Below are 115343 nucleotides of genomic sequence, written 5' to 3'. Positions count from 1 at the left end.
CAGGGCGCACGTGGCCGATCCCTCCCTCAGCGAGGAAGAACGCAGCAAGGGCGTCGAAGAACTGCTCGAAGCCATCCGGCGCTACGCCAAATGACGCCCACGACCCACCACGCCCACGACCATGTGTTCCTCGGCGCCGCCCACGACGAGAACGCCAGGCGCACCCTGTGGGTGGTGATGCTGACGGTGGTGATGATGGTGGCGGAAATTGCCGCCGGCTACCTCACCGGCTCCATGGCCCTGCTGGCCGACGGTTTTCATATGGCGACCCATGCCGGTGCCTTGGGCATTGCCGCCGCAGCCTATGCCTATGCCAAACGCCATGCGCGCAGCCCGCGCTACAGCTTCGGCACCGGCAAGGTGGGCGACCTGGGTGGCTTCGCCTCGGCGCTGATCCTGGCGCTGGTGGCCCTGGGCATTGGCGTCGAGTCGGTGATCCGCCTGCTGAAACCCACCGAGGTGCAGTTCGGTACCGCCACCCTGATTGCCGTCGTGGGCCTGGTGGTGAATATCGTCAGTGCGCTGTTGCTGGGCCACGGTCACAGCCATGAGCACGATCACGAGCACCACCACGGCAGCGACAACAACCTCAAATCCGCCTATGTGCATGTGCTCGCCGATGCGCTGACCTCGGTCCTCGCCATCGCCGCCTTGCTGGCCGGGCGTTACCTGGGCTGGGTGTGGCTGGACCCGGTGATGGGTATCGTCGGTGCCATCGTGATCGCGCGCTGGGCCTGGAGCCTGATGGGGGTGACCGCCGGTGTGCTGTTGGATCAAACCGATGAGCACGTCGCCGCCGAGATCCGCGAGTTGGTCGAGCAACCCGGCGACGCCAGGATTACCGACCTGCACGTGTGGCGCGTGGGCCCCGACGCCCACGCAGCGATCGTGAGTGTGCTCGGCCAGGCGACCACGGATGCCGACACCCTTCGCGAGCGTCTCAAGGCGGTGCATGAAGTGAGCCACCTCACCATTGAGTTTCGTTCGGCGTAAGCCTTTACCCCCCCCCAGGTGACCCCTTGGCTAAAGACATCGAAAACCCCTGCGTATCCACCTGCCAGCTCAGCGGCGACCTGTGCGTCAGCTGTGGCCGCAGCAAGGACGAGATCCGCAAGTGGAAACGCATGAAACGCCCCGAGAAAATGGCCGCTGTGCAACGTGCAACCCAACGCTTGAAAGCGTTGAAAAAAGCCAGGTAAGCCGCTTGATCAGGAGCGCCCCACCGACCCCGATACCGGAAGGTTACCCAGCAATTTGAGCCCGGTGCTTTTCACGAAGGTGTCGTAGTCCATCGGCTTCTGGATACGCGTTTCGGCGTTGGGCAGCACGTAGGCCCAGGCGCGCTGGCTGGAGGCGTCGTACACCAGCTTGAACAGGCGCGTCGGCACCCAGATCTTGTTGGCGCCGATGGTGCTGTAGCCCGGGTCGAACAGCGGCCCGGTGAACACATACACGTCACCGCCCGCGCGCACCGCGAACTTGCGCACGTCGGCCTCGACCTTGCTCCAGATCTTGCGGTTGTTGGTGGGGTCCTGAGGCACCATGTTCGACAGCGCAAACGACTGGGCCATGGCCTTGGCATCGGGGGCATCGGCGGCCGGGGATTGATGGCCGCGATCCATGGCCGGTTGCTGGCCATGGTAGTCGCTCAACTCGGCCCGCGCGCCCTTGGGAATGCGCGGGTCCGCGTAGAAATGGTTGGTCCGTTCCTCGCCTTTGGCGTCCTTGAGCTGGCGGGCGTTGAGGCGCTCGACCACCACCAGCGGCGTCTTGCTGGTTTGCGAATACAACACGGCGAAATGGTCGGAGCACAGCGCCAGGGGTTTCATGCTGGCGGGAATGGTTGCGGTTTTGATCGGCGTCGCGCCAGGGAATACATCGGCACAGCTGTCGAACGACAACTGCCGTTCCTGAGTGGAATAAAGGTCTATCGCACCACGGGCATGCGCCCCGGCCGAAAACAGGATAAAGGCCGATAGCCCAACTGCAATGTTGCGTAGGTACATGGATTGAATCTTCGAAGGAAAGTGAAGCGGCAGGCTCCGCGTACGGAGCCAAGTGAATGATATTTCGAGGATTATGGACTAGCAGATGTCAGATTAGTGCCCGAGCGACGCCGGCTTTCCCGCACCGCGCGCGCCCGGCTTGAAACCATGGGCGCTGGCCACCCAGGCAATGGCAAACGACACGGCCACCAACAGCAGCATCGCCCACGCAAATGCGCCCACGCCCCAGGTGTCCAGCAGCACGCCACCGACCACGCCGCTGCCGGCAATCGCGCTGTTCCACGCCACCACGTTCAGCGACAGCGCCACATCCGCGCCCTCTCCCGCCGCATCCGCCAGGGCGGTTTGCAGCAAGGTCGCGGCGCCGCCGAAGCTCAGGCCCCAGACCGCCACGCCGAGGTAAATCACCTGCGGCATCGTTCCCAGTAAGCCGAACACCAGGCTGATGAGCGCAAAGCTCGCCAGGCTTGCCAGCACGGTGTTGCGCAATAACGGCTCAACCAGCCTGGCCGTGAGCCAAATCCCCGCCAACGCAGCGATCCCGAAGACCAGCAACACCAGGTCCACGCGCTCGGCCAAACCGGCCGGCGCCACGAACGGGGCAATGTAGGTGTACAGAATGTTGTGGGCCAGCATCCAACTGATCACCACCGCCAGCACGGGGCGCACGCCCGGCGTGGTCAACACCTTGCCCAGCGACAGGCGTTGATGGGCGGGCTGCGGCGCGTAGTCCGGGACTTTCACCAGCACCCAGGCGATCAGCACCAGGCTCACCGCCGACATCAGGCCGAAGGTGGTGCGCCAGCCCACCAGGCCACCGAGCCAGGTGCCCAACGGCACCCCCAACGACAGCGCAATCGGCGTGCCGACCATCGCCAGCGCCAGTGCCTTGCCCTGTTGGTGGGGCGCAACCATGCGCCGGGCGTAACCGGCCAGCAGGCTCCAGGCCAACCCCGCCGCCACCCCGGCAAAGAAGCGCGCCACCAGCGTTACGCCATAGTGGGACGACAACGCAGTGATCGAGTTGAACAGCAGGAAACCGACGATGGTCAGCAGCAGCACATTGCGCCGGCGCCAGCCACGGGTGGCGATGGTCATGGGGATCACCGCCAGCACCGAGCCCAGCGCATACGCGGTGACCATCTGCCCGGCCATCGACGGCGAAATCGCCAGGCCATCGCTGATCAACGGCAACAGGCCGGCGGGCAGGGTTTCGGTGACGATACAGATGAAGCCCGTCATCGCCAGGGCGAGCAAGGCACCGATGGGCAGGCGCTCGGAGGCGGCCGATAAAGTGAGTGAGGGGGTCACGGGAAACTCCTTGGGCAAGACATAGATACTGATCGATATAAATGTTGCGGGCGATTGGTGCGCGTTGTCAACGACTTATGTATCGACTAGTATTTATCTCGCTTTCCCACCGGAGACCTGACATGGCACAAATGGGCCGCCCCCGCACCTTCGACCGCGAACACGCCGTGGAACAGGCCATGCACCTGTTTTGGCAGCATGGCTACGACGCCACTTCCCTGGCTCAACTCAAGGCGGGCTTGGGTGGCGGGATCTCCGCGCCGAGTTTCTACGCGGCGTTCGGCTCCAAGGAGGCGTTGTTCGACGAGTGTGTGCAGCGCTACCTGGCGACCTACGCCCAGGTCACCGAATGCCTGTGGGACGACACCCTGCCCCCGCGCCAGGCCGTCGAAACCGCGCTGCGCCAGTCGGCGCGCATGCAATGCGAAGACGGGCACCCCAAAGGCTGCATGGTGGCGCTGGGCGTGATGAGTGCGCCCAGCCCGGAAAATGCGCGGGTGGCCGACGGGTTGACCCAGTCGCGCCTGCGTACGCGGGCGGGGATTGTGGCGTGCGTGGAGCGCGCGGTTCGGTTGGGCCAGTTGCCGCAACAGACCCAGCCCGCCGTGATGGCGAGTGTGTTTGACAGTTTTTTGCAGGGGGTGTCGATCTTGGCGCGGGACAACGTGCCCCATGCCACCCTCGACGCGGCGATCAGCCAGTTGCTGATGAGCTGGGATGTTGCCGCGTCAACGGTACCTCCCCGTAGCACACCTTCGAAATAACCGCCTTCCATGGGGGGGATAACCCAGCGGATGTTCAGCCCCGGCGATATAAATACGGCGCTCCCTGCGGGCCACGCTTGCTTTCGCTGATGGCACACCGCTAATCTTGCGAATAATTCTTATCCGCAGACGTATCCTTCCATGTCGGCAAGCAACCTTCCCTTGAACCAGGCTGTCCATGCGCTCTACACCGAGCACCATGGCTGGCTGTTCGGCTGGCTGCGCAAAAAGCTGGGTTGCCCCCATAACGCCGCGGATCTTTCCCACGATACGTTTGTGCGAATCCTCGCCTCCCGCGATGCCCTCGGTGGCATGCGCGAGCCCCGGGCGTTTCTCACCACAACGGCGCGCCACCTGATTATCGACCGCGCACGCCGCCGCCGGTTGGAAGAGGCCTACCTGCGGGAACTGGCGCTGACCGTCGAGATGATGGAGCAATGCCAACAGTCGCCGGAACAGATCCTCGTCACCCTGGAAGCGCTGGAGCAGATCGCCTTCGTGCTCGACGGCCTGGCCCTGAATGCGCGGCAGGCGTTCCTGCTGTACTTCCTCGAAGGCCTGCGCCAAAGCGACATCGCCAGCCGCCTGGGGATTTCCGAGCGCATGGTGCGCAAGCATTTGATGAACGCACTGATGCACTGCAACCACGCGTTGGACGTATGAGCAGCGACCTCGACCAGCAGGCCGCCAACTGGGTGATTCGCCTGAATGAAGGCAACCTCAGCGAGCGCGAGCAACAGCAATTCGAACGCTGGAAGGCCGCCGACCCACGGCACGTGGCGGCGTTTGAGCGCTTGCAGGGTTTTGTCGGGCGTTTGCAGGCGTTGCGCCCGCAACAGGCGCCGGTGCAGGCCGCGCTGGAAGCGGCACGGGTACGTCGGCGCAACCCGGCCGGCCGCGTGCTGCTGGGCCTGTTGCTGGCGTTGCCGGTGGCCCTGGCACTGCGAACCTACCCGCCCGGTTACTGGCTGGCCGACCAGCGCACCGCCCCGGCGCAATGGCAGCGGGTCGACCTGGAAGATGGCTCGCAATTGACCCTCGGCGGCAACAGCGCCGTCGACCTGACTTTCAACGGCCAGCAGCGCCAGGTGCGCTTGCTGCGTGGCGAAATCCTCGTGCAAGTGGCCCATGATGCGACGCGGCCGTTTACGGTGGTGACCGACGACGGCCAGATGCGTGCCCTCGGCACGCGCTTCACGGTCAAGCGAGAAGCACCGGGCACACTGCTGGGTATGCTCGAATCCACCGTCGCCGCCACCGACGCCAGCCGGCATGACGCCGTCCAGGTCAGCGCCGGCGAACAGGCACGCATCACCCCGGACGCGGTCACGCTGTTGGGCAAGATCGACCCACGCGCCACGGACGACGCCTGGAAACACCATCAATTGGTGGTGCAGGACCGGCCGTTACCGGAGGTACTCGACGAACTCGCGCGCCAGTACGGCGGCCACGTGCAGTTCGATCGCCAGCAGTTGGCCGACCTGCGCGTGTCCGCGGTGTTGCCGCTGGATAACCCGCGGCGCGCCCTGCAATTGATTGCCGACGGCCTGCCGGTGCGTATCCGCGCATTCAGCCCGTTGTGGTTGCAGGTCGAACGCCTGGAAAAATAGTTTCGCCTGCCGGGTTCCGCTTTTCACGCCTGCCCCGTCAAGGAAGAAAGCACCTCAATAACAGGAATTTCTTCCATGCCACGCCACCTCAAGCGTTCTCCCTTACCCCTCGCCCTGGCGATCAACCTGGCCAGCCTGGCTGCGCTGAGCTTAGGCGTGTGCAGCCCGGTGGCGGCGCAGGAGGCGGCGCGTTATGCCATTGCCGCCGGCCCCATGGGACCTGCGCTGAATCTGTTCGCCCAGCAGGCCCATGTGGCGCTGTTGTTCGACAGCACAACTGTCGCCGGCCTCAACACCACCGGCCTGCAAGGCGACTTCCCGGTGGCCCAGGGTTTTGCCCAGTTGCTGCGCGGCAGTGGCTTGCGGGCGGTGCAAGGCGCCAATGGCTACGTGCTGGTGCCGATCGACACCACAGGCTCCTTGGAACTGGGGCCCACGTCGATCACCGGACGGATCGAAGAGAGCAGCACCGATCACGTCCAGGGCTATGTCGCCACGCGCAACCTCAGCGCCACCAAGACCGACACGCCGATCATCGAAACCCCACAATCGCTGTCGGTGGTCACCAGCGACGAGATCCGCGACCGCCAATCGGAAACCCTGTCGCAGACCCTCGACCTGACCCCGGGCTTCACCAGCCAACCCACCAGCTTCAACCGCACCTCGGACCGCTTTCGCATTCGCGGCTTCGATGTGGAATCGGCCACCGGCGGTTCCCTGCGCGACGGCCTGCGCTTGCAGAACAATTCCTACGACGGCGTGCAGGAACCCTATGGCCTGGAACGTGCGGAAGTGATTCGCGGCGCGGCGTCGGTGCTATATGGCCAGCTGTCGCCGGGCGGCCTGATCAATACCGTGAGCAAGCGCCCCAGCCAGACGCCCTACCACGAGATCAACCTGCAAGCCGGGCAGAACGACCGCAAGCAACTGTCCGCGGACTTCACCGGCCCGTTGGGCGACAGCGACACCTTGAGCTACCGCCTGACCCTGCTCGATCGCAAGAGCGACACCGCCGCCGACCATATCAACAACGATAAGATCTACGTGGCCCCGGCCCTGACCTGGCGGCCCGATGACGACACTTCACTGACCCTGCTGTCGTTCTACCAGAAGACCGAAACCGGCTTCTCCGCGCCCCTGCCCTATCAGTTGACCAAAGGCGTCGGCGAAGGCCGGTTCCAGATCGGCCGCCACGACTTTATCGGCGAGCCGGACTACGACGAAATGAACGGCGAGATGTCGGCGCTGGGCTATGAGTTCGAACATCGCTTCGACGAACACACGCGCATCAGCAACAAGCTGCGTTACTACCAGTCGGATGTGACGTGGCGTTACCTGCAAGTCAACATCGCCGGCACCAACATCGGCACCGCACAAACCACCGGCCTGCTGCGGCGCCAATACAGCGACCGCCAGGAACGCTCGCGAGGCCTGGCCAGCGACACCAATATCGAGAGCAAATGGCAGTTCGGCGACTGGCAGCACACCTTCCTGCTGGGTTTCGATGGCTACGACACCAGTTACGATTCGCACAACTTCCGTGGCAACGCACCGTCGCTGAACCTGGCGACCTACAACTACGGCCAGCCGGTGGTGGTCAATAAAAACCCCGCGACCGACCGTGGCTCGCAGATCGATACTCTGCAAAAAGGCATCTACTTCCAGGACCAGATCAAGTTCGACGAACGTTGGATACTGCTGCTCGGTGGCCGTCATGATTGGGCGGACCAGCACACCGAACTGTTCCGCAATGGCGCCGACAGCGGCAAAAGCGATGAAGCCACCACCTGGCGCGCAGGCCTGGTGTACAAGGCCGACAACGGCCTGGCACCGTACATCAGCTACAGCGAATCGTTCTTCCCCGTGGCCGGCACCGACAAGGCGGGACAAAGCTTTGTGCCCACCGAAGGCAAGCAATATGAAATCGGCATCCGCTATCAACCCGAGGGCAGCGCCACCCTGCTGAGTGCAGCGGTGTATCAGTTGGAACAGCGAAACGTGCTGAGCCAGGACCGCACCGACCTCAATTTCTCGGTACAGGTCGGCGAAGTGCGCTCCCGTGGTTTCGAGCTGGAAGCCAAGACCGAAGTCACCCCCAACCTCAGCCTGATCTCGTCCTACGCCTACATCGACGCACGCATCACCAAAAGCGATATCGCCAGCGAAATCGGCCAGCGCAGCGAAGACACCCCCTACCACCAGGCCGCCCTCTGGGCCGATTACCGCCTGGCGGCGCTCGGCATCCCGCAACTGCGCATCGGCGGCGGCGCCCGCTACAAAGGCACCACCCAGGCCTCCGGCGTGCCGTCATCGATGCCCGCTTATACCCTCTACGACGCCCGCGCCAGCTACGAGATCGACCCGCATTGGGAAGTCGCGCTGAACGCCAATAACGTCACCAACAAGCGCTACACCTACTGCGAATTCGCGATTTGCCGCTATGGCGATGAGCGACAGTTGGTCAGTTCGTTGACGTATCGCTGGTAAGGCGCACCGGCAGCGGCTCGGCAATGGTCAGCCTGGGTCCGCAGCCAGGCTGAGCGCGTGGATCTTGTCGACAATCTGCCGTGAAGCCTTACGGATCGCCGTCGTCGTGCTGCCGGCGATATGCGGTGTCAGTTGGGCATTGCCGATGCCCGCCAGTGGCGAGTCAAAGCGGTCTTTTTCGTGGACAAAGGTATCGATGGCAACCGCTTTTATATGCCTGGGAAACGCGGTCATGAAGCTTGCCAACTGGGCTTCGTCGACGATGCCGCCGCGAGCGGTATTGATCAGTATCGAGCCTTGGCGCATCTGCCTGAACTGGGCAAGGCCGAACAGGCCTTGGGTCAGCGGTGTCAGCGGTACGTGGATAGACACCACGTCGGCCTCCCCCAGCAATTGCTCGAGGGTTTGCCGTCGCTCAAGCCCAAGGCTGTGCGCGACCTGCTGCGTAAAACGCTCTGAACCGCTGGCGATGACCTTGATACCGAGCGATCCCGCTTTGCGTGCGACGGCTTGGGCAATGCTGCCGGTGCCGACCAACCCGAGCGTGAGTTCACCGAATTCGCGGCCTGGCGCCAAGGTGCCCTTGGCCCAGCGACCGTTGTGCGTTTGGGCGTTGTAGTGGTCCAGGTCCCTGGATAAAAACAACGCCTGGGCGATGACATATTCGGCCACCGCCACCGCGTTGGAGCCCGGCGTGTTGAGTACGCTCACGCCACACCGTTCGGCCTCTTGCCGGTCGATATGGTTAACGCCTGTACCCGCCTGGGCGATGGCGCGCAGCGGCGTTGGCAGGGCCGGTGATGCAGCGGCGCGGATCAGCTCGCGCTCAATGGGAATATTCAGGCGCGTCTTGAACACGCTATACCCCCCGGCCTGGGTCACGGCGTCGATGAAAGCGTGCCTGTCATGGCCATTGATCTCGGTGTACCGGATGCGCTCGCCATAGTGCTCGCGGATACTGTGTTTATCGGTGAAATAGTAGAGATTCAGGGTAACGACCAGGCCCAACTCGAGAAATCGGTCGACTTCCTCGAACAGCAACGGCGGGCCGGGTGCATCCAGTATCAGGGTGGTGAATGCCATACCTGTGAGCCTCTTTAAAGGGTGTTCAACCGCACCAATACACTAGCATCGCGCCACACTTGCTCTAAAACAACAACCGCGAAAAATCGCAGCACACCTGCGCCATCCGCGCCACGTCCTGATTCAAGCCGAACTGCCGATCCACGCGATGCAACGCTACATACTGGATATTCGGCAACTCCGGCTGCGTGACCAGCGCGCGTAATGCACCGTGCTCGATCAGGTGGGACAAACACGCCTTGGGCAAATAACTCACGCCGATCCCCGACAACGCCAACCCCACCTGCACCAGCAGGTTATGGCTGGTGAGGGTGCGCGGCATCTGCACATTGTGCGCGGCCAGCCAACGCTCGTAGATCAGGCCGGTGCCCGACTGCGAACCCTGGGTCAGCACGGTGTAATCGGCCAGCACTTCCAGGCTGACTGGGTCGGGGTGCGGGATCAGGCCAGGCGCGCAGATCCAGGCGTTTTCCACGCTTTGCAGGACGGTGCTATGGAAGCGCGGGTCGCTGTAGACGTCCGGCACAATCACCAGGTCGAGTTGGTCGCTTTCCAGCTTGCGAAACAGTTCGCTGCTCAGTTCCACTGACGGTTCGATCTGCACCTTGGGGTAGGCCTGGCGCAACGCTTCCACCAGCGCCGGCAGCCAGGTCAAGGCGGTGAGTTCGGTGACGCCGAGGCGAAAACGGCGCACCAGCACCTGGCGGGCGCTGACCCGTTCGAGCAGTTGGTCGCGGCTGTTGAGCAGGTCGCGGGCATAGTCGAGCAGCTCACCGCCCTTCTCCGTCAGCCGGGCGTTGCGCTTGCTGCGGTCGAAAATCTCGACGTCGAAGGTGTCTTCCAGCTCCTGGATGCGCTTGGAGATGGCCGACTGAGACATGTTCAGCTTGTTCGCCGCCGCTTCGAAGCTGCCGAGTTCGGCGATCCAATACAGCGCATCGATTTGCTTGAAGGTGATCATGGCGGCCAATTCATGAGAAAAAGCGATGCTATCACATCATAAAATATCGCTAAAACTCTCCCGTCATCACTCCTAAGATCCGGCCATAGCCCATCGCTATCCAACAATTCTGGAGATTTGCCATGTCCTTGCCCGGTTCACGCATCCTTCCCAACGCGCCCATGGCGTCGGCCGAACTGGTCGAGGCGTTTGCCCATGTCGTCACCCCGCATATCAGCGACAACCTCGGCCGCCATATCGGCGCCCGTGGCCTGACCCGCTACAACCGCAGCGGCAAGCTGGTGGGCACGGCAATCACGGTCAAGACCCGCCCCGGTGACAACCTGCTGATCTACAAGGCCATGAGCCTGCTGCAACCCGGCCATGTGCTGGTGGTGGACGGCCAGGGCGACACCAACAACGCGGTGATCGGCGAGTTGATCAAGCTGTATGCCCAACAGCGCGGTTGCGTGGGGTTTGTGATCGACGGCGCGATTCGCGATGTCGCCAGCTTCGAGGACACCCCCTGCTACGCCCGCGCCGTGGTGCATACCGGCCCGTACAAGACCGGCCCCGGCGAAGTGAACGTGCCGGTGTCCATCGGCGGCATGGTGATCAACCCCGGCGACCTGCTGGTAGGTGATGAAGACGGCCTGGTCGCGTTCTCCCAGGCCGACGCCGCCGAAGTGCTGCGCCGTGCCGCGCAACATGCCGAGCATGAAGAAGCGGTCAAGGCAGAGATCGCCAGCGGTGCGGTGCGCCAGAGCTGGATCGACAAGGCCCTGAACAACGCTGGTCTGGCGTGAAGGAGTCCCAGATGAGCACTGCCTTTTTGTCGGACCGCGTCCTGGGCATTGCGCCCTCCCCCAGCATTGCCGCCAACGCCCTGGTCACCGAGTTGCGCGCCCAGGGCCGCGACATCGTCAACTTCACCGTGGGCGAGCCGGACTTCGACACCCCGGCGCACATTCTCGAGGCCGCCAGCCTGGCGATGCACAGCGGTGACACCCATTACACCGCCACCACCGGCACCCTCGCGCTGCGCCAGGCCATCTGCCTGAAACTGCAGCGCGACAATGATCTGGTGTATTGCCTGGACGAAGTCGTCGCCGGTTGCGGCGGCAAGCACATCATTTATCACGCCCTGGCCGCCACCTTGAATCGCGGCGATGAAGTCATCGTGCACACGCCGTATTGGGTGTCGTACCCGGACATCGCACGGCTCAACGACGCCACGCCGGTGATCATTCCCGGCGATGAAAGCCTGGGTTTCAAGCTGTCGCCCGCCGCCCTCGAAGAGGCGATCACCCCACGCACCAAATGGGTGATCCTCAACAGCCCGAACAACCCCAGCGGCGCGGTGTACAGCGAAGCCGAGCTGCTGGCCCTGGCGCAGGTGTTGCGTGGTCATCCCCATGTGCTGGTCATGGCCGATGAGATCTACGAACACTTCGTCTACGGCGACGCCCGGCATGTGCCGTTGACACGCCTGGCGCCCGACCTCAAGCCACGCACGTTGATCGTCAACGGCGCGTCCAAGGGCTATGCGATGACCGGTTGGCGCCTGGGTTTTGGTGCCGGGCCTGCGTGGCTGATCGCGGCCATTGCCAAGCTGCTGTCGCAGACCACTACCTGCCCCAGCTCAGTGAGCCAGGCCGCCGCCGTGGCTGCATTCGCCGGTGACCAGGCGCCTATTGCGGCGATGCGCGAAGAATACCGGCAGCGTCGTGCCCTGATGCTGGAGCGACTGGCGGGTATTCCAGGCCTGGGCATCATCCCGCCCGATGGCGCGTTCTATGTGTTCGCCAACGTCAGCGGCCTGATGGGCAAGCTCACCCCCCAGGGTGATCGCCTCGACAACGACACCCAACTGGTGGACTACCTGCTGCGCGACTACGGCCTGGCCACGGTCAGCGGCGCGGCCTACGGCATGTCGCCGTATGTGCGCCTGTCGTTTGCGAGTTCGCAGGAAGTGATCGAAGAAGGATGCCGCCGCCTCAAAGACGCATGCCACGACCTGCGCTGACGGCCACCCGTAACACCCGGCGACCAGCGGACGGTCGCCTTTTGACTGCCTAGAACAACAACTTAAAAATCATTGATCTCAAATGAGGCATTCCCATGCACACGCCCCGTATCGCGCTGGTCTGGCAAATCATGATCGGCTTGCTCGCCGGTATCGCCATTGGTGCCCTGCTGCACCGCTTTCCCGAGTCCCGACCGTGGCTGGTGGACAATCTCCTGCAACCGGCGGGCGATATCTTTATCAAGCTGATGAAGATGATCGTGGTGCCTATCGTGTTTGCCTGCATGGTGGTGGGCATTGCCGGCCACGGTGACGGCAAATCCCTGGGCCGTATCGGGGTCAAATCCCTGGGCTATTTTTTCTGCATCACCACCCTGGCGATCATCATCGGCCTGGTCATGGGCAACCTGCTCAAGCCCGGCGCCGGCACTGAACTGTCCAGCCTGCACGCGGCGAATATCACCCTGCCCACCAGCAACGGCGCCGGTCATAGCCTGGGGCAGATCATCGTCGGCATCATCCCCGACAACGTGATCAACGCCATGGCCCAGGGCAGCCTGTTGTCGGTGCTGTTTTTTGCGGTGATGTTCGGCCTGGGCGTGGCGCGCCTGCCCGCCGAGCGCAAGGACCCAGTGATCGCGCTGTTGCGCGGGGTCAGCGACGCGATGTTCAAGGTCACCTCGATGATCATGGCCTACTCGCCCATCGGCGTGTTCGGCATGATCGCCGTGACCGTGGCCAACTTCGGCTTCAGCTCGTTGCTGCCGTTGGCCAAGCTGATCATGGTCAGCTATGTGGCCATCGCGTTCTTTGTGCTGGTGGTGCTCAACCTGGTGGCGCGCGTGTGCGGGATTAACCTGTTCGCGCTGATGCGCCATATCAAGGATGAGCTGGTGCTGGCCTTCTCCACCGCCAGCTCGGCGGCGGTGATGCCGCAACTGATGAAAAAACTCGAAACCTACGGCGTACCCCCTTCGCTGGTGAGCTTTGTGGTGCCGGTGGGTTACTCGTTCAACCTCGACGGCGCTTCCCTGTTCCTCGGCATCGGCACCCTGTTCGTCGCGCAGTTGTACGGAATCGACCTGAGCCTGGGCGATCAGGCCTTGCTGGTGGTGACCATGGTGCTCACCTCCAAGGGGGCCGCCGGAGTACCGGGATTCATGTTCGTGATCCTCTCGGCCACCCTGGCCAGCGCGGGTTTGCCGCTGGAAGGCATCGCGTTTATCGCTGGGGTGTATCGCTTGATGGAGATGCCGACCACGGCGCTGAATGTGCTGGGCAATGCGCTGGCGCCGTTGGTGATTGCCAAGTGGGAGGGGCGTGAGGGGCGGGCCGGGCATGAGTCGAGTGGGAGAAATCTTCCCTCGCTATAATATGAACGCTACGAATAAAGGCGCTCCGAAGAGCGCCTTTATTCATTCCAGCCTTACTGCTCGCTGATGGATTTCACCTCGGCCTTGGCAGCACCGCCAATCGCAATGCGCTTAGGCTTGGCTTCCTCCGGTACCACCCTGAGCAGGTCGATGCTCAGCAACCCGTTGGCGAGTTGTGCGCCCTGCACTTCAATGTGGTCGACCAGGCGGAACGACAAACGGAACGCGCGCTGGGCGATGCCCTGGTGCAGGTAGGTGATGCCCTCATCGTGTTCGCGCTTGCCGCCGGCGACGGTCAACACGCCTTTTTCCACCTGGATCTCCAGGTCATCCTCCACCAGGCCTGCCGCCGCGATGACGATCCGGTAGTGATCTTCACCGTGCTTCTCGACGTTGTGAGGTGGGTAGGTGGTACCGGCCTCGCTGCGAAGCGCCGATTCAAAAAGGTCATTGAAGCGGTCAAAGCCGACGGAATGACGGAACAGTGGGGCCAACGAAAGAGTAGTAGCCATTGCAAAATCTCCTGAGTTTTCTCCAAGTGATTTGACACGCGACCCGTATTCGGCATCGCGTAAAACCTAAGTAGGTTCAGGGGAAAAAATTTCAAGCAGCGCCAGCAAAAAAATTTATCCGCTGCTGTGATTGCGTGCAGACAGGCTGACGCAATGAGCATCCCCCTAGGTCGAACAATCACTCAACGCCACATAGCGAAACGACAATTGTTGACTAGACTCATGGGCGCACTGCACTGGCAATGGGAATCGCTGCATGAGTGAAACAAACGCGCGGGCAGGGATGTTTTCCAGCCCGTGGCGACACAGGGAGTTGTTGTTTTCCATGGTCCAGCGGGAAGTGATTGGGCGTTATCGAGGCTCCATCATGGGGCTGTTGTGGTCGTTCCTTAACCCGCTATTCATGTTGCTGGTCTACACCTTCGTGTTCAGCGTGATGTTCAAGCTGCGCTGGCCCGCGGGCGACGGTTCGCGCACCGAGTTCGCGCTGCTGGTATTTGCCGGCCTGCTGGTGTTCAACGTGTTCGCCGAATGCGTGGGGCGTGCGCCGGGCCTGATCATCGCCAATGCCAACTACGTCAAGAAAGTCGTGTTCCCCCTCGAGATCCTGCCGTGGGTGCTGCTGGGCGCCGTGTTGTTCCATACCCTGGCCAGCCTGGTGATCTGGCTGGTCTTCCACCTGGTATTTTTCGGCTGGCCGCCCCTGACCAGTGTGTTGCTGCCCCTGGTGTTATTGCCGCTGGCGCTCTTCACACTGGGAGTCACCTGGCTATTGGCAGCGCTGGGGGTTTACCTGCGTGATGTCGGCCAGGTGGTGGGCGTGCTGACCACGGCATTGATGTTTGTCTCGGCGATTTTTTACCCGACCAGCGCATTTCCGCCAGCCTATCAGGGCATCCTTCACCTCAACCCGCTCACCCTGATGGTCGAACAGGCCCGGGACGTGCTGTTCTGGGGCGTGGTACCGGACCCTTTCACCTGGGCCTGCGGCCTGCTGGTGGCCGGGGGTATCGCCTGGCTGGGGTTCAGCTGGTTCCAGAAAACCCGCAAAGGATTTGCCGATGTGCTCTGACATCGCCGTACAAACGGCCCACCTGAGTAAGAGCTATCACATCTATGACACGCCCAGGGATCGCCTGTGGCAGCTGTTGTCTCGCGGCAAAAAGCAGTTCTATCGCGAGTTCTGGGCACTGCGGGACGTGTCGCTGCAACTGTGCAAAGGTGAAACGGTAGGGATCATTGGTCGCAACGGCAGCGGCAAATCGACGCTGCTGCAACTGATCTGCGGCACGCTCAGTGCCACCTCCGGCAGCATTGAGAGCCATGGCCGCGTGGCGGCGTTGCTGGAGCTGGGCTCGGGCTTCAATCACGATTTCACCGGGCGTGAAAACGTCTATATGAACGGTGCGGTATTGGGGCTCAGTCACGCGGAAATCGACGCCCGTTTTGCCCAGATCACCGACTTTGCCAATATTGGCGACTTCATCGACCAACCCACCAAGACCTACTCAAGCGGCATGCTGGTGCGACTGGCCTTCGCCGTCGCGGTGTGCGTGGACCCCGACATCCTGATCGTCGATGAAGCCCTGGCAGTGGGCGACGCGTCCTTCCAGTTCAAGTGCCTCAATCGGCTGGAAGCACTCACCCAGCAAGGCACGACGCTGCTGTTCGTGTCCCATGACATGGCCATGGTCAAGCGCTTTTGCAATCGAGTGATTTACCTGCGCGAAGGCCAGGTGCGTGCCAGTGGCTCTCCCGAAGAAATGGCCGAACTCTACCTGCTGGAGATGCGTGACGAACAGCGTCGCTGGGCCAGCGGCGGCGCGGTGGCGGTCGCCCCCAAGGCGTTTCTTGCCCAACAGGCAGGCATCGCCTTTGGCACCGATGAGGGGCATATCGTTGCGGCCTGCTTTACCAACACGGACAGCCTGTATTCAAGCTTTGTGTATGGCGAGACCATCCAGCTGCGTATCGAAACCCGGGTACGCGAAAGCATCGACCTGCCGACCCTCAGCGTGACGATCCAGGAGGCCCGGCTGCTGGTGATCGGCGGCGCCAACCTGCCGCTTCACCTGGAGGCAGCGCACGAGGGCTGGCGCAAGGCGACGCTCAACGTCCGCTTCCCCGCCAACCTTGCGGCGGGCAAGTACCACATCACGCTGAAACTGATGAACGGCCACCTCGAAGAAACCGCGCAGCTTATCGAGAAGCAGGTCGCGCTGCTGGCGTTCGACACCTTGCCGGGCCCCCGGGAATTCCTTGGTTTCGTCGATCTGGGAATAGAGGCCGGTCCTGCCCCTCACACGAATGAACCGGGGGTGCTGCAATGAGCCGAGAGTGGCAGGTCGGGATCTTCGGCACATTCGATGTCGCCAATTATGGCGACTTGCTGTTTCCCATCCTCGCCGAGGCGGAATTGACCCGGCGCCTGGGCACGATAACGCTGCACCGGTTTTCCTATCACGGGAAAACGCCGTCCGAATGGCCGTACGAGGTCACCTCACTGAGCCGTTTGCCGGACATCGCCGGTCAGTTGGATGGAGTATTGATCGGCGGTGGTTTCATTGTGCGTTTCGACAAGCTGGTGGCAAGCGGTTATTACCCCCCGGATGCCGCCATTCACCACCCCACCGGCTACTGGCTGACGCCCGCGCTGATCGCGCTGCAACATGGCATCCCGTTGATCTGGAATGCGCCGGGCATGCATTGCAACGACATCCCGCCGTGGGCCGCACCACTGGTGCAACTGACCCTCGAACACAGCCCGCACATCAGGGTACGCGATGCGCTGTCCCAATCGGCCCTGGCCCAACTGTCACCGACGGCCCAGGTCGAGGTGCTTCCCGACACGGCCTTTGGCCTGCCACGCCTGCTCGACCCTCAATCGCCTTCTGCCCCGTTCCTGGAGCTGTGCAGCAGCGCCGGCCTGACCCAACCCTATCTGGTGGTGCATGCGATGTGGGGGTTGAACAGCTTCCTGCAGCTGTGGCAAACCCATGCCGGGCAGTTCGAGGACGTGCAACTGCTGCTGCTGCCCATAGGGCCAGTACTGGGTGATCACGAATCCGTACTGGGCGACGGCCTTGCGCGCGCGCGTTGCCTGCCCTTCTGGCCAGAGCCCCTGCTGCTGGCAGAACTGCTCGCCCATGCCGAAGGAGTAATCGGACACAGCTACCACCTGGCGATCAGTGCATTGGCCTTTGGTGTGCCGATCTTCTGCTCGGCGGACCTGGGCACCGGCAAATACACTGCGCTGCCGAGCCATGGACGAATATTCCAATTACGCCGGGACCAGCCGATTGATCCGCAGTGGTTTCGCGCACAGCTGGGCAAGCAACCGGTGTCCCAGGTGACCGCCGACGCGATGGTACAGATCGACGCACATTGGGACCGCGTGGCCGAGTTGATCCGCGAAGGTCGCAGGCCCACGCAGCCCGCGCTCAACCGCTACTGGCAAGCCTTGCCGGGTGTTCTCGAAGACCTGCACTCACTCCTCGAAAGCCAGGCCGCCGAGCGACAACACGAACGCGAGCAACATCAACAGGCACTGGAAACGCTGTACCGCTCCAACTCGTTCAAGCTGACGGCGCCGTTGCGCCATCTGCGCCGAACCCTGAACAAATGGCTGGGAGCCCTTCGACATGATTGACCTGAGCAAACTGACGGCCCAACGCCTGCAGACCGTGCCTTTTTCCTGGGCGCAAATCGGTGCGCTCTACACCCCCGACGATGCCAAGGCGCTGGCCGAAACCTACCCGCACGACCACTTCAAGACGGTCTCCGGCTACGGCGGGGCCAAGGACTACGAATACGAGGCGCGGCAATTGATCGCCATGGGCAGCCACGAAGTGGTCAATCCACAAGCCTTGAGCCCGCAATGGCTGGCACTGGCCCACAGCCTCTGTTCGCCGCAGTACCGCCAGGCCCTCTCCGCGCTGACCGGGGTGGACGTGACCGAGGTCCCCATGGAGGCCAACCTGTTCCACTACGGCCCCGGGGCCAACCTCGGGCCGCACCCGGACCTGGACGACAAACTGGTCACGCACATTTTGTACTTCAATCAGACCTGGGACCCCGCCGATGGCGGCTGCCTGCAGATCCTCGGCTCTGCCAGGCCCACCGATATCGTCGCGCAAGTGACGCCCGAGGTCGGCAACTCGGCGATTCTGGTGCGCGCCGACAACTCCTGGCATGCGGTTTCACGGGTGGTCGAGGGTTGTCGTTCTTCCAGGCGCAGCGTGACGGTGACGTTTTACCGCCCCGGCTCTACCAGCTCGATGTGGCCGGACAACGACCCGACACCTCTGCACGCTTACGGCGAACAGCACAACACAAGGTTTTCATGAAGGACGGCATCATGGATAAGGACACTCTGGCCACCCTTGAGCGCGAAAGCGTTCGCATGGAACGCGATGCGGCCATCAGGGAGCGAGACGCGGCGCTGGCCTACATCGCCATGTTGAAAAATACCCGCTCGTGGCGGATCACCAAGCCCTTGCGGGCGCTGCTGCATTGGTTGAGGTATCGGGCGCCGCACACAGAAGCCGACACGCCCGACTTCCTGCACGGGCAATATCTGCCCTTGCACACTGCATCGAAAAAAACACTGTCGCCATCGGCTGATTCAGCATCACCAGAGGCGCGCTTCGACATCCTCTGCTTCGCCAACATCGACTGGGCCGCACGCTTCCAGCGGCCCCAGCAGTTGATGAGCCAGTTCGCCCGTCACGGCCACCGCGTGTTCTACATCATGCCCTCCCGCAGCGCCGAGCCTGGCCAGGCCTACAGCACCTTGGAAGTGGCACCCGGGGTATTCGAGGTGACATTGCAGCGCGACGAGTTCGTAGACTGCTACACCCAGCGCATGTCGGAAAAACACCTGCAAACCTACGCCAACGCAATCGATGCGCTGGCCAAGGATTGGCGCATAAAAACCGCAGTCAGCGTGGTGCACCTGGCGTTCTGGTCTGCGCTCGCGTATCGGTTGCGCGGCACCCACGGCTGGAAAATCCAGTACGACTGCATGGATGACTGGGTGGGCTTTCCGGGGATCGGCGCGACGTTGCTGGAGGAAGAACACACCCTGGTCCGAGACGCCGACCTGGTGACGGTCACCGCCGCCCTGCTGCAGGAAAAATGGGCCGCGATGAGCCGCAACTGCCTGTTGCTGCGCAATGGCGTGGATGTCGAGTTCTTCGAGCGCAATTGTGTGCCCAACCCCTTGATGGCGGAGATCGAGCGGCCGCTGATCGGCTTCTACGGTGCCCTGGCCGAATGGGTCGATTTGCCCTTGATCGCGGGCATCGCCCGGCTGCGGCCGGACTGGAACTTTGTGTTGATCGGCGACATTTTCGTCAAGGACCTGGCCGGGCTGGACCGCCTGCCCAATGTGCATTTACTCGGCAGGAAGCCCTATGCACAGATGCCGTTGTACCTCTACCACTTCAATGTCTGCCTGATCCCGTTTCGCCTGTATAACGTGACCCATGCGGTCGACCCGGTGAAGTTCTACGAATTCATCAGCGCGGGCAAACCGGTGGTGTCGGTGCCACTGGAAGAAATGCAGATCTACGCGGATTTCGTGTATTTCGCCAGCGAACCGCAGGCCTTCATCGAGCAGATCGAGCGCGCCCTGAACGAAACCGATACCCAGGCCGCCAGCCGGCGCGTGGCACTCGCCAGCGCCAATGACTGGCGCCACCGCTTCGACGCCAACCTCAGTGCGCTGAAGTCCTTGCACCCGAAAGTGTCGATCGTGATCGTCACCTATAACAATGTCGAACTGACCCAGGGCTGCATCCAAAGCCTGTTGCGCAACACCACGTACCCCGATTACGAACTGATCATTGTCGACAATGCGTCCTCGGACGACACGCGCAACTACCTGCGTTACCTGGGCCGCACCCACGCGAACGTCACCCTGGTGCTCAATGACCGCAACCTGGGCTTCGCCGCCGCGAATAACCAGGGGCTGCGCCTGGCGGCCGGGGAATACCTGGTGCTGCTCAACAACGATACCGTGGTGCCCAAGGGCTGGGTCGACCCGTTGCTGCGCCACCTGCAAGACCCGCAGATTGGCCTGGTCGGCCCGATGACCAACTCGGTAGGCAACGAAGCGAAAGTGCTCGTCGACTACGTCGGCCTCGAACACATGGAGGCCTTCGCCGATCAACACGTCGCGCGGCATCGCGGTCGCACCTTCGATATCAGCATGCTCGCCATGTTCTGCGTGGCCATGCGCCGCGAGGTGCTGGAACGCATCGGTTGGCTGGATGAGGCGTTCGGCATCGGCATGTTCGAAGACGATGACTACAGCCGGCGCATCCAGGCGGCCGGCCTCAGGACCGTGTGTGCCGAGGATGCCTTTATCCACCACTACGGGCAGGCGTCCTTCAAGAAGCTGATTGCCAGCGGCGAGTATCAAGCGCTGTGGGACAAGAACCAGGCGTACTTTGAAAGCAAATGGGGCACATGGACGCGCCCTGAACCGCAGCGCAAATCGGGTAACCCTTGACCAACCAAAGGAAGACACCGTGTTCAAGCGAATCATGCACAAGCTCAACGGCAAGCGCGAAGGGATCGGCGCCGACAAGCAAGTCACAGCGGATCACTGGTCAGAAAACATGGCCGGCTCCGACGCCTTTTCTGCGGATGTCTATTGGCTGGCGGTACCGACCGTACAACGCCGCCATCAGCACAAGGCAACGGCGGGCAGCGGCCATCCGGGCTGGGTGCAGTACTGCCTGAAGGAGTTTCTCGGCAACCCGGCGCCAGGCACACGGATGCTGAGCATCGGCTGCGGCACCGGCACCCTGGAGCGCGAACTCTACAGGCTCAAGGCGTTCGAGCACTGTGACGGCGTGGATATAGCGCCTGCCGCCCTCGAGGTGGCCAGAGCCGAGGCGCTGGCGATGGGCGCGTCGACGATCCAGTACTCCCTGTGTGATATCGAACGCACTGACCTGCCAGGCAATCACTACGACGCAGTCTGGTTCAATGGCTCACTGCACCATATCCGCGAGCTGGAAGTGGTCTGCCAGCGGGTTCGCCATAGCCTGAAACCCGGCGGCTGGCTGTTTTTCAATGAATATGTCGGGGCCAATCACTTTGCCTTTGATGCCCAGCAAAGGGCGGCCATCAGCCATGCGTTCGGCTTGATTCCCGAGCATTTGCGCCGCTCATTCGTGAAGGGTTCATACGGCCAGGTTCAACAGGTCGTGCCACTGCCCGACCCCGCCGAGGTGGTGAAAGTCGACCCGTCGGAAGCCGTGCGTTCGGCAGATATTCTGCAGGTGGTGCAGGAGCACTTTGATGTGCGTGCGTTGAACCTCTGCGGCGGTTCGCTGCTGCAGTTTCTGCTGCACGGTATCGCCGGCAACTTCACCGCGGACAACCCGCAGTCCCTCAGGGTGCTGCAGATGTTGTTCGACATCGAAGACGGGCTGATCGAGTCGGGCACGCTGAAAAGCGACTTTGTGGTGGTCGCCGCATCGCCGAAAACGTCAGGATGAGGTCGCCCCGCCCATGCTGATCGAGCGACGCCCATCTGGCCGGCAGCGCTGGCGCGCGGTGTATCACCGGCTGCCGTTGCCGGCCAGCGCGAAAAAACTCCTGGCAGTCATCTACCGACGTGCACTGCTGCCCGCTGTGCGCGCACTGCGCGGCGTACTGCAACCGATGAAAACCTTCGCCGACCCAGCGCCGTCGTCTCAGCCTGCGCCTCAGCCACAACAGGCCGGACTGGCGGATTACATTATCTGGGGCGCTATCGACTGGGATTTGCGCCACCAGCGCCCGCAGCAACTGGCCCAGGTACTGGGCGCCACCGGGCGGCGGGTCATCTATGTGTCGGCCTCATTGATACATGCGCCCCAAGCCGGATTTGAACTCGAGTCGCTGGACCAGACGCAGCGGTTGTTCCAGGTCAAGCTGTTTGCCCGTGGTGCACCGCTGATCTACACCGCAGCGCCTGACGCCGCGCAGGTTCGGCAGTTGTGCTGCAGTATTGGCGAGGTACTCCTCTGGGCCGGCTCAGCCCGGGTCATTTCACTGGTGCAGCACCCTTTCTGGTGCGACATCGCCGGTGAATTACCCAACAGCCGATTGATCTACGATTGCATGGACCATCATCAAGGCTTCGGCGACAACGGCCCAAGCATCCTGCAGCTGGAGCAACGGCTGGTGCGCAACGCGGACGTTCGGCTGTTCACCTCCGATTGGTTGGCCGAGCAATGGCCGGCCCAGGCCAATGAAACTCGCGCCATCCTGCGCAATGCCGCCGACTTCACCCAGCTCTGCACCCCACCTGTCTCGATCTACCGGGATCGCTTGCAACGTAAGGTGATTGGCTACTACGGCGCCATTGCACACTGGTTCGACCAGGCACTCGTCGCCCGCATCGCCGAGGCGTTTCCACAGCATGTGGTGCTGCTGATCGGCGCCGATACGGTGGGCGCGCGGGCGCAATTGAGTGGCTATGCGAACGTAGAATTCACCGGCGAAGTGCCCTATGCCACCCTGCCCTATTACCTGCATGGCTTCGATGTGGGCATCGTGCCGTTTCACATCACGGCACTGACGCTCGCTACCAACCCGGTCAAGGTCTACGAGTACCTGAGTGCCGGGAAACCGGTGGTCTCGGTCGACCTGCCAGAAATGCAACAATTCGGCTCCCTGGTGCAGGTTGGCCGCGACGGCCCGGCGTTCATTGCCGCAATCACGCGGGCATTGCTGCCAGCGACGACCGAACAGATTGCCCAGCGTCAGGCGTTCGCTGCCCGACAAACCTGGACACACCGCGCCGATGCGCTCATCACCCTGGCCGAACGCCGCGACCACGCGGCACGCATCAGCGTGATCGTCGTGACCTACAACAACCTGGCGCTGACGCGGGCGTGCCTGGACAGCCTCGAGCACGACAGCGAGGGGCCTGAACTGGAAATCATCGTGGTGGACAACGCATCCAGTGACGGCACCGCTGAATTTCTCTCGCAATGGGCGGCCGACAGCGGCCAGACGATCGTACTCAACACCGACAACCGCGGTTTCGCCGCCGCGAACAACCAGGGCCTGGCGATCGCCAACGGTGAGTACCTGGTGCTGCTCAATAACGACACGCAGGTTACCAGCGGCTGGGCGAGTACCTTGCGCCGGCATTTACAACGCAATCCCGAGCTTGGCCTGATTGGCCCGGTGACCAACAACATCGGCAACCAGGCCAGGATCGACATCGACTACACCAACCTCGCAGACATGCCACAAGCGGCTCGGCGCTTTACCTGCCGCCACCTTGGCGAGGTGGTCCGGCTGCCGACCCTGGCGTTCTTCTGCGTGATGATGCCGCGCAGTACCTACACGCGAATCGGCCCGCTCGACGAAGTGTATGGCCGTGGATTCTTCGAGGATGACGACTACTGCCGACGTGTCGAACACGCCGGCCTGGTGAATGCCTGCGCCCGCGATGTGTTTATCCATCACCAGCTTTCGGCATCGTTCGCGCTCATGAACCAGGATGAACGCCAAGCCCTGTTCGAGCGCAACAAGGCGATCTATGAAGCCAAGTGGGGTCCGTGGGAGCCCCATGAATATGAGTAACTAACGCAGGTCGTCCTGTGACAATAAAAATCCCCTGGGCGCGAAGCCAAGATCCCGGGCAGCCTCGGTATGCTCGAACACCAGGTCCTGGTTCATGCGCTGCGCCATCGCCGCCGACCAATGGCGGTAGCGTGGCAGTACTCGCAACAGCCACAACGTCATCCGGAACACCCAGAGCGGCACCGTGAGAAAACGCGGGCGGCGCTTCTGCGCGGTGAACACGCGGGAGACCATCTCCCGATAGGGCAATGTTTCTGCGCCGCTGAGGTTGTAGGCATGGCGGCACACCTGGGGTGCCTGCAACGCACGCACACAGGCGCTCGCCACATCCTCGGCATGCACGGGTTGACGCAGCCCCATCGCGCCCCCCAACAGCGGGAAAAAGCCGAAGCGCCGAATAAAGCGTGCGATCTCGGTGATGTTTTTGTCGCGGCCCTGGCCGTAGATCAAGGTCGGACGCAGGATGCCCCAGTGCACCCCGTGGTCCTGCGCCCACTGCTCAACACGCGCCTCGGCATCGCCCAACAGGTTGGCGAGGCGCCGCTCTGCGGAGTCGACGGAGTGGCTTTTGCTAAAGCGACTGGTGGAAGACAAGGCCACGACTTTGCGCGCTCCGCAGGCCTGCAGCAGCGCAAAATGCTGCGGCAGCGTCCAAATCGGTGCCACGCAGATCCAGTAGGGAATCGGCGCGGCATACGCGCTTACACCCGTCTCAGAAAGCCGTTGCCAACTGACCGTGTCACTGTCGCTGCCGTGCCGGGGCTGGCGGGAAAAAGCGACGACCTTGAACTGTTCGCGCACAAGCAACGCAAGCAGGCAGCGGCCTACCAGGCTGCTGGCCCCCAGCACACCGACCGTGACCTCAGGCATGCCCACTCCGGGTTCGTCCCAGCATCCAATTGAATCCATGGTAGATGCAGACCAAACCGAAGCGCAGCCACACCCCCAGGACCACCCACCACCACAACCCCTTGGGGTAGTTGACCCTGAAGAACTTTGCGTAGAACCGCACCATCCCTCGGTGTTTGTGCCACTCGACAAAAAACGGTCGATTCCGGCTACAGGCGCCCCGCCAGTGCATGACGCGCGCCTGTGGCACAAACACGACGCGCCACTGTTTCAGCTTGAAGCGCATGCACCAGTCCAGATCCTCGCAATGCAGAAAATAGCCTTCGTCCCAGAGGCCCACAGACTTCAACGCTTCACGCTTGACCAGCATGCAGGCACCGGAAATGGCTTCCACCGCGGCGGGCTCGGTGGGCAGCGGCTCACGATGCAACAGGAAGTCGGCGCACAGCGTGGGAAACACTCCATCCAGGCGCGATAAGCCAAAAGCCCGGACGAATGCTCTCCTGGGGGTCGGAAACACCCGGCGCCCGCCCGGCTGTTCGGACCCATCGGGGTTGCATAGAAAGCCCCCCACCATGCCCGTGGCTGCATCCGCGTGCAGCGCTTCCATCATGCCCTGCAATGAGCCCGGCAGCAGGACACAATCCGGGTTCAGGAACAACAATGCGCCGGCACTCGCCCCCCCCACACCGGTATTACAGGCCGAGGCAAAGCCCATATTCCGCTGATTCCGGATGATGCTCAGGCGGGTATCGGCCGGGCACTCATCCAGGTACGCCAGGCTGCCGTCAGTCGAAGCGTTGTCCACCACAATCACCCGCCGCGCGCCTTCCCTGAAGGCCGACGCCACGCATTCGCCGAGCAGCGTGCCGACGTTGTAGTTGACGACGATCACGTCGCAGTCATGGATGAAGCGTGGCGGCATCAAAACGCGCTTCCCATGAGTGTTGCAGTGCAAATGCACGGGCTTCGTCCGCATTGCGCTCACACTGCAAGGCGGCCTCGGCCAGCCCGGCAATATCGCTGTGCGAGTGACTGATGAAAACACCCGGCAGCCCTGAACGGCCATGCATCTCGCCGAAATCAGTCGAGATCACCGGCAATGCCAGGCCGCGGTATTCGTAGTACTTGATCGGATCGACCGACGCGGTGAGCAGGGTCTTTTTGAAAGGAATCAAGCCCACGTCGAACTCGGCCATGGCGGCCAACGCCGCGCCATGACTATCGGCAGGCAACACCACTACGTTGCTCGGCAAGTGCGCGGGCGCGGCGCCGAAGATCGGCCCCATCAAACGAATTTCATCGTTGGGCCTGGCTTCGGCCAAAGCCGCCACCCAGGCCCAGTCAAACCAGGTGGCCAGGGTGCCCACGTAGCCAAAAACCTTTCGACTCGATGACGTCGACGTCCGCTTTACGGCAGAGATCGCCGCCAAGTCCAGGCCGTTCAGCACCAGGCACACCTCGTTGCGATAACGCCGCCACTGTGCGTCGAGCACGGAACTCGATGTCCAGATGACGTCCACGCGCTGGGCGATCAGCCGCTCACGGCGCGCCAGGGCCGATCGCGAGAGGCCGGTATAAAACGCCGGGAAATCGTCCATCGCGTCATACAAGGACGCGCAGTGACGAAGCCGCTGCAACAACAGATGTGCCAGGACCGAGGGCTTGCCGACCACGAGCAAGGCTGGGGAGGCGTGGGTGAATTGTTCGATCCTGCTCAATGCATGCCGCCAGCAAAAGCGGTTCACCCAGCCCGAGCCCGGTAGAGGTTCTATCGGTAGGCCGCCAGGCTTGATCAACGTGAGCCATGGTGGCGTGCCGCTGGGTGGACTGGTTTGCGCGCAGGGCGCAGCCGCCTTGAGATCGCTCCACCTGGGCAGCCGCGTGGGATAAGGATCGACCCAGAGCACCGACGCCCCCGTGCGGCTGTGCATCCAATCGACAAACTTGTGCGGCCGCTGGGCGAAGCTGTACCAGGGCAACGGCGAGAGAAATACCAGGCGTTTCAAGAAAAGTGCTCGCGCAGGACCTTCACGATACGCCCGGCAGCCTGCCCATCGCCGTAGGGCGAAACACCTCGTACCATGCCACGGTAGGCCGACTCATCGTCAAGCAGGCGCTGCGCCTGCTCGATGATACGTTCATAGTTGGCCCCCACCAGCTTGACGCTGCCCTGCTCCACCGCTTCCGGGCGCTCGGTTTCATCCCGCATGACCAGCACCGGCTTACCCAGCGCCGGCGCCTCTTCCTGGACGCCTCCCGAGTCGGTCAGGATGAAATACGCCGCTTTCATGGCGGCGATGAACGCCGCGTAACCCAGCGGCGCGCACAGCCTGAAGTTCGGTATACCTGCCAGGCACGCCTGGGCGACGTCCTGGATATTCGGGTTCGGGTGCACAGGGTAGAGAAACTGAACCCCAGGGTTGTTCTCGGCAAGGGTGCGCAGCGCTCGGCAGATGTCGAGAAACGGCGCGCCAAAATGCTCCCTGCGATGGGCCGTCACCAGCACCAGGCGCTTGCTCGGATCAAGATCAAGGCCGATCTCCACCTCACTGGCCGCGGTCATGAGCAGGGCATCGATCACCGTGTTGCCCGTAACGAAAATGTCCCCACTGGCTACGCCTTCTTTCAGCAGGTTTTGCCGAGTGCCTTGCGTTGCCGCGAAGTGCCAGTGCGCTAATTTACCGGCAATGACCCGGTTGGCTTCCTCGGGGAACGGATGCTGCAGATCCCACGTGCGCAGGCCGGCCTCAATATGCCCCACCGGTATACGCCGATAAAAACAGGCCAGGGCACAGGCCATCACCGTGGTGGTATCGCCTTGCACCAGAACCGCATCGGGCCGTTCTTCGAGCAGGACAACATCCAGCTTGAGCAATAACTGCCCGGTCAGGGTGGCCAAGGTTTGATTGGGTCGCATGACGTCCAAGTCGATATCGGGCTCGATGCCGAAAAACGCCAGGACCTGATCCAGCATGTCGCGATGCTGTGCCGTGGCGACCACACGCACATCGACCCAGCCCTGCTGCTTCAAGGCCAGAATGACCGGGGTCATTTTGATCGCTTCGGGACGCGTTCCGACCACGCAAAGAATTTTTTTTACCGACACATCAAGCCTATTTCCCTATTCGATAAGTGGCTGAATCGCTCAGGCGTTCAAGCTCATGCTCACGCACATTCCGCTGTGCTGTTTGGATGCTGTAATGGTGAAAATCCGGACTGCGGACAGCGAGAGTGCGGCGTCGAGACAGGTTCGTAGCGGGTCTCGACGCCCATACTGCAGCATAGACACAGACTGCAATACCTGCACGGTGGATGGACTAAAGGACGGCCTGGTCCCGAGGAATTCCCGCAAATCTACGCCAGGGAATGAGCGCACCGGTTCATGCCTGATGAGGGTGCTCTGGAAATGACGTGACCGACCCGTCGTTCGAGCCTGAAGACCGGCCAGTTACAGTGCATAACAGGCCAAGGCGGCTATCCGTTTTTTTGCAGCGCCTGTGAAAACGCCTGCTCAGGCCTGGCTGATATCCAGCAATCGAGGCATGGCGATCGCCAGATAGTCCTGCGTATCGAGCACCATCGACGCATCCAGCCGCCCCGCGTTGAAGGCTATTTCGGCGTAGCCTGTGGTCAAGGCCGGATCGACGATCAATTGAATCCGCTCATCGAAAACAAAAGGAGGGATGGCGCCGATCCGGCACCCGGTCAGTTCCATGGCGGTTTCGGCCTTCACCAGCTCGGCTTTTTTCCCGCCCAGGGCCGCTCCGACTTTCTTCATGTCCAGCTTCTGGTCGCCCGGCAGTATCACCAGCGCATAGGGGCCGGCCTGACCCTTGAGGGCGCAAAGCATGGCCTTCGCGCCTTGGCCGGGCTCGGTGCCACGGATTTCGGCGACGCGCGCCGACTGGCCCTCGGCATCGTGCATCAACACCCGGTAGGACGCAGAGCGGGCATCGAGTAGTGCCACGAGGCGATCAAACATGGGATGCATGTAGTTTTCCTCTGGTTTACAGGAACAGGTCGTAGGACAGCTTGCTGATCAGAATCACCAGTAACACCAGGAATAGAGCCCGGACAAATGGCACGCCTTTATGAACCGCCAGCCAGGTGCCGGTGAGCGCGCCCAGGATGTTGAATGCCGCCATGGGGATTGCGATCAGGTAGAGCACGTTACCCGTCGGAATGAAGAATATCAGTGCGGCTACGTTGGTCGCGATGTTCACTAGCTTGGCCGATGCCGAGGCATGGAGAAAGTCGAAGGCGAAGCAGCGGATAAACAGGAAGATCAGGAAGCTGCCAGTGCCGGGACCGAACAGACCATCGTAGAAACCGATGGCGCCGCCGATGACGATCGCCAGCAGTTTTTCCTTGGTACCGATGCGCATGGGTTTGTGCAGGGCGCCGAAATCTTTTTTCCAGAAGGTGTAGATCGCCATCAGCACAATCAACACCAGCACCGCCGGCCGGATCATCGACTGGGGTACGAACGACACCGTGGCAGCTCCGAAGAAAGCCATGACAAAGGCCGCGCAGGCGGCAGGGATCACAAGCCCCCAGTCGATCACCACCTTGCGCACGAAGGACCGGGCCGCGAATGCGGTGCCGCAGGCGGCCGCGACCTTATTGGTCCCCAGCAGCGCCGCCGGTTGAGCGGTAGGTAGCACGTTGAATAGCGCGGGAATCTGGATCAGTCCGCCGCCGCCCACCGCCGCATCGATCAGGCCAGCGGCGAAGGCGAACACGCAAAGGATGACAATATCGACCATGAAATCAGGCTCTGACTATGTAGGGTTGATGGGGGTCCAGCGGTACCACGCGTGCCGGATCATTGACCCCGAAGACACGCAACATCCAGCGATCACGGCCGTCGTAGCGGGGGGTAAAACCATCCCGGGCATGCAGGGTTTGCTGGTTCTTGAAGATCAGCATGTCCCCCGGTTGCAGCATGATGTGGTGCACGACATCGGGATGATTGGCGGCGGCGGCAAACAGCTGGATGGCAAACTGCGCAGGGGCGCAGGTCGCTTCGACACTCGCTTTGTTATAGCGGCAATACAAGCCATCGGTTGCGCTTCTGTAGAGCAAGGGGACGTTTTCCAGCACATTCCCCTGCTTGCCGAAGGAGGCCGGTCGGCGAACGGTGAAGTTCGGTCGTGACAGTTCTTCTTCGACGTAGGCCGGCAGAATGGCCAGCACCTCGTCAATGGCGACGATGCGCGTCGGCACGTCGAGCTCGCAGCGCAGGCCGGTCAGGGACAGGTACTCCGGACAGGCCGACAACTGCGAGACGGGTTCGCAGGTCAAAGGCAGGTGAGGGTTGTCGACATGCATGTCCAGATCCGCGCGCGAGCCATAGGAGCTTTTTTCGGTCTCTCGCTTGCGCTTGGGCGATACGTGACGGAACACGGTGTCGGTGCTTTCGCCCTCGTACGCCAGCGGACGGGTTTGCAGAGTGTGCAGCACGGACAAAATAGCCCCGGCCAGAATCGACAGGTTCTCGATACCCGGCTCCAGGTCATAGGGCGTGGCAGGCAGTTGCGGGTCCAGCGGCAGCCCCCTGACGATCATCGCCACGTCACGGGCTTGTGGAAAATTGCGCAGCTGCTGGATTTTCTCGGTGCCCAGGACACTTTCCAGCAACCGCCCCAGGGCCGGCATGTGGCGGATCCCCGAGGCGCTATCGGTCACGTCCAGCGATGCCAGCCCGGCCTGAAGTGTGCGTTGTTCTTCCAGCGACAGATGAATTTCCGGTATCTCCCGTCGGGTCGAAGTCACTGATTTTTTTTCCAGCCTTTCATGAATGACTTCATCAATACACGCTGCGGCTTTCCCGATTACTTCATCCAGCTTCGACACGTCCTTGCGCTCCTGTTTGCACCATCCTTGTGGGTTGAACGGGAAGGTTAACGGAAGGGCCTTTTTTGTGTTGCAATGCCGCGTTGTGAAAAATGCAATGAGGTGGAAAGTGGCATTGAATATGTTGGGGGAACTTGAAGCCTTCGCGACCGTGGCTCGCAAGCGCAGCTTCGTCGCCGCGGCACGGACGCTGGGGCGCTCCCCCAGCGCACTGACCCGTGCCGTTCAAGCCCTGGAGGAAAGTGTGGGGCTCAAGTTGTTCAATCGCTCGTCCAATGCCGTGAGCTTGACCGAAGCGGGCGAATGCTTATTGCCCCACGCGTACAAAATGCTCGATCTGCAACGTGAGGTGGATGAAGACCTGGCCGGTCTCAGCGGCCTGGCCTCCGGCTGGATCCGTTTTTCCGCCCCCGAGGTGCTCGGACACGGGGTATTGCCCCGGTTGATCGCGCAATACTGCGAGCGTTATCCAGACGTTAACATCGATGTGATTTTCACTGATGAGATCATCGACCCGGCCAAGAGCAAGCTGGACTTCTCGATTCGCGGTGCGTTTCCACAATCCAGCGACCTGATCGGCTTTGCGCTCTGGAGTTACTCACGTTACCTGTATGCCAGCCCCGGCTACCTGGAGCGCAACGGCATGCCCGACTCCATCGAGACACTGGAGTCGCATTCGCTGATCCTGCATACGGCGCCGCGGATTCTCAAGGAGTGGAATTTTCGCAGCGAGGAGCAGGCCATCAGCTTTCGGGTTCATCCAAAATTTCGTTTCAGCTCCGGCCTGGCAGTATTCCAGGCAGCCCTGGCGGGCGTCGGGATCGCCCGCCTGGCGGATTGGATGGCGGAACCCGAAGTGGAAACTGGGCGCCTGCTCCGGGTGTGTCCTGAGTACAAGCTCACCTCCAGCAGCGGTGAGAGCCCACAGATGCACGCGGTATACCCGGCCGGAAACTTGCCGCTGCGGGTGAAGGCATTGATGGAGATGATCCGTGGCTTAGGTGAAAGCCTCGAATGTAAACGCGGCTCAGCACCTCTATGAAGCCGGCCCTCAAGTCGTTGTGAGGGGGATTCATTCAAGCATTCTGAATCGCCCCGGCACCGTAGACATCTCCAGCCTGCCAGGCTACGTTCATTAATGAGGCGTCATGGGAGGAAGATAGAGGGTGTAAGCGCTGACCTTAGATTCCTTGTTCAAACTCTATATTGGGCTCCACTCCAAGTACTCCCGCGGGCAAGCAAAGCGTGTGTTACTCGGCGATTCAGCCATCCAATTTGGTCATGCCAAAATCACAATGGAAGTCACGGAGCAACTGAGTGACTGGCTCTCCCATCAAGCTCACACCAATGCAGTTGCAATCTTTCTGGAACGCCAGGCAAATCCCAGCACCATCAGCAGCCCTAGCCCCGCCACTGCCGCTCCAGCCAGGGAAATCGCCGGATAACCTAGCCCTGCATTGATCACCGCACCGCCCAGTGCCGCACCAATCGCATTGCCGAAGTTAAACGCACCGATGTTCACCGCCGAGGCCAGATTGGGCGCGTCCTTGGCAGCTTCCATGACGCGCATCTGTAGCGGCGGCACCAAGGCGAAACTGGCGATACCCCATATCAGGATGGCAATGGCCGCCGGCAGCGGCCAACGCATCAGTACCGTAAACGCCAGCAACACGAGAATCAGCACGCTCAGCGAAACGATCAGTGTGCGATCTATCGAGCGGTCGGCGGCCTTGCCGCCCCACATGTTGCCCAGTGTCAGGCCCACACCGAACAGAACCAGCATGGCGGTTATGTAGGCGGTGGACGCGTGGGTCTCGCTGCTAAGGATCGGCGCGATGTAGGTGAAGACGGTAAACATTGCGCCCGAGCCGACTACCGTGAGGGCCAACGCGCCCAGCACCGGGCCACGGCCCAGTACGCGAATTTCGGCCATTACACCGACGCTTGGCGGCGCCTTCAGGTTGGGCAGGGCGAACCACAACGCGGCCATGGCGACCACGCCGAGGCCGGTAATGCCCCAGAATGCAGTGCGCCAACCGAACATTTCGCCAAACCAGGCGGCCAGCGGCACACCGCCAATGGTCGCCAGGGTGAGGCCCATAAACATTGCCGCGACCGCTCCGGCACGTTTCTCAGGGGCGACCACGCTGGCAGCAACGATAGAGCCAACGCCAAAGAACGCACCGTGGTTCAGTGAGGTCACCACCCTGGCGATCATGAGGCTGTAGTAATCGGTCGCCAGGGCTGACATCAGATTACCCAGGGTGAAAATCGCCATGAGTCCGATCAGCAGATAGCGCCGGGGGATCCTGCCGGTAGTCAGGGTCATCAGCGGCGCGCCGAGCAGTACACCCAAGGCGTAAGCACTGACCAACAGTCCCGCAGCGGGAATAGAAACGCCGAGATCCGCAGCGATGCCCGGCAACATGCCCATGGGGGCGAACTCGGTAACACCGATGCCAAAGGCACCTATGGCAAGTGCGACAAGTGGTGGATTGATACGCATGGAAGGCTCCTTATCTATGCCGCCAATGCTACGATCCAGCGTTTTAAGGCGGTAGATAGCATTTTTGGCAATCACCTATGCGTAAGGGGCACAAATGGACTTCAACGGCAGATCCGGTGACATGCTCGTGTTCGCCACCGTGGCGCAGGAAGGCAGCCTATCGGCTGCCGCGCGTGCATTAGGGCTCACACCCTCGGCGGTCAGTCGGATCATCGCGCGTACCGAACAGCGCCTTGGCACCCGACTGCTGTTGCGCACCACCCGAGCGATCAGCTTCACTGCCGAGGGCGAGGCTTTCCTGCGCGGCGCCCGGCGTATCCTGGCCGATATGGCCGAGGTGGAAGAAGCCATCGCCGACCAGGGCGTACCCAGGGGCCGATTGCGGGTCAGTGCCGCCCTTGGCCACGGGCGGCTGGCCATCGTTCCCTTGGTGGCGGCATTCAGCGCCCGCCATCCGAACATCTTGGTCGACCTCACCCTCGGCGACGAAGTGGTCGATATTCTCGGCGGCCAGGCCGATGTGGCGGTACGTTTTGGCCATCTGCCCGACAGCCCGCTGACCGCGCGCAGGATCGGCGACACCGGCCAGGTAGTGGTGGCATCGCCCGAGTATCTGCAACGCCACGGCATCCCTCGCGAACCGGAAGACCTGCTACGGCATAACTGCCTGCGCTTCAACTTCCGGCGTGCCGAACCCAACTGGCCGTTCATCCGCGACGCAAGAGAGTTCTCCCTGAAGGTCTGCGGCAACATCGAATGCAGCAGTGGTGAAGCGCTGGCACAACTTGCGCGAGTAGGTGCGGGCATTGCGCGTATCGGCGAGTTCAGCGTGAGCGAGGATCTGCAGCGCGGTGACCTGATACCGCTGCTGGAAGCCTGGAACCCCGGCGACCGGGAACCGATTCATGCGGTGTTCGTAGGCGGCTCGGCAATGCCGGCGCGGGTGCGATTGTTCGTAGACTTCTTGCTGGAGCATCACCGGATGTAAGCGGTGGCGTCAGCTGATTGAACGGATCATTGGAATGGATCAGTGAGAGATTAGGAATGCAGGTGTGCGAAATGACCTGGTCGGCCCGGGTCTCGTTGTTCGCGATCAGTTGATAGGTTCCACCGGGCGCCTCGTGCGATAGCGCATAGAACGACGACAGCGACGGCTGATTGTCCAGATCGATGAGCAGGGTACGGATCCCTGCATCGGCGCAGAACGCGCCCAGATTGACGCCAACCGCAGTTTTACCCGGCCCGCCTTTGGTTGAAACGACCGCAGTGACTTTCATGATATTGACCTCGGAATCGTAGGATTTGAGGTGCATTCATGCGGGTCACGCTGTGCGCTTTGATCACCCCGGAAAAATCCAAGGCAAAAAAAAGCCTGCATCGCTGCAGGCTTTCCTTATCTGGCTCCACGACCTGGACTCGAACCAGGGACCCAATGATTAACAGTCATTTGCTAGCTGTTAGTCGCAACGGTGCCACGGAAGAGCGTGGTGGAGAGATAGGGTTGCTGCATAGCGTGCGCTGTATGAGCTCAGCACGCCACGAAAGTTAGTCGTGTTGGATTGGGTTGTCAAAGCGTGGTAAAGCAATGACTTGTAGGAAAAGGAGGCGGCGGCAGTCAGCTAACGGGCGGACTTCAGAGGGGGGTTGTAACAATACGGGGGAGCAGTAACAGAGTTCAGACTAAGGTTAAAACGACAAACCAGATAATAGAGTCGTGCCCCCCTTTCTCTGTCTGAGAGTTCCCTTATTTTCTCACCTAAGTAGCCAGCCCTCTCGCCAACAAACTCCGACGCATGAGAACCAGCCATATTACTGATGGCCTCAGCTGAAACTTAAACATAGATCTTTAGTTGATTAGTTATCGATCACCCACTTTTATACCCCAGAGCGCCACGCACAAAATTATCCAGCAGCAAATAAATAGCATCCTCTCCTCTGCCCATAATCCAGTCAGCAAAATATCAGGCATCTGAGGCAATCAGGAATCAACGCCAACAACTTGCATCATCCAGTCCTCCCTAAGCCCAACCAAAATATTCATAACATTCGAATACGTTAAAAAAGGTATAGATAATGATATGTTAGATGCCCCACAAACTATGTCCAAAGGAACAAAAAAATCCAAGTCACCTGAGTGACTAGCATTTGAGAATAACTCCACACTTAGGTGACTTCGGATACTAAAAATATCACCATAAAAAACCTTACACATCAACTCACCCCCCCCAAAAGCAAAACCATCCAGATATATATCTAACCGCCCTTCTTCAAGATTGGTAGAAAATATGACTTGGCCATCTTCAGCCTCCGTATAAAAATGGCCTCGACCTAAAGCCTGTATGCTTTTCATTCTTTTCTCAAGAGTTCGACGAATTTTCATTTTCCAATACCCTTTAAAAACTCCTTCAAGCCATCTTTTGTCGCTGGAAAGCTGAAGGAAAAGTTCTGATTGACATTATTAATGCTACCAGTCCCGAGCATAGAGCCTTCCGGTGATGCATAGCGCCCTCTCAACGTAATTGTTTTTGCGCCTTGGGACTGAGAGTAAGCAAGCATTTTCTTCAACGGCCCAACCAACTCAGCTGCGCCATCGGCGCCAACCCCGAAAAATCCTTTAGATGTTCCAACTGCAAATTCATCAAATATTATTTCATTATTATTCAGAGTGACTTTTGGCGAGTAAATCGTTCCTACACCATTCGCTGCATCAAAAGATGCTTTTCCTAAGTCCTTGGGTATTCCTTTCGCACTAGCCTTGCCCACACCAAACAGGACAGCAGCCCATTTGGAATACCAACCAATCGTTTGGGGCGCCACATCAATGCCTACCTCCGCAGCCGCATTACTCGCTGCGCCTAACACGCCTTGGGCGATACCTACCGCGAGTACTTTGTTTAGGGAATTATAGTTCATCAAGTCAACCGCTCCCAGCATGCGCGACACCTCATCAGGTAAGCTACCACTGGCTCGTACTTGAGAAATCAGCTCATGCGTTTTGTTATTGCTCACAACCCAATCGCCGTAAAGCTCCCTACATTTCACAGGGTCACTCTCGCAGATGCCATTTAGACGTTTTTCATTTTCCTCATTCAAATCAGCATATTTATTAATGAGTTTGTCGCAGGTATTTGTAGCTTCGCAGGTCTTCGCTTCACCTATTAGTGCCTCAATTTCTTTGTGCTGCAGTTCGTTATAAATCGTTCCCTGCTGCGCTACCCAGCCTGCAACCTCCTGGTCTTTTGCACTCCCTCCCAAACCTGCCGCAACCGTCATTCCGATCAATTGAGAAGTCATGGCTAAGAGCCGCTCGTGGGCCGCACCTGGGAACAAGTCGTCCCCAAATGCTTGCACCAGCGCTTTGTTAGCGCCTGCTGCAATTGCACCAGAGGCGAAATCTCCACCTGCAGCCTCCGCGATCAGTCCCCCAACGATCGCGTGTACCGCTACTTTAGTGGAAAGCTCTGAACCAACCAGCTTCGTACCCACCTGCTCATAAATCATTCCAGATAGAAGGCTCGCACTGAGATCAAGGGCCGCTTGGCCAATATTTCTAGTAAAACTGCCGCCATTCACGACGGTTTTAAGCGCAGAATTGACAGCGAGTTGTCTCCCTAAATCTGCTGCAGTGAATGCTCCAGTCACACCAAAAAGCTTTGCTATAGGGCCACTAAGTCCTGCGATCGCGTAGCCTTTCAGGCTGTCAGAAGAGGTTACATCCTTAGCAATATCTCCCAAGTTCCCTTTGTTATTGATAGCGCTCGTAGCTGTTTTCACAGCAACTCCTGTGTACACAGCGCTTGCGGCGAGGCCTGTAGTGGAAGTAGCTGCAGCGCCTACAAGTTCGGCCCCCAATCCCCAAGTAAAATAGGTGACTATGATAGCAATCACCAGGGCTGCACCACCTCCCAAACTTGAGTTGTTATATTTGAAGCTCTCGTGAATTTCTTGGACCTTGCGCCAGTCCACATCACCACGCTTCTCCGCCTCTTTAAGCCAAGCTAGTTGCGGATCTGCCTTGACCATTGCATCGATAGCTTGGCTGACCGTCTGCTGATTAACGTGTTTTACGTCGATGTTCAGTCCATCGACGGCCTTGATCACAATGCTGCCCTTGGCAGACATCTGAGTCTGCTTGAAGGTCTCGTCGGTGTTACCGGCACCGCTCATGCTGTTCCAGGCGAAGCTGCTTTTGCTTTTTTGGTGACTTTCTTGATGAAGATCCTTCATCCCTTCGAAGCTGACACTGCCACCACTGACAATCGTCAGATCTTCTCCACTTTCCAACCTGGCAACCTGATATTTCTGGTCACCCTGGCTCTGAATTGTAAGATCGCCCCCAGTCTTGATCTGACTGCCTATATTGCTGACTTTCATCAACTCATCACGCTGAGTTTTCCCTGAGCCGAACCCTCCTCCTCTTTTCATGTCGTACAGCGAATAATCGCTGTCCTCAGCTGAAAGCAGTCCGAGGTTCTTGGCCGCAACGAGGTAGGCTTCATCACCCGCGCTGATACGACTGGCAATCAACGCCAGGTCTTTACCCGCGCTCAACGTCACATCGCGGCCGGCAGTTACACTCGTGGATATCTGGCTGACGTGGTCTTCTTGGCGCTTGGTGCTGGATGTCTTGGAATAGGAGTGCTGCTCATCAGCGCCTGAGGCCAAGTAGATATCGCCGCCCGAGCTCATCGATACGTCGCGCTTGGCCTCGATTTCGCTGGCAATCGCAGTGAAGTCACGCCCCGCAGTCACTTTCAGATCACGCCCGGTCTCAACACTTGAACCACTCTGGGTAATTTCCTCGGAGCGATTACGCTTGCCCCCATTCATCGTGTCGTGCTGTTGCGCAGCAATCAGATTGACGTCGCGCCCAGCAACGATGGTGGTGTCATTGCCGCTTTGCAGCACGCCACCTTCACTGGTGACGTCACGACCGGCCCTGATGCTCAAGTCGCTGACAGCTTCGATGCGGGCAGCGCTGTCGATGTAATCGTTGTGTTTGGAGAAGCCGATGTTGTAACCCGCACCGGTCATGGTGCGCTCGTTGATCACGTCGCCGTTGATCGCAGTCATCGACACATCGCGCCCCGCAATAATGCCGCCGGACTTGTTGACGATACTGTTACCGGCCAGCAGGTCCAGGCGATTCCCGGCCTCGATCAAGCCTCTGTTGATCAGGTCGTTGCCCGCGACTGCCGACAGGTTATTGCTTGCGCGCAATGTTCCAGCGTTTTCCAGGTCTTTCCCGGCGATCAAGTTCACATCTTGGCCCGCTATCAGCGCGCCATTGGGCGCCAGGCGACCGTCGGCCTGGGCCAGGTACAACACTGGTACCAGCACTTTTTCTCCGTTGACCACGTGCTCTTCCAGCCAGACGATATCGTGGGTCAGTGCAGCCACTTGCTGCCCCGTCAGCGACACTCCTACCGATAGGCCGAGAGCCTGTTTGCTGCGGATAGCGTTGTCCATCAGGTAACGGAATACCGCCTCGTCCGAGGTCTGGCCGTCGATAAACCGTTGCCCGGTACGCTCGACAATGGCCTGCTGAATCAAGCGCTGTTCATAAAGACCATCACCCAAGCGTTTGGCGCTTTCATCAGGCTGATATCCAAGGCCTGCAAGCAAGTAATCTGAGCTCATGAACTGCTTGAGATCAGTGAGTACAGGGTTGGTTTCGACCAAGTATTTATGTGGCTGAGAGGTCGCCTTGCTTGAAGGTAGGCCTTCCACGCGTGTAATAGTCTGACGACTGACTAACGAAGCTTCCCCGCCAACAGGCTGACCTACCGATGCCACACCCACGACGGCGGCCAGCGGAGTAACACCAGGAATGCTTAGGTCGGGGGCTGTAACATCATGCTGACTATCGTCTACGTGAGTCGTGCGATCTACGTTGATGTTACTCGCCTCGCGGGCGGCGACAGTCACTTGAGGAGTGCTCGCCGTGATGAGGCCTGCATCGTCGAATTGGATCGTACGCCCTTGTTTTTCAGGCATGGCTTGTTGGCGCTGAGTCAAGCCGATGTCAGCTGCGCCCATGGTCCAACTTTGCGCTTCAGGACGAGCCTGCCCCGCCTGCTGGGTGCTCGCGCCCTGCTCGCTCAAGCGGAACAGGCCGTTTTTGCCGCTGGGCAGGCTGAACCCCGGCAGCGTCAATGGGTCGACTTTCTGCTGAGCTAGATCCGGAGGCAGTTGGCGATTGAGGCTGATGATCGTGGAGTTGCCAGTACCTGAAACCTGGGTATCGATGTCGCGAGATGATCCGGCAACGGTTGTACTAAATGAACGCTCGACACCGTTCGTGATTTTGTTGGCCGCATTGATGGACACATTACCGCCGGCTTGAATAACGGCAGGTACAAAACTGGCCCCTGGAGAAGCAATTATTTTTTCGGCGAACGGTGTGGCGTTGAGGATTTCTGCCGGGGCCTGAACAGTGACGCCTGGTATGAAGTTAGCTTTAGGGACTTTCGCGCCAACCCCTCCCTTTGGCCCGAAATTCAATGTATAGGTTGCAATAGCTTGACCACGATCGCTGGGCTGCTTAAGTCCAACGCCGCTTTCCTGTTCTGCCGCGTTCCAGAAACGAATACTCCGGTTATACCTTGGGTCGTTTTTCGCGTTGTAGTTAAATATCCGCGACCACAGATCCACGCTGGGGCGCATCGTTATATACTTGAGACTCTGATACCCCCCCAGTGCACTGGCTGTGTTGTTAAAATCATTAACTGCAATGTTGATATCGCTGACAGCGGAAACAGTAGAGTTAAAGTTCTCGAACTTATCACCCTGCACACTCAGCTTTTTGCCCGACACGAGACTGGCCGCCACCTGCTCACCCGTGGCCTCGACATTAAAGTTTTGCTGCCAGACGAGATGAGAGGTGAAAACACCATTCTGTCCGACATAGCTACAGTCAAGGCACCTCACCCCAATCGAGGCAGACACCGCGTTCGTGGCCTTGACACTGAAACTCTCCATCTTATTCGCCACAACCGCTGCCTTAAGCGACATATCCCCCGTCGACTCAATCCGCCCAGACAGGTTATCCACCCGCGCTGCACGCTCAACACCGTTATATCCACCCACCTCGACCCCGCCGAGGCTGTAAACATCGCTGTAGGTGTTGGTCAACGTCCCCACCTGCAACTTCATGTCGCCACCGCTGAGCAACAGCGAACCCTCATTGGCCCGAATCCGTTCGTTGGTCAGGGTCTGCGCATTGATCAGTAAATTCTGTGCGCTCGCCAAAGTGCCCAAGTTACTGACTCCGCCGGCGTTGATCGTCATGCCACTGTTGGAAGTCAAGCGCCCCCGGTTGGTCAACTGCCTGGCCACCGTCACGTTGGTCAGCCCTCCACCGGCCATGCTTGCCGGCTCGTTAAGAGTCATCTGCGCCGCCAATACGTCCAGCGCCCCAACGCTGCTAACCCGTCCATCCCCCTGGTAATTGCCGGTCAATTGCAACGCCAGGCTGCCGTCACTGGCAATCACCCCGTTGTTCGTCCAGTTCCCGCCCTTGCCTTCCAGGCGCGTAGACGCCAGCAGTTGGCCGGTTTGCGTTTGGGTGAAGTTATTGACGTTAACGTTCAGGCGCCCGGCCTGGATCACGCTGCTGTTGGTCCAGGTGTCGGCGTTAAGTGTCAGGCCACCACGGGTGACGATGCTGCCGCCTGCACCGATGACGTTGGGCAAGGAAATATCAAAGTCACCCTCGCCCACATGCAACAATTGGCCGCCGCTGTTCTGGAAGTTGTTCGCCGCCAGGGTCAGGTCGGTGTTGGCGGTTTCTACCACGCCATTGCGGTTATCAAACAGATTGCCGATCTCGAACAGAGTCTTGCCTTCGCGTCCCAGGGCGCGCAGCTTGCCGCCCTGGTTGTCGACGCTGTCGGCAGCCACGCTCAGTGTTGTATCGCTTTCAATCACACCCGAACGGTTGACCAGTACGCCGCCCACGCCCAGGTCGATCGCGCCGCCGGCCATTTGCCCGGCGCTGTTGTCCAGGTTCAGGCCTGAGAAACGCAACAACCCTGTGGCGAACGCGGCGCCGTTAGCGTTGGCGAAGTAGTCGGCGTTGACCACGGTGTCGCCCGCCAGTGCGGCGATGCGGCCACCCTGATTGTCGAGGCTTGCAGCGGTCAGGTTCAGGCGTTGGCCTTGGGCGATGCCGCCCAGGTTGCTCTGGTCATAGCCGTTACGCAGAACGCCGGTCACTTTGGCATCCAGCAACCCCTTGAGGCTGGCCAAGGTACCGCCACGATTATCCAGCGTGTTGGCTTTCAGGTAAGTGTCGCCGGTTTGCGCCAGCAGTTTGCCGCCCTGATTGTCGATGTCGCCAGTGATGTCCACATTCAGGCCGTTCTGGCCTTGCACCCTGCCCTTGGCGTTGTTCAGGCTGGAAGCGTTCAACTGCACATCAGCGGTCTGGCTGTAGATCAGCCCATCGGCCTGGTTTTGCAGCACGCCGCTGGTGGTGATTGCCACCCCTTCCTTACCGGCGATGGTGCCGCGCTCGCTGTTGTTCAGCCCGCCGGCAAACAGCGTCAGCAGACCTTGGCTGGCGATCTGACCGTCTGCGTCGTTGTAGACTTGGTTTGCTCGTTGCAGCAGCAACGGACCAACGCTGGCGAGTTTGCCGCCACCGTTGTTGAGGTTGCCAAGCAGGTCAAGGGTCAACCGGCCGTTGCTGACCAGGATGCCGCCGTTGTTGGTCAGGTCCGTGCCGGTGATGGACAGGGCTTGCTGGGCGTTGATCGTGCCGGAGATGTTAGCCAGCGTGGTCGCTTGCACATCCAGGGCGGCGCCGCTGTCAATCAGGCCGCCGTTGGCATTGCTCAGTAGCCCGGAGACAGTCAGGCTCTGCCCCGCTACGCTGGAGAGAACCCCCTTGTCCCGGTTATCCAGGCTGGCCGCACTGACGTCCAGCCGGCCCTGGCTGACCAGTGCGCCCTCCGCGTTGTTGAGCAACGCCCCCGTCAGGCGCACATCCACAGCACCGTTGCGGCTGGACAGCGTTCCATGATTACTGTTGTCGAGGCTCTCACCACTGACTTTCAAGCCTTGCCAGCCGGACATCAAGCCATTCGCTGCGTTAAGCAGGTTACCTGCATTGAGCGTTAGCGCCTGGCTGCTGATCAGCTTGCCGGCGCTGTTGTCCAGGGTGCGCGCCGCCATCGAAAAGCTTTGCTGGCTGGAGATTTCACCGCCCTGGTTGTTGAGGTCACGCAGGTTTTTCAGGGTCAGCGGGCCGTCGGCAAGGAGCAGGCCGTTACGGTTATCCAGGTCGCTGTTGTTAAGGTCAATGGTCACGCCCTGCTCGCCGACAATACGACCGCCCGCCACTGCCAGGGCATTGACGTCGATGCCCAGCGCACCTTTAGCTGAAACCTCACCACCGCTGCCGGTATTGAGGCTGGCAGCGGTCAGGCTCAGGCTGCCTTTGCTGTTGATCAGGCCGCCCACAGTGTTATCCAGGGCCATGGAGTTGAGAGTGACAGCAGCGCCCAGCACGTTGCCATTCTGGTTATTCAAATCCGCACTTTGTACGGTCAGCGTTTGCGCCGCGCTGATCAAACCCTGCTCGGTGTTCATCAGCAGTCCATCACTCGTCAACTGCAGGTCACTGCGGCTACTCAAGGTGCCGCCACGGTTGTCCAAGGCCGCCGCGCGAGCATCAAGGCTGGCTGCGCCGATCAGGCCTTTGATGTTGCTCAGCGCCTGGTTGACGCGCAGGGTCAGACCTTGGTTGCTGAGCAGTTTGCCGTTGCTGTTATCCAGGCTTTGCGCGGCCAGGGTGAAGGCTTGGCCGCTGGAGATTTCGCCGTGCTGGTTGGTGACGGTGTTGAGGTTGTTGAGCAACAACGGGCCCTTGGCGTTGAGCAAGCCGCCTGTGTTATTCAATACGCCGTTGTTCAGGTCCAGGCTCAAGCCGGCGTTGCTGAACAGCTTGCCCCCTTGCTGGTCCAACCCGGTGACGCTGGAGGTCACGCCCTGCTCGCCGCCGATGTTGCCGCCGTTGTTCAACTGGCCGGTAGTCAGCGTCAAGGTGTCGCCGCTGTTGAGGCGACCTCCCTGGTTATTCAGCACGCCTGTGGTGACTGAGACCGGGCCCTTGCCGCTGATAGTGCCCTGTTCGTTACCGATGTTGGCACTGCGCAGCGTCAGGTTGCCATCGGTGACTAATTTACCACTGTGGTTATTCAGATTTTCGGTGACGGCGACGTTCAGGCCTTGGGCACTGGAAAGGCTGCCCTCGCTGTTATTGAGGCTGCGCGCCTTGATACTCAGCGTATCTTCACTGCCCAGCACACCTTGGCTGTTGTCCAAGTCGCCTGCCAGTTCCAACATCAACGGTTGTTGGCTGAGCAGCTTGCCACCGTTGTTGTCCAGCGACGTGCCGGTCAGGGTCAGGCGCTGGCCGCTCATTACACCCAGTGTGCGGTTGATGATCTGATCAACCGTAAGGCTCAGGCCGCCTTCCGCATACACCACGCCCTTGTCACTGTTGTTCAATTGCTGGCCGGTGACGGCGACGTCGGCGTTGCCGGTCAGCTCACCGGCGCGGTTGTCGATCATATCTACGTCGAGTTTCAGCGCTTTTGTGGCGCCTACCAGACCATTACGGTTATCCAGGCTGGCGCCGCGCAGGTGCAGGCCTTCGGTGCTGATCAGCTTGCCGTTCTGGTTGTCGATGCTCGCGGTGATAGCCGTAACCTGGGCCTTGCCGGCGATCTCGCCATGACGGTTATCCAGGGCGGCGCCGGTCAGCAGCAGGGCGCCGTCGGCAATCACGCTGCCGCGTTGGTTATCCAACAGTTCGGTGGCGCTGATGGTTACATCACCCCGGCCACTGAGCAGGCCGTCAGTGTTGTTCAAGCGGGTGCTGCGGGCGTCGAGGCCAACGGCGTTGATATGGCCTTTGACGTTGGTCAGCGCCTGGTCAACGCGCAAGGTCAGCGCTTGGTTGCTGATAAGTTTGCCGTGGCTGTTGTCGAGTTTTTTCGCGGCCAAGGTGAAAGCGTTCTGGCTGGAGATTTCGCCGTTCTGGTTATCGATACTGGCAAGGTTTTTCAGCGCCAGAAGGGGAGCGTTGATCACGCCTGCGTTGACCAGTTCGCCGTTGTGCAGGTCGAGAGTCAGTTGCGTGGTGCTCACCAGCTCGGCGCCGCCCCGTTGAGTCAGGCCGGTGAAGTTGGCGTTCAGGCTGCCGACGCTGCCGATATGCCCGCTGTTGGTGACTTGGGTGGCCGTGAGGTCGAGGCTGTCGGCACTGGTGACGCGCGCGCCAAAGCCGTTTGTGAACACGCCGGTAGTGAGGGTTGTGGCGCCCTGGCTTTTGAGCAGACCGTTGGTGTTATCGAGGCTAACGCTGGTCAGCTTGAGGCCTTGTGCACTCTCGAGGGTCCCGTCTGTATTGAGCACGTCCGTGGCGCTACTGAGGGTCAGCGGGCCGGCTCCGGAGAGGCTGCCGCCAGTGTTATCGAGGCGCTGAACAGTCAGGTCCATCGAACCTTCACTGGTGAGTTTGCCGCGGGTGTTGTCCAGGCCCGCCGACAGTTGCACCACCAAAGAGTGCTTGGCGCCGAAGATGCCTTCAGTGTTATCCAGGCGAGCGCCAGTAAAGCGGGTGTTCTGGGCGAAGACCAGACCTCTCGCCTGGTTGATCACCTCGTCCATCGCCAGCTCCAACGCAGTCCCGGCCAGCAGCTTGCCGCCACTGTTGTCCAGGCGCTGGCCGCTGAGGTCTATGTTTTGCTGGCTGGAAATTTCCCCGGCGCGGTTGTCGAGGTTGCTGACTTTGAGCTTCAGCGCTTTTGTAGCAGTTACCAGGCCCTTGTCGCGGTTATCCAGGGTGTCGGCGTTGAGGGTCAGGTTGCCCTGGGCGACCAACTCGCCGCCCTGCTGGTTCAATACACCTACGGTGGCCTCCAGATCATCTTGGCTGGCGATGCGGCCCTTGGCATTGTTGACGTTGTCCAAGGTCAGGTGAACCGGGCCGATGGCGCTGGCAAGACCACCCTGGTTACTCAGCGATTGCCCTGCGATGGCCAACGCCTGCTTGCTGTAGAGTACGCCTTCACGGTTATCTATCTGGCCAACTTGCAGGTCTAGACTCTGATTGGCACGTACCGCACCAACACTGTTATCCAGCCTGGTACTACGCAGGATCAGCAGGTTTTGCCCGAACAGCCGGCCGGTGCGGTTGTCCACACCGCCCGCCTGGATATCCATCACGCCTTTGGCCAGCACTGCACCCTTGGCTTGGTTGTCCAGTAGCCCTTCGACCTTCACCGTCAAGCCACCATCGCTCACCAGGCTGCCGGACTGGCTGTTATCCAAGCTGGCCGACGTGACGTTCAAACGCTGGCCGCTGCCCAAGGTGCCACCCTGGTTGAAGAGTGCGCCGGTGGTGGTCAGGTCGAGGCTGATATCCCCCATTACCTTGCCGCCATTGCGGTTATTCAACGTCATCGCGTTAACCACGCTTGCACCGCTGCTGGACACCTCACCATCGTCATTGAGCAGGTCGGCACCGAGGGTCAGTGCCAAGTCCTTGGAGCTGCTGAACACGCCGCTGCTGTTATCCAGACGGGCCGCCTCGGTGGTGAGCCCGGCGGCGGAAATCACACCTTTAAGGTTGACCAACGCCAGGTCGATTTTGAGGCTTAACGCTTGATCACTGAGCACCTTGCCGGAGCCGTTGTCGAGGCTGCTGGCAGCCAGGACAAATGATTGCGTACTGGAAATTTCGCCTTGCCGGTTATCAACGGCATTGAGGTTATTCAGAGTCAGTTGACCGCGGGTGTTGATCAAGCCGCTACGGTTGTCGAGGTGGCCATGGTTAAGGTCCAGGGTTAAACCTGTGGTACTGACGAGCTGGCCGCCGTCATGCTGATCAAGGTTGTGCAGGTTGGCCGTGATAGCTTGAGCGCTAGCGATCTGGCCGGTGGCGCTGTTATCCACCGCGCCCGCTTCCAGGTCCAGGTTGCCCTGGCTGGTGAGCGAACCCCTCTGGCTGTTGTTGAGCGAGCCGGTAGTAACATGAACAGCCTGGCGCCCGGCAATAAGACCCCCCTGGTTATTGATCAGGCCCGTGGCATTCAAGCTTAACGACTGCCCCGCCGACACCAGCCCAGCCACGTTATCCAAAGAGGCCAGTTGCAAGGTGACCTGTGCCTGGCTCGACAGCTCGCCATTGCGGTTGATCAGTCGCCCGATGCCTGCCGTCAAGTTTCCCGTGCTGGTGACCAGACCGTTTTGGCTATTGAGCAGTTGCTCGGCCTTTATATCCAGGCTTCCCGCACTCAAGATGCGTCCCTGATTCTGGTTATCCACACGCGTAGCGGTCAGTTGCGCAGTGCGCTGAGCACTCAACGTGCCGCCCTGATTCGCCAGTTCACCGGTGCCGATGGTCAGGTCACGGCTGGCGATCACAGTCTTGCCGCTGTTATCGATAGCCTGTGCGGTCAAGCGCACGTCGCCTTGGGTATTGCGGCTGTTATCGGCGTTGACGCCCGCTTCGATAATCCCGTTATTGGTCAACCGCCCAGCGGCGTCCAGGGTGATGCTGTCCTTGGCAGCGAGAGTTTGTTGATTGGTCAGGGCACCTTGGGTTTTCACCGACAGATCGGTCCCGGCGTAGACCGCGCCTTTCGCGTCGACACTCTGAGCTTTCACGTTAACGGCTGCGGCGGCCGAGGTCTGGCCCATAACCACATTGCCCGCCACATCAATCTGGATGTCACCACCCGCGACCATGTCCCCGGACAGTTTCACCCCCACACCCGCTTCGGTGCCCACCAGCTTGACCGCGCCTACGTACATACCGCCCAGCGCCGACGAATCAATCGCCAAATCCGGCGCCTTGCTGCCGTCCGATGCACGCGCCGTGGCGTTCAAGGTGCGTGCGTCCACATCGTTGCGACCCGCGACAATGGTGAGTTTTTTTGCCTGGATCTGCGCGTTAATGGTGGTGGCGCGGGTGATGATTTCGAACTGGTCGACGTTGCTGGCATTCAGGCCGGTGCCGTCAATGGCAACGCTACCCTGATCAACTTGGTAGCGAGTGATCTGGCCGTTTTCGATCACCGCCTTGCCGGTGGTCAACGTGGCCTGCGGCGTGTTGATAAAACCGCAACCGTTGCAGGTGACACCATACGGGTTGGCCACGATCACGTGGGCCGATTGCCCCGCCACCTCGGTGTACCCGCGCAACTGACTCGGACTGCCGCCGTTGACCTCGTTGAGGATCACGCTGGCTGCTGTACCGTTGAGGTTCTGGTTGCCGAGGATGATCCCGCCCAACTGGGTCGACTGGGTGCGGCTGGTGGCGTTGTTGAGGATGACGCCCTGCTGGCCGACGTTGTAATCCTGGAACTGGTTATGGGACAACCCGCTGCCATTGGGCGCCGCGATATTGACGATGGGTACGCCGTTACCCGCCTGGCCCAGCGTTGTGCCGGGTGCGCTCACCACAATCCCATCTGCCTGGGCCAGCAACGGCTGCCAGAACATCGCGTTGGCCAGCACCAACGCCAAGCCGCGCTTGGGCACTCCCAGGAAAGTGGAGCGCGTTTTCAGGGCCGCAGAAGGTTGGCGCGCGAGGAAGGCGAACTGGCGAACGTCCATGTCATATCTCGATGCCCAAGGGGCGGTAAAGATTTAAAGGAAGAAATCCATACGGAAATAAACCGGCGCTTCACGTTCAGTGATCGGCCCCGGGCGTTCCAAAGAGTGTGCAAAAGTCACCGTGGCGGCGACGTTCTGGCCGCGCGCGAACAGCTCCACGGAGTTGCTGGTCATGCGTCCGTGTTGTTCGGCGTTATAGCGACCGTGGCTGATCACGCCTTGGTCATAACCAAGGCTGGTGCCATATTCATTGAACACCGGCTGCAACCACGCGATGGTCACCGGGCGGCTCCAGCGCAGGTCGTTGCGCCAGTAGCCGCCGCTGTCGCCGGACAGGCTTTGATCCTTGTAACCGCGAATCGACGACTGCCCGCCCAGGCTCATGCGCTGTGGGCTGAACAGCACGTCTTCACTGCGCTGGCCGGTCATCAGGCTGCTGAAACTGAACGACTCGCCCCACAGCTTGAACGGGTACAGGTAGCTCAGGGTCGCGGTGTATTTGCGGTAGCGCGCATCGGCCTGGCCGGGGCGCGGATTGTGGTTGGCCTGGGCGTCGAATGCGCCAATGCCGTCCTGCATGCCCAGGTCGATGTTGAGGAATGAGCCGCCGATACGTCGACCATGGTTGATGCCGAACTGGGCTTCGCTGAGGCGGTTACTGCTCAACGCGAGCTTGCTGTCTTCGATGAAGTTGTTGGTGCGCAGGTACGCCACGCCGGTGCTGAGGGAGGTTTTGCTCAGGGCATCGCGGTGAATCACCCGTTCCAGGCGCAGTTGGTGGTTCTGGCTGTCGCCGGACTGCTTGAAGTTGAAACCGCTGGCTTGGGCCAGCGAGCGGTATTCGGTTTCGCTGTAGGTGTAGTTGAGGTTCCACCAGCCGAACGGCAGGCTGTAATTGAGCATCGAGTTGCGCGAGGTTTTCTGGTGGTCGCTGACGGCATCGTGGCCGCCACGCAGGGAGAGTTGGTCGGCAAGGCCAAGAGGGTTGTCCCAATCCAGGCTGGCGCCCCATTGCTGTTCACCGGTGCTGCGCTGGCCGCCGTTGTGGCGGGACAGGCCGACGCGCCAAGGTTTTTGCGGGGTGTTTTTGACCAGCACGTCGCTGCCGCCGACTTCCTTGCCGGGGGCCAATTCCATCTGGGCCTGGTTGGAGGGCAGACGGTTCAGTTGGTCGACCATCTGCTCGATCTCGCGCAGGTTAAGCAACTCGCCCGTCTTGCCCGGAAAGCTCATGGCCAATTGTCGATCGGTAATGCCGCTGCCTTCAGCGCCCTTCAAGCTTTCCAGCTTGCCCTCGACGACTTGGATTTTGAGGACGCCGCTGGAGAGGTCTTGTTGTGGCAAGTACGCGCGGCTGGTGACCAAGCCTTTGCCCAAGTAGCGGTCGGTGATGACCTTGAGCAGCTCATTGAGTTGGGGCACGCCAAGGCATTGGCCAATATAGGGTTTGATCAGACTGGCGCGCTCACCTTCGGACAAGGCATCGGCGCCGGCAAGTTCGATGGTTTTGATCGTAAAGCAGCGCGTGTCGGCGGGCGCTGTCGGCTTGGTAGGCGTAGCAGCTTTGCCGGGCAGGTCCTTGAGTTCTTCGAGGCGGCGTTGTTGCTCTTCGAGCAGGCGATCCTGGCGGTCACGGATCAGGTCAGTAACGCCCGGCGTGTTCTGCGGGGTAGCGCCTTGAGCTGTCCCAGCAAAGCCCAGGCAAAAAAAAGCGGACAGCAGACTGAGCCTGGTCCGGTGTGCCGAACGCCACATTTCTAGATCCCTCTACATGGCTTTGTGCCATCAATTGGCGGCGATCTTATGGTGGCGTTTTAGTGGCGTCAATTAAATGTACAACTTTGTTTCAGTGGTGACACACGATCACTTGTAGTCTGAAAAATTAAGGCCTTTAACATCAATTACTTAACAGAAATCGTGAACATGCAATTCAGGTCCGTACTTGGCAACGCAATTGGGAGGTAAATTCGCGCCTCTGGCTTAGCCGGCAGTTTTTTATGGGAGAAAACCGCTCAATGGTGGTGCTATTGGCTGATTGCCTTTTTTAGAGGAGTGCGGCCAGTGAGGTATACCCCATCATCGGCGCAGAACGCGCCCAGATTGACGCCAACCGCAGTTTTACCCGGCCCGCCTTTGGTTGAAACGACCGCAGTGACTTTCATGATATTGACCTCTGAATCGTAGGATTTGAGATGCATTCATGCGGGTCACGCTGTGCGCTTTGATCACCCCGGAAAAATCCAGAGCAAAAAAAAGCCTGCATCGCTGCAGGCTTTTCCCTATCTTGCTCCACGACCTGGACTCGAACCAGGGACCCAATGATTAACAGTCATTTGCTCTACCAACTGAGCTATCGCGGAATGCGCCGTATGTTACTGATTGAAAAGGAGAAGTCAAGCTTTCCCTGACGGCCTGGACGATTAATTCGGATGACCGGCTGAAAGCTGCTGCTCCTTGGCCAGGTCCAGCCAGGCGCGCACGGCGGGGGGCAGGTGGGCGCTGGCGCGCCAGGCCAGGGCGATGTGCCAGTCGGTGTGGGGTTCGTCGAGAGGGATCAGGGCGATGCCTGCGTGTTGATGCTTGTGCGCCAGCATGCGGGGCAGGAAGGCGACGCCGAGGCCGGCGGCGACCAGGTCGACGATGAAGTCGATCTGCCCGCTGCGCGCCGCCACGCGGGGTATCACGCCTTTGCGCTCGCAGGCGGCGAGGATCTTGGCGTTCAGGGCGAAGCCGGCTTCGAACAGGATGAACGGCGAGTCCGCCAGGTCGGCGAAGTCGATGCGTTGACGCTGGGCCAGGGGGTGGCCCTTGGGCAGTACGGCCATCAGCGGTTCGTTGCGCACGGGCTGATAATCGAAACCTGCATCCACCGGCAGCAGCAACGCAGCGAGGTCGACCTCCCCCGCTTCCAGGCACTCGCGCAATCTCTTGCTACCGTATTCGGTGAGTTCGATGTCGATGTCCGGATAACGACTGCGATAGGTGGCAAACATCGTCGCAAACAACACCCCGCACCCCACCGGTGGCAGGCCGATGCGCAACACGCCGCGCTTGAGGCCGCGCAGGTCGTTGATCTCGGCGACCAGGTCATGGTGTTCGGCGAGCAGTACCAGGGCGCGGCGGTAGGCGATCTCACCCGCAGCGGTGAGTTCGTTGCGGTGACCCAGGCGATCGAGCAGCGGCATGCCGAGTTCTTCCTCCAGGGTCTTGACCGCCTTGCTCACCGTGGATTGGGTCAAGGCCACCACGTCGGCGGCCTGGGAGAATCCGCCCTGGCGCACCACTTCGACGAACGTGCGCAACGTTCTCAAGTTCATGGGTATTCCTTTAGCGACTGGTATCTAGCGATAAAAGTTGTTTTTATCATGACAGATATTTGCCTATCCTGACCCGCCCAGCCTTGTGGAGACACGCTTAATGATCATCTCGTCCGCCTCCGACTACCGCGCAGCGGCCAAACGCAAGCTGCCGCGCTTCCTGTTCGACTACATCGACGGCGGTGCCTACGCCGAGCACACGATGCGCGCGAACAGTTCGGACCTGGCCGAGATCAGCCTGCGCCAACGCGTGCTGCGCAATGTCGATAACCTCAGCCTCAAAACCACGCTGTTCGGCCAGGCCCTGGACATGCCGGTCATCCTCAGCCCTGTCGGCTTGACCGGCATGTATGCGCGGCGCGGCGAAGTACAAGCGGCAAAGGCGGCGGCGAACAAGGGCATCCCCTTCTGCCTGTCGACAGTGTCGGTGTGTTCGATTGAAGAAGTGGCGTCGCAGAGCCCGCAGTCAATCTGGTTCCAGCTGTATGTGCTCAAGGACCGGGGCTTTATGCGCAATGCCCTGGAGCGGGCCCAGGCGGCGGGGGTCACCACCCTGGTGTTCACCGTGGACATGCCCACGCCCGGTGCGCGCTACCGCGATGCCCACTCGGGCATGTCCGGGCCGTTCGCGGCGCAGCGGCGCATGTTGCAAGCCGTCACCAAGCCGCAATGGGCGTTCGACGTAGGGCTCATGGGCCGCCCCCACGACCTGGGCAATATCTCCAGGTACCTCGGCAAACCCACTCACCTGGAAGATTACATCGGCTGGCTGGCCAATAACTTCGACCCCTCCATCAGTTGGAAAGACCTGGAGTGGATCCGCGACTTCTGGAAAGGCCCGATGATTATCAAGGGCATCCTCGATCCTCAGGACGCCAGGGACGCAGTGAGTTTCGGCGCCGATGGCATCGTGGTTTCCAACCATGGCGGCCGTCAGCTGGACGGTGTGCTGTCCACCGCCAAGGCTCTGCCACCAATTGCCGATGTCGTGGGCGATGACCTGACGGTGCTGGTGGACTCCGGCATCCGTTCCGGGCTGGACGTGGTGCGCATGCTCGCCCTCGGCGCCAAGGCGTGCCTGCTCGGACGCGCCACCGCCTATGCACTGGCCGCCGACGGGCAGCACGGGGTAGAGAACCTGCTGGACATCTTCGCCAAGGAAATGCGCGTGGCCATGACGTTGACCGGTGTCACGTCCATCGACCAGATTGACCACAACACGCTGGTGCAATCAGCCAAATAACTGACGTCAGTGCTTAACGACCGTTTTTTACTTTAAAAACGGTCTTTGATTTGTAAGGTTTTTTATTTATTTAAACGAAATGGCACGAATCTCGCTCTAACACCTTCCAAGCAGGTCAAGCGATGACAAGACGTGCGGCAGTGCCCAGGGGTTATAAACCCCCAGTAAAGCGGTCTAAACTGTTTCCAATGTTTTACGGAACTGAAGGAACAGTAAGACGCCTGGCATTTGCCACTCTCATCCAGCCTGTAAGACAGCTAAGTGCTTAGAGGCCGTTTGCTTATGAAAACCCCCACCCAGACCAACGCAATTGACTTCGACAGTGCAAAATTGCAACGCCTGGGCTTTGGTCAGCCATCACTCGTACCTCGCCGCCCGACGACCGTCGCACAACTTCGCCAGCAACTGGGGATGCAATTGCAGACCAGCCTGGAACCGCAGCGTATCCTCGCGGTGTTTTTCCGTGAGATCCAGCGCCTGGTCCCCCTGGATGCCCTGCAATATCGCCACGAAACCAGTGACCTGCGCCTGGAGTTCGGCCACCGTGGCCACCACTCGGTGAGCTACAGCCTCAGCCACGAAGGCGAGCACCTCGGCGAGCTGGTCTTTCGCCGCAACCAGCGCCTGCTGGAAGAGGAACTCGGCCAGCTCGAATCACTGCTGTCGACCCTGCTCTACCCGATGCGCAACGCCCTGCTCTACCGCGTCGCCACCCGCAGCGCCCTGCGCGACCCGTTGACCGAAACGGGCAACCGCATTGCCATGGACCAGACCCTGCAACGGGAAATCGACATGGCGCGCCGGCACCTGAACCCGCTGTCCCTGCTGATGCTGGACATCGACCACTTCAAGACCATCAACGACACCCACGGCCATGCGGCCGGCGATAACGTATTGCGCGCCGTCGCCGGGGCGATCAAGAGCCAGTTGCGTAACGTGGACATGGTGTTTCGGTTTGGCGGGGAAGAGTTTCTGATCCTGCTGTCCAACACCGGCCGGGATGCGGCGGCCATGGTCGGTGAACGCCTGCGCCAGGCGGCACAGGCCCAGGATTATTGGGCGGAAGGAAGACGGATCGAATTGACGGTGAGCCTCGGTTGTTCGACCTTGCTGGCCGCCGAGTCGGCCGAGAGCCTGTTGCGTCGCGCCGACAGCGCCTTGTACGTGGCCAAGCGCGAAGGCCGCAATCGCCTGGCAATGGCGGGGTAAAACCCCGCCATCCCCGTTACATCACGCTTCGCTGGCGACGCGCAAAGGGCGCTCGCGCACAGCAGCGCTCGCCGGTTTTTCTTTCTCCAGGCGCATGCAACTTTCCAGGAACAGGTACATATAGTCGTAGCTCTTGCACACGGCCTGGCACAGCTCTGCCTGCAGTTCCCTGGTCGGGTTCATCCCGGCCAGTGTGCAGATGATTTCCAGGGCTTCCCAAGGATGGGCGTCGTCGTACTGGGCGTGCATCTTCAACCACTTCATCGCACGCTTGCGGTCTTCCTCGGGAAAGGCTGCCGCATACACGCCGGTGGAGCACACCACCGCCGACCATTCCCCCGTCGCCCCCTCAATCGCATAGTTGGTCGCGGCAATGGCCACGATCAACGAATCGGCCGAGCTGGTGTGCCAGCACCAGTGGCTCAGCGCATGCAACTCCGGCGGCACGTCCTGGGCCTGCAGTTCTTCGAGGCTGACGCCATGGGCACGCGCCCAATGCACCCAATAGTCCGCGTGGTTCAGCTCCACACGGATATTGCGCATCAACCAACGGCGCGCCATGTCTTCCCCCGGATGGCGGGCAAACTTGGTCTTGGTGAGGTTCTGTGCCATGTACAAGGCAAACTGTTCCACCACGGGCCAGCCACCGATCAGGTAGTGACGCATGGTCTTGGCGCTGAGCGTGTTGTCACGCATGCGTTGGTACAGTTCGTGTTCGACAACCCGGCGCTTGCTCTCGCTGCAGTCCTGGATCAATTGCTGAGCCCAGGCGGGGTAGCTTGAGGCTTCCATAAGCGGGCCGGTTCTGCTGAATGTGTCGATCACTATTAAGGCTCCTTTTTAAGTGTGATTTACAGACCGGCAAATGTTTCAGCGGAATGTGCCGGGCGCCCTGAATAACAGAGGCTGCGGCCGCACGGGTCGACACTGCAAGCTATCGAAGGTAAACAATTGCGGTCGTTCAATCAGGTAGCCCTGAGCGTAATCCACACCAATATCGAGCAGGGCCTGTTCGATTTGCGGTGTTTCAACAAACTCGGCAATTGTGCGCTTACCCATGACATGGCCGATGTGATTGATCACTTCAACCATCGCGCGGTTAATCGGGTCGTCCAGCATATCCTTTACGAAACTTCCATCGATCTTCAGGAAGTCTACAGGTAAATGTTTGAGATAAGCGAATGAGGACATTCCGGCGCAAAAGTCATCCAGCGAAAAATGGCAACCTAAGGCCTTGAGTTCATTAATAAAGCGGATGGCACTGCCCAAGTTTGCGATGGCGCTGGTTTCGGTAATTTCAAAACAGATCATGCTGGGCGGAATAGCGTAAGTATGAAATTTCTCTCGCAGGAATCCGAGAAAGTCATCATCGCCAATCGTTATACCTGACAGATTGATCGCACACAGGGCCATGGGACGGCCCGGACGCTCGTTAATGCAACGGGCAATAATCTCAAATACATTCTCCACCACCCAACGGTCCAGGGACGTCATCAAACCATAGCGCTCGGCGGCCGGGATAAAGCTGTCCGGCAGGATTACACGCCCCGCCTCATCGTGCAGGCGCAGCAGTATTTCGATATGCCCATTGCCGCCGTCGGTATGCCCGAGGGGGGAGATTTCCTGGGAGTACAGGCAAAAGCGGTTCTCCTCCAGCGCCATGTGCAGGCGTTGCACCCAGGCCATTTCGCCAAAGCGCAGGGACAGTTCGGAGTCGTCGGCGTGGTACACCTGCACGCGGTTGCGGCCTTTTTCCTTAGCCATGTAGCACGCCATGTCGGCGGCCCGCAGCGAGGCCTCCAGGGTGGTCGGGGTGCTGGCAATGTGTACCAGGCCGATACTCACGGTGGTCATGAACGGCCGCCCTTTCCATACGAAATGCAGACTTTGCACGGTATGACGCAGGCTTTCGGCGATTTTTTCCGCCACCGCCACCGGGCAGTTCTCCAGCAGGATGCCGAATTCATCGCCGCCCAGGCGCGCCAGGGTGTCACCTTCGCGCAGGTCCGACTGCAACAGCGCGCAGATGTGCCGCAACAGTTCGTCGCCCGCCGCATGGCCGCAGGTGTCGTTGACCAGCTTGAACTGGTCCAGGTCCAGGAACATCAACGCATGCCGCCCGGCCTGCGCCTGCCCTGCCGGGTGCAGCACCTGCTCCAGGCGATACTCGAATTCGCGGCGGTTGGCCAGGCCGGTCAGCGCATCGTGGGTCGCCTGCCATGACAGATTGGCGATGTACTGGCGCTCCTGGGTCATGTCATGCAGCACCAGCACCGCGCCCGAGACCTTGCCGGCGCTGCGGATCGGCGCGCCCACCAGGGTGACCGAGACCGTGCTGCCATCCAGGCGCTGGATCGTCTTCGAATGCTCGCTGCCGCCGCTGAGCTGGCCCTTGACGATGTGTTCGATCAAGGTGAAGCCATCCGGCTGTGCGTGGTCTTCCAGCAACTTGAACAACGCTGCCAGGGGCTGGCCCTGGGCCTGCGCCGAGTGCCAGTGAGTCAGCGCCTCGGCCGCCGGGTTCATATAGGTAATGGCACCGTCGACGTCGGTGGTGATCACCCCGTCGCCAATCGACTCCAGGGTGATCTGCGCCCGCTCCTTTTCTTCCTGCAAGGCATCGGCGAAGGCATGGCGCTGGGCCAGCAGCTTATGGGTGCGCAACAGTGCCAATACGATCAGGCCCAGGGCCGTCGCCAGGTTCGTGATGACCAGCAACCGCAGAATCATGCGCGAACCTTCGCCGAGAGCATCGCTGAAGGCCTTGGCGGCGGGTGTCACGCCTTCGTTGATGGCGATGATATGCGCCTTCCACTGGCGCACATCGTTGGCGCCGATCTGGTCGTGAATGATCGCCTGGTGCATCTCGCGGGCCAGGTCATCCAGTTGAAGCAGGTAACCATCGCCTACGGTCCACAGTTGGATGGCTTTTTCCAGGTAGCTGAAATGGCGAAAGTTGAGGTACAGCCAGATCAGGCTGGAGACATCATCCGGATGGTTGCCCCCTTTGAGGATACCCAGGCGGGCTGCGGCAAGGTCGGGCACGGGACGGTCAAGGGCAACGCGCAGTTCGTGCCCGCCCTGGGGCACGGCAATGGCCTGCTGGTACTTGAGGTACGTGCCGGCGTCGCGATTATCGGCGTAGAGCGTCAGGTAATAGATGGCGTCCTTCTGGCCCTTGGACCACAGGCTCTCGCCGGCCACGTAACCACGCACGGCCGAAAGCACGTAGAGACTGACGCAGCCCAATAATGCCTGGAACAGCACCACGGCGATAAATGGCCAGACAATGCCCAACAACCGGGGCGTTCCTAAAGTCCGCTTTTGCTTCATGAAGTCCCTTGCACATGCACTGCTGGATACGCACGCGAAAACCCGCTTTCGATAGCTCAGCCTAGGCTAAATCAACGTACCTGTTGCAAGTGTCCATACAGTTTGGCGTACAGCCCGCCATCGGCAATCAGCTGCTGATGGTCACCATCCTCGGCAATGTGACCGCCGTCGAATACCAAGACTCGATCCGCTTGCTTAACAGCCGACAGACGGTGGGCGATGATCAGTGTAGTACGCCCGCTGAGGAACCGTGCCAGCGCCTGGTGCAGGTTGTACTCGGTGGCGGCGTCCAGGGCGGAGGTTGCTTCGTCGAGTATCACCACCTTGGGTTCGGCCAGGACCATGCGCGCAATCGCCAGGCGCTGGCGCTGCCCACCGGAAAAACGCACCCCGGAACGCCCCACCACACTGTCCAGGCCCAAGGGCAGTGCCTTGACGGTAGCATCCAACTGGGCGATTTCCAGTGCCTGCCAACAGGCCTGGTCGCTGCGCTCCCGGCCCATGGTCAAGTTGGCGCGCACGGTGTCGTTGAACAGCGCCGGGTGTTGCAGCACCACCGCAACGTGCTCGCGAAGGGTCTCCAGGCCAATCTCCTGCTGGGTGGCACCACCAAAACGGATACTGCCCGCCTGGGGCGTGTAGAGCCCGAGCAACAATTGCACCAGGGTGCTTTTGCCACCGCCGCTGGCGCCGACGATTGCCACCTTCTCACCGGGCGCGATGGTCAGGTTCAACTGGTCGAGTACCAGTTCTTCGCCGTAGCCGAAGTCCAGGCCGCGCACTTCGATGCCCACGGTGTCGCGCCCGGTGAACGGATCAGCACCGCCGGCATATTGCGGCTCATCGGCACGCGCCAGCAGTTCGTTGATCCGCGTCAGCGCCCCGCCTGCCGCGTAGTAGGCGTATTGCAGGTTAAGCAGTTGCTCCACCGGGCCGATCATGAACCACAGGTAGCTGAACACCGCGAGCATCTGGCCGATGGACAGGTCGGAAAACAGCACGGTGAGCATCGCCGCCGCACGGAAGATGTCGATACCGAACTGGAACAGCAACCCACTGGCGCGGCTCGAAGCGTCGGTTTTCCATTGCGAGTGAATAGCGTAGTCACGCACTTCCTGGGCCCGCTGGCCGAGGCGCCCGAGGAAAAAGCCCTGGCGGTTGCCGGCGCGCACTTCCTGGATGGCATCCAGGGTTTCGGTCAGGGCCTGGGTAAAGCGCGAGGTGCTGTCGTTTTCCAGCTTCTTCAGGTGCTTGACGCGCTTGCCCAACTGCACCGTGGCGTAGATCACCAACGGATTGAACAGCAGGATCAGCAGCGCCAGTTGCCAATGCATCCACACCAGGATCGCCGAGGTACCCACCAGGGTCAGCATGGCCACCAGGAAACGGCTGAGGGTTTCACCGACAAACTTGTCCAGCGTATCCAGGTCGGTGACCAGGTGGGTGGTGACGGTCCCGCTGCCCAGGCTTTCGTATTCGCCCAGGGAGATGCGCTTGAGCCGCTCGATCAGGCGCACGCGGATGCGGTACACGATGTCCTTGGCCAAGCGCGCAAACAACCGCGCCTGCACCACGTTGAACAGCAGCGCGCCACAACGCAGAAACAGCGTCACCAGCAGCATCAGGCCGATATAGCCGGCCGCCTTCTGCCACCCCAGGGGCAATGCGTGGTTCATGACCTTGAGCGCGGCATCGCCGTGTCCCAACAGCACTTCATCCACCAGCAACGGCAACAGCAGGGGAATCGGCACACTGCACAGGGTCGCCAGCACGGCGACGCCATTGGCGATCCACAGGGACTTCTTGTGCCGCAGGGCCAGGCGGCGAATTTCCGCCCAGGTCAGTCGGTCGGTGCGTGGTGACTGGTCATGCACAGGTTGCTCGCTCCAGCCATCGCCCCAACAACGGTGACAGCTCGGACAGCGGCTGGTAGCCGTTAGTCAGCAGCGCCAACTGGCCGTTACGCTCGGCGAGCAAGGTCGGAAACCCGGCGATGCCCAGGTCCTGGACCCAGGTGAAGTCAGCGGCGGTCGCGGCATGCTGCTCGGCACGGTCGAATGCGCCGGCAAACTCAATGCGCGGGATACCCGCCTCTTCAGCCAGTTCCACCAGCACGCTGGCGAGGGTCACGTCGCGGCCCTCGACATAAAACGCGCGCTGGATCAGCCCTAACAACGTCCATGCGCAATCCGGTGCCAGGCTACGCGCAGTAACAATGGCGCGACACGCAGGCTCGGTGTCGTAGACAAAGCCGTCGGGCAACGCGCCATCGCGCTTGAACGGCTGGCCGGTGGCGTCGGTGACCGCCTGCCAGTGCTCGAGGATGTAGCGCCGCGTGGTCGGTTCCAGTGCCGCGCCGCTGCCGGTACGCAAGCCGCCCACCACCAGGTGCACGTCCACGCCGGCCGCCTGGGCCTGCTCGACCAGCGCCTGCGCCACCGGGGCAAAGCCCCAGCACCAGGAACACATTGGGTCCATCACATAGAGCAGGCGCGCGGGCATGGGTCAGGCCTCGGAAGGGGTTTGCTTGTAGTTGAAGCCAATCGGGTGCGGCATATTGCGGGCCTTGGCCAGCTCAATCTGCTTTTGCCGGTCGATCGCGCTGCGACGGGTTTTCTCCGGCAGCTTATCCCAGCAATGGGGGCAACTGATGCCAGCCACATAGTGTTCGGATGCGCGGTCGGAGGCGCTCACCGGTGTGCGGCAGGCATGACATTGATCGTAGTCGCCTTCGCTCAGGTCGTGGCGCACAGTGACACGATTGTCGAACACAAAGCAGTCGCCCTGCCATTTGGTTTCTGCCTGCGGCACCTCTTCGAGGTACTTCAGGATGCCACCCTTGAGGTGGTAGACCTCATCGAAACCTTCGCTGAGCATGTAGCTCGACGCCTTCTCGCAACGAATGCCGCCGGTGCAGAACATGGCGACCTTCTTGTGCTTGGCCGGGTCGAAGTTGGCTTTGATATAGTCGGGAAATTCGCGAAAACTGGTGGTTTTCGGGTCGATTGCGCCTTCGAAGGTGCCGATCGACACTTCGTAGTCGTTGCGGGTGTCGATCAACAGCACTTCGGGGTCGCTGATCAGCGCGTTCCAGTCCTGCGGGTCGACATAGGTGCCGACTTTCTTGTTCGGGTCGACGCCTTCGACGCCCAGGGTCACGATCTCTTTCTTGAGCTTGACCTTGGTGCGGTAGAACGGCTGCTCATCGCAGTACGACTCTTTGTGATCGATGTCGTCCATGCGCGGGTCGTTCTTCAGCCAGGCCATCAGGCCATCAATGCCTTCGCGGCTGCCGGAAACGGTGCCGTTGATGCCTTCTTCGGCGATCAGCAAGGTGCCTTTGATGCCGTTGTCGACCATCGCCTGCAGCAGTGGCTCGCGCAGGGCGACGTAATCTTCGAGGGTGACGAACTTATACAGTGCCGCCACGACAATCGGTTGAGTCATGGGTGTTCTCTCCAGGTGGCTACCCTCGTAAGGGGTGAACCGGATGCAAAAAAAACGCGCCGGCTGAGCGGCGCGCTGCGGATTCTAGCAAATGCAGGGTGTCAGAGACACCCGCGTATCAGCTATGCCCGCCGGCGCAGGTCGGCGAGGCCGGGGCTGCGTCGATTTTCGCCCATTCTTCGGGCGTGTAGGTATGCAGCGCCAGCGCATGAAATTCGCTCATCAGGTCACCCAGGGTGGCGTAGACCTTCTGGTGGCGCTTGACGCGGTTAAGCCCCTCGAACTGCTGGCTGACCAGCACGGCCTTGAAGTGGGTCTGCAACCCACGGCTGTGCATATGGCTTTCATCCAGCACGCTCAAGTGCTCCGGGGCCAGGGCGGCGAGCGCCGTTTCGATACGCTGTTGCATGGTCATTCCTGCTTACTTCTTCTTGGCCGGTGCGGCGGCTTTTGGCGTGAGCTCGTTGGTCATGTCTTCCAACAGCTTGTTCACCACCGGCACGGCGCTTTCCAGCTTGGCCTGGGTCATCTGGGCCGATTGCTGGGTCAGTTGCGGCATTTTTTCCAGGACTTTCTTGCCCAGTGGCGACTGGTAGAAGGCAACCAGGTCCTTGAGCTCGGATTCGCTGAAGTTGGTGGTGTAGAGCTTGACCATGTCCGGCTTCAGCTTCGGCCAGCCGATGGCCTGGTCCAGGGCGGCGTTGGCCTTGGCCTGGTAGCTGTCCAGTACGGACTGCTTGGCGGCAGGCGCCTTGGTCTGTTCGAAACGCTGGGCGAACATTTGCTGCACTTGCATGTACACCGGGGTACCCAGCTTGTCGGCATGGGCCAGGGTAAGGAAGGCTTCGGCACTGGCGTTGTGGCTGGCGGTATCGGCAAAAACCTGGCCGCTGGCGCAAACCAGAGCAACCGCGGTACAGATGGCACGAAGACGAGTCATCGAGTTTCCTTTTCTAGCAGGCGAGGTAAGACCCCAAGGGCGCCCATTCTGCGCCTAAAAAACGCTGCGGCTCAACCCCGGGCCTTACCGGGCGCGGATTGCAGTGAATGAATCCGATGAAAAGTCTTTTAGGGAACCCCCCAGGCCGATCAGGGCCTAAACTGCGCAAACGAACCTGAAGGAGTGTGCCCGATGAGCCGTATCGAAACCGACAGCCTGGGAGAAGTGGAAGTCCCGGATGACGCTTACTGGGGCGCCCAGACCCAACGTTCGCTGGTGAATTTCGCCATCGGCGAGCAGCGCATGCCCCTCGCGGTACTGCACGCACTGGCCCTGATCAAGAAGGCCGCCGCCCGGGTCAACGACCGCAACGGTGACCTGCCCGCCGACATTGCCCGCCTGATCGAACAGGCCGCCGACGAAGTGCTCGATGGCCAACATGATGACCAGTTCCCCCTGGTCGTCTGGCAAACCGGCAGCGGCACCCAGAGCAACATGAACGCCAACGAGGTCATCGCCGGCCGCGCCAACGAGCTGTCGGGCAAGCCCCGTGGCGGCAAGAGCCCGGTGCACCCCAACGATCATGTGAACCGCTCCCAAAGCTCCAACGACTGCTTCCCTACCGCCATGAGCATTGCGGCGGTGCAAGCGGTGCACCAGCAATTGTTGCCGGCGATCAATACACTGTCCGGCGGCCTCGCGGAACTGTCGGCGCGGCATGCAAGGCTGGTGAAGACGGGCCGCACCCACGTGATGGATGCCACGCCGATCACCTTCGGCCAGGAACTCTCGGCGTTTATCGCCCAGCTCGACTACGCCGAACGGGCGATCCGCAGCGCCCTGCCCCAGGTATGCGAGCTGGCCCAAGGTGGCACGGCGGTGGGCACCGGGCTGAATGCGCCCCATGGCTTCAGCGAGGCGATCGCCTCGGAATTGGCGGCTTTGTCGGGCCTGCCCTTCGTCACCGCGCCGAACAAATTCGCCGCATTGGCCGGCCATGAACCGATCGTGACCCTGCACGGCGCCCTGAAAACCCTGGCCGTGGCACTGATGAAAATCGCCAACGACCTGCGCCTGCTGGGCTCCGGCCCGCGTGCCGGCCTGGCGGAGGTGAAACTGCCGGCCAACGAGCCCGGCAGCTCGATCATGCCCGGCAAGGTCAACCCGACCCAGTGCGAGGCGCTGTCGATGCTGGCCTGCCAGGTGCTGGGCAATGACGTGACCATCGGCATCGCGGCGAGCCAGGGGCATTTGCAGTTGAACGTGTACAAGCCGGTGATCATCCACAACTTGCTGGAATCGATCCGCCTGCTGGCCGATGGCTGCAATAACTTCCAGGAGCACTGCATCGCCGGTCTCGAACCCGACGCCGCGAAAATGGCCGAGCACCTGGAGCGCGGGCTGATGCTGGTCACGGCGCTCAACCCGCACATCGGCTATGACAAGTCGGCAGAGATCGCCAAGAAGGCCTACGCCGAAGGCTTGACCCTTCGGGAAGCGGCGCTGGACCTGGGCTACCTCACCGACGCAGAATTCGACCAGTGGGTACGCCCGGAAAACATGCTGGGCGCCTAGGACGCCATGCGTAGCCGCCGGGCCTTGAGCCCGGCGAGCAACGACGGCGCCAGCGCCACCGCCGCCGACCCCAGCACCACCACCAGCGCGCCGAAATAGCCCAGGGCATTGATCTCTTCGGCCTGCACATAGTCCGGCCACAGCCACGCCGCCAACGCCACCGCGACAAAGGTCACCAACGGCGTCAGGGCCAGGGTCGCACTCACCCGTGAGGCTTCCCAGTGAGCCAGGGCTTCGGCAAATGCACCGTAGGCCACCAGGGTGTTCATGCAGCACGCCAGCAACAGCCAGCCTTGCAGCGGGCTCAGTTGCAGGGCCTCCAGCGGATGCGCCCACGGCGTCAGCAGCACGGCGCACGACAGGTAGATCACCATCATCACTTGCAGCGAATTCCACACGGTCAGCAACTGCTTCTGGCCCAGGGCATAGAACACCCAGACCGAAGTCGCGAGCAGGATCGTCAGCACGCCGGCGGTGTAGGCGCCAAGGGACGTCAGCAACTCTCCCAGGCGTTGGTTGAAGAACAGACCGAAGCCGACGATCAGCACCACCAGGCCCACGCACTGCCCGACGCTGAAACGTTCCTTGAACACAAACACGCTGGCGATCATCAGGAAGATCGGGCCCATCTGCACCACCAGTTGCGCAGTGCCGGGGCTGAGCAGTTTCAGGCCCACCAGGTACAACACGTAGTTGCCCACCAGGCCGCACACCGCCATCGCCACCAGCCAGCCGCCCCTGGGGCCGAGTACTTTACGACTGGGCAGGCGCCTGGTCGCGGCGAGGTACACGAACAGGCAACTGCCGGCCACCACCAGGCGAAACCAGGTGACCGTGATCGGGTCCATCACCTGCAACACTTGCTTGAGCTTGATCGGCAGAATGCCCCAGAGCAGCGCGGTCAGCAGGGTCAGGAGAAAACCGTAGACCCAGCGGCCGGAAGAGATGTGCATGAGTGCCCCAGAAGCCAGAGGAAGTGGAGCGGGCATTCTAGGGGGAAGTGAGCGAATTGGGATACGCCGCAGTTAAAATGTGGGAGGGGCAAGTCGAATCGTCGCACTGCCCCTCCCACACTTATCAGCGCACGGCTTCGAACAGCCCCGTGGCGCCCATGCCGCCACCCACGCACATGGTGACGATGCCATAACGCACATTGCGCCGTTGCAGCTCACGCACCAGGTGCCCCACCTGCCGCGAGCCGGTCATGCCGAACGGGTGGCCGATGGAAATCGAGCCGCCGTTGACGTTGTACCTGGCGTTATCGATGCCCAGGCGATTGCGCGCATACAGGCACTGCGACGCAAAGGCCTCGTTGAGTTCCCACAGGTCGATGTCCGCCACCTGCAAGCCCCGCGCCTTGAGCAGCTTGGGCACCGAGAACACCGGGCCGATACCCATCTCATCCGGCTCGCAACCGGCCACGGTGAAACCGCGGAAAAACGCCTTGGGCTTGAGTCCCAGTGCCAGGGCTTTCTCCAGGCTCATCACCAGGGTCATCGAGGCACCGTCGGAGAGCTGCGAGGAGTTACCCGCCGTCACCGAGCCGTCTTCGGCAAATACGGGCTTCAACCCAGAGAGGCTGGCCAACGTGGTGTCCGGGCGGTTGCAGTCATCGCGGTCGACCACGCCGTCAAGGATCTGCACAGCGCCAGTGTTCTTGTCCTCTACCTTGTACTTGACCGCCATCGGCACGATTTCATCATCAAACAAGCCCTCTGCCTGGGCCTGGGCGGTGCGCTGCTGGCTTTGCAGGGCGTAGAGGTCCTGTTCTTCGCGGCTGACGTCATAGCGGCGGGCGACGATTTCCGCGGTCTGGCCCATGGGGAAGTAAATGCCCGGCACCTGCTCCTTGAGCAGCGGGTTGATCAGGTTATCGGTGTTGACGCTTTTCATGGTCAGGCTGATGGACTCGACGCCACCGGCAACGATGATGTCGCTGCAACCCGACGCGATCTGGTTGGCCGCAATCGCAATCGCCTGCAAGCCCGACGAGCAGAACCGGTTGAGGGTCATGCCCGCCGTACCTGTGCCCAATTGCGACAGCACGGCCACGTTGCGCCCGATGTTGTAGCCCTGGGCGCCTTCGTTCGAACCCGCGCCGACGATGCAATCCTCGACGCTGGCCGGGTCGATGCCGTTGCGGGTCAGCAGTGCGTTGATGCAATGGGCCGCCATGTCATCCGGGCGGGTCTGGTTGAACTTGCCGCGAAAGGATTTGGCCAGGCCGGTTCGCACGCTGTCGACGATCACTACTTCACGCATGGGCTACCTCGATCTTGTCGTTGTGGGGAGATGGATCGAGGATAGATCCAGGCCTGCCCCACCGCGACGATCATTCATCCGGCGTATACAAAAGCATGGTGACGGACATAAACCTGTGGCTGGCCGGCTAGTTGTGGCAAGCGGGCCGGTTGTGGTGAGCAGGCTTATCGTGGCAAGCAGGCTTGTAGTGGCAAACGGGCTTGTTGTGGTGAGCGGGCTTGTTGTGGTGAGCGGGCTTGCCCCGCGCTGGGCTGCGAAGCGGCCCTGACCAAGGCGCCGCGTTATTTCAGGCAGACCTTATTGGCTGGTTTTGGGGCCGCTTCGCAGCCCAGCGCGGGGCAAGCCCGCTCACCACAACAGGCCCATTCACCAAAACAGGCCCGCTCACCACAACAAGCCTGCTCACCACAACAGGCCCGCTCACCACAGAGGGCTGCATCCTGAACAACACCAGGCCAGTGGTTATTTCTTTTTCTTCTTGTCGTGCTTGTCGGTTTTCGCGAACGCTTCCTCCAGGGCAAGGTTGATGGTGCGCAACACCTTGACCCGCGCCCAGCGCTTGTCGTTGGCCTCCACCAGCGTCCACGGCGAAACCTCGGTGCTGGTGCGGTCGACCATATCGCCCACGGCGGCGCGGTAGTCGTCCCATTTGTCGCGGTTGCGCCAGTCGTCTTCGGTGATCTTGAAGCGCTTGAAAGGGATTTCCTCACGGGCCTGGAAGCGTTCCAGTTGGGTCTGCTTGTCGATGGCCAGCCAGAACTTGACCACGATCACACCGGCGTCGCGCAGTTGCTCCTCGAAGTCATTGATCTCGCCATAGGCGCGCATCCAGTCGGCCGTGGTGCAGAAGCCCTCGATACGCTCCACCAGCACGCGGCCGTACCACGAGCGGTCGAACACGGTGAATTTGCCCCGCGCCGGGATCTTCTGCCAGAACCGCCACAGGTACGGCTGGGCCCGTTCATCCTCGGTGGGCGCGGCAATCGGCACGATGTGGTACTGGCGCGGGTCGAGCGCGGCCGCCACTCGACGGATCGCCCCGCCCTTGCCCGCCGCGTCGTTACCTTCGAAGACCGTCACCAGCGCGTGCTTGCGCATGCGTTTGTCGCGCATCAGGCCGGAGAAGCGCGCCTGCTCGGTAATCAGCTGTTCTTCGTAATCGTCCTTGTCCAGGCTCAGGGTCATGTCGAGGCTGTTGAGCAGGCTCATCTGGTCGATGGCCGAGGGCAACGGCGCCGGGTTCATCCCGCTGGCCTTGCCCTTGGGCAGCTTCAGGGCATTCTGCAGGCCTTCGAGCAGGATCTTGCCCACGGTGAGGCTGCGGTAGTTGGCGTCGACGCCTTCAATCACATGCCAGGGCGCGTAATCGCGGCTGGTACGGCGCAGGATGCGCTCGCCGAAATGCACGAACTTGTCGTAGGTCTCGGATTGCTGCCAGTCCAGCGGGCTGATGCGCCAACTGTGCAACGGGTCGTCGGCCAGGGCCTTGAGCCGTGCCTTCATTTGCTTCTTGGACAGGTGGAACCAGAACTTGAAGATCAGCGCGCCTTCATCGCAGAGCATCTTCTCCAGGCGCTCGGCGCCGGCGATGGCCTGGTCGAGCCGCGCATCCTTGATCTCGCCGTGCACCCGGCCTTGCAGCATCTGGCTGTACCAGTTGCCGAAAAAAATGCCCATGCGGCCTTTGGCAGGCAGTTGGCGCCAGTAGCGCCAGGCCGGGGGGCGGGCCAGTTCTTCGTCGGTCTGCTGGTCGAAGGTGCGCACCTCGATCAGGCGCGGGTCCATCCATTCATTCAGCAGTTTGACCGTCTCACCTTTACCGGCGCCTTCGATGCCGTTGATCAGGATGATCACCGGGAAGCGCTTTTGCTGTTGCAACTCGTACTGCACCTCCAGCAAAGCCTCGCGCAGGGCGGGCACTTCGGCCTCAAAGGTGTCTTTGTCGATGGCGTGACCGATTTCGGCAGATTCGAACATGGGCGGCTCCGTTCCAGAAGTGAGCAAGACTAGCGGATTGGGCAACAACGCGCGGGAGGAAATTCCACCGGGGCTTGCCGTGGGTCAATTCAAAGCCTGTTGATCGGCTAGAATGGCCGCCTTGCCTTTACCGAGCCGCCCATGAACCCCGTAACCCACGCCCAGCTCGACTGGGATGATCAAGGTCGCCCGCACTCGCGGGTGTTCGACGACGTGTATTTCTCCGACCAATCGGGCCTGGACGAAACCCGCTATGTGTTCCTGCAACAGAACCGCTTGCAGGAGCGCTTCGCCGCCCTGCCGGCGGGCGGGCGTCTGGTGATTGGCGAAACCGGCTTCGGCACCGGCCTGAATTTCCTCTGTACCTGGCAGTTGTTCGAGCAACACGCCGTGGCCGGTGCGCGCCTGCATTTTGTCAGCGTGGAAAAGTACCCCCTGAGCCACGCCGACCTGCAACGCGCCCTCGCCCTCTGGCCCGAGCTGGCGCCGTTCGCCGAGCAACTGCTGGCGCACTACATCGCCATCCACCAAGGCTTCCAGCGCCTGGTGCTGGACAACGGCCGCGTCACCCTCACGCTGCTGATCGGCGATGCCCTGGAACAGTTGCCGCAACTGGATGCACAGATCGACGCGTGGTTTCTCGACGGCTTCGCCCCGGCGAAAAACCCCGAGATGTGGAGCGCCGAACTGTTTGCCGAGCTGGCACGCCTGGCGGCCCCGGGCTCGACCATCAGCACCTTCACCAGCACCGGCTGGGTGCGCCGGCTGATCAACGCCGCCGGTTTCAAGATGAAGCGTACGCCGGGCATCGGCCACAAGTGGGAAATCCTGCGCGGGGAGTTTCTCGGCTGGCCGACCGACACGCCGGCACCGGCCGCCGCCAAACCCTGGTTCGTCCGCCCGACCATGCCCACTGGCGAGCGCCACGCCCTGGTGATCGGCGGCGGCCTGGCCGGCTGCGCCAGCGCGGCCAGCCTGGCGGCGCGGGGCTGGCAGGTCAGCCTGTTGGAGCGCCATGGCGGCCTCGCCCAGGAGGCCTCCGGCAATCCGCAAGGGGTGCTTTATCTCAAGCTGTCGGCACACGGCACGGCGTTGTCGCAGATGATCGTCAGCGGGTTCGGGTACACCCGGCGCCTGCTGGAGCACCTGCAACGCGGGGTGGATTGGGACGGCTGCGGCGTGCTGCAACTGGCCTTCAATGCCAAGGAGGCCGAACGCCAGGCGCAACTGGCCCAGGCATTCGCACCGCAGTTATTGCATCTGCTGGATAAGGCTCAAGCCCAGGCTCGCGCCGGGGTGGGCCTGGAACAGGGCGGGCTGTTTTTCCCCGAAGGCGGCTGGGTGCATCCACCCGCGCTGTGCCAATGGCAGGCGCGCCAGCCAGGTATCGAGGTGCTGGCCCATCATGAGGTGCTGGACCTGCGCAAAGTCGACGGCCACTGGCAGGCCTGGGACGGTGATCGGCTGCTGGCCAGCGCCCCCGTGGTGGTGCTGGCCGGGGCCGCTGAGGTCAAACGATTTGCCGCCGGCGCCGAGTTGCCCCTCAAGCGGATTCGCGGGCAGATCACCCGCCTGCCCCAGACCGCCGCCAGCCAGGCCCTGGCCACGGTGGTGTGTGCCGAGGGCTACGTGGCGCCGGCTCGCCTGGGCGAACACACCCTGGGGGCCAGCTTTGATTTCAACAACGATGACCTCATCCCTACCGCCGCCGAGCACGCCGGTAACCTTGAGCTGCTGCAAGAGATTTCCCCGGACCTGGCCCGGCGCCTGCACGCCGCCGACCTTGCCGCAGAGACCCTGGAGGGCCGCGCCGCCTTCCGCTGCACCAGCCCGGACTACTTGCCGATTGTCGGGCCGCTGGCCGACAGCCTGGCATTCGCCCAGGCCTACGACGTGCTGCGCAAAGATGCCCGCCACACGCCACAGGCCACTTGCCCGTGGCTGGACGGCCTGTACATCAACAGCGGCCACGGCTCCCGGGGCCTGATCACCGCGCCGCTGTCCGGCGAGTTGCTGGCGGCATGGCTGGACAACGAACCGCTGCCCCTGCCCCGCAGCGTGGCCGAGGCCTGTCACCCGAATCGCTTTGCGGTGCGCGGGTTGATTCGCAGCAACGTTGCAAAAACGACCCCGTAGGCGGCGCTTCAACCCGCCGGGGACAATTCGCAGGTGCCCAGCGCATCGAACCTCAACGCCTCCTGGGTCAGGCGTTTGAGCTCGACGAGCTCGGCGCTTTCCCGCGCGCGCTGGATCGCGCCCATCTGGGTGTGATAGTCAGCGTCACCCAAGCTTTCCCTTTGCGCCCACACCGCTTCCATGCGCTCGCCAAAGGGCTGGGTCAGGGTGTCGAACGAACCGCCATGGGTGCGCCTCAGGTAACTGCTCCAGAATGGCAGCTTCACCATATAGTTCAGCAGTTGCGGGGAAAGCTCGGCCTCCTTCAACTGCGCTTCGGCAACCTCCAGCATATGCTCGGTTACCCCAGCCAGGCTGGCGAAGCGCATATGCCGGGGCTGCCCGGGCAAATGAAAGCGCTCCACCAGCCCGGTGCGATAAGCCAGGCTGACCTCCAGCGGATCGAGCGTCGGATGCTCGGCGCTGTGCCGGCTGGCCATGGACTCCAGGCGGTCGAGGCGAAACAAGCCCCTGGCCAACCTGAGCAGCGGCTTGGCCGTGACCCTGCCGCCCTCCACCCGCTGCGCGGCCTCGTGGATTTCAACCAGCACCTCCAGGCTACTGAAGCTCACGGCAGCGGCGTCATCACAGTTCAACGGCGTGGCCGCGCGCTCGAAAATCTCGGCCCGCAGTCGGGTATCGGCTGCGGCGGCATCCAGCACGCGCCAGATGCGGCGGTTCATGTCCTCGCGCACGTGGCTGGTGTCGGCGGCTCCGCCCAGGCCGGCCAATAATTTGAACAGGCCGTCGGAGCCGGGTTCATCCTTGAGCCCCAGCCAGGTCTCGGCCTTTTCGGCGAAGTGCGTCGCGCGCTCATCGCCCAGCCACAGCTCACGTGCGGTCTGCTCGTTGAGTCGCGCAATGTCATCCTCCACGAAGCCCATGCCCACGCCGATGGTGTCCCGGTAACGGTTCAAGGCCTGACGAGTGCTGGCGTCCAAAGGGTTATGCCGCACATTGATGACTTCGGTGTGCTCGCGCGGCGCATTGAACAACCATGCCGGCAAACTGGCGATGTCATTGTCCCGCAGGTCGAGTTGCTCCAGGTACGGAACGCGGGTAAAGCCGGTGGGCAGACTGGTCAGCCGGCAGTTGCGCAGCATCAGGTTGCGCAACTCGAACATCTTGTTGACGACCGGCGGGTCCACCAGGGGATTGTTGCTCAGGTCGAGCACGACCAGGCTCTTCAGGTCCGCAAGTTTGGTGCGGGTGTACTCGGTCAGTTGCAGGTGGTTATCGGCCATGTACAGCTGCCTGAGCAACGGCATGTGCTGGAGCACTTCCGGCAGCCGCGTCAGCCGGTTACCGTTCAACTCCAGGCTGCGCAGCCCCTTGAAGTGCTTGAGGAAATACGCAACGTCATCGTTGAGCCCCATGCGTTTCAATGACAATTGCCGGACATGCTCGAACTGCACGTGCGCCGGCAAGGTCGGCAACGCCCCGATGGCCATGCCGTCCAGGGACAGGCTCGGCACTTGCCGATGGTGTTCATCCGGCGCCAGCGACGCATATTGCCAACTGCGCTCGATGGCCCGTGCGGCCTGGTGTCGAGCCAGGCGGTAGTCTTGCAGCGCGACGTCCGAGTGTGGCTGCGCCGGTTTGCCCTTGGCCCACAGCCTCAACGCCCGCTGCAGTGCCTCATAGTGCTGCTCAAGGGTGCGCACGGCTTTGGCCCGGGACAGGTGATCGGTGCCCAAGTCCTGCAGGAAGGTCGACAGGCGCCGGTCATCGAATAACGGGAAGAGTTTGCGAGCTTTGCGCATCAGGCCCGCAGGCTGTGGAGGCAGCGCAGGCGGCGAGCCTTGCACACACGACAGGGCCGGCTCCTCGGGTACCGCGCGCTCGGGCCATAAGTAACGGCCGATGCGATTGCGTTCATCCTGGGCCTTGCCAATCAATGCATGCCGCAACTGGCTGGCCCTGCCGCTCGCGGTCAGGCGCAGCGCGTCGAGTTGGGCGGCAGACAAACTGTTGAGCAACGCCTCGTAGAAACCTTCCGGCCCGCCGGCCAGCGCGCCCAAGGCCTTACCTTGCCCATCGTGGGCGCGAAAGCCCTTGGCCGACTGCACCACGAAACGACTGATATCAGTGCCTGGGTCGCCCACCTGTCCCAGGACAGCGCCCTGTACGCTTTCGCGGCGCACCTGCAAGAACAGATCCTCGGGCCAGCCTGGAATCCGTTGCAGCAAGCCGGTGGCCACGCGCCGTGTCGCATCGGTGGCCAGCTCCGGCAAATACAGGCCGGCCAGCGCGTCGTCTTCCTCCAACGCTTCCAGGGCTTCCCGGGCCCACTGGCTGACCCGCAGCGGCACACGCCCGGTATGGCGCAAGTGCCAGCGCTCGGCCGTGGAGGCCTGGGTCATGACCTCCCAGGCCACCCGGATCGGCAATTGCGGCAAGCGCTGCTTGAGCTGGCCGTGATCGGTCTGATCGATGAAATCGGCATCCATGCGCAGCCGCTCATAGACCGCCTGATGCGTGGTCTTGAGCGAGGCGGTGAGACGCCGCGCCAGTACCGCTTGCGCTTCATCGGCGTAGAAGGTGCCGCCGAGCAATTGCGCGGTTTCTTCGGAATCGAGTGCGGCCAGCAGGGTAGGCAGGATCTGTCCGTTCCGCAGTTGTTGCGTGGTGAGGTGGATGCTCAAGTCCTCGTAATCGAACGGCGCGGTGTCTGGATGGCGCTCAAGCAGGTAGCCCTCGTCGTCGAGCAGTTCGAAAAAACGCCCACGGGGCCACCCGTCCATCAGTGGCAGGGCCAGCATCTGCACACGGGTGGTGGCCGCATCGAGCGGTGCTTGATGCTCCATTTGCCAGATCAGGTCGCGAACCCCCTGGTTCAGCTTGAACCGCAGCGCACAGTCGCGCAGCCGCTCCGGCAGCGGCAGGTTCTGCCTGGCCAGTTGCTGCAAGCGCGGTAAGGTCGAGCCGGTGATAGCGGCGATCTCCTGCAGGTGTCCGGCCGATAAGGCGCTGAGACTGGGGTCCAGCCGCCTCAGGATATAGTCAGGGCTGCGCCATTCATCCGCCTGCTCGAACGAGAACTGCCAGCCGCCCTGGTAGTTGTGGGTCAAGGGTGGCCGATAGGCCGAATCCCGCTGCGGATGCCGGGCTCGCCAGCGCCCGGTGCGGGCGTCAAAGACAATCGAATACAGCGCCCCGTCGACATTCACATAGGACTGGCCATTGAGCTGATAGACCCCACGCGGGCTGGCCACTGTGCCTTCGAGCGAGACGGTGTGACGATACGGCTCGGTACGACTGCGCAACAAGCGCGTGGACGTGTCGGGCAGCCGCACGGCTTCGAGGCTGTCGTAGAACCCCGCCGCCGACGGTGTGGTTCGCCACAGCCGGCCCACGACTTTTGTACCCGCGGCGAACAACGCCATGGCAGCGAGGTTTTCCGCGATGTTCGTCAGGTGCCTGAGGGCGCCGAGCTTGTCATGGTGCAGCCAGTCATCCACCCCCTCGAACATCTCGCCAAGCAATTGCCCAATGGCCACACCGGTCATCAGTTGGCCCACCACCGGTACCACGAACCCGGCGACGTTGAGCACCGTCAAGCCGACATCCAGGTAATCCTGGATACGCTTGCGACGCGCGTCGTCATCGGCCTGGGCATTGGGAACCGCCAATACCTGCGCATCCAGCTGGATCTTGCCAACGCAGGCATTGAAAAAGAATGTCGACAACTTGTCTGTGACCGGGAGCGGCGCCACCCGCACGACGATGGCCTCCTGGTCAAAACGCTCGAAAAAACCGAAGCGCTCGGACTCGTCCAGGTAACCCTTGAAGAAATCACGATAGGTACTGACGTGAAGCTTGAGGGTGAGGTAGAGCTTGAAATGCTCCAGTGATTCATAGCGGTACCACGGCCGCACGGGCTCGTTGGGCATATACACCACGATCGGGCCGCTGGAGAACCCTTCGGCCGATGCACTGGAAAACACCAATACCCCCCACAGGCAGGCGCCGTCGATGTTCAGGCCTTGCCAGGTCAGCGGCTGCTGGTTGAACCACAATTGCCGGATGTCACCGGCGGGCATATCCGCCTTGACCAGGCCCAGCAGCAACGCGCGGGTCGGTGCATCGATATCGCCTTTGGCATGGGCCAGATGCAGGTCGATCTGCATGTCCACGCAACGGGATTGGCCGACCTGCGTCACCGAAGGATTGAAGTCCTGGTCGGGCGCCACCAGGTTGAACACTTCGCGCACATGGGTCTGATAGGCCTCTCCCAGGTTCAGCTCGCGGCAGTAGCCGATAAAGGCCTGAGCGCTGAGGGTTTGCGCAATTCGGCGCCTGGGGCCGATGCGCACCACGGCAGTGGTCGGCGAGCCGCCAGGCTCGGCAGCCGCCTGGGAGAAATTCTGCATGGCCGCTTGCAGCAGGCTGTGCTTCTCCAGGGTGACGGTCTCGACCACCTGGCCACCCAGGTCCTGGCTGACACCGATGAACGAGCGCCGGGGGATTTCCAGGGTGTCGTTTTCGATGTCGAGGCCCCCATGTCCCTTGCCGTCCAGGAATGCCTTGAGCCGTTCGGCACAGAATTTATCCAGCGGTTGCAGACGGTTCAGCACCCGGTGCAGGGTTTCACGGGGGCGCTCGCTGTCGGCATACGCCTGCTCGATGGCCTGCAATACGTGGGAGTCAGCCTTGACCAACCAGGCCGGCAGCGTGTCATGCAAGACCTGCGCTTTATCCAGGTCGCCGGTGATATTCAGCAGCGCCGCCATCAATTGGTCGTGGGGCACCGGCTCGAGCGCCTGGGTCAAATCAGTGGTTTGCGTCATTCGCAATGTTCCTTTATCGCGTTGAACAATGACGCCAGACGATAAGCGCTGCGACCGCGCAAAAGGGTTCAAATAGCTGCAGGTTCAGCCCGCGCAAGCGTCGATTTTTTGCATCTCGCCTCGACTTAATTACCGCCCCTTTCACCCACGCCGCACAGGCTGCAGGGGTGTTCCGAATGGGGGGCGGCGGTTTGCCATATAACTTATTGATCTAAAACTCCGCGTATAGCCTCGGGTCAGTCCCTAGGTACCCGCCGTTTCGGCGCGTGCATTTCTATCCCTCCCCAACGGAAAAACCGGTAAGGAACCTATGTGCGGATTAGCTGGCGAGTTACGTTTCGATCACCAACCTGCGGACCTCGCAGCGGTGGAGCGAATTACCCATCACTTGGCACCCCGCGGCCCTGACGCGTGGGGCTTCCATGCCCAAGGGCCGATTGCCCTGGGCCATCGACGCCTGAAAATCATGGACCTGTCGGACGGCTCCGCCCAACCGATGGTCGACGCCCAACTGGGCCTGTCCCTGGCATTCAACGGCGCGATCTACAACTTCCCGGAATTGCGCCAGGAGCTTGAAGCCCTGGGTTACGCCTTCTATTCCGGCGGCGACACCGAAGTGCTGCTCAAGGGTTACCACGCCTGGGGCGAAGCACTGCTGCCCAAGCTCAACGGCATGTTTGCCTTTGCCGTCTGGGAGCGCGATGCCCAGCGCCTGTTCATCGCCCGTGACCGTCTCGGCGTGAAGCCGTTGTACCTGTCGCGCACCGGTCAGCGCCTGCGCTTTGCCTCGGCCCTGCCGGCGCTGCTCAAGGGCGGTGATATCAACCCGATCCTCGATCCGGTGGCGCTCAATCACTACTTGAATTTCCATGCCGTCGTGCCCGCTCCGCGCACGCTGCTGGCGGGCATTGAAAAACTGCCGCCGGCCTCCTGGATGCGCATCGATGCCGAAGGCAACACCGAGCAGAAAACCTGGTGGACGCTGCCCTACGGCCCCCATGAAGATGAAAAAAACCTGAGCCTGGAAGACTGGACCGACCGCGTGTTGGACAGCACCCGCGAAGCCGTGGCCATTCGTCAACGGGCTGCCGTGGATGTCGGTGTGCTGCTTTCCGGCGGCGTCGACTCGAGCATGCTCGTCGGCCTGCTGCGTGAAGTCGGCGTGCAGGACCTGTCGACTTTCTCCATCGGCTTTGAAGACGCCGGCGGCGAGCGCGGCGACGAGTTCCAGTATTCGGACCTGATCGCCAAGCACTACGGCACCCGTCACCACCAACTGCGCATTGCCGAAAGCGAGATCATCGAACAACTGCCGGCGGCGTTCCGCGCCATGAGCGAGCCGATGGTCAGCCATGACTGCATCGCCTTCTACCTGCTGTCGCGGGAAGTGGCCAAGCATTGCAAGGTGGTGCAGAGCGGCCAGGGCGCCGATGAGCTGTTCGCCGGTTACCACTGGTACCCGCAGGTGGATGGCGCCAGCGACCCGTATGCCGCCTACCGCGAGGCGTTCTTCGACCGCAGCTACGATGACTACGCCGCCACCGTCGCACCGAAATGGCTGACCGCCAACGACGCCGCCGGCGACTTCGTGCGCGAGCATTTTGCGATGCCCGGCGCGGACGCCGCCGTGGACAAGGCCCTGCGCCTGGACAGCACGGTGATGCTGGTGGATGACCCGGTCAAACGCGTCGACAACATGACCATGGCCTGGGGCCTGGAAGCGCGCACGCCGTTCCTCGACTACCGCCTGGTGGAACTGTCGGCCCGTGTACCGGGTAAATTCAAATTGCCCGACGGTGGCAAGCAAGTGTTGAAAGAGGCCGCGCGCCGGGTGATTCCGAGCGAAGTCATCGACCGCAAGAAAGGCTACTTCCCGGTGCCGGGCCTCAAGCATTTGCAGGGCGACACCCTGAATTGGGTGCGCGAACTGCTGCTGGACCCAAGCCAGGATCGCGGCCTGTTCAACCCGGCCATGCTCGACCGCCTGCTCACCGACCCGCAAGGTCAATTGACCCCGTTGCGCGGCTCGAAGCTGTGGCAACTGGCCGCGTTGAACCTGTGGCTCAGCGAACAAGGAATCTGATTGATGAAACCCCATGCAGCGGCTTACAGCCAACGCTTGTTAAAGGGCCAGGCGCCGACCTACGAGCGCCTGCAAGCGCGCCTGGCCGAAGATGGCAGCCCGCTGGCCGCCGAGCCGATTGCGGTGCATTGCGGCTGGGGCCGGCTATTGATCGGCCATACCTTCCCGGACCCGGCCAGCCTGGCCCAGGAGCTGCTCAACGAACAGCCCGGCGAGCGCGATATCGCGCTGTATGTGGCCGCGCCCCAGCAGATCCTCGGGATTGATCCGCAGCAGTTGTTCCTCGACCCATCCGACACCCTGCGCCTGTGGTTCAGCGACTATCGCCCTTCCACCCGCGTGTTTCGCGGTTTCCGCATTCGCCGGGTGCAGAGCGAGGCCGATTGGCTGGCGGTCAACCAGTTGTATCAAGGCCGCGGCATGCTGCCGGTCGACGCCGAACGCCTGACACCGCGCCATGAAGGCGGCCCGGTGTACTGGCTGGCCGAGGACGAAGACAGTGGCGCGGTGATCGGCAGCGTGATGGGCCTCAATCACCAGAAAGCCTTCCACGACCCGGAAAACGGTTGCAGCCTGTGGTGCCTGGCGGTCGACCCGCTGTGCACACGCCCCGGCGTGGGCGAAGTGTTGGTACGCCACTTGGTGGAGCACTTTATGAGCCGTGGCCTGAGCTATCTCGACCTGTCTGTGCTGCACGATAATCGCCAGGCCAAGAACCTCTACGCCAAGCTCGGCTTCCGTGCGCTGACCACCTTTGCGATCAAGCGCAAGAACGGTATCAACCAACCGCTGTTCCTCGGCCCCGGCCCGCAGGCGGGGTTCAACCCGTATGCGCGGATCATTGTCGAAGAGGCCCATCGACGCGGCATCGATGTGCAGGTGGATGACGCCGATGCCGGTTTGTTCACCCTCAGCCATGGTGGCCGCCGCGTGCGCTGCCGCGAGTCGCTGAGCGACCTGACCAGCGCGATCAGCATGACCCTGTGCCAGGACAAGAGCCTCACCCACAAGGTGTTGAAAGCGGCGGGCTTGAAACTGCCTGCGCAACAACTGGCGGGCAGCGCCGATGACAATCTGGAGTTCCTCGACGAACACCAGCGCGTCGTGGTCAAGCCGCTCGATGGCGAGCAAGGCCAGGGCGTGGCGGTGGATCTGCAGAGCATCGAAGAGGTGCAGCAGGCGATCGAAGCGGCGCGCCAGTTCGACAGCCGCGTGTTGCTGGAGAGCTTTCACCAAGGCCTGGACCTGCGCATCCTGGTGATCGGTTTCGAGGTGGTCGCCGCCGCGATCCGCCGCCCCGCCGAAGTGACCGGTGACGGCCAGCATTCCATTGGCGCACTGATCGAAGCCCAGAGCCGACGCCGTCAGGCGGCCACCGACGGCGAAAGCAAAATCCCCGTGGATGCAGAAACCGAACGCACCCTGCACGCCGCCGGCTACGACTACAGCAGCATCCTGCCCCGGGGCCAGACCCTGGCCGTGCGCCGCACCGCCAACCTGCACACCGGCGGCTGCCTGGAGGACGTCACCGCGATCCTCCATCCCACCTTGGTGGACGCCGCCGTGCGCGCCGCCCGCGCCCTGGATATCCCCATGGTGGGCCTGGACCTGATGGTGGCCGCGGCCGATCAACCCGAGTACGTCTTTATCGAAGCCAACGAACGGGCCGGCCTGGCCAACCATGAACCGCAGCCGACGGCGGAGAAGTTTGTGGACCTGCTATTCCCCCACAGTGGATAGCCTCAAGTTACAAGCTGCAAGCCTCAAGCCTAGAGCAATGCCGGCAAGCCTCAGATACCGCTTTTAACTTGAAGCTTGCAGCTCAAAGCTTGCAACTAAAGGAAACCTTTATGACCCGAACCATCCCCGAACCGGATCTCAACTACCTGCAAAAAGTCCTGCTGGAAATGCTCGCCATTCCCAGCCCCACCGGGTTTACCGACACCATCGTGCGCTACGTCGCCGAGCGCCTGGAAGAACTCGGTATCCCGTTTGAAATGACCCGGCGCGGCACGATTCGCGCCACCCTCAAGGGTCAGAAAAACAGCCCCGACCGCGCGGTGTCCGCGCACCTGGACACCATTGGCGCCGCCGTGCGTGCGATCAAGGACAATGGCCGCCTGACCCTCGCCCCGGTTGGCTGCTGGTCAAGCCGCTTTGCCGAAGGCAGCCGCGTCAGTCTGTTTACCGACAACGGGGTGATCCGTGGCAGCGTGTTGCCGTTGATGGCCTCCGGGCACGCGTTCAACACCGCCGTGGATGAAATGCCGGTGAGCTGGGACCATGTGGAATTGCGCCTGGATGCCTACTGCGCCACCCGCGCCGATTGCGATTCCCTGGGGATCGGCATCGGTGACTACGTGGCGTTCGACCCGTTGCCCGAGTTCACCGAGAGCGGGCATATCAGTGCCCGCCACCTGGACGACAAAGCCGGCGTCGCCGCACTGTTGGCCGCACTCAAGGCCATCGTCGACAGCGGCGAACCGCTGCTGATCGACTGCCACCCGCTGTTCACCATCACCGAGGAAACCGGCAGCGGCGCTGCGGCGGCCCTGCCCTGGGATGTGAGTGAATTTGTCGGTATCGATATCGCCCCGGTCGCTCCCGGCCAGCACTCCAGCGAGCACGCGGTCAGTGTGGCCATGCAGGATTCCGGCGGGCCGTATGACTATCACCTCTCCCGCCACCTGCTGCGCCTGGCTTCGGATAACGACTTGCCCGTGCGCCGCGACCTGTTCCGCTATTACTTCAGCGATGCCCACTCGGCGGTGACGGCCGGCCACGACATCCGCACGGCGCTGCTGGCGTTCGGTTGCGATGCGACCCATGGTTATGAGCGCACCCATATCGACAGCCTGGCAGCACTGAGCCGGCTGTTGGGCGCGTATATCCTCAGCCCGCCGGTGTTCGCCAGTGACGCACAACCGGCCCAGGGCTCACTGGATCGGTTCAGCCATCAGATCGAGCACGAAACGCAGATGGAGAGCGACACGCGTGTGCCATCGGTGGACAGCCTGGTCGGCCAGAAGTCCTGACGCTGGCAACTGCGGTCCCGGCGCAGTAGGATCGCCGGGATCCATCATCTGAGGCTTGTATGCTGATTCCCTACGACGCACTTGAAGTCGACACCCTGACCCGCCTTATCGAAGACTTCGTGACCCGCGACGGCACCGACAATGGTGACGACACGCCCCTGGAAACCCGCGTGCTGCGGGTGCGCCAGGCGCTGACCAAGGGCCAGGCGCTGATTGTGTTCGACCCGGACAGCGAGCAGTGCCAGTTGATGCTCAAGCACGATGTGCCCAAGCATCTGTTCGACTGACTCAGGGGTTGGTGGCGGGCTGGGATTGCGGGGTTTGACGCTTGAGGATCTTTTGGTACACCTCGGCGCGATGGACATGCACCCCGACGGGCGCAACAACACCAAATTTCACCTGATTACCGTTCAGCTCGAGAATGCGCACGGTGATGTCATCACCGATGGCGATGATTTCGCCTACGGCGCGGCTTAAGACCAGCATGGCGGTTGTCCTTATTGAATGACAGGACCCCGACCATGCGCGCTGGGTGTGGGCGCAGCAATGCCTCGCGGCAAAATCAGGCAACACCTACATATGTAGGTAAATTGCCTGACAGACCACTGCCTGATCAGCCCTTAACAGCCTGTGCCTTGGCCCGCATCCTGTCGGCCATGGTGGTCATTTCGTCATAGAGCAACTGCGGGTTCTTCTGCTTCAAGGCCCACGCCATCCGCCCCTGCTCATGGGGCAGGATCATGAATTCGCCCTGCGCCACACGCTGGTAGATGTAGTCGGCAATGTCCGCCGCCGAGATCGGCGAACTCTCCAACAACTTGCCGACCTGCGCCTTCATCGCCGGTGTGGGCCCACGGAACGAGTCCAACAGGTTGGTCTGGAAGAACGACGGGCACACCACGTGCACGCCGACTTCCTGCTGCTTGAGCTCCACCAGCAAACTCTCCGACAGCGCCACCACACCGGCCTTGGCCACGTTGTAGTTGCTCATGGCCGGCCCCTGCATCAGGGCCGCCATCGAGGCGATGTTGATGATGCGGCCCTTGCTCTTTTCCAGCAGCGGCAGGAACGCCTTGCAGCCCTTGACCACGCCCATCAGGTTGATTGCGATCTGCCAGTCCCAGTCCTCCAGCGATAGCTCGGCAAAGAAGCCGCCCGAGGCTACGCCGGCGTTGTTGACGATCACATCGATGCCGCCCAGCTTCACTTCGCAGGCCTGGGCAAACGCCGTGAGCTGGCTGTAGTCGCGCACGTCGCAGCGCTGGATAAAGCCATCGCCACCGGCTTCACGCACGCGCTTCAGGGTGTCCTGCAAGCCTGGCTCGCTGACGTCCGACAAGGCCAACTGCCAACCCTCACGGGCCCAGCGCAGAGCGATTTCACGACCCAGGCCGGACCCGGCGCCAGTGATCATCATGCGATTTTGCATAGGAAGTAGCCTTGTGGTTCACAGAAGAAGTGATCGGCAGTGTAGCGAAGGTTTTTCCTGCACCCACGCACCATCAGAGTGATGAATGCCCCAGGCAAACCGTGGGCCGGGTCGGATACCTGCCGTCCGCCTAAGTTCAATGTTTTTCAACTAATAAGTGCTGGATGAGCGCGAATCAAAAGAAATAAACGAGTGATCGAAATGCTTTAAAAAAACATGGAATTTTCTGCGAAGCACCAGAGTCGGAGTAGTTAAGGCGTCTGTAATTAACTCTGCAGGCCTATCGTTAAACAACCGGTCTTTGCAGAAAGACAATAAGGAAAAAACCATGAGCCTCATTCTGATCATTATCTTGATCCTCCTGCTGGTCGGCGGCCTTCCGGTATTCCCGCACTCGCGTAATTGGGGTTATGGCCCGTCGGGTATCCTCGGTGTGGTGCTGGTGGTGCTGCTGGTCCTGTTGTTGCTGGGCCGGATATAACCGCTCCGCGGTAATAACGAAGCAAAAAAAAAGAGGCCTTGAAAAAGGCCTCTTTTTTATTGCCGGTTAATTAGTCCGGCTTACCGTTTACAACGCCTGCGGTGTTATCCAGCAAACTCTTGGTCGCGGTTTGCAGGAACGCTTCGAGTTTCTGCTTGAGTGCAGCCTCGTCCGGCGATTCGGCAATCACTTTACCGCTCGGGTTGGCGCCCAGTTCGTATTGCCACAGCTTCGGTGGCATTTCCTTGGGCAGTACCAGAATGCGGTCTGCGGTGACCAAGGCCACGGTCTGGTCGCTGCCCGATGGCTTGATCACGCCAAAGCCCTTGTCGCCTTCCGGCAGGTTCAGCAGGTCGCGGCCCCAGCATTGGTGCAGGGTGTCGCCACCCAGGCGGCCCATGATGGTCGGCACGATGTCGATCTGGGTGCCCACGGTGTGGTCACGCTCGCCGAACTTCTCCTGCACGCCCGGTGCAATCATCAGCATCGGTACGTTGAAGCGGCCCAGGTCCATCTCGGTGATCTGCTGTTCGTTGCCGAAGCCATGGTCGCCCACGATCACGAACAGGGTTTCCTTGAAGTACGGCTCCTTGCGGGCCTTTTCAAAGAACTGGCCCAGGGCCCAGTCGGAGTAACGCATGGCCGTCAAATGCTCGTTGAGGCTGCCACGGTCGGTAACTTTCTCCACCGGCAACGGCGTCGGCAATGCGTACGGCGTGTGGTTGGACAGGGTTTGCAGGAGTGCGTAGAACGGCTTGCCGCCTTCACGGGCCTTCAACTCTTCCAGGCCACGGTTGAACATGTCCTGGTCGGACACGCCCCACGTCGGGTCGGAGAACACCGGGTCGACGAAGTCGTTGCGGCCGATGAAGTTGGTCATGCCCTGGTTGCTGAAGAAGCCCGACTGGTTGTCCCAGGCGAAGTCGCCGTTATAGACATACACGTCGTTGAAATCACGGGCGCTGAGCAACTGCGGCAGGCCCGACAGCTTGTGGCTGCCTTCCGGGGTCTGCATCAGGTATTCAAAGCCTGGCAGGTTCGGGAAGCAGGCCATGGTGGCGAACATACCCTGGTGGGTATGGGTGCCGTTGGAGAAGAAACGGTCGAACAGCAGGCCTTCCTTGGAGAGTTTGTCGAAGTACGGCGTGATATTGCCGGGACGCCCCAAGGCGCCTACCGAATGACCGGCGAAGCTTTCCATCAGGATCACGACCACGTTCTTGATCGGCAGGGTCTTCTCGGCCGGCGGCGTGTAGTCGCGGCGCACGGCGGCGATGTCGGTATCGACCAGTTTTTCCTGTGGCAGCACCAGCATGTCACGCACGGTCTGGGTGGCCAGCGGCTGGTCCAGGGTCGCCTTCCAGACATTGGAGCGGTCTTCACCGAACCGGGCCTTGGCCGCCGCGATCAGCGACAAGGTGCCATTGAGGCCCAACTGGTTGGCGAAGTTCGAATCGGTGGTGTACACATCGCCCCAACGCAGCGGCGGGCCCTGGCGCAGGGTGCCACGGGCGGCAACCACGGCGATCAGCAGGCATACCACGAACACCGCGATGCGGCTGTACCACGGCGCCACCTGGCGCGTGCCGATGCTGCCACCACTGAACGGACCACGTGGGCGCGTGGCGCGGTCGGCACCTTTGAACGCGATGCTCAGGATCAGCGTGCCCACGGCCCAGGCCAGCAGGTAGCGCACCACCGGGAAACCGTACCAGAGCATGCTCATCACGGTTTTCGGGTCTTCCTTCACATACTGGAAGACCAGGCCGTTGAGGCGCTGGTGGAACTCGCGGTAGAAGTCCATCTCCATCAAGCCCAGGAACAGGGCGATGCTGGACGCAAGGGTCAGCCAGAAGCGGAAGAACCCACGCGCGGCCATGGCCCGTACGCTGAACAGTGCCAGCAGCAGCGGGATCAGCAGGTAGACCACCAGGCGGATGTCAAAACGCAGGCCGTTGGCGAACGCTTCAAGGAAGGTCGAGGCCGGCGTGTCGAGGATCATCTCGCGGTTGTAGACCAGCAGCGCCAGGCGCAGCAGGGAGAGCATCACCATCATGACCAGTGCGCAGAGCAGCGTGTACGCCAGATGGGATTTGACGGTCGGTTGCAGCAGGCGATTAGAAGCTCGCTGCTGACTCAGGGCGTCCGGGTTTGCCATGTCGTTTCAGGACCCATTGGAAGTTTAGTGACGAAGTAGTGCAGTGGCGCGAATGGTGCCCGATCAACGGCATCAAGGCTATTAATTACTGAACGAGCACCGCTGCGCCGCCTTTAAAAGCACCTGAGGCAGGGCCTTGGCAGGGAAAGATAGAGCCGGCGGATTGTCTTGGATAAGATGTGAAAATTGTGTGCAGCGAATATTTCGATACACAAAATGCAGCGAAGAAACGAGCAAGTACCGTAGCAGCTGCCGAGCCTTGGCGAGGCTGCGTGTGCGGTGTGTCTGATACACCGCTGACGCAGCCTCGCCAAGGCTCGGCAGCTGCTACAAGGAGGGTGCGGGGTCAGATCCGCACGTTGCCGCGCGGCCCGGCGATAGCCCAGATGATCAGGCCCAGTACCGGCAGCAGCAGGATCAACAGGATCCACAACACCTTGGCCCCGGTGCTTGCGCCGCTTTTGAACACATTGATGATCGCCCAGATATCCAGCGCCAGGATGATCAGCCCGATCAGACCGTTGAAAGTGGAACCCATGGTGTCGCTCCTAAGTGAGGGCATGCCCTTGTAGGATAGCCAGCCCTGGCCGGGGTTCCGTTTTATTTCAGACGTGCACGGCGACCTTCAGCGCTTCCAGGGACGGCTCGGCCTGGATGCCGACTTCGGCGCACAACGCCAGCACGCGCGGCAGGTCATTGCCGAACACCAGCACCGCCTGGATCTCGTCGTCCAGCAACTGGCTGAAGTTGAGCAGCACATAACCGCCGTCTTCCGGGCTCAGGGCACTCATCTGGATCTGGATACGGTTCAGGGCGGTGAGGCCGTCAGTCTTGGCCAGTTGCTTGGGTTTGAGGTTGAACGACACACCCGGGCCGAACGACGCGGCGATCTGCGCAAACAGGTCGCCATAGGTATCGGCCTGGAACAGCACGGTATCCGGCAGGCTGCCGACCACCACCCACTCCCCCAGCGGGATCGGAAAGCTGTCGTCGTAGTTGATGTCCGGGTTGGCGGCCAGGAAGGCCGCCGGGTCGGCGTAGGCCTGGGCGGCCTCTTCGGCGATGCGCGCCACCTCATCCTCGCCCATGACCCCGGCGCTGATTTTGCTGATAAGTTCGACGAGGGCGGTTTTCATGGGGTGATCCTGTAGCGGGCTGGTTTTTGAGGGCGCACAGCCTACACCAGTTTCTCCAGCTGCGCCGCCGTGTCCTTCGCCCCCATGGTCTGCGCCGCCGCCAGCGCAGTCGCGCCCTGGGCATCGGTGGCCCTGGGGTTGGCGCCTTGGCTGAGCAGGTAGTCGAGCATCTCGACGCGGTTGAACATGGCGGCCATCATCAGCGCGGTACGCCCGTCGGACGAGGCGGCCTCGATCGGCGTGCCCCCTTCAATCAGCGCCTTGACCACCGGCAAGTGGCCCTTGAACGCCGCGCCGGCGATGGGCAGCTGGTTCTTGTCATTGGCGATCAGCGGGTCGGCCTTGAACTCCAGCAGCACTTTTACCGCTTCGGCATGGCCGTGGTAGGCAGACAGCATCAGCAAGGTATCGCCGTTGTGGTTGCGAAAGTTGGCCGGCAAGCCTTTGGCCAGGAGCGCGGCGAGCATGGCGGCGTCGCCTTTGCGGGCGACGTCGAAGACCTGCTCGGCAAATTCGGCGGCTTCGTCTTCAGTCATTTGTTTGGCGTGGTCTGACATGTGGGGCTCCTTGTCTGGTGCTTTATAGGCCGCCAGTGTCGCGAGGGAGTTCCCCACTGTCATGCCCTTTTTAGCAAAAGCGGCCATAGACAGAATCAATAGCGGAACTGGCCGCCCTGGATCTGCGCCAACAGTTGCCCGGTGACCGGCACATAGCAGTCCGACCCCGGCAACCAGGCATACACCGGGTCATTGCCGGCCTTGTCCGGATCAAAGGCCTCTTCCTTGAGCTTGACCTTCTGGTACTTAAAGGTACCGGTGGTTTCCATCTTGACCTTGATCCGCAGGAAGAGCGGCACTGCATAGTGCGGCAACTGGCCGTGGGCGAATTGCAGCAACTCGCGCATGTCCAGCGAGGCCAGGGACTCACTCGGGGTGATGGCGACCATGCCCGCACGGCCATTGGTGTTTTCGATCTCGACGCCATAAGCCACCACTTCGGCGATCTGCGGGTGTTGCAGCAGGACGTTCTCGACCTCGGTGGTGGACACGTTTTCACCTTTCCAGCGATAGGTATCCCCCAGACGATCCACAAATTGCGCATGGCCAAAGCCGATGCTGCGCAACAAATCGCCGGTATTGAAGTAGCGATCACCTTTTTCAAACACGTCGGTGAGTACCACCCGGCGATTCTTTTCCGGGTCGGTGTAGCCGTCGAAGGGCGATTTTTCATCGATCCTGGCCAGTAACAGGCCCTGCCCGCCCGTGGGGACTTTACGCATAAAACCGTCGCTGCCACGCAGCGGCTCGCCGTTGTCATGGGCGTAGTCCACCAGCGCCCAGTGCTGGAGACAGAAACCGATGGTGTTGTCGAAATTCAGCACGTTGGTAAAACCGATATTGCCGTCACTGGCCGCGTACAGCTCGCAGATATGCTCCACGCCATAGCGTGCCTTGAACTGCGCCCACACGCCGGGGCGCAAGCCATTGCCAACCATCTTGGTCACGCGGTTATCAAGGTCGTTTTCACCGGGTGGCTGGTCGAGCAGGTAACGACACAACTCACCGACGTAGCCGAGGGTGGTCGCCTTGAATCGGCGCGCATCGTCCCAGAACTGGCTGGCGCTGAACTTGCGGCGAATGGCGAAGCCCGATGCCCCGACAATCGCCGAGCCCCAACACACGCAAAGGCCGGTGGCGTGGTACAGCGGCAAAGTGCAATACAGGACGTCGTCAGGGCCCATGTCCAGCGCGATGCTGCCGAAGCTGACGGCAGTTTTGGTCCAGCGGCCATGTTTCATGATGCCGGCCTTCGGCAGGCCGGTGGTGCCGGAGGTGTAGATATAGAAGCAAGGGTCGTTGAAGAAGATCTGCGCAGTGCTGGCAGGGTTGTCCACCGGGCACTCGGCGCTCGCAGCCACCAGGTCGATATAACCCTGCGGTACCAGGCTGGACGGTTGATCGGCGACGAACCAGGTTCGATCAGCCGCGATGGCCACCTGATCGCGCACCGCGTCATAGGGGGCCACCAGTTCCGCGCCGACAATAATGGCTGCCGGGCTCACCAGGGTCAGGCTGTGCACCAGCGTCGCCTGGGTTTGCGCGGTATTGAGCATCGCGCAGATGCCACCCAGCTTGGCCACGGCCAGCACGTTCAAGAGTAATTCGGGGCGGTTTTCGATAAACAGCGCCACCACGTCACCCTTGCCGATGCCCTGGGCTTGCAGGTGATGGGCAATACGGTTGGCACGCTGGTTGGCGTCGGTGTAGCTGAGCACACGGTCGCCGTACAGCAACGCGTTGCCGTCGGGGTTGCGCAGGGTGGCTTGCTCAAAGTGCCAGCCCAGCCCGCAAGGCTGCGCGGGGTCGGTGACATTGGCGGCACGCATGCCACGCACTACGCGCGGCAAGGCACGGACGATGGCCGGCACCTTACTCAGCAGCTTGCCCCAGGTGATCATGTCGTTGTGCGGGTGACTCATGGAGGAACGTCCTTTTTCTTATTCTTCGTCTGATCCAAAAGCACCGATACCTCCGTAAGCGGAAGGCCGAATGCATTGCAGGAAAATACGTCAGCCGTTCTTCGGCTGTACACGCGGGATTTGAAAAGTTTTGTATCCCAACCGGCATGCCCTCAAAAAAGGAATTTAGCTGCGCAGAAACAGTCTTTACGAGTATCGACGCGCCCATCCCACCCTATCGAGTAGCGCAAAATGCAGGATGCATGATGGCCATTCATGCAAATTGCACGAAATCGAAAATCCAAGATATTTTCAATCTGTTGATTTATAACGATATTTTTATAAATCATGAGCTGGCACAATCACTGCACCTATCACTCCATGCTTGCCAACTTGAGCCAACGGAGCTGATAGACATGAGCCTGATCCAAGATAAATTCGCTTCAGTATTCTCCAACTACGATGTCACCACCCAGCCACGTCCCGACGGCGGCATTCTGTTGACCCTGCGCAACAGTGACGGCAAGCAGGTCAAGCGTTCGATCTCTTACCAGCAGTTGCACACCGCCGATCAATTGACTTGGGTGATCAGCGCGATTCGTCGCGACTTGGCCGAACAAGCCAGTGAATTGCCGCAAATTTCCATGCTGCAAAGCCAGAACCGCTTTGCCCTGCCGACCTACCACTCGGCGTAAATACCGCAGTCATGAAAAGGCCGCGACGCTATTGAGCGTCGCGGCCTTTTTATTGATGTGTGTCAGCACAGGCCTTGGCGAGCCGCCTCATTCATCGCCTGCACGCGGTTAGTGACTTCCAGCTTGCCGTAGATATTGCGCAGGTGGAATTTGACGGTGGCTTCGGACGTGGCACGAATCTGGCTGATTTCCCAGACAGTCTTGCCCTCCGAGGCCCAGCGTAAGATCTCCAATTCCGCTGGAGTCAGGGGCTTACCGGACAGGCTCAGGCGTCTCCTGACAGCATTGGTTACGACACACGGCGGCGGACACGACTCCTCTGGGCCATTCATTACATCTCTCCTTTTATTGGCTGATGCCCTACCACCATTCGGATTCCTCCTATTGACAGGTGGCACAAACACTGGCGACGCAGAGAGTTACATAACGAATGGTTTCAGTGCGCATTGCCCTGGATAAACAGCCAAACCCTACGCGTAACTAAGCTTATTCCCACAACAACTTCCAACTCGCCGGGGTTGAAGATTCCAATTACCTGAGTTCAATCGTCCAAACCTGGGAAATGGCTGGCAACATCGTCGCCGGTGAACGTCGGTACACACCCCTGCGCGGTGTTGAACAAGTGCAGCATGACCAAGTGGGGGTTCTCGCCCATATCAAACCAGTGCGCCATGCCAGCCGGGATCACCAGCAGGTCGTTTTTCTCACAACGCACGGCATACACGTAGTCGCCAACATGCAGGTTGAACAAGCCCTGGCCGGCGATGAAAAAACGCACTTCGTCTTCGCTGTAGCGGCGTTCATCCAGGAACCGGGCACGCCATTCGGCTTTTTGCGGGTGGTCGCTGGTGACACTGAGCACCGCCACCGCACCGTAGCCGAGGGCATCGATCTGCGGCTGATAGGCGGCAATCATCTCAGCGTCGCTGGCGCCCCTCTCGATCAGGGCAGGCTGCCAGCGCTCGAACCGCACACCGTGCTCGGCCAGGGTAGCGGCGATGTCGTCGACATGGGTCAGGACCTTGTTCGGGGTATCCGGTGAAGCGACGGGGTAGACGGCGACATAACTCATTGAAGGGTTCCTTGGTTCTGCTCTTGCAATCGAAAACCGATGATAGCGGCCGCGGCCAGGGCGGCGACGCTGGCAATACTAAAGGTGAAGGTCGGCCCCAGCAGGTTCCAGCTGTAGCCGGAATACAGCGCACCCAGCGCACCGCCGGTGCCGGCCAGGGCGGCGTACAGCGCCTGGCCCTGGCCTTGTTGCTTATCGCCAAAACTGCGCTGCACAAAGGCAATCGCCGCCGCGTGAAAACTGCCGAACGTGGCAGCGTGCATCACCTGCGCCAGCAACAGTACCCACAGCAGTTCGGCAAACGAGCCCAGCAGCAGCCAGCGCAGGGCCGCCAACAGGAAACTGGTCAGCAGCACCCGGCGTACCGAAAAACGCGTGAGGATGCGGCTCATGCCCAGGAACATCAGCACTTCCGCCACCACCCCCAGGGCCCACAGCATGCCGATCATGCCACGGCTATAGCCAAGGTGTTCCAGGTGCAGGGTCAGGAAGGTGTAATACGGGCCATGGCTCATTTGCATCAGCGCCACGCAGGCGTAAAACGCCAGTACGCCGGGGCTGCGCAGCTGTTTGAGGAAACCATCAGCGGCCAGGCGATTGCCGTGGCTGGCGGGCTGCGCATTCGGCACCCACAGGCTGGCACCGATGATGCCGGCCATGATCACCACGACCACCACCGGGTAGATATCCAGGCTCAGCCAGTCGAACAGGCGGCCCATGATCACCACGGTGAGGATAAAACCGATGGAGCCCCACAGGCGCACCTGGCTATAGCGCGCGGTCTGTTTTTGCAGGTGGGCCAGGGTGATCACTTCAAACTGCGGCAGCACCGCGTGCCAGAAGAACGCATGCAGGGCCATCACCAGGGCCAGCCAGGCGTAGGTGTGACTGACGAAGATCAGGGAAAAACTCAGCAGGGTGCACACCGCGCCGAAGCGCACGATAGCCAGGCGTCGGCCGCTGTAGTCGCCCAGCCAGCCCCACAGGTTGGGCGCCACGCAGCGCATCAGCATGGGGATGGCCACCAGCTCGCCGATGCGCGCGCTGGAGAACCCCAGGTGGTCGAAGTACAGCGCCAGGAACGGCGCCGTCGCCCCGAGCAGGGCGAAGTAGAACAGGTAGAAGCTGGAGAGGCGCCAGTACGGGAGGGCTGTCACCGCCGCGCCGTCACAGCTGGCCCAGCACCGGGGTACTCACGCGCACATCGGCATTTTGCCCGCGATTGCGCAACAGATGGTCCATCAACACGATGGCCATCATCGCTTCGGCAATCGGCGTGGCCCGGATGCCCACGCACGGGTCGTGACGGCCCTTGGTGATCACGTCCACCGGGTTGCCGTGTACATCGATCGAACGGCCCGGGGTGGTGATGCTCGAGGTGGCCTTGAGTGCCAGGTGCGCAACAATCGGCTGGCCGGAGGAAATACCGCCGAGGATGCCGCCCGCGTTGTTGCTGAGGAAACCTTCCGGCGTCAGTTCATCGCGGTGCTCGGTGCCACGCTGGGACACGCAGGCGAACCCGGCGCCGATTTCGACGCCTTTCACCGCATTGATGCTCATCAGCGCATGGGCCAGTTCGGCGTCGAGGCGATCGAAAATCGGCTCGCCCAGGCCCGGCTTGACGCCTTCGGCGACCACGGTGATCTTGGCGCCGACCGAATCCTGGTCGCGGCGCAGCTGGTCCATGTAGGCTTCCAGCTCCGGCACTTTGTCCGGGTCAGGGCAGAAAAAGGCGTTGTCTTCAACGCTGTCCCAGGTCTTGAACGGGATTTCAATCGGGCCCAACTGGCTCATGTAGCCACGGATGACGATGCCCTGGGTCGCCAGGTATTTCTTGGCGATGGCCCCGGCTGCCACGCGCATGGCCGTTTCGCGCGCCGAGCTGCGGCCGCCGCCACGGTAGTCGCGTTCGCCGTATTTATGGTGGTAGGTGTAGTCGGCATGGGCCGGGCGGAACAGATCCTTGATCGCCGAGTAGTCCTTGGACTTCTGGTCGGTGTTGCGAATCAGCAGGCCGATGGCGCACCCGGTGGTACGGCCTTCGAACACCCCGGAAAGGATCTCGACTTCATCGGGCTCCTGGCGCTGGGTGGTGTGGCGGCTGGTGCCGGGCTTGCGGCGGTCGAGGTCACGCTGCAGGTCTTCCAGGGACAGCTCGAGGCCGGGCGGGCAGCCGTCGACAATGGCGACCAACGCCGGGCCATGGCTTTCGCCCGCGGTGGTGACAGTGAACAGCTTGCCGAAGGTATTGCCGGACATGCAGGGCGCTCCGTGAAATCAGTTGAATCAAGTCAACCGTAATAACTTAAGGCGGCCAGTATACGCAGGCTAACCGACTAGTTCATCCTCGAAACCTTACCGGTAGACCTTGGTCCAACCGGCACCTTCCTCATGATGGCGCGATGATGCTGCGAGTTCTTCTGTTTACCCTGACCCTGTTTACCCTGACCCTGTTTACCGCCGTGGCCGACGCCGCCTCCCCTGTCGTACTGCAACGCCCGATCAGCCTGGACACCGGCAGCGGCGAACTGTTTGGCTCGCTGCTGCTGCCGCAGTCCGATAAACCGGTGCCGGTGGTGTTGATCATCGCCGGCTCCGGCCCCACCGACCGCAACGGCAACAGCGCCGACGGCGCTCGCAATGACAGCCTCAAGCGCCTGGCCTGGGTGCTGGCCCGGCACAACATCGCCAGCGTGCGCTACGACAAGCGCGGTGTGGCCGCCAGCCTCGCCGCCACGCCCGACGAACGCAACCTGACCCTGGAGGCCTACGTGGCCGACGCGGTGGCCTGGGGCAAATTGCTCAAGGCCGACACACGCATGGGCCCGCTGATTGTGCTGGGCCACAGCGAAGGCGCGCTGGTGGCGGCACTGGCCGCACCGCAACTCGACCCGGCCGGGGTGATTTCCCTGTCCGGCAGCGCCCGTCCGGTCGACCAGGTGATCCGCCAGCAACTGGCCGATCACCTGCCCCCTGCCCTGCTGCTGCGCAGCAATGAAATCCTCGATCACCTCAAGGCCGGTCAGGTGGACGCCGATGTGCCTGGCCCGTTGCAGGGCATTTTCCGACCCAGCGTGCAGCCGTATCTGATCAGCCTGTTTCGCGCCGACCCTTCAGCGGCGTTTGCAAAACTGCGCATGCCGGCATTGATCATCCAGGGCAGCAACGATATTCAGGTCGGTGTGGGCGACGCCGAGCAACTCAAAAGGGCCAAGCCCGATGCCGAACTGGCGGTGATCGAAGGCATGAACCACGTGATGCGCATCGTGCCCAACGACGTAAAGCAACAATTGGCCTCCTACAATGACCCGCAATTGCCGCTCGCCGCTGAGCTGGGCACCCGCTTGGCAGGCTTTATCGACGGACTTCAACCCCGTTAAGCGACAATTTGCCTCCAGTCCTGCAAAAAGCGGCCGATAAGCCCAGAGTCGACAGCAAAAAGACTGTCGACTGGCAGGGCTTGGACAGGATCGCACCGCATGACAACCACTGAAGCAACACCGGAACCGACCGCCGACACCCCGGCTGAAAAAACCGAGGCCATCGACACGGCGGCGCCCCTGCCGTGGGCGGATGTTCAGGCCGAGCATTTCAAGATGCTGCGCCTGGCCCCGCTGGCCACCGACCGCGCCACCGGCCTGCGGCCGCTGCGGTTCGTACAGTTCGGCTATGCCGAGCGCCATGACAAACACCACAGCCTGTTGCGCATGGTGATCCAATTGCCGGGGCAGCGGGTGCGCCGCGAGCAGAACCATCTGGATATCTGGGTGGATCACGATAAACACCGCGTGCACTTCGGCCCGGGCAACAGCCTGGAAATCGAACCGGCCAACCGCGGCATCGGTCGCTTCCTGGTGGCCCAGGGCGCCGCGTGGACGAAGAAAAAATGGTCAAGCTACCGCGTCGACGGCGTGGACCTGGCCAACAAGGACGCACTCAACGAAGCCACACGCCTGCGCCGCGATCACTTCCTGCGCGTCCAGGGTTTCGATGTGGCCTACGCCGATGTGCAGCACCTCAAAGGCAACGTGCAGCCGGGCAAGGTCAGCGATGTACTGGACAGTTGGAACACCGAGAAGGTGCAGTTCGTGGAGATCCTTGAAGCCGCGCAGATGCTGCAACAGGCCGAGCACAACCTGTTGGAGCAGGAAGTGAAACTGCGCAAGGAAGAAGAAAAGGTCACCAAGTTCAAGCGTGAGGACAGCGGGTTGCGCTTTACCATCACCTGCCTGGTGGCGTTCACCGTGTTTCAGGCGGGGCTGTTGATCTGGATTGCCACGCACCGCTAGCCGGCTGGAAAGCCATCGAAATGCGGGAAGGGCTTGCCCCTAATGCCAGTCAGTTAAGGCTTTTTGTAGGAGCGAGCTTGCTCGCGAAAAACTCACAGGCGCCGCGCTCATTCAGGAAGCACGCGTTATCGTTGACGTTTTTCGCGAGCAAGCTCGCTCCTACAGGAGGCGATGTACGCTTAACTGACTGGCATTAGGGCTTGCCCCCTCCCACATTTTCTACCCTAAGGTTGGTTAAACCCGAGCGGCGAAGATTGCCTGGTGTTCCCGGCACTGTTCGGCCGTGAGCATGAACACCCCATGCCCACCCCGCTGGAAATCCAGCCAGGCGAAGTCCACTTCCGGGTACAGCGCGTCAACATGCACTTGGCTGTTGCCCACCTCGACAATCAGCAAACCCTTCTCGGTCAGGTGGTCCGCCGCCTCGGCCAGCATGCGTCGCACCAGGTTCAGGCCATCGTCGCCGCAGGCCAGGCCCAGCTCCGGCTCGTGCTGGTATTCGTCCGGCATGTCGGCAAAGTCTTCGGCATCCACATACGGCGGGTTCGACACGATCAGGTCAAAGCGCTGGCCCGGCAGGCCGTCGAAACCGTCGCCCTGCACGGTGTACACGCGCTCGTCGACACCATGGCGCTCGATATTCTGGTTGGCCACCTCCAGGGCTTCGAAGGACAGGTCGCCGAGTACCACTTCGGCGTCCTGGAACTCGTAGGCGCAGGCAATGCCGATGCAACCGGAGCCGGTGCACAGGTCGAGGATGCGCGCCGGCGGTTGGGCCAACCAAGGCTCGAAGCGGTTTTCGATCAACTCGCCGATGGGTGAACGCGGGATCAGCACGCGCTCGTCAACGATAAACGACATGCCACAGAACCACGCCTCTTTCAACAGGTAGGCCGTGGGCACCCGCTCATGAATACGGCGATGCAACAAACGCTGTACGTGAGAGATTTCCTCTTCTTCCAAGTTGCAATCGAGGTAGCTGTCGGCAATTTCCCATGGCAGGTGCAAGGCGCCGAGCACCAACTGCCGGGCTTCGTCCCAGGCATTGTCGGTGCCATGGCCAAAAAACAGGTCTTCCCCATGGAAACGGCTGACGGCCCAACGGATGTGGTCGCGCAAGGTGCGCAGGCGAGATGTGATCACGGGGGGCAGACTCCTGGAAAAAACGACTGGCGATTCTAACAGCCTTCGCCTGTACCGACGATGTACGAAAAGCTGTTGCCATACGTCGGATTTCATCCAAATCGCCATCATTCGGTTAAACATCGCCGCCACTTGACATGGCTGCACGCCAGCAACGGCGTACCTTACGATAGTAGCGATTCACAGAACCGCTCAGCCAGTGGACAATGACGCAAAAGCCCCCCTCACAGGAGCCCCAGAATGTCCGTTCCAAAGACGATGTTTCAACTCAGCGGTCGTGGTTACGCAGCTGCCAACCTTGGCCATGCGACCCTCGTGATCATCGACGCTCAAAAGGAATACCTCAGTGGCCCGCTCGCCCTCTCCGGCATGGACGCGGCGGTCGGCAATATCAAGCAACTGGTCGCCGCCGCGCGCAACGCCGGGCGCCCGATCGTGCACGTGCGCCACCTGGGTACCGTGGGCGGCCTGTTTGACCCCCAGGGCGAGCGCGGTGAGTTCATCCCCGGCCTCGAACCTCAAGGTGACGAAACCATCATCGGCAAGCTGCTGCCCAGCGCCTTCCACGGCACCGGCCTGGAAAAACACCTGCAGGACCTCGGTTCCCTGGACCTGATCGTCTGCGGCTTCATGAGCCACTCCAGCGTCAGCACCACCGTGCGTGCCGCGAAGAACCTGGGCTTTCGCTGCACCCTGGTGGAAGACGCCTGCGCCACCCGCGACCTGCCTTACAAAGGTGGCATCCTGAGCGCCGAGCATGTGCAGCAGACCGAGATGGCCATCATGGCTGACAATTTTGCCACTCTCGCACTGACTAAAGACCTGATCTGATCGCCCTTCGGGTGAGCGGTGCGGCCTGTTGAAGGTCCCGCTCATCCGCAAAGCCCTCTCATTTGGCGCATTTACCTCGGGTACAGGAACAACCTGTGTATCTTCCGGTCGAAGGGCCGATACCCTGGAGGAAAGGTCGGAATGAAGATATCCGATGGTTTTGACGCTCGTCGCTTGCGCCCCAAGGGCCCGAGCAACTGGCGTCTGCGCCTGGTGGCCGGCATTGCCGCGCTGCTGGCGGTAGTAGGTTTGCTGTTGACCGGCGCTGGTGGCGCCGGTTTGCTTGGCCACTCGCCGGCCCTTGGCGAACTGAATGCCAGCCCTGGCGGCTCGGCGATTCTGTTGGGGATCGGGCTGCTGGTGCTGTGGCTGGGCGTGTGGCTGTGGCGCCGCAGCCGTCGGAAGATGCGCCAGCCGTTGTCACTGAACATCGCCTCGCACCTGATGAAAAAGCACGACTGATGGCGCTTGGATAGCGTTTCCTGCGCCCCGGCCGCCGCGATTTAGGTAAACTGCCCGCCCTTCGCGGAGGCTGACATGCAAGACGACGATTTTTCCCTGTTCAAAAACGAGCTGCGCGGCGTCAAGCCGATCAAGCACGACCGCGCCGACACCGGCAAACCCAAGGCCGACCGCGCACAGATCGCCAAGCTGCGCCAGGCTGCTACCGTGCGCACCGATGCCACCACCGTGGATGGCCTGTCAGACCAGTTCGTGATCGACGTCGGCCCCGAAGACGAGCTGATGTGGGCCCGCGACGGCGTACAGGAAAGCCAGATGCGCAAGCTCAAGGCCGGTCAGATCCCGTTCGAAGGCAGCCTCGACCTGCACGGCATGAACGTGGAAAAAGCCCGGGAAACCCTGTGGGCCTTCCTCGCCGAAGCCACCAAGTTCGAAATTCGCTGCGTGCGCGTCACCCATGGCAAGGCGGTGCGCTTGGACGGCAAGCGGCCGATGATCAAGAGCCACGTCAACACCTGGCTGCGCCAGCATGCCCAGGTGCTCGGCTTTACCTCGTGCCAGGCCCGTCATGGGGGCGCGGGTGCGGTGTATGTGATGCTCAAGCGCACGATGATGGAAGGGCGCGACGAATAAGTAATAAAAAGCCCAGCAATTGAGCTGGGCTATTGTGGTATTGCCAGTAACGTCAGTTGTCGAAAAGCTCTTTCGCTTTTTTCTCTTTCGCCAGCGAGATCACTGCCTTTTGCATGGTGATCGCAGTATCGGCTGCGCTTCTGTAAACAGCACGTTTTTCTTCTACCGAACCACTTCGAAAAAAGTCTGACATGGTGGTGGATGAATATTTTTCTACAACTTCCGTAATTTCGCCTTTCATAAGGCTACTCCGGTCAAAATTTGCTCAAGTTGATCAGGATGGTAGGGCTGTATAACGAGTTCGTCAATTTCCTCAGCCGATAGGTCGATGCCGATGTATGACTCCCCGCCATCAGTGTCCTTGATGAGCACATCGACTTGAAGACGCCCCAGAAACTCACGCCAGCTCAGGCTTCTGGTAGACGTAGATAACCTGTGCAGACCGGTTTTCCTTATCAAGGGCGCGCTGGATATTTTTCCGAGCCACGGCAAAGTTGGCCAGCGTTCCGTCCAACAGGAAAGACTGGCGCTGCTGATAAACGAGGTCGACAGTCCTCTCCACCATGGCAGTTACGCCACGTTGAAAAAGACTGGAGTTTGCGCCTGTGTAGTCAGGAAAGTATTCCCTGAAGTCATCGGGGTCGATTCGCAATGCACTGGATCCCCCCTCCTCCATCAAGCGAATAAATGATTTGGACACTTCTGTCTTGCCGGCGCCAGGCGAGCCCGCCATAAACACTGAAACCGGATAATTTTCACCTGGGTACTTAGTCAGGCAGGCAAGTTCACGGGCAATGCGGGTCCGATTTGCTTTGGCAAAGATCAGGGCGCGCTCAGAAATACTTCGCTCCAGCGGGGTCATCACGTCCTCCTCAACGGAGGCCGACTCTAACATCGGTATCGTCCGGGAATACAACTGTCGGCGCACCTACGCTACTATGTGCGCCACATCACCCGCCGCTGTTGCGCGCCGGGCAGCGCTTCACATTGGTACAGGCATACACCGTACCGTTCTGAAACCCATACGGAAACAGTCCTGTGACATTGGAACAAAACTACACCGCGATCCTCGGCCAACTCGGCGAGGACGTCTCCCGCGAGGGCCTGCTCGACACGCCCAAGCGTGCCGCCAAGGCGATGCAGTACCTTTGCCGCGGCTATGAACAGACACTCGAAGAAGTCACCAACGGTGCCTTGTTCAGCTCCGACAACAGCGAAATGGTGCTGGTCAAGGACATCGAGCTGTACTCGCTGTGCGAACACCACCTGCTGCCGTTTATCGGCAAGGCGCATGTGGCGTATATCCCAAGCGGCAAAGTGCTGGGCCTGTCGAAGGTCGCGCGGATTGTCGACATGTATGCGCGCCGCCTGCAGATCCAGGAAAACCTCAGCCGCCAGATCGCCGACGCGGTGATGCAAGTGACCGGCGCCTTGGGCGTGGCCGTGGTGATCGAAGCCAAGCACATGTGCATGATGATGCGCGGTGTGGAGAAACAGAATTCGTCGATGATCACGTCGGTGATGCTGGGTGAGTTCCGCGAAAACGCGGCCACCCGCAGTGAATTCCTCAGCCTGATCAAGTAACAGGCTGCGTAGGAAAAGACCGGCGTTCATCGCCGGTTTTTTTTCGCCTGCAGAATTAAGGTAAGCTGCGGCCCCTTCTTCATGGGCAAGAGGTTTCAGCCATGTTCGTCAAAGCACTTCGAGTGGGCCTCGGCCACGTCATCATCGCCGGCGACTTACTTACCCGTCCGCGCAAAAAGCAGCGCCCTGCCGAACAACAGGCACAGGTGAACGCAGCGGCCAAGGACCTGACCCTGTATCAATTCCACGCCTGCCCGTTCTGCGTGAAGACCCGCCGCACCCTGCACCGCCTGAATGTGCCGGTGGCGCTGAAGGATGCGAAGAACAACGAGCAGGACCGCCAGACCCTGCTGGAGCAAGGCGGCAAGATCAAAGTGCCGTGCCTGCGTATCGAAGAGAATGGCCAGACCACCTGGATGTATGACTCCAAGGTGATCATCGATTACCTGGACAAGCGTTTCGCTGCGGTCTGACAGACCTGCTGAGATCCAATGTGGGAGGGAGTTTGCCCCCCCCACATTCAGTTCGGTGTTGGCAAATCCAGGTCCAGCTCCAGCAACGCCGAGCCGAGGCACTTGCCATGGGCATCCAGTGCCAGCGAGCGGGTTACGCCGCCGCGCAATATCCCCGGCAGTACGAAGTTCAGCGCCTGCACATTCGGCAGTTCATAGCGCCGCACCGGGGCAGCGTAAGGCTCCAGCAGGCCGGCAAAAAAGTCGGCCACGCGCTCGGCGGTAAGCTGTTCACACAACAGCAGATAATCCTCGGCTCGGTAAGCAATGATCGAAATGTTCGAGGTGTCGCCCTTATCGCCGGTACGGGAATGGGCCAGCGTGTGCAGTTTCATGCTTCGATCCTCGGGTTGACCGCGTCACGGGGCAGTAGCAATGACGCCACCGCCACCACCTGCCGTACGCTCTTGCTGGCACCGCCGCCGCCGGACGGGCCGTTGGTGTAGAGGGTTTCCACTTCATTGCCGACCCGCACCGCTTCACTGCGGTCTTCACAGCGGGCCGCCACGCGCAGGCGCACTTCCCAGGGCTCTACGCTGCTGCGCGGACCGTGCAGCGAGTCCATGCCGATCAGTTCGGCGCGTACGTCCTGCATCTTCACACCCATCAGTTGCAAACGCTTGAGTACGACATCCCGCGCCAACTGCGCCCGTGCTACCGCGCCGGGGCCGCCGTAGGACATCTGCCCTTCGCCAATCCAGCCATCCAGGTAACCGACGCTCACCTTCAACTGCTCGGGCCGTGCGCGGCCAGCAGCACCGTGGGCACGCACCCGATCAACGCCCTCCTCGTCAAACCCCACCTGGGAAAAATCGGCGGTCACGTCCGGGGTGAGATACGCCGCAGGATCATGCACTTCGTAGATCAATTGCTCGGTGCAGGTGGCGCGACTGACCCGCCCACCGGAGCCTGCAACCTTGGTGATCACGGCCTCACCCTCAGCATCGATTTCAGCCAACGGGAAACCCAGGCGTGCGAGGTCATCCACATCCTTGAAACCGGGATCGGCAAAATAGCCGCCGCTGACCTGCCCGGCACACTCCAGCAGATGCCCGACCAACGTGCCGCGCCCCAGGCGCTGCCAGTCGTCCATCGCCCAGCCGAATTCAAACACCTGCGGGGCGAGGAACAGCGACGGGTCGGCCACCCGCCCGGTGATCACCACATCGGCGTCGGCGCGCAAGGCATCAAGAATGCCGTCGACGCCCAGGTAGACATTCGCGGAAATCAGTCGCGCGCCCAGTGAACCCAGGGTTCGGCCGTTATCCAGTACCTGCTCGGGGCGCAAGACGTCCAGCACGTCATCGCCGACCACCGCCACCACCTTGAGGCCCAGGCCCAGCTCATGGGCAATCCGCCGCACTTCGAGCGCCGCCGACACCGGGTTGGCCGCGCCCATATTGGTGATCACCCGCAGGCGACGGCGCCCCTCATGCTGGCCGACAAAGGGCAACACCCGGCGCATGCGCTCGCTGAGCAGCGGGTCATACCCCCCCTGCGGGTCACTGATTCGCGCCTGTTGCGCCAAAGCGATGGTGCGTTCGGCCAGGCACTCGAACACCAGGTAATCCAGGTCGCCCAGCTCGGCCAGTTCCACGGCAGGTTCGATGCGGTCGCCGGAGTAGCCGGCGCCGGAACCGATGCGCAAGGTTTTCATTTCAAATCACTCCCAAGAGCAACGCCGTCAGGGTCATCAACACCGACGCGGCAAACAGAAAAGGGATGGTGAAGCGCTGGTGATCGGCCAATTCGATCTTGCACAGGCCCACCAACAGGAAGGTCGCCGGGGTCAGCGGGCTGACCGGGAAACCGGTGGTGTGCACGCCCAGTAACGACGCCTGGGCCACTTGCAGCGGGTCGACGCCCAGGGCCTTGCCGACTTCGGCGATCACCGGCATCACGCCGAAATAATAGGAATCGGGGTCGAACAGCATGCTCAGCGGCATGGACAAAAAGCCCACCACCGCCGGAATCAACTTGCCGTGGCCCGCCGGAATCTGCGCCACCGCCACTTCAGCGATGGCCTTGAGCATGCCGGTGCCTTGCATGATGCCGGTGAACACCCCGGCGGCGAGCAGGATACTGGCCATGGTCAGGGCGGTTTTCGCATGGGCATCGATGCGTGCGCGTTGGGCGTCCACGTTCGGGTAGTTGATGCACAGCGCTACCACGGTGCCGAGCATGAACATCACCACCGGGTCGACCCAGCCGGCGATCATCACCACCATGACCAGCACGGTCAGGATCAGGTTGACCCAGAACAGGCGGGGGCGGCGCAGCTTGATGTCGTCGTCGCTGAGCACCCGCTGCGGCACGGCATCCACGCTGGAGCCGGCACCCAGGCCCAGGCGTTTTTCTTCACGTCGGCCCAACCACCAGGCACAGGCAAAGACGAAGATCAGGCCGACGATCTGCACCGGGATCAGTGGCTGGAACAGGTCCGCCACCGGCACGTGCAAGGCCGCCGAAGAGCGCAGCACCGGGCCGGTCCACGGCAGGAAGTTGACCCCGGCCGCCATCGCGCAGACACAGGCGAGGATGCGTTTGTCGATGCCCAGCCGCGTATACAACGGCAGCATCGCCGGCACCGTCACCAGAAAGGTCACGGCACCGGAACCGTCCAGGTGCACCAACAGGGCGAGGGTCGCAGTCCCAACGACAATCCGTGTAGGACGTGTCCCTACCGTGCGCAGGATGCGATCAATGATGGGGTCGAGCATCCCAGCATCGGTCATGATCCCGAAAAACAGGATCGCGAACACAAACATGCCCACCACGGGGGCCACGTTCTTGATGCCGGTAATGATGAAGGCACTGGTTTGCAGGCCGAACCCACCGAGCAGCGCGGCGATGATCGGCAAGGCGATCAGGGCCACCAGTGGCGAAAGGCGTTTGCTCATGACGGCAGCGAGCAGGCACAGGATGGTAATGACACCCAGGGTTGCGAGCATGGGTTACTCCATAGCGGCCTTGGTGGCCGGTTATTGTTTTCCCTGGAGTATTGGAAGCGCGTTACTCTTTGTAAATTAGAATGTTCAGCCAGTCATGTTCGTAAAAACAAAACGCTCGAGAACAACAACAATGAAAAATTCGATCCAGCACATTCAGGCGTTCCTTGCGGTGGCCCGCACCGGCAGCTTTATCAAGGCCGCCCATGAGCTGCATCTTTCGCCTTCGGCACTCACCGTGCAGGTGCAACAACTGGAAGACTGGCTCGGCGTCGCCCTGCTCGACCGCAGCCCCCGGCATGTGAGCATCACCGCTGCCGGCCAGGACGCGCGCGGGCCGATGGAAAAACTGCTGCTGGACCTGGACAACATCGTCACCGGCTCCCGCGACCTCGCGGCCTTGCGCCGTGGTGTGGTCACCCTCGCGGCCCTGCCGTCGGTCTGCGCCGGCGCCCTGCCCCCGGCCTTGCGCCTGTTTCGCGAGCGTTTTGCCGGGATCGAAGTGCGCCTGCAGGACCTGGTGGCCCATCGCATTCATGCCCAGGTCCGCGCAGGCGAAGTGGATTTCGGTATTGGCGTACGGTCGCGGCTAAGCCATGGCCTGGAGTTCGTGCCGGTGCTGAATGATCGATTGTGTGCGTTCGTCCCCCTGGATCACCCCCTCGCCCACCATCGCCAATTGACCCTGGAGCAACTGGCGGACCAGCCGATCATCCTCACCGGCCGCGACAGCAGCGTACGCGAGCAAGTGGATGCGCTGTTCGATGAGACGCGGCTGACGATGAACGCCGGGATGGAGGCCAACTACATGTCGACGGTGCTGGCGCTGGTGCGTCAGGGCCTGGGGATCAGCGTACTGCCGGAGTCGGCGGCGGACAGTCTGGAGGGGTTGAAGCGCATCCACATCGATCATCCCGGGGTGAACCGCGAGATCGGCTTGATCAGTCGTAGCGGGATGGGATTGAGCCCGGCGGCACAGCGCTGTTTCGACCTGCTGAACGATGAATTATCTGGCACGGCATCGAGCTGAATGTGGGAGGGGGCAAGTCGAATCGTCGCACCGCCCTCCCACATTTTTTCACCGCGGTGATCAGTCGAGCATGCCCACATGCCTGGGATGGCTGGCCACGCGCTTCAACCAGGCCTGCACGGCCGGGTAAGGCGTCAGGTCAAACCCACCTTCATGGGCCACATGGGTGTAGGCATACAGCGCAATATCGGCAATCGAATACTGCTCGCCCACCAGGTATGGCGTGGTTTGCAGCTGACGCTCCATGACCTTCAGGGCCTTGTAACCGCGCTTGTGGGTGGTCTTGTATTCCTCCAGGCGATCTTCCGGCATGTTCAGGTAGAACTGGATAAACCGCGCCACCGCAATGTAAGGCTCGTGGCTGTACTGCTCGAAGAACTGCCATTGCAGCACTTGTGTGCGCAGGCGCGGTTCGGTGGGCAGGAATTCGCTGCCATCGGCAAGGAAGTTGAGGATCGCGTTGGACTCCCACAGGCAGGTGCCGTCTTCCAGTTCCAGCACCGGGATCTTGCCGTTGGGGTTCTTGGCCAGGAATTCAGGGGTCTCGGTATCGCCGTTGAGGATGTCGATATCCACCCATTGATACGGGATGCCCAGCAGGTTGAGCATCAATTTGACCTTGTAGCAGTTGCCCGACTTGTAATCGCCATAAACCTTGTACATGGGGCTCCCCTTATGCCGCTTGCGCGTGCTGTGCTTGACGGACCACCGCGGCCAGGCGTTTCAGCCCTTCGTCCAGGCGGGCCGGGTCGATATGGCTGAAATTGAGTCGCAGTGAGCCTAAATGCTGGTCCGGCTCGGAAAAGAACGGTTCACCGGGCATGAACGCGACGTCCTGATCGAGCGCAGGTGCCAACAAGGTGCGGGTATCGAGCGGCTGTTTCAAGGTCAGCCAGAAGAATAATCCGCCCTGGGGCACTTGCCAGTCGGCCAGATCGGCGAAGTGACGCGCCAGCGCAGCCTGGAATGCGTCGCGGCGCTCACGGTAGAAACCGCGCAGTTCCACCAGGTGCTGCTGGTATTTCTGCGTGCCGATCCACTGCATGGCCTGCCACTGGCCGACGCGATTGGTGTGCAGGTCCGCCGATTGCTTGAGCTTGAGCAGGTGCGGGAACAGGTCCGGGCTGGCGATCAGGTAACCCACGCGCAGGCCGGGCAGCAGGGTCTTGGAGACCGTGCCGGTGTAGATCCAGCTGGCTTTTTTCAAGCGGCCGACGATGGGCTGCGCACTGCCGCCGTCGAAGGTCAGCTCGCGATAGGGTTCGTCTTCGATCAGGGTCACGCCGAACTCATCGAGCAAGGCGGCGACGGCCTCGCGCTTGGCTTCGCTGTAACGCACGGCCGAAGGGTTCTGGAACGTCGGGATCAGGTAGACGAATGCTGGGCGATGGCGCTCGAGGTTGGCGCGCAGGCTGGTCAGGTCGGGACCATCGGCTTCCAGTTGCACGGTAAGGCAGTCGGCGCCGAACAGCTGGAAGATCTGTAGGGCGGCCAGGTAGGTCGGCCCCTCCAGCAGGATCCTGGTGCCTTTGTCGATATACAGCTTGGCCGCCAGGTCCAGGGTTTGCTGGGAACCGCTGACCACCAGCACCTGGCTGGCCTGGCACGGCACACCCAACGCACGTGCCTCGGCGGCGAGCAGTTCACGCAACTGCGGCTCGCCTTCGCTCATGCCGTATTGGCCGATGTTCAGCGGCATATCATCCCAGTCCAGCGCCGGCAGCATGGCTTCGGCCGGCAGGCCACCGGCAAACGACATCACTTCCGGGCGCTGGGCGGCCGCGAGGATTTCACGGATCAAGGAGCTTTTGAGGCGAGTAACACGTTCAGAGAAGGCCATAAGGTCACCGCTAGCGAAGCCTGTTGGAAATACGTCAAACTGGTTGACCGAAATTACGACAGCTTGAGTGGATACGTCAATATGCTTGACCTTAAAAACCAAAGCAGCCAGCAACAAGCCATGGAAGCGTTCTTCTTCGGTTACCAGGCGTTCACTGCCAAGGCCGATGAAATGCTTGAGCGCCGTGGGCTGAGCCGGGTGCATCAGCGCATCGTGTTTTTTATCGCACGCTACCCGGCGTTGAGCGTCAAGGAACTGCTGGAATTGCTCGGTGTGAGCAAGCAGGCGCTGAACATGCCCTTGCGCCAATTGCAGGAGATGCACCTGGTGGACAGCGTTGCGTCCGAGACCGACAAGCGCAAACGCCTGTTGGAATTGACCGAAGAAGGCCAGCGTTTCGAGCAATCGCTGCGCCGTGAACAGGTGAAGTTGTTGCAGCGCGCCTTCGCCGAAGCGGGCGAAGAAGCGGTAAACGGTTGGCTCGCAGTCAACCAGGCACTTGCAGGCCAGCCTTGATCCTCGGTGGCGCCCTGGCTTTGCCTTTCATCCTTTTCACGCAGAAAATAGAAAACATTATTTGCTTTCTTTGTATACAAAAGCATAATTCGCTTCGTGCGAGTTCCTGACCTATTGGTCAACAAAACCCGCCAGTACCTCACAGCGCCCCGCGCTGGACATAACAATAAAATGCTTGAGGAGTACTCGCTGTGGATAGCCGCAAATCCGAAGCCTCGCCGCTGGACCTTGCCCCCTCACAGAACGGCTGGCTCGAACGCCTGTTCAAACTGCGCCTGCATGGCACCACAGTGAAGACCGAGTTGATCGCCGGCCTCACCACCTTCATCACGATGGCCTACATCATCTTCGTCAACCCCAACATCATGGCCGACGCCGGCATCGATCACGGTGCGGCCTTTGTCGCCACCTGTATCGCCGCCGCCCTGGGTTGCCTGCTGATGGGCCTGTACGCCAACTGGCCGGTGGGCCTGGCACCGGGCATGGGCTTGAACGCGTTTTTCACCTATACCGTGGTCGGCACCATGGGCTACAACTGGGAGACCGCCTTGGGTGCGGTGTTTATCTCCGGTGTGCTGTTCATGATCCTCACGCTGTCGCGCATCCGCGAATGGCTGCTCAACAGCATCCCGGTCAGCCTGCGCCACGCGATGGGCGCGGGCGTCGGTTTGTTCCTGGGCGTGATCGGCCTGAAGACCGCCGGTATCATCGTCGACAGCCCGGCCACCTTGATCAAGCTAGGCTCACTGCATGAGCCTGCCCCGCTGCTGGCGGCCATCTGCTTTCTGCTGATCGCGATCCTCAGCTACCACCGCGTCTTCGGCGCGATCCTGCTCAGCATCATCGCCGTAACCCTGGCCGGCTGGGGCCTGGGCCTGGTGCAGTACCAGGGCATTGTCGCCAGCCCGCCAAGCCTGGCCCCGACCTGGATGGCGATGGACGTGATGGGCGTGTTCAACATCAGCATGATCAGCGTGGTGTTTGCGTTCCTGTTCGTGCATATGTTCGACACCGCCGGCACCCTGATGGGAGTGGCCCAGCGCGCCGGGCTGGTGAACGCCGACGGCAAGATCGAAAACCTGTCCCGCGCCCTGAAAGCCGATAGTGCTTCCAGCGTGTTCGGTGCGATGGTCGGCGTGCCGCCGGTGACCAGTTATGTGGAAAGCGCTGCAGGCGTGGCCGCCGGTGGGCGCACTGGGCTGACCGCCGTCACCGTGGGCGTGCTGTTTGTGGCTGCGATGTTCTTTGCGCCGCTGGCCGGCATGATCCCGGCGTACGCTACGGCGGGCGCGTTGATCTATGTCGCGATGCTGATGATGAGCGGCATGGCGCATATCGAGTGGGACGAAGCCACCGACAGCATTCCGGCGATTGTCACCATGATCATGATGCCGCTGACCTTCTCGGTCGCCGACGGCATCGCCCTGGGCTTTATCACCTATGTGGCGCTCAAGGCCGGCACGGGCAAGCACAAAGAAATTTCCGTGAGCCTGTGGGCGTTGTGCGCGATTTTCATCGCCAAGTTTGTCTTCCTGTAACCGCGGAAGTGGCGAACACCGCCTCGCCTTCGGGCGGGGCTTTTGCATGAATGGAGGAATGGAATGAGTGTGGAAACCTGGCTGCTGTTCAGCGGCGCTGCCTTGATCGTGATCCTGATCCCAGGCCCGTTGTCATTGCTGATGATCAGCAACAGCCTCAACTACGGCCTGCGCCGTTCATACCCGGCGTTTCTCGGCGGGGTGTTTGCCTCGATCTGCCTGTTGAGCGCCTCGGCCCTGGGCCTGGGCGCACTGTTGCTGGCCTCGGAACAGTTGTTCAGCGCCTTGAAGATCGTCGGCGCACTGTACCTGTTCTACCTCGCCTGGCAGAGCTGGCAGCAGTCGCGCCTGCCGGCCCGTGGTGCGGAGGTTCCGCAGGCAGCGCCCGTGCCGCGCTTTCGCGCGTTGTTTGGCCGGGCCTTTGTGCTGGGCGCCAGCAACCCCAAGGACATCCTGTTTTTTGCCGCGTTCCTGCCGCAGTTCCTCAGCAGCCAGCAGCCGTTCCTGCCGCAGTTGCTGATAATGATCGCCACCTGGACCGTGCTCGACCTGTTGTGCAAGCTGGCCTACGGCCTGGGTGCCCACGGTGCCGCGCGCTACCTGCGCAGCGGCAAAGGCCAGAGCTGGTTCAACCGCATCAGCGCCGGGCTGTTCAGTGGTGCGGGCGCGGCCTCGCTATTGAGCCGCTGAGCCTGCCAGCCCCGGCGCGGGTGCGTCGGGGTCAGTCCAACCCGGCCACGCGGCTGAAAAACACCGTGAACGTCGACCCGCGCGTGTCCTGCTGAATGCCCCCCACCAGCCGGACCAGGCGACGTTCTTTGATGGCCTTCTTGACGGTTTCGTATTGCACACTGCGTTGGCTGCCCCGGCTGGCGAGCTTGCGGTCGAACCACACGTCAGATAACTGCAAGATCCTATTGGACGACAACGGAATGCTGCTCGAATCCGTCCAACGCGTAAGGATGAAATATACGTTGTTGGATTTAGGGTGCGTGACGATAAAGTTGTTCAAGTCGCCGCGATTGCCCTTGGGCACCGTTTCCAGGTGAAACCCCTGACGCTCCAACACCTGCCTGACTGCATTCTGAGCAACGATGATCTTGCTTGAGGCCGGCGCTGTGCGCTTGTCCAGCAGACGCGGCTCCAGCCTAAAAGGCACCAGGAAGTCCACCCGCTCAAACCCAGGCCCTAAGCCATCTACGCTGATATTCACACTGAACTTGCCCTCTAACTCGATCGGCCGGAGCATTTTCAGCAAGTCATCGGTGTACCCCGCCGCTCGCGGCACGGCGGGCAGCCAATCGTCGAGCGTGGTGCGCAGGTTCAACAACCGCGTCGCTGTCATCGAGCGGCTGCTGTCGGCCACTTCCACCAGACGCTGCACGGCGAAACGCCGACTCCCCTGGGTCAGGCCTGGAAAAACAGCCCCGACCGACTCCGCCAAGGGGCGATTGAACAGGGGTTGATGAGGCGTCCAGCGGCCGTCTGCGCCATAGACGAAGGGAATGGGCTGTTCACCCAGACTGACGCCCAACCAGCGGTCAAGGTCATCCATTGCGTTATGGGCCAGGGCCCTGGGGCTTTTTACAAAGACCACATCATGGGGCGCGTGCAGGCCACCGGGCACTATCTCGAAGTAGTTCTCCCCCAGCTTCACGGCATCGAAAGGCGCCTCGCCATACACCCGGTACAAGCGTTTGGACGCCGACAACACCTGCGGCGAGACTCCGGGCACCTCGTGCCCCCAGGCCTGCCAATAGCTCTCGGTCAACACCGGCTGGCTGCGTACGCGCTCCGCCGTCGGGCGTGAGCGAACAGCCCAGAACGTGCCGGGTGCAGGCCGCTCCCAGGGCCGGAACAACGCCGTACTGGGCCCCGGCTGCGGTTCGGGAGCATCGGCGCCCAGCAGCCACTGTCGAGGTTCGTCGATCTGCAGCAGCCATTCATTTTCTCCTGGGCGTTGTCGGTTTTTCAGACGCAAAGCAGACTCACCCGGCCGACGATAAACGGGATAGTGGTCCCTGCCGTCCACCACAAATTGTTCGCCATCCTTGAGGTAGCTGCCTTTGTTGCGCCCGCCTAGCGCGATGCCATCGCCTGCTGCGCTCGGACTGCGGTAGCCTTCCAAGCCCTTGAACCGTTTGGCGGGCAATGAGGTACGCATGAAAAAACTGCCGCCGGCCGCCAAGTGCTGCTGACGATGCAGCCTTTGCAAGACCCGGCTCATATTGGGCGCCTGCGGCTTGGCGCCGGCTCGGGAACCCCGCACGGGGAGCAACGTCATGGCCACTTCGAGCACGAACATATGCACGCTGGTCACCAACTCGAAAATTCCTTCAGGTGAATGCTGCTGATGAAGCCGCCGCGCAGCCAATAACACTTCATACAGCTTGATCCCCAACCCCAGCACCGGCACGAATGACAACAGCCCTCGCCACCGTGTATCGGCCTGCTCGCCGAGACGCCACGCGCGGTACACCTTCAATTCGTCATCGGAGTTGCACTGGCTATAAGCCTGGCGTTGCGCCGTCAATACGCGGGAGTGGGCGAGTAGCTCAAGCAGGTGATTGCCCTCGGTGGGAGTGATGCCTAACCAATTGTCTGGGGAATGAGTGCGCTGCTCGTCAATTTCCGCCTCAATCGCACTCAAGTCTTTGGCCGGAAACACTCGACTGCGGTTAAACCAGCGCGCCAGATGAAACACGTCGGAACCCAGGGCATAACGGAGCAGCCCTTCCATCCAACCGACCTCAACACGCAGGTCGTTCGGGTACCCCGCGAGGCCATCAGCCTCCCACCCCGGGGCAACCCCTTGGGCCAGCGCAGCCTTTGCGCCCGGCGTCGAGGCCAGCCCGATCAACGCCGTGCGGGCCTCTGCCAGGCCGCTGTATTCGGTAATGCTCGGTTGTTCAGGGCTGTCAGGCCAATAGAGCACGCAGCGATCATCCACCTCGTCAATGATCACCACCACGCCGGCGATATGCCGTGGCGCCGGCAGTGTCAGCGCCTCCAGCCTGACCGTGCACAACTGCACGCTGTGGCCGTCACGCTCAAGATCGGCACGGCTCTGCGCCGCCAATGCCAGCGCGAACAAACGCTGGCCGGGCGCGCTCAGGCCACTGTTGGCGGCGCTGAACAGATGCCACTGCGCCGCCTGCTTGAACGCACGCAGCAATGCTGGTCGCAGGGTCTGTGGATCGTCGCTGTGGGGGTCGCCATAAAACGCCTGGCGAATCTGTTGGGCATAGCGCTGTGCGAGGTCCAGCCTCGATAGCGTGGCCAGCAAGTAGTCGGGGCTGAGGCGATCCTTCCAGGCTGGCTGCAGATAATGGGCCTTCTGCAGCCGCCAACGTGCCCAGGGCGCTTTCGCATCAAGGTTATGCAACGCCAATTGCAACAGGCTGTAGGTCTGCCGCTCCTGGCTGACCACGATTTTCGCGCCGGACTCCCCCACCGCCCGCTCTGGATGCCCCACCCAATGGGCGCTGACATCATCGGGCATGTCCAACAGCGGCTGGTCAATATCCAACCCAGGGTAAAAACCGTCATCTTGCAGCCGCTTGATCAACGCGTCGCGGGCAAACACCGTCAGTGCCGGCAAACGCTCGAATACGCCTGACTCCAGCGCCTGCCAACTGCGCAGGGATGACGCCTGTAGGCGCCGATAACGCTTGCGCGGCCAAGCCTGCGCGGTCTCCAGCCAAGCTGGAAGCCGCTTGCGCTCGGCAGCGGCAAGCCGCAGTAGTTGCACGTTGGCGAGGGCCTGTTCAAACGCCTCGCAAGGTGGCACCTGCAGACTGTTGACCGCCTCATCCGCCAGCGCCAGCCTGGCGAACGACGGATCACTGACTTCGCTGAGCACGGGCTCGCCGGCTGCCAACAGATGGTCGAGCTGATTGAAGCCCTTGATCTGCTCTTTGATCGCCAGCAGCAAGCCGTCGCCGTCGATCTGCGGATACTCGACGCTCACCGGCTCGTCGACCTTCAACGCTCGGACCTTGGCCAGGACGGCACTGCGCTGGGTACGATGCAGACAATCCCACAGCGGCGAACGGTCGATCGCCTTGAAGCTCGCGCTGAGTGCTTCGGACAACCTTGCCAGCGATGCAAACGCCTGAAGCCCTCCCTGCCGTCCAGGCACATACAACATCACCGGTTGCTGGACGGCCTCAGCCGTGCAGATAACCAGCGCGCCCAGCAGGCGCTGGTGTTCAATCACAACCCCCGTTACCCGCGTGGCGCCGGGCTTGACCATGCCCTGTGCGACCTGTTGCTGCTGGCCCTCGCTGATCAATTTAAGGTGGCACTGCAACCGTGCCTCACTCTCGAGCGCGCCGCGCCGGGCCCGCAATAACAGGACGCCCCTGGGCGGTTGCCCCGCGACTTTTCGATTCCAGAAATCCAGGTCGCCAAGGCTTGCTTCATGCGCCTCCAGCATCGCCAATGCCTGGGATTGATGGGTTTGCCATTGCTGATGCAGCACCTGCATCTGCGCCCAGGCTGGGGTCTCCTGGCTGGCATCGGCAGGGTCCAGCAGCGCCAACAAGCCTTGCTCATAACGCGCCACCGTCTGTTCACAGGCACCCTTGGGCAGCTCGCGGGCCAGGCTGGCAAAGTGGATGTGATCACGACATCGGTGTGCGTCCCAGCCCAGCAAAGTCTCCAGCGCTCGATGCAAGGACGGACGCAGCGGGATCAACTGCCGCCGCTGCCGCTCAACCGTGCGTAAGCGCTCGACGAGGCTGCCGTGGGTACCGCGGATGGCGTCCCGGGGAAACAACAAGGCCAGGTTGACCTGCGCCACGGTGTCCCATTCGTTTTGCCATTGGGTGGCGAGTAAAGCGTCGGCGGCCTGTTGCAGTGCATCGTCTTCAATGGGGTCTGCCGGCTGCAGGCTGAACCCGGGAAATTCAGCAACGAACAGGTCCGGCACCGCGTGTCGTTGACGCAGCGGCAAACGCTGCCACCAGCCGTCCAGGTAGCGACTGACCAATGCCGGCAACGCCTCCTGCAATTGGACCAAGGAGCCGAATTCGTGAAATCCCTGGGCCAACCCCGGTAGAAAAATCACTTGGCGCTGATGACGCTGGCCCGCACGGTACAGGTGCAACCCGCCGCTCAAGGCCACGGGCGTCGCGCCTTTCAGTGGCCAGTACAGCGACGATACGTTCAAGCTCGCCCAGTCGCCGCCCGCCCGTTGGCGCGCTTCGGCCGTCGGCGCGTCGAGCAGGCTTTGCACCATGTCCAGGCCATGATCCGACAACTCGAACACGCCATGGGCGAGTACGGCCTGGCTCGCAAGAAAGGCCTGATACAACTCATGCCAGCGGGCTCGCCTTGATCGCCATGAGTCTGCGGCCAGGCCGTCCCAGTAGCGGGCCATTACGGTGTCGAAGCGACCGGGCCAGTCCGGCCCTAAGGCTTGGCTCAGCGCCTGCCCGGCCCGATCATCCGGGACGGGGGCCGGGGGCGTCTGCTGCCGCGCCGCCAGTAGCCCAAGGCTGGCCTCAACCAAGTCCCGCGTGTGGGGCATGCCCTCAAGCGCCAGGGGCACCTTGAGCAACTGGGTGTCGGGGTCGACACCGAATGCGTCGCGCAAGGCCTGGCGAATGATCGAGCCAATCCGTGGCGCACGGTCGAGCAACTGCCCAAGGCCCTTGGCCGTGACCTCGCAGCGCAGGCCCGCATTGTGCAGTTCATTGATGACCCGGCTCGGTTGCGCCGTTGCGTTGATACGCCGGGTCAACCCGGCTCTGATGGGGTCCAACTGATTGTCCGTTACCGTGCTCATATCGCCTCCCTGTATATGGAAGGAAAAGGCTAGGCAACGGACGGACCACTGCGGCGCTACATAGTTGAGCGCAAAACCGGCAGGCAAAAAAAAGCCCGCAGTGTGCGCGGGCGAAACCAACGAAGAGCTTTGGGGGTGTGAAGCGAGCTGACGACTCAGCTACCGCGATAAGTGGAGTAGCTGTAAGGCGAAATCAGCAGAGGCACGTGGTAGTGATCCTGTTCGGCACTGATGCCAAAGCGCAGCACCACGACGTCGAGGAAGGCCGGCTCCGGCAATTGCACGCCACGGGCGCGGTAGTAGTCGCCGGCGCTGAATTGCAATTGGTAAACACCGCTGCGGTAGTCATCACCTTGCAGTAACGGCGCGTCGCAGCGGCCATCGCTGTTGGTCAGCGCAGTGGCGACCAGTTCCAGCTGCGCGCCGTCGACGCGGTACAGCTCAACCTGGATGGCGCTGCCGGGGCAGCCGTGGGCTGCGTCGAGTACGTGTGTCGTCAGTCGTCCCATGGGGCGGGCTCCCTTGCATGAAGTGAAATAGGCTGCACCTTTACGGGGCATCAAAAAGCCGCTGATGGGCCGATTAAGACACTTTTAATAAAAATTGTACACAATAAAAATCACAAAGTTTCGCACATGCTGCGACGTCTCGATCCTCAACGGAATTTCCCAGCAAGCCTTGCTTTTAAAAGACCTTTTGTCCGTTTACTGACCAATCGGGCAAGTTTCTTGCAGCGCTGAACGGCGGCAACTCCACGGAAAAAATGCGGAAATACAGGCTTACAAAGTGACCATTAAGTTGTATACAATCAGCCCATCGCTGTGACGCCACCCAGTCTTTCCGCTGGCCGCCACACACTTGCTACCACGAACAAGAAGGAAGACTGCAGTGAGCGCTGACTACCCACGCGACCTGATCGGTTACGGCAGTAACCCTCCTCACCCCCACTGGCCGGGCAAGGCACGCATCGCCTTGTCGTTCGTACTCAACTACGAAGAAGGCGGCGAGCGCAACATTTTGCATGGCGACAAAGAGTCCGAAGCCTTCCTCTCGGAAATGGTCTCGGCCCAGCCACTGCAAGGCGAGCGCAACATGAGCATGGAGTCGCTGTACGAATACGGCAGCCGTGCCGGCGTGTGGCGCATCCTCAAGCTGTTCAAGGCATTCGACATTCCGCTGACCATCTTCGCCGTGGCCATGGCTGCCCAGCGCCACCCGGATGTGATCCGCGCCATGGTCGACGCCGGCCACGAGATCTGCAGCCACGGCTACCGCTGGATCGACTACCAATACATGGACGAGGCCCAGGAGCGCGAGCATATGCTCGAAGCCATCCGCATCCTCACCGAACTGACCGGCGAGCGTCCGTTGGGCTGGTACACCGGGCGCACCGGCCCCAACACGCGACGGCTGGTGATGGAGGAAGGCGGCTTCCTCTACGACTGCGACACCTACGACGACGACCTGCCCTACTGGGAACCCAACACCCCCACCGGCAAGCCGCACCTGGTGATCCCCTACACCCTGGACACCAACGATATGCGCTTCACCCAGGTGCAGGGCTTCAACAAGGGCGATGACTTTTTCGAGTACCTCAAGGACGCTTTCGACGTGCTGTATGCCGAAGGCAGCGAGGCACCGAAAATGTTGTCCATCGGCCTGCACTGCCGCCTGATCGGCCGCCCGGCGCGCCTGGCCTCGTTGAAGCGTTTTATCGAATACGCCAAGGGCCATGACCAGGTGTGGTTCACCCGCCGCGTCGACATCGCCCGCCACTGGCATGACGTACACCCGTTCCATGGAGCGGCCAAATGAGCACCTTCCAGACCTTGAAACCCTCGACCTTGAGCCGCGACGCCTTCGTCCAGGCCTTCGCCGACATCTACGAACATTCGCCATGGGTGGCCGAAAAGGCCTTCGACCTGGGCCAGGACGCCTCGATCGACCAGATCGAAACCCTGCACCAGCGCATGAGCGACATCCTGTTGAGTGCTGATCATCAAAGCCAACTGGCCCTGATCAACGCTCACCCGGACCTGGCCGGCAAAGCGGCCGTCCAGGGCCAACTCACCCAAGCCAGCACCGATGAGCAAGCTGGCGCGGGGATTCACCACTGCACGGCCGAAGAGTTCTCGCGCTTCACCGAGCTGAACGATGCCTACAAGGCCAAGTTCAAGTTTCCCTTCATCATGGCGGTAAAAGGCAGCAACCGGCACCAGATTCTCGCCGCGTTCGAAACCCGCATTCACAACTCGGTGGATGCCGAGTTCAAGTGCGCGCTGGACGAGATCAACAAGATCGCGTTGTTCCGTTTACTGACCCTCTAAACGACCATCCCCAGCCACTCTATTTAAGGCAGACAAGAAGAATGAAAGCGCAACCCGTACCTTTCGAAAAGTTCGTCAACCTGGCCGACGCCCGCCTGGGCACCAAGATCATCTCCGTGACAGATGACTGGTTCGCCGACGCCAACCGCCTGTTCCAGCCGACCCCGGCCGTGTGGAAGGAGGGCGTTTTCGATGACAACGGCAAGTGGATGGACGGTTGGGAGTCACGCCGCAAGCGCTTCGAAGGCTACGACAGCGCAGTGATCCGCCTGGGCGTACCGGGTTCGATCAAGGGCGTGGACATCGACACTTCATTCTTCACCGGCAACTATCCGCCGTCGGCGTCCCTGGAAGCCTGCTTCCTGGCCTCGGGCGAGCCTGACGACAACACCCAATGGGTAGAAGTCCTGTCGGCCGTCGAGCTGCAAGGCAACAGCCACCACTACCACGAGATCAGCAACGACCAGGCGTTCAGCCACCTGCGTTTCAACATCTACCCGGATGGCGGCGTGGCCCGTCTGCGCGTGTACGGCGTGCCGTTCCGCGACTGGTCGGCAGTGGGCGACAACGAACAGATCGACCTGGCTGCCGCATTGAACGGTGGCCGCGCACTGGCGTGTTCCGATGAACACTTCGGGCGCATGAGCAACATCCTCAACCCGGGCCGTGGCGTCAACATGGGCGATGGCTGGGAAACCGCCCGCCGTCGCACGCCAGGCAATGACTGGGTGATCGTCGCCCTGGGCCACCCCGGCGAAATCGAGAAGATCATCGTCGACACCCTGCACTTCAAGGGCAACTACCCGGACACCTGCTCGATCCAGGGCGCCTTCGTGAAGGGCGGCACCGACAGCCAGATCGAAACCCAATCGCTGTTCTGGCGCGAGCTGCTGCCGGCGCAGAAACTGGAAATGCACGCCGAACACACCTTCGCCGAGCAGATCAAGGCACTGGGCCCGATCACCCACATCCGCCTGAACGTGTTCCCGGATGGCGGTGTGAGCCGCCTGCGGGTTTTGGGCAAAGTAGCCAAGTAAGCGGTGAACCCTGTGGTGAGCGGGCTTGCCCCGCGCTGGGGCGCGAAGCGGCCCTGTCTTTTGGGGCTGCTACGCAGCCCAGCGCGGGGCAAGCCCGCTCACTACAAAAACAAGCAGATCAAACAACACAGCATTCGGAAAAGAAGACAGCCATGCGCACACTGATGATCGAACCCCTGACCAAAGAAGCCTTCGCCCCTTTCGGAGACGTTATCGAAACCGACGGCAGCGATCACTTCATGATCAACAACGGGTCGACCATGCGCTTTCACAAGCTGGCAACGGTAGAAACCGCACAGCCTGAAGACAACGCGATCATCAGCATCTTCCGCGCCGACGCGCTGGATATGCCGCTGACCGTGTGCATGCTGGAGAGACACCCGCTGGGCAGCCAGGCCTTCATTCCGCTGCTCGGCAACCCCTTTCTGATCGTGGTCGCGCCACTTGGCGATGCACCTGTATCAGGCTTGGTCCGCGCCTTCGTCACCAACGGCAG

General features: G+C 61.3%; 93 protein-coding genes, 1 tRNA gene and 1 pseudogene (2 of these 95 cut by a window edge). 44 read left to right on the top strand and 51 right to left on the bottom strand.

The genetic code is table 11. The annotated features are described in order from the left end of the window. The 3 genes in view from V3W40_RS11510 to V3W40_RS11500 are tightly spaced (at most 26 nt apart) and all read left to right on the top strand, a layout consistent with a single transcriptional unit that may run on beyond the window. A protein-coding gene (locus V3W40_RS11510; protein ID WP_027604004.1) for a metal/formaldehyde-sensitive transcriptional repressor crosses the window boundary here: on the top strand, positions 1-94 show its 3' end. Its footprint begins 182 nt before the window's first position; the window shows 94 of its 276 coding nt (coding positions 183-276); the start codon falls outside the window, past its left edge; its stop codon occupies positions 92-94. Next, on the top strand, positions 91-993 hold the full coding sequence (gene dmeF / locus V3W40_RS11505; RefSeq protein WP_065923884.1) for a CDF family Co(II)/Ni(II) efflux transporter DmeF: 903 nt from the start codon (positions 91-93) through the stop codon (positions 991-993). The genes V3W40_RS11510 and dmeF overlap by 4 nt, the downstream gene beginning before the upstream one ends. Positions 994-1019: 26 nt before the next feature. Then, the gene (locus V3W40_RS11500) at positions 1020-1199 is read left to right on the top strand and encodes a DUF1289 domain-containing protein (RefSeq protein WP_027604002.1); all 180 of its coding nucleotides are present in this window, start codon (positions 1020-1022) and stop codon (positions 1197-1199) included. 9 nt (positions 1200-1208) lie between these two features. On the opposite strand, the gene V3W40_RS11495 is transcribed toward V3W40_RS11500, so the two are convergent. Both V3W40_RS11495 and V3W40_RS11490 read right to left on the bottom strand, forming a co-directional pair. Beyond that, positions 1209-2006, bottom strand: a complete 798-nt coding sequence (locus tag V3W40_RS11495; protein ID WP_065947627.1) for a DNA/RNA non-specific endonuclease — start codon at positions 2004-2006, stop codon at positions 1209-1211. A gap of 93 nt (positions 2007-2099) precedes the next feature. Beyond that, the gene (locus tag V3W40_RS11490) at positions 2100-3317 is read right to left on the bottom strand and encodes an MFS transporter (RefSeq protein ID WP_330215044.1); all 1218 of its coding nucleotides are present in this window, start codon (positions 3315-3317) and stop codon (positions 2100-2102) included. A 122-nt stretch (positions 3318-3439) separates the two neighbouring features. Here V3W40_RS11490 and V3W40_RS11485 point away from each other — a divergent pair, with 122 nt between their 5' ends. From V3W40_RS11485 to V3W40_RS11470, 4 genes are all read left to right on the top strand, one after another. After that, on the top strand, positions 3440-4081 hold the full coding sequence (locus V3W40_RS11485) for a TetR/AcrR family transcriptional regulator (RefSeq protein ID WP_065947625.1): 642 nt from the start codon (positions 3440-3442) through the stop codon (positions 4079-4081). Between the two features lie 141 nt (positions 4082-4222). After that, complete coding sequence (locus V3W40_RS11480; RefSeq protein WP_074847358.1) at positions 4223-4744, top strand: sigma-70 family RNA polymerase sigma factor; 522 nt, start codon at positions 4223-4225, stop codon at positions 4742-4744. Next, a complete protein-coding gene (locus V3W40_RS11475; protein ID WP_065923889.1) occupies positions 4741-5691 on the top strand; it encodes a FecR family protein in 951 nt (316 codons plus the stop codon). The genes V3W40_RS11480 and V3W40_RS11475 overlap by 4 nt, the downstream gene beginning before the upstream one ends. A gap of 75 nt (positions 5692-5766) precedes the next feature. After that, positions 5767-8178 carry a TonB-dependent siderophore receptor gene (locus V3W40_RS11470; RefSeq protein WP_330215043.1) on the top strand — a complete coding sequence of 804 codons (2412 nt, stop codon included), beginning with the start codon at positions 5767-5769 and terminating at the stop codon, positions 8176-8178. 27 nt (positions 8179-8205) lie between these two features. On the opposite strand, the gene V3W40_RS11465 is transcribed toward V3W40_RS11470, so the two are convergent. Then, positions 8206-9261 carry an NAD(P)-dependent oxidoreductase gene (locus tag V3W40_RS11465; protein ID WP_330215042.1) on the bottom strand — a complete coding sequence of 352 codons (1056 nt, stop codon included), beginning with the start codon at positions 9259-9261 and terminating at the stop codon, positions 8206-8208. 64 nt (positions 9262-9325) lie between these two features. Beyond that, entirely contained in the window at positions 9326-10222 is an 897-nt protein-coding gene (locus tag V3W40_RS11460) for a LysR family transcriptional regulator (RefSeq protein WP_092486238.1), read from the bottom strand. A gap of 122 nt (positions 10223-10344) precedes the next feature. Here V3W40_RS11460 and V3W40_RS11455 point away from each other — a divergent pair, with 122 nt between their 5' ends. The 3 genes from V3W40_RS11455 (at position 10345) to V3W40_RS11445 (ending at position 13600) form a co-directional block, all read left to right on the top strand. After that, positions 10345-11007, top strand: a complete 663-nt coding sequence (locus V3W40_RS11455; RefSeq protein WP_092486241.1) for an RraA family protein — start codon at positions 10345-10347, stop codon at positions 11005-11007. A gap of 11 nt (positions 11008-11018) precedes the next feature. Then, the gene (locus V3W40_RS11450) at positions 11019-12227 is read left to right on the top strand and encodes a pyridoxal phosphate-dependent aminotransferase (protein WP_330215041.1); all 1209 of its coding nucleotides are present in this window, start codon (positions 11019-11021) and stop codon (positions 12225-12227) included. A 95-nt stretch (positions 12228-12322) separates the two neighbouring features. After that, complete coding sequence (locus tag V3W40_RS11445; protein ID WP_330215040.1) at positions 12323-13600, top strand: cation:dicarboxylate symporter family transporter; 1278 nt, start codon at positions 12323-12325, stop codon at positions 13598-13600. 53 nt (positions 13601-13653) lie between these two features. Here the strand turns inward: V3W40_RS11445 and V3W40_RS11440 are convergent, their stop codons facing one another. Further along, a complete protein-coding gene (locus V3W40_RS11440) occupies positions 13654-14112 on the bottom strand; it encodes an Hsp20 family protein (RefSeq protein WP_027603994.1) in 459 nt (152 codons plus the stop codon). Positions 14113-14368: 256 nt separating this feature from the next. Between V3W40_RS11440 and V3W40_RS11435 the strand changes: the two genes are divergently transcribed. From V3W40_RS11435 to V3W40_RS11405, 7 genes are read left to right on the top strand one after another with little or no spacing between them, the layout of a single operon-like run. Continuing rightward, complete coding sequence (locus V3W40_RS11435; RefSeq protein WP_330215039.1) at positions 14369-15184, top strand: ABC transporter permease; 816 nt, start codon at positions 14369-14371, stop codon at positions 15182-15184. Then, positions 15174-16442 (top strand): ABC transporter ATP-binding protein, encoded by a 1269-nt coding sequence (locus tag V3W40_RS11430; RefSeq protein WP_330215038.1) that lies wholly within the window; start codon positions 15174-15176, stop codon positions 16440-16442. The genes V3W40_RS11435 and V3W40_RS11430 overlap by 11 nt, the downstream gene beginning before the upstream one ends. Then, positions 16439-17761: a polysaccharide pyruvyl transferase family protein gene (locus V3W40_RS11425; RefSeq protein WP_065923899.1), complete on the top strand. Its 1323-nt coding sequence runs from the start codon at positions 16439-16441 to the stop codon at positions 17759-17761. Before V3W40_RS11430 ends, V3W40_RS11425 begins: the two co-directional genes overlap by 4 nt. Then, complete coding sequence (locus V3W40_RS11420; RefSeq protein ID WP_065947616.1) at positions 17754-18458, top strand: 2OG-Fe(II) oxygenase family protein; 705 nt, start codon at positions 17754-17756, stop codon at positions 18456-18458. Before V3W40_RS11425 ends, V3W40_RS11420 begins: the two co-directional genes overlap by 8 nt. Positions 18459-18469: 11 nt before the next feature. Beyond that, positions 18470-20626, top strand: coding sequence for a glycosyltransferase (locus tag V3W40_RS11415; RefSeq protein WP_330215037.1), 2157 nt, complete (start codon positions 18470-18472; stop codon positions 20624-20626). Between the two features lie 19 nt (positions 20627-20645). Further along, positions 20646-21623 (top strand): class I SAM-dependent methyltransferase, encoded by a 978-nt coding sequence (locus V3W40_RS11410; RefSeq protein ID WP_315872327.1) that lies wholly within the window; start codon positions 20646-20648, stop codon positions 21621-21623. 13 nt (positions 21624-21636) lie between these two features. Continuing rightward, positions 21637-23706 (top strand): glycosyltransferase, encoded by a 2070-nt coding sequence (locus tag V3W40_RS11405; RefSeq protein WP_330215036.1) that lies wholly within the window; start codon positions 21637-21639, stop codon positions 23704-23706. Here V3W40_RS11405 and V3W40_RS11400 read toward each other — a convergent pair whose 3' ends face one another. The 7 genes from V3W40_RS11400 to V3W40_RS11370 all read right to left on the bottom strand — a co-directional run bounded on the left by V3W40_RS11400 (position 23707) and on the right by V3W40_RS11370 (position 30333). Next, a complete protein-coding gene (locus tag V3W40_RS11400) occupies positions 23707-24576 on the bottom strand; it encodes an NAD(P)H-binding protein (RefSeq protein ID WP_065947614.1) in 870 nt (289 codons plus the stop codon). Beyond that, positions 24569-25480: a glycosyltransferase family 2 protein gene (locus tag V3W40_RS11395; RefSeq protein ID WP_330215035.1), complete on the bottom strand. Its 912-nt coding sequence runs from the start codon at positions 25478-25480 to the stop codon at positions 24569-24571. The genes V3W40_RS11400 and V3W40_RS11395 overlap by 8 nt, the downstream gene beginning before the upstream one ends. Further along, positions 25458-26564, bottom strand: coding sequence for a glycosyl transferase (locus V3W40_RS11390; RefSeq protein WP_330215034.1), 1107 nt, complete (start codon positions 26562-26564; stop codon positions 25458-25460). The genes V3W40_RS11395 and V3W40_RS11390 overlap by 23 nt, the downstream gene beginning before the upstream one ends. Continuing rightward, positions 26561-27664 (bottom strand): non-hydrolyzing UDP-N-acetylglucosamine 2-epimerase, encoded by a 1104-nt coding sequence (gene wecB, locus V3W40_RS11385; RefSeq protein WP_074847370.1) that lies wholly within the window; start codon positions 27662-27664, stop codon positions 26561-26563. Before wecB ends, V3W40_RS11390 begins: the two co-directional genes overlap by 4 nt. A 405-nt stretch (positions 27665-28069) precedes the next feature. Further along, a complete protein-coding gene (locus V3W40_RS11380) occupies positions 28070-28549 on the bottom strand; it encodes a YbaK/prolyl-tRNA synthetase associated domain-containing protein (RefSeq protein WP_027603983.1) in 480 nt (159 codons plus the stop codon). A gap of 16 nt (positions 28550-28565) precedes the next feature. After that, entirely contained in the window at positions 28566-29324 is a 759-nt protein-coding gene (locus V3W40_RS11375; protein ID WP_027603982.1) for a sulfite exporter TauE/SafE family protein, read from the bottom strand. Positions 29325-29328: 4 nt separating this feature from the next. Then, positions 29329-30333 (bottom strand): TauD/TfdA family dioxygenase, encoded by a 1005-nt coding sequence (locus tag V3W40_RS11370; protein ID WP_330215033.1) that lies wholly within the window; start codon positions 30331-30333, stop codon positions 29329-29331. Positions 30334-30523: 190 nt separating this feature from the next. Between V3W40_RS11370 and V3W40_RS11365 the strand changes: the two genes are divergently transcribed. Beyond that, positions 30524-31456, top strand: a complete 933-nt coding sequence (locus V3W40_RS11365; RefSeq protein WP_065947611.1) for a LysR family transcriptional regulator — start codon at positions 30524-30526, stop codon at positions 31454-31456. Between the two features lie 297 nt (positions 31457-31753). Here V3W40_RS11365 and V3W40_RS11360 read toward each other — a convergent pair whose 3' ends face one another. After that, positions 31754-32920, bottom strand: coding sequence for an MFS transporter (locus tag V3W40_RS11360; protein ID WP_330215032.1), 1167 nt, complete (start codon positions 32918-32920; stop codon positions 31754-31756). Between the two features lie 94 nt (positions 32921-33014). Between V3W40_RS11360 and V3W40_RS11355 the strand changes: the two genes are divergently transcribed. Then, on the top strand, positions 33015-33908 hold the full coding sequence (locus V3W40_RS11355) for a LysR family transcriptional regulator (RefSeq protein WP_027603978.1): 894 nt from the start codon (positions 33015-33017) through the stop codon (positions 33906-33908). A gap of 10 nt (positions 33909-33918) precedes the next feature. On the opposite strand, the pseudogene V3W40_RS11350 reads toward V3W40_RS11355, so the two are convergent. From V3W40_RS11350 to V3W40_RS11320, 6 genes and pseudogenes are all read right to left on the bottom strand, one after another. Further along, positions 33919-34197: pseudogene (locus V3W40_RS11350) on the bottom strand (ParA family protein); the annotation flags it as partial. A 701-nt stretch (positions 34198-34898) separates the two neighbouring features. Further along, entirely contained in the window at positions 34899-35300 is a 402-nt protein-coding gene (locus V3W40_RS11345; RefSeq protein ID WP_330215031.1) for a hypothetical protein, read from the bottom strand. Beyond that, entirely contained in the window at positions 35297-47551 is a 12255-nt protein-coding gene (locus V3W40_RS11340; RefSeq protein ID WP_330215030.1) for a two-partner secretion domain-containing protein, read from the bottom strand. Before V3W40_RS11340 ends, V3W40_RS11345 begins: the two co-directional genes overlap by 4 nt. A 33-nt stretch (positions 47552-47584) precedes the next feature. Beyond that, entirely contained in the window at positions 47585-49306 is a 1722-nt protein-coding gene (locus tag V3W40_RS11335) for a ShlB/FhaC/HecB family hemolysin secretion/activation protein (protein ID WP_330215029.1), read from the bottom strand. Positions 49307-49838: 532 nt separating this feature from the next. Next, a tRNA-Asn gene (locus V3W40_RS11325) sits at positions 49839-49911 on the bottom strand. A gap of 60 nt (positions 49912-49971) precedes the next feature. Further along, positions 49972-50868, bottom strand: coding sequence for a LysR family transcriptional regulator (locus tag V3W40_RS11320; protein WP_330215028.1), 897 nt, complete (start codon positions 50866-50868; stop codon positions 49972-49974). 100 nt (positions 50869-50968) lie between these two features. On the opposite strand from V3W40_RS11320, the gene lldD reads away from it, so the two are divergent. Both lldD and V3W40_RS11310 read left to right on the top strand, forming a co-directional pair. Next, positions 50969-52111, top strand: coding sequence for an FMN-dependent L-lactate dehydrogenase LldD (gene lldD, locus V3W40_RS11315; protein WP_065923910.1), 1143 nt, complete (start codon positions 50969-50971; stop codon positions 52109-52111). Positions 52112-52393: 282 nt separating this feature from the next. Beyond that, positions 52394-53320 (top strand): GGDEF domain-containing protein, encoded by a 927-nt coding sequence (locus tag V3W40_RS11310; protein WP_137212746.1) that lies wholly within the window; start codon positions 52394-52396, stop codon positions 53318-53320. A 21-nt stretch (positions 53321-53341) separates the two neighbouring features. Here V3W40_RS11310 and V3W40_RS11305 read toward each other — a convergent pair whose 3' ends face one another. The 7 genes from V3W40_RS11305 to V3W40_RS11275 form a co-directional block, all read right to left on the bottom strand. Further along, positions 53342-54112 (bottom strand): TenA family transcriptional regulator, encoded by a 771-nt coding sequence (locus V3W40_RS11305; RefSeq protein ID WP_442962837.1) that lies wholly within the window; start codon positions 54110-54112, stop codon positions 53342-53344. A gap of 78 nt (positions 54113-54190) precedes the next feature. Further along, positions 54191-56653 (bottom strand): EAL domain-containing protein, encoded by a 2463-nt coding sequence (locus tag V3W40_RS11300; protein WP_137212747.1) that lies wholly within the window; start codon positions 56651-56653, stop codon positions 54191-54193. A 71-nt stretch (positions 56654-56724) separates the two neighbouring features. Next, a complete protein-coding gene (locus V3W40_RS11295; RefSeq protein WP_074847378.1) occupies positions 56725-58527 on the bottom strand; it encodes an ABC transporter ATP-binding protein in 1803 nt (600 codons plus the stop codon). Continuing rightward, positions 58520-59122, bottom strand: a complete 603-nt coding sequence (locus tag V3W40_RS11290; protein ID WP_175539041.1) for a DsbA family protein — start codon at positions 59120-59122, stop codon at positions 58520-58522. Before V3W40_RS11290 ends, V3W40_RS11295 begins: the two co-directional genes overlap by 8 nt. A 36-nt stretch (positions 59123-59158) precedes the next feature. Beyond that, a complete protein-coding gene (gene trhO / locus V3W40_RS11285) occupies positions 59159-60100 on the bottom strand; it encodes an oxygen-dependent tRNA uridine(34) hydroxylase TrhO (protein ID WP_065923916.1) in 942 nt (313 codons plus the stop codon). Between the two features lie 118 nt (positions 60101-60218). Then, on the bottom strand, positions 60219-60515 hold the full coding sequence (locus V3W40_RS11280; RefSeq protein ID WP_065923917.1) for a BolA family protein: 297 nt from the start codon (positions 60513-60515) through the stop codon (positions 60219-60221). A 6-nt stretch (positions 60516-60521) separates the two neighbouring features. Beyond that, positions 60522-61040, bottom strand: coding sequence for a DUF2059 domain-containing protein (locus V3W40_RS11275; RefSeq protein WP_003236690.1), 519 nt, complete (start codon positions 61038-61040; stop codon positions 60522-60524). A gap of 192 nt (positions 61041-61232) precedes the next feature. Here V3W40_RS11275 and V3W40_RS11270 point away from each other — a divergent pair, with 192 nt between their 5' ends. Next, positions 61233-62615 (top strand): class II fumarate hydratase, encoded by a 1383-nt coding sequence (locus V3W40_RS11270; RefSeq protein ID WP_330215026.1) that lies wholly within the window; start codon positions 61233-61235, stop codon positions 62613-62615. Here V3W40_RS11270 and V3W40_RS11265 read toward each other — a convergent pair. The 3 genes from V3W40_RS11265 to pap all read right to left on the bottom strand — a co-directional run bounded on the left by V3W40_RS11265 (position 62612) and on the right by pap (position 66854). After that, on the bottom strand, positions 62612-63568 hold the full coding sequence (locus V3W40_RS11265; protein WP_065923919.1) for a DMT family transporter: 957 nt from the start codon (positions 63566-63568) through the stop codon (positions 62612-62614). The two genes, V3W40_RS11270 and V3W40_RS11265, sit on opposite strands and share 4 nt — an antisense overlap. A 124-nt stretch (positions 63569-63692) precedes the next feature. Then, entirely contained in the window at positions 63693-64877 is a 1185-nt protein-coding gene (locus V3W40_RS11260) for a thiolase family protein (RefSeq protein WP_330215025.1), read from the bottom strand. Positions 64878-65339: 462 nt separating this feature from the next. Continuing rightward, on the bottom strand, positions 65340-66854 hold the full coding sequence (pap, locus tag V3W40_RS11255) for a polyphosphate:AMP phosphotransferase (protein WP_330215024.1): 1515 nt from the start codon (positions 66852-66854) through the stop codon (positions 65340-65342). A gap of 141 nt (positions 66855-66995) precedes the next feature. Between pap and mnmC the strand changes: the two genes are divergently transcribed. Next, positions 66996-68990: a bifunctional tRNA (5-methylaminomethyl-2-thiouridine)(34)-methyltransferase MnmD/FAD-dependent 5-carboxymethylaminomethyl-2-thiouridine(34) oxidoreductase MnmC gene (gene mnmC / locus V3W40_RS11250; protein ID WP_330215023.1), complete on the top strand. Its 1995-nt coding sequence runs from the start codon at positions 66996-66998 to the stop codon at positions 68988-68990. An 8-nt stretch (positions 68991-68998) separates the two neighbouring features. Here mnmC and V3W40_RS11245 read toward each other — a convergent pair whose 3' ends face one another. Next, entirely contained in the window at positions 68999-73819 is a 4821-nt protein-coding gene (locus V3W40_RS11245) for an NEL-type E3 ubiquitin ligase domain-containing protein (RefSeq protein WP_330215022.1), read from the bottom strand. Positions 73820-74129: 310 nt separating this feature from the next. Here V3W40_RS11245 and V3W40_RS11240 point away from each other — a divergent pair, with 310 nt between their 5' ends. The 4 genes from V3W40_RS11240 (at position 74130) to V3W40_RS11225 (ending at position 79224) form a co-directional block, all read left to right on the top strand. Then, positions 74130-75902: an N-acetylglutaminylglutamine amidotransferase gene (locus V3W40_RS11240; protein ID WP_065926629.1), complete on the top strand. Its 1773-nt coding sequence runs from the start codon at positions 74130-74132 to the stop codon at positions 75900-75902. Between the two features lie 3 nt (positions 75903-75905). Then, the gene (gene ngg, locus V3W40_RS11235) at positions 75906-77642 is read left to right on the top strand and encodes an N-acetylglutaminylglutamine synthetase (RefSeq protein WP_330215021.1); all 1737 of its coding nucleotides are present in this window, start codon (positions 75906-75908) and stop codon (positions 77640-77642) included. 110 nt (positions 77643-77752) lie between these two features. Continuing rightward, positions 77753-78937 carry an osmoprotectant NAGGN system M42 family peptidase gene (locus V3W40_RS11230; protein WP_065926627.1) on the top strand — a complete coding sequence of 395 codons (1185 nt, stop codon included), beginning with the start codon at positions 77753-77755 and terminating at the stop codon, positions 78935-78937. Positions 78938-78996: 59 nt separating this feature from the next. Further along, positions 78997-79224: a YheU family protein gene (locus V3W40_RS11225; RefSeq protein ID WP_003236706.1), complete on the top strand. Its 228-nt coding sequence runs from the start codon at positions 78997-78999 to the stop codon at positions 79222-79224. Position 79225: 1 nt separating this feature from the next. Here V3W40_RS11225 and csrA read toward each other — a convergent pair whose 3' ends face one another. Both csrA and V3W40_RS11215 read right to left on the bottom strand, forming a co-directional pair. Further along, on the bottom strand, positions 79226-79423 hold the full coding sequence (gene csrA / locus V3W40_RS11220; RefSeq protein WP_065926626.1) for a carbon storage regulator CsrA: 198 nt from the start codon (positions 79421-79423) through the stop codon (positions 79226-79228). A gap of 127 nt (positions 79424-79550) precedes the next feature. Next, positions 79551-80366, bottom strand: a complete 816-nt coding sequence (locus V3W40_RS11215; RefSeq protein ID WP_027603948.1) for an SDR family oxidoreductase — start codon at positions 80364-80366, stop codon at positions 79551-79553. A 328-nt stretch (positions 80367-80694) separates the two neighbouring features. Between V3W40_RS11215 and V3W40_RS11210 the strand changes: the two genes are divergently transcribed. Continuing rightward, the gene (locus V3W40_RS11210; protein ID WP_015885095.1) at positions 80695-80847 is read left to right on the top strand and encodes a DUF3309 family protein; all 153 of its coding nucleotides are present in this window, start codon (positions 80695-80697) and stop codon (positions 80845-80847) included. 70 nt (positions 80848-80917) lie between these two features. Here the strand turns inward: V3W40_RS11210 and V3W40_RS11205 are convergent, their stop codons facing one another. The 5 genes from V3W40_RS11205 to V3W40_RS11185 all read right to left on the bottom strand — a co-directional run bounded on the left by V3W40_RS11205 (position 80918) and on the right by V3W40_RS11185 (position 86620). Further along, a complete protein-coding gene (locus V3W40_RS11205; RefSeq protein ID WP_065926624.1) occupies positions 80918-83005 on the bottom strand; it encodes an LTA synthase family protein in 2088 nt (695 codons plus the stop codon). A 346-nt stretch (positions 83006-83351) separates the two neighbouring features. After that, complete coding sequence (locus V3W40_RS11200; RefSeq protein ID WP_003172956.1) at positions 83352-83543, bottom strand: PLDc N-terminal domain-containing protein; 192 nt, start codon at positions 83541-83543, stop codon at positions 83352-83354. Between the two features lie 67 nt (positions 83544-83610). After that, entirely contained in the window at positions 83611-84141 is a 531-nt protein-coding gene (locus V3W40_RS11195; protein WP_330215020.1) for a hypothetical protein, read from the bottom strand. Positions 84142-84182: 41 nt separating this feature from the next. Next, the gene (locus V3W40_RS11190) at positions 84183-84698 is read right to left on the bottom strand and encodes an ankyrin repeat domain-containing protein (RefSeq protein WP_330215019.1); all 516 of its coding nucleotides are present in this window, start codon (positions 84696-84698) and stop codon (positions 84183-84185) included. A gap of 95 nt (positions 84699-84793) precedes the next feature. After that, on the bottom strand, positions 84794-86620 hold the full coding sequence (locus tag V3W40_RS11185) for a long-chain-acyl-CoA synthetase (protein WP_323146999.1): 1827 nt from the start codon (positions 86618-86620) through the stop codon (positions 84794-84796). Between the two features lie 395 nt (positions 86621-87015). On the opposite strand from V3W40_RS11185, the gene V3W40_RS11180 reads away from it, so the two are divergent. Further along, entirely contained in the window at positions 87016-87294 is a 279-nt protein-coding gene (locus V3W40_RS11180; protein WP_027603943.1) for a DUF3509 domain-containing protein, read from the top strand. 62 nt (positions 87295-87356) lie between these two features. Here the strand turns inward: V3W40_RS11180 and V3W40_RS11175 are convergent, their stop codons facing one another. The 4 genes from V3W40_RS11175 to aroC form a co-directional block, all read right to left on the bottom strand. Further along, entirely contained in the window at positions 87357-87626 is a 270-nt protein-coding gene (locus tag V3W40_RS11175; RefSeq protein WP_065926621.1) for a response regulator transcription factor, read from the bottom strand. A gap of 209 nt (positions 87627-87835) precedes the next feature. Further along, positions 87836-88366, bottom strand: coding sequence for a 1,2-dihydroxy-3-keto-5-methylthiopentene dioxygenase (locus V3W40_RS11170; protein ID WP_065926620.1), 531 nt, complete (start codon positions 88364-88366; stop codon positions 87836-87838). Continuing rightward, positions 88363-89523 carry an MFS transporter gene (locus V3W40_RS11165; protein ID WP_330215018.1) on the bottom strand — a complete coding sequence of 387 codons (1161 nt, stop codon included), beginning with the start codon at positions 89521-89523 and terminating at the stop codon, positions 88363-88365. The genes V3W40_RS11170 and V3W40_RS11165 overlap by 4 nt, the downstream gene beginning before the upstream one ends. Positions 89524-89533: 10 nt before the next feature. Beyond that, positions 89534-90625, bottom strand: a complete 1092-nt coding sequence (gene aroC / locus V3W40_RS11160; protein ID WP_027603936.1) for a chorismate synthase — start codon at positions 90623-90625, stop codon at positions 89534-89536. Positions 90626-90768: 143 nt separating this feature from the next. Here aroC and V3W40_RS11155 point away from each other — a divergent pair, with 143 nt between their 5' ends. Next, positions 90769-91746 (top strand): alpha/beta hydrolase, encoded by a 978-nt coding sequence (locus V3W40_RS11155; protein WP_330215017.1) that lies wholly within the window; start codon positions 90769-90771, stop codon positions 91744-91746. A gap of 99 nt (positions 91747-91845) precedes the next feature. Continuing rightward, positions 91846-92655: a hypothetical protein gene (locus V3W40_RS11150; protein ID WP_330215016.1), complete on the top strand. Its 810-nt coding sequence runs from the start codon at positions 91846-91848 to the stop codon at positions 92653-92655. 234 nt (positions 92656-92889) lie between these two features. On the opposite strand, the gene prmB is transcribed toward V3W40_RS11150, so the two are convergent. After that, positions 92890-93798, bottom strand: a complete 909-nt coding sequence (prmB, locus tag V3W40_RS11145; protein WP_065926617.1) for a 50S ribosomal protein L3 N(5)-glutamine methyltransferase — start codon at positions 93796-93798, stop codon at positions 92890-92892. Positions 93799-94038: 240 nt separating this feature from the next. Between prmB and V3W40_RS11140 the strand changes: the two genes are divergently transcribed. The 3 genes from V3W40_RS11140 (at position 94039) to V3W40_RS11130 (ending at position 95724) form a co-directional block, all read left to right on the top strand. Beyond that, positions 94039-94629 carry a cysteine hydrolase family protein gene (locus tag V3W40_RS11140; RefSeq protein WP_065926616.1) on the top strand — a complete coding sequence of 197 codons (591 nt, stop codon included), beginning with the start codon at positions 94039-94041 and terminating at the stop codon, positions 94627-94629. 141 nt (positions 94630-94770) lie between these two features. Further along, a complete protein-coding gene (locus V3W40_RS11135; RefSeq protein ID WP_330215015.1) occupies positions 94771-95091 on the top strand; it encodes a hypothetical protein in 321 nt (106 codons plus the stop codon). A gap of 75 nt (positions 95092-95166) precedes the next feature. Continuing rightward, positions 95167-95724, top strand: coding sequence for a Smr/MutS family protein (locus tag V3W40_RS11130; RefSeq protein WP_016976371.1), 558 nt, complete (start codon positions 95167-95169; stop codon positions 95722-95724). A gap of 52 nt (positions 95725-95776) precedes the next feature. Here V3W40_RS11130 and V3W40_RS11125 read toward each other — a convergent pair whose 3' ends face one another. Both V3W40_RS11125 and V3W40_RS11120 read right to left on the bottom strand, forming a co-directional pair. Then, positions 95777-95965 (bottom strand): hypothetical protein, encoded by a 189-nt coding sequence (locus tag V3W40_RS11125; RefSeq protein ID WP_065926615.1) that lies wholly within the window; start codon positions 95963-95965, stop codon positions 95777-95779. Between the two features lie 156 nt (positions 95966-96121). Continuing rightward, a complete protein-coding gene (locus V3W40_RS11120; RefSeq protein ID WP_235865604.1) occupies positions 96122-96586 on the bottom strand; it encodes a zeta toxin family protein in 465 nt (154 codons plus the stop codon). A gap of 176 nt (positions 96587-96762) precedes the next feature. Between V3W40_RS11120 and folE the strand changes: the two genes are divergently transcribed. Together folE and V3W40_RS11110 are read left to right on the top strand one after the other, a co-directional pair. Continuing rightward, entirely contained in the window at positions 96763-97308 is a 546-nt protein-coding gene (folE, locus tag V3W40_RS11115; RefSeq protein WP_019826593.1) for a GTP cyclohydrolase I FolE, read from the top strand. Between the two features lie 101 nt (positions 97309-97409). Beyond that, positions 97410-97781, top strand: coding sequence for a glutathione S-transferase N-terminal domain-containing protein (locus V3W40_RS11110; RefSeq protein ID WP_065926614.1), 372 nt, complete (start codon positions 97410-97412; stop codon positions 97779-97781). Between the two features lie 47 nt (positions 97782-97828). Here the strand turns inward: V3W40_RS11110 and V3W40_RS11105 are convergent, their stop codons facing one another. The 3 genes from V3W40_RS11105 to V3W40_RS11095 are packed head-to-tail and all read right to left on the bottom strand — an operon-like array spanning position 97829 to position 100771. After that, positions 97829-98155 carry an AtuA-related protein gene (locus V3W40_RS11105; protein ID WP_065926613.1) on the bottom strand — a complete coding sequence of 109 codons (327 nt, stop codon included), beginning with the start codon at positions 98153-98155 and terminating at the stop codon, positions 97829-97831. Continuing rightward, positions 98152-99477: an acyclic terpene utilization AtuA family protein gene (locus V3W40_RS11100; RefSeq protein WP_315872339.1), complete on the bottom strand. Its 1326-nt coding sequence runs from the start codon at positions 99475-99477 to the stop codon at positions 98152-98154. Before V3W40_RS11100 ends, V3W40_RS11105 begins: the two co-directional genes overlap by 4 nt. Before the next feature lies 1 nt (position 99478). Further along, positions 99479-100771, bottom strand: a complete 1293-nt coding sequence (locus V3W40_RS11095) for a CitMHS family transporter (RefSeq protein WP_065948608.1) — start codon at positions 100769-100771, stop codon at positions 99479-99481. 130 nt (positions 100772-100901) lie between these two features. Here V3W40_RS11095 and V3W40_RS11090 point away from each other — a divergent pair, with 130 nt between their 5' ends. Then, positions 100902-101798, top strand: a complete 897-nt coding sequence (locus tag V3W40_RS11090; protein ID WP_330215014.1) for a LysR family transcriptional regulator — start codon at positions 100902-100904, stop codon at positions 101796-101798. A gap of 60 nt (positions 101799-101858) precedes the next feature. Here V3W40_RS11090 and V3W40_RS11085 read toward each other — a convergent pair whose 3' ends face one another. Next, positions 101859-102461, bottom strand: a complete 603-nt coding sequence (locus V3W40_RS11085; RefSeq protein ID WP_065926609.1) for a glutathione S-transferase family protein — start codon at positions 102459-102461, stop codon at positions 101859-101861. A 10-nt stretch (positions 102462-102471) separates the two neighbouring features. Next, positions 102472-103638, bottom strand: a complete 1167-nt coding sequence (locus V3W40_RS11080) for an aminotransferase-like domain-containing protein (RefSeq protein WP_065948610.1) — start codon at positions 103636-103638, stop codon at positions 102472-102474. A gap of 81 nt (positions 103639-103719) precedes the next feature. Here V3W40_RS11080 and V3W40_RS11075 point away from each other — a divergent pair, with 81 nt between their 5' ends. The 3 genes from V3W40_RS11075 (at position 103720) to V3W40_RS11065 (ending at position 106382) form a co-directional block, all read left to right on the top strand. Beyond that, a complete protein-coding gene (locus tag V3W40_RS11075; RefSeq protein WP_065926607.1) occupies positions 103720-104154 on the top strand; it encodes a MarR family winged helix-turn-helix transcriptional regulator in 435 nt (144 codons plus the stop codon). Between the two features lie 191 nt (positions 104155-104345). Further along, complete coding sequence (locus tag V3W40_RS11070; protein ID WP_330215013.1) at positions 104346-105692, top strand: NCS2 family permease; 1347 nt, start codon at positions 104346-104348, stop codon at positions 105690-105692. Between the two features lie 63 nt (positions 105693-105755). Continuing rightward, positions 105756-106382 carry a LysE family translocator gene (locus V3W40_RS11065; RefSeq protein ID WP_159936537.1) on the top strand — a complete coding sequence of 209 codons (627 nt, stop codon included), beginning with the start codon at positions 105756-105758 and terminating at the stop codon, positions 106380-106382. A 31-nt stretch (positions 106383-106413) separates the two neighbouring features. Here V3W40_RS11065 and V3W40_RS11060 read toward each other — a convergent pair whose 3' ends face one another. Together V3W40_RS11060 and uraH are read right to left on the bottom strand one after the other, a co-directional pair. Continuing rightward, a complete protein-coding gene (locus tag V3W40_RS11060) occupies positions 106414-111483 on the bottom strand; it encodes a dermonecrotic toxin domain-containing protein (RefSeq protein ID WP_330215012.1) in 5070 nt (1689 codons plus the stop codon). Positions 111484-111638: 155 nt separating this feature from the next. Then, entirely contained in the window at positions 111639-111992 is a 354-nt protein-coding gene (gene uraH, locus V3W40_RS11055) for a hydroxyisourate hydrolase (RefSeq protein WP_065927242.1), read from the bottom strand. A gap of 379 nt (positions 111993-112371) precedes the next feature. Between uraH and puuE the strand changes: the two genes are divergently transcribed. The 4 genes from puuE to V3W40_RS11035 form a co-directional block, all read left to right on the top strand. Beyond that, positions 112372-113298, top strand: a complete 927-nt coding sequence (puuE, locus tag V3W40_RS11050) for an allantoinase PuuE (RefSeq protein ID WP_065927241.1) — start codon at positions 112372-112374, stop codon at positions 113296-113298. Continuing rightward, on the top strand, positions 113295-113810 hold the full coding sequence (uraD, locus tag V3W40_RS11045) for a 2-oxo-4-hydroxy-4-carboxy-5-ureidoimidazoline decarboxylase (RefSeq protein WP_330215011.1): 516 nt from the start codon (positions 113295-113297) through the stop codon (positions 113808-113810). The genes puuE and uraD overlap by 4 nt, the downstream gene beginning before the upstream one ends. 41 nt (positions 113811-113851) lie before the next feature. Continuing rightward, entirely contained in the window at positions 113852-114847 is a 996-nt protein-coding gene (gene alc / locus V3W40_RS11040; RefSeq protein WP_065948614.1) for an allantoicase, read from the top strand. 152 nt (positions 114848-114999) lie between these two features. Continuing rightward, on the top strand, positions 115000-115343 hold the 5' portion of the coding sequence (locus V3W40_RS11035; protein WP_027603915.1) for an ureidoglycolate lyase. Its footprint extends 160 nt past the window's final position; the window shows 344 of its 504 coding nt (coding positions 1-344); it begins with the start codon at positions 115000-115002; the stop codon falls past the right edge of the window.

Origin of the sequence: Pseudomonas sp. AM8, assembly GCF_036346475.1 — a bacterium.
Classification (GTDB): domain Bacteria; phylum Pseudomonadota; class Gammaproteobacteria; order Pseudomonadales; family Pseudomonadaceae; genus Aquipseudomonas; species Aquipseudomonas marginalis.
Note: the sequence above shows the minus strand (reverse complement) of the source record. Positions and strands in the feature narration are given on the sequence as shown.

Coding starts and splice junctions, on each gene's coding strand:
- V3W40_RS11340 (WP_330215030.1), bottom strand. CDS start 47,551: ATGGACGTTCGCCAGTTCGCCTTCCTCGCGCGCCAACCTTCTGCGGCC.
- aroC (WP_027603936.1), bottom strand. CDS start 90,625: ATGTCCGGCAATACCTTCGGCAAGCTGTTCACTGTCACCACCGCGGGC.
- V3W40_RS11335 (WP_330215029.1), bottom strand. CDS start 49,306: ATGTGGCGTTCGGCACACCGGACCAGGCTCAGTCTGCTGTCCGCTTTT.
- V3W40_RS11205 (WP_065926624.1), bottom strand. CDS start 83,005: ATGGCAAACCCGGACGCCCTGAGTCAGCAGCGAGCTTCTAATCGCCTG.
- V3W40_RS11060 (WP_330215012.1), bottom strand. CDS start 111,483: ATGAGCACGGTAACGGACAATCAGTTGGACCCCATCAGAGCCGGGTTG.
- V3W40_RS11400 (WP_065947614.1), bottom strand. CDS start 24,576: ATGCCTGAGGTCACGGTCGGTGTGCTGGGGGCCAGCAGCCTGGTAGGC.
- V3W40_RS11175 (WP_065926621.1), bottom strand. CDS start 87,626: ATGAATGGCCCAGAGGAGTCGTGTCCGCCGCCGTGTGTCGTAACCAAT.
- uraH (WP_065927242.1), bottom strand. CDS start 111,992: ATGGGACGACTGACGACACACGTACTCGACGCAGCCCACGGCTGCCCC.
- V3W40_RS11270 (WP_330215026.1), top strand. CDS start 61,233: ATGAGCCGTATCGAAACCGACAGCCTGGGAGAAGTGGAAGTCCCGGAT.
- V3W40_RS11170 (WP_065926620.1), bottom strand. CDS start 88,366: ATGAGTTATGTCGCCGTCTACCCCGTCGCTTCACCGGATACCCCGAAC.
- V3W40_RS11485 (WP_065947625.1), top strand. CDS start 3,440: ATGGCACAAATGGGCCGCCCCCGCACCTTCGACCGCGAACACGCCGTG.
- V3W40_RS11075 (WP_065926607.1), top strand. CDS start 103,720: ATGCTTGACCTTAAAAACCAAAGCAGCCAGCAACAAGCCATGGAAGCG.
- V3W40_RS11310 (WP_137212746.1), top strand. CDS start 52,394: ATGAAAACCCCCACCCAGACCAACGCAATTGACTTCGACAGTGCAAAA.
- mnmC (WP_330215023.1), top strand. CDS start 66,996: ATGAACCCCGTAACCCACGCCCAGCTCGACTGGGATGATCAAGGTCGC.
- V3W40_RS11435 (WP_330215039.1), top strand. CDS start 14,369: ATGAGTGAAACAAACGCGCGGGCAGGGATGTTTTCCAGCCCGTGGCGA.
- V3W40_RS11110 (WP_065926614.1), top strand. CDS start 97,410: ATGTTCGTCAAAGCACTTCGAGTGGGCCTCGGCCACGTCATCATCGCC.
- V3W40_RS11065 (WP_159936537.1), top strand. CDS start 105,756: ATGAGTGTGGAAACCTGGCTGCTGTTCAGCGGCGCTGCCTTGATCGTG.
- V3W40_RS11445 (WP_330215040.1), top strand. CDS start 12,323: ATGCACACGCCCCGTATCGCGCTGGTCTGGCAAATCATGATCGGCTTG.
- V3W40_RS11415 (WP_330215037.1), top strand. CDS start 18,470: ATGGATAAGGACACTCTGGCCACCCTTGAGCGCGAAAGCGTTCGCATG.
- V3W40_RS11130 (WP_016976371.1), top strand. CDS start 95,167: ATGCAAGACGACGATTTTTCCCTGTTCAAAAACGAGCTGCGCGGCGTC.
- V3W40_RS11140 (WP_065926616.1), top strand. CDS start 94,039: ATGTCCGTTCCAAAGACGATGTTTCAACTCAGCGGTCGTGGTTACGCA.
- V3W40_RS11405 (WP_330215036.1), top strand. CDS start 21,637: ATGCTGATCGAGCGACGCCCATCTGGCCGGCAGCGCTGGCGCGCGGTG.
- V3W40_RS11280 (WP_065923917.1), bottom strand. CDS start 60,515: ATGACCATGCAACAGCGTATCGAAACGGCGCTCGCCGCCCTGGCCCCG.
- V3W40_RS11180 (WP_027603943.1), top strand. CDS start 87,016: ATGAGCCTGATCCAAGATAAATTCGCTTCAGTATTCTCCAACTACGAT.
- V3W40_RS11080 (WP_065948610.1), bottom strand. CDS start 103,638: ATGGCCTTCTCTGAACGTGTTACTCGCCTCAAAAGCTCCTTGATCCGT.
- V3W40_RS11085 (WP_065926609.1), bottom strand. CDS start 102,461: ATGTACAAGGTTTATGGCGATTACAAGTCGGGCAACTGCTACAAGGTC.
- V3W40_RS11275 (WP_003236690.1), bottom strand. CDS start 61,040: ATGACTCGTCTTCGTGCCATCTGTACCGCGGTTGCTCTGGTTTGCGCC.
- V3W40_RS11395 (WP_330215035.1), bottom strand. CDS start 25,480: ATGCCGCCACGCTTCATCCATGACTGCGACGTGATCGTCGTCAACTAC.
- V3W40_RS11135 (WP_330215015.1), top strand. CDS start 94,771: ATGAAGATATCCGATGGTTTTGACGCTCGTCGCTTGCGCCCCAAGGGC.
- V3W40_RS11230 (WP_065926627.1), top strand. CDS start 77,753: ATGACCCGAACCATCCCCGAACCGGATCTCAACTACCTGCAAAAAGTC.
- V3W40_RS11210 (WP_015885095.1), top strand. CDS start 80,695: ATGAGCCTCATTCTGATCATTATCTTGATCCTCCTGCTGGTCGGCGGC.
- V3W40_RS11320 (WP_330215028.1), bottom strand. CDS start 50,868: ATGAACTTGAGAACGTTGCGCACGTTCGTCGAAGTGGTGCGCCAGGGC.
- V3W40_RS11150 (WP_330215016.1), top strand. CDS start 91,846: ATGACAACCACTGAAGCAACACCGGAACCGACCGCCGACACCCCGGCT.
- V3W40_RS11455 (WP_092486241.1), top strand. CDS start 10,345: ATGTCCTTGCCCGGTTCACGCATCCTTCCCAACGCGCCCATGGCGTCG.
- V3W40_RS11480 (WP_074847358.1), top strand. CDS start 4,223: ATGTCGGCAAGCAACCTTCCCTTGAACCAGGCTGTCCATGCGCTCTAC.
- dmeF (WP_065923884.1), top strand. CDS start 91: ATGACGCCCACGACCCACCACGCCCACGACCATGTGTTCCTCGGCGCC.
- alc (WP_065948614.1), top strand. CDS start 113,852: ATGAAAGCGCAACCCGTACCTTTCGAAAAGTTCGTCAACCTGGCCGAC.
- V3W40_RS11090 (WP_330215014.1), top strand. CDS start 100,902: ATGAAAAATTCGATCCAGCACATTCAGGCGTTCCTTGCGGTGGCCCGC.
- V3W40_RS11265 (WP_065923919.1), bottom strand. CDS start 63,568: ATGCACATCTCTTCCGGCCGCTGGGTCTACGGTTTTCTCCTGACCCTG.
- lldD (WP_065923910.1), top strand. CDS start 50,969: ATGATCATCTCGTCCGCCTCCGACTACCGCGCAGCGGCCAAACGCAAG.
- V3W40_RS11215 (WP_027603948.1), bottom strand. CDS start 80,366: ATGCAAAATCGCATGATGATCACTGGCGCCGGGTCCGGCCTGGGTCGT.
- V3W40_RS11155 (WP_330215017.1), top strand. CDS start 90,769: ATGATGCTGCGAGTTCTTCTGTTTACCCTGACCCTGTTTACCCTGACC.
- trhO (WP_065923916.1), bottom strand. CDS start 60,100: ATGACTCAACCGATTGTCGTGGCGGCACTGTATAAGTTCGTCACCCTC.
- V3W40_RS11095 (WP_065948608.1), bottom strand. CDS start 100,771: ATGCTCGCAACCCTGGGTGTCATTACCATCCTGTGCCTGCTCGCTGCC.
- V3W40_RS11440 (WP_027603994.1), bottom strand. CDS start 14,112: ATGGCTACTACTCTTTCGTTGGCCCCACTGTTCCGTCATTCCGTCGGC.
- V3W40_RS11185 (WP_323146999.1), bottom strand. CDS start 86,620: ATGAGTCACCCGCACAACGACATGATCACCTGGGGCAAGCTGCTGAGT.
- V3W40_RS11360 (WP_330215032.1), bottom strand. CDS start 32,920: ATGCGTATCAATCCACCACTTGTCGCACTTGCCATAGGTGCCTTTGGC.
- V3W40_RS11495 (WP_065947627.1), bottom strand. CDS start 2,006: ATGTACCTACGCAACATTGCAGTTGGGCTATCGGCCTTTATCCTGTTT.
- pap (WP_330215024.1), bottom strand. CDS start 66,854: ATGTTCGAATCTGCCGAAATCGGTCACGCCATCGACAAAGACACCTTT.
- V3W40_RS11245 (WP_330215022.1), bottom strand. CDS start 73,819: ATGACGCAAACCACTGATTTGACCCAGGCGCTCGAGCCGGTGCCCCAC.
- csrA (WP_065926626.1), bottom strand. CDS start 79,423: ATGCTGGTCTTAAGCCGCGCCGTAGGCGAAATCATCGCCATCGGTGAT.
- V3W40_RS11430 (WP_330215038.1), top strand. CDS start 15,174: ATGTGCTCTGACATCGCCGTACAAACGGCCCACCTGAGTAAGAGCTAT.
- V3W40_RS11425 (WP_065923899.1), top strand. CDS start 16,439: ATGAGCCGAGAGTGGCAGGTCGGGATCTTCGGCACATTCGATGTCGCC.
- V3W40_RS11200 (WP_003172956.1), bottom strand. CDS start 83,543: ATGGGTTCCACTTTCAACGGTCTGATCGGGCTGATCATCCTGGCGCTG.
- V3W40_RS11240 (WP_065926629.1), top strand. CDS start 74,130: ATGTGCGGATTAGCTGGCGAGTTACGTTTCGATCACCAACCTGCGGAC.
- V3W40_RS11380 (WP_027603983.1), bottom strand. CDS start 28,549: ATGCATCCCATGTTTGATCGCCTCGTGGCACTACTCGATGCCCGCTCT.
- V3W40_RS11120 (WP_235865604.1), bottom strand. CDS start 96,586: ATGACCCCGCTGGAGCGAAGTATTTCTGAGCGCGCCCTGATCTTTGCC.
- V3W40_RS11450 (WP_330215041.1), top strand. CDS start 11,019: ATGAGCACTGCCTTTTTGTCGGACCGCGTCCTGGGCATTGCGCCCTCC.
- V3W40_RS11300 (WP_137212747.1), bottom strand. CDS start 56,653: ATGAAGCAAAAGCGGACTTTAGGAACGCCCCGGTTGTTGGGCATTGTC.
- V3W40_RS11190 (WP_330215019.1), bottom strand. CDS start 84,698: ATGTCAGACCACGCCAAACAAATGACTGAAGACGAAGCCGCCGAATTT.
- V3W40_RS11470 (WP_330215043.1), top strand. CDS start 5,767: ATGCCACGCCACCTCAAGCGTTCTCCCTTACCCCTCGCCCTGGCGATC.
- V3W40_RS11260 (WP_330215025.1), bottom strand. CDS start 64,877: ATGCGTGAAGTAGTGATCGTCGACAGCGTGCGAACCGGCCTGGCCAAA.
- V3W40_RS11465 (WP_330215042.1), bottom strand. CDS start 9,261: ATGGCATTCACCACCCTGATACTGGATGCACCCGGCCCGCCGTTGCTG.
- ngg (WP_330215021.1), top strand. CDS start 75,906: ATGAAACCCCATGCAGCGGCTTACAGCCAACGCTTGTTAAAGGGCCAG.
- V3W40_RS11225 (WP_003236706.1), top strand. CDS start 78,997: ATGCTGATTCCCTACGACGCACTTGAAGTCGACACCCTGACCCGCCTT.
- V3W40_RS11105 (WP_065926613.1), bottom strand. CDS start 98,155: ATGAAACTGCACACGCTGGCCCATTCCCGTACCGGCGATAAGGGCGAC.
- V3W40_RS11475 (WP_065923889.1), top strand. CDS start 4,741: ATGAGCAGCGACCTCGACCAGCAGGCCGCCAACTGGGTGATTCGCCTG.
- V3W40_RS11290 (WP_175539041.1), bottom strand. CDS start 59,122: ATGTGTTCCTGGTGCTGGGGCTTTGCCCCGGTGGCGCAGGCGCTGGTC.
- V3W40_RS11420 (WP_065947616.1), top strand. CDS start 17,754: ATGATTGACCTGAGCAAACTGACGGCCCAACGCCTGCAGACCGTGCCT.
- V3W40_RS11355 (WP_027603978.1), top strand. CDS start 33,015: ATGGACTTCAACGGCAGATCCGGTGACATGCTCGTGTTCGCCACCGTG.
- V3W40_RS11375 (WP_027603982.1), bottom strand. CDS start 29,324: ATGGTCGATATTGTCATCCTTTGCGTGTTCGCCTTCGCCGCTGGCCTG.
- V3W40_RS11460 (WP_092486238.1), bottom strand. CDS start 10,222: ATGATCACCTTCAAGCAAATCGATGCGCTGTATTGGATCGCCGAACTC.
- V3W40_RS11195 (WP_330215020.1), bottom strand. CDS start 84,141: ATGAAAACCGCCCTCGTCGAACTTATCAGCAAAATCAGCGCCGGGGTC.
- uraD (WP_330215011.1), top strand. CDS start 113,295: ATGAGCACCTTCCAGACCTTGAAACCCTCGACCTTGAGCCGCGACGCC.
- V3W40_RS11305 (WP_442962837.1), bottom strand. CDS start 54,112: ATGGAAGCCTCAAGCTACCCCGCCTGGGCTCAGCAATTGATCCAGGAC.
- V3W40_RS11125 (WP_065926615.1), bottom strand. CDS start 95,965: ATGAAAGGCGAAATTACGGAAGTTGTAGAAAAATATTCATCCACCACC.
- V3W40_RS11100 (WP_315872339.1), bottom strand. CDS start 99,477: ATGAAAACCTTGCGCATCGGTTCCGGCGCCGGCTACTCCGGCGACCGC.
- V3W40_RS11345 (WP_330215031.1), bottom strand. CDS start 35,300: ATGAAAATTCGTCGAACTCTTGAGAAAAGAATGAAAAGCATACAGGCT.